This is a genomic window from Cellvibrio fontiphilus (genome assembly GCF_042646205.1).
GTDB classification, from domain to species: Bacteria; Pseudomonadota; Gammaproteobacteria; order Pseudomonadales; family Cellvibrionaceae; genus Cellvibrio; species Cellvibrio fontiphilus_A.
The window spans coordinates 115343-230685 of record NZ_JBHRTF010000002.1; the positions used below are offsets into that span (position 1 = coordinate 115343).

General features: G+C 51.3%; 97 protein-coding genes and 1 other RNA gene (2 of these 98 running past the window's edge). 50 read left to right on the forward strand and 48 right to left on the reverse strand.

Going from position 1 to position 115343, the window contains the following annotated elements:
* From ACFODX_RS02410 to ACFODX_RS02430, 5 genes are all read left to right on the forward strand, one after another.
* Nucleotides 1-1696 carry the 3' portion of a LamG domain-containing protein gene (locus ACFODX_RS02410; RefSeq protein ID WP_378115693.1) on the forward strand. It extends 890 nt beyond the left edge of the window, so only the last 1696 of its 2586 coding nucleotides appear in the window; its start codon lies off the left edge, out of view; it ends in the stop codon at nt 1694-1696.
* A gap of 19 nt (nt 1697-1715) precedes the next feature.
* A complete protein-coding gene (locus ACFODX_RS02415; RefSeq protein ID WP_378115695.1) occupies nt 1716-3317 on the forward strand; it encodes a hypothetical protein in 1602 nt (533 codons plus the stop codon).
* A 71-nt stretch (nt 3318-3388) separates the two neighbouring features.
* Nucleotides 3389-4165, forward strand: coding sequence for a polysaccharide lyase (locus tag ACFODX_RS02420; protein ID WP_378115697.1), 777 nt, complete (start codon nt 3389-3391; stop codon nt 4163-4165).
* Nucleotides 4166-4347: 182 nt separating this feature from the next.
* Nucleotides 4348-5667: an ammonium transporter gene (locus ACFODX_RS02425; protein ID WP_378115699.1), complete on the forward strand. Its 1320-nt coding sequence runs from the start codon at nt 4348-4350 to the stop codon at nt 5665-5667.
* A 46-nt stretch (nt 5668-5713) separates the two neighbouring features.
* The gene (locus ACFODX_RS02430; RefSeq protein ID WP_378115701.1) at nt 5714-6334 is read left to right on the forward strand and encodes a hypothetical protein; all 621 of its coding nucleotides are present in this window, start codon (nt 5714-5716) and stop codon (nt 6332-6334) included.
* Between the two features lie 3 nt (nt 6335-6337).
* Here the strand turns inward: ACFODX_RS02430 and xerC are convergent, their stop codons facing one another.
* The 6 genes from xerC to ACFODX_RS02460 form a co-directional block, all read right to left on the reverse strand.
* On the reverse strand, nt 6338-7312 hold the full coding sequence (gene xerC / locus ACFODX_RS02435) for a tyrosine recombinase XerC (protein WP_378115703.1): 975 nt from the start codon (nt 7310-7312) through the stop codon (nt 6338-6340).
* 58 nt (nt 7313-7370) lie between these two features.
* Nucleotides 7371-8063, reverse strand: coding sequence for a DUF484 family protein (locus ACFODX_RS02440; RefSeq protein WP_378115705.1), 693 nt, complete (start codon nt 8061-8063; stop codon nt 7371-7373).
* 17 nt (nt 8064-8080) lie between these two features.
* Entirely contained in the window at nt 8081-8911 is an 831-nt protein-coding gene (gene dapF / locus ACFODX_RS02445; RefSeq protein ID WP_378115706.1) for a diaminopimelate epimerase, read from the reverse strand.
* 38 nt (nt 8912-8949) lie between these two features.
* On the reverse strand, nt 8950-10197 hold the full coding sequence (gene lysA / locus ACFODX_RS02450; protein WP_378115707.1) for a diaminopimelate decarboxylase: 1248 nt from the start codon (nt 10195-10197) through the stop codon (nt 8950-8952).
* Nucleotides 10198-10230: 33 nt separating this feature from the next.
* Nucleotides 10231-10413, reverse strand: coding sequence for an LPS translocon maturation chaperone LptM (lptM, locus tag ACFODX_RS02455; RefSeq protein WP_378115708.1), 183 nt, complete (start codon nt 10411-10413; stop codon nt 10231-10233).
* Nucleotides 10414-10642: 229 nt separating this feature from the next.
* Nucleotides 10643-11866: a sigma 54-interacting transcriptional regulator gene (locus ACFODX_RS02460; protein ID WP_378115709.1), complete on the reverse strand. Its 1224-nt coding sequence runs from the start codon at nt 11864-11866 to the stop codon at nt 10643-10645.
* Between the two features lie 132 nt (nt 11867-11998).
* On the opposite strand from ACFODX_RS02460, the gene ACFODX_RS02465 reads away from it, so the two are divergent.
* Entirely contained in the window at nt 11999-12967 is a 969-nt protein-coding gene (locus ACFODX_RS02465; RefSeq protein ID WP_378115710.1) for an FHA domain-containing protein, read from the forward strand.
* Nucleotides 12968-13018: 51 nt separating this feature from the next.
* Nucleotides 13019-15694 (forward strand): protein kinase domain-containing protein, encoded by a 2676-nt coding sequence (locus tag ACFODX_RS02470; protein WP_378116944.1) that lies wholly within the window; start codon nt 13019-13021, stop codon nt 15692-15694.
* Here ACFODX_RS02470 and ACFODX_RS02475 read toward each other — a convergent pair.
* From ACFODX_RS02475 to ACFODX_RS02490, 4 genes are all read right to left on the reverse strand, one after another.
* Nucleotides 15691-16275: a DP-EP family protein gene (locus ACFODX_RS02475; protein WP_378115712.1), complete on the reverse strand. Its 585-nt coding sequence runs from the start codon at nt 16273-16275 to the stop codon at nt 15691-15693. The genes ACFODX_RS02470 and ACFODX_RS02475 overlap by 4 nt on opposite strands.
* 146 nt (nt 16276-16421) lie before the next feature.
* Nucleotides 16422-18650, reverse strand: coding sequence for a TonB-dependent receptor (locus tag ACFODX_RS02480; RefSeq protein ID WP_378115714.1), 2229 nt, complete (start codon nt 18648-18650; stop codon nt 16422-16424).
* A gap of 25 nt (nt 18651-18675) precedes the next feature.
* Complete coding sequence (locus ACFODX_RS02485) at nt 18676-19890, reverse strand: helix-turn-helix domain-containing protein (protein WP_378115716.1); 1215 nt, start codon at nt 19888-19890, stop codon at nt 18676-18678.
* Between the two features lie 218 nt (nt 19891-20108).
* Complete coding sequence (locus ACFODX_RS02490) at nt 20109-20303, reverse strand: hypothetical protein (RefSeq protein WP_378115718.1); 195 nt, start codon at nt 20301-20303, stop codon at nt 20109-20111.
* A gap of 13 nt (nt 20304-20316) precedes the next feature.
* Here ACFODX_RS02490 and ACFODX_RS02495 point away from each other — a divergent pair, with 13 nt between their 5' ends.
* From ACFODX_RS02495 to ACFODX_RS02510, 4 genes are all read left to right on the forward strand, one after another.
* Entirely contained in the window at nt 20317-22437 is a 2121-nt protein-coding gene (locus ACFODX_RS02495) for a carbohydrate-binding protein (protein ID WP_378115720.1), read from the forward strand.
* 390 nt (nt 22438-22827) lie between these two features.
* Nucleotides 22828-23304, forward strand: coding sequence for an REP-associated tyrosine transposase (locus tag ACFODX_RS02500; protein ID WP_378115722.1), 477 nt, complete (start codon nt 22828-22830; stop codon nt 23302-23304).
* Nucleotides 23305-23478: 174 nt separating this feature from the next.
* A complete protein-coding gene (locus ACFODX_RS02505; RefSeq protein ID WP_378115724.1) occupies nt 23479-24330 on the forward strand; it encodes an alpha/beta hydrolase in 852 nt (283 codons plus the stop codon).
* Nucleotides 24287-25000: a hypothetical protein gene (locus ACFODX_RS02510; RefSeq protein WP_378115726.1), complete on the forward strand. Its 714-nt coding sequence runs from the start codon at nt 24287-24289 to the stop codon at nt 24998-25000. The genes ACFODX_RS02505 and ACFODX_RS02510 overlap by 44 nt, the downstream gene beginning before the upstream one ends.
* Nucleotides 25001-25101: 101 nt before the next feature.
* Here the strand turns inward: ACFODX_RS02510 and ACFODX_RS02515 are convergent, their stop codons facing one another.
* Nucleotides 25102-26958, reverse strand: a complete 1857-nt coding sequence (locus ACFODX_RS02515) for a carboxypeptidase-like regulatory domain-containing protein (protein ID WP_378115728.1) — start codon at nt 26956-26958, stop codon at nt 25102-25104.
* Between the two features lie 328 nt (nt 26959-27286).
* Here ACFODX_RS02515 and ACFODX_RS02520 point away from each other — a divergent pair, with 328 nt between their 5' ends.
* The 14 genes from ACFODX_RS02520 (at nt 27287) to ACFODX_RS02585 (ending at nt 44751) form a co-directional block, all read left to right on the forward strand.
* Nucleotides 27287-29905, forward strand: coding sequence for a cellulase family glycosylhydrolase (locus ACFODX_RS02520; RefSeq protein ID WP_378115730.1), 2619 nt, complete (start codon nt 27287-27289; stop codon nt 29903-29905).
* Nucleotides 29881-30078, forward strand: a complete 198-nt coding sequence (locus ACFODX_RS02525; protein WP_378115732.1) for a hypothetical protein — start codon at nt 29881-29883, stop codon at nt 30076-30078. The genes ACFODX_RS02520 and ACFODX_RS02525 overlap by 25 nt, the downstream gene beginning before the upstream one ends.
* Nucleotides 30075-31517 (forward strand): glycoside hydrolase family 30 protein, encoded by a 1443-nt coding sequence (locus ACFODX_RS02530; RefSeq protein ID WP_378115734.1) that lies wholly within the window; start codon nt 30075-30077, stop codon nt 31515-31517. Before ACFODX_RS02525 ends, ACFODX_RS02530 begins: the two co-directional genes overlap by 4 nt.
* A 176-nt stretch (nt 31518-31693) precedes the next feature.
* A complete protein-coding gene (locus tag ACFODX_RS02535; RefSeq protein WP_378115736.1) occupies nt 31694-32545 on the forward strand; it encodes a class I SAM-dependent methyltransferase in 852 nt (283 codons plus the stop codon).
* Nucleotides 32546-32664: 119 nt separating this feature from the next.
* Complete coding sequence (locus ACFODX_RS02540; protein ID WP_378115738.1) at nt 32665-33192, forward strand: BLUF domain-containing protein; 528 nt, start codon at nt 32665-32667, stop codon at nt 33190-33192.
* A gap of 12 nt (nt 33193-33204) precedes the next feature.
* Nucleotides 33205-33735, forward strand: coding sequence for a DUF1993 domain-containing protein (locus ACFODX_RS02545; protein ID WP_378115740.1), 531 nt, complete (start codon nt 33205-33207; stop codon nt 33733-33735).
* Between the two features lie 163 nt (nt 33736-33898).
* The gene (locus ACFODX_RS02550; protein ID WP_378115742.1) at nt 33899-34546 is read left to right on the forward strand and encodes an OmpW/AlkL family protein; all 648 of its coding nucleotides are present in this window, start codon (nt 33899-33901) and stop codon (nt 34544-34546) included.
* A 135-nt stretch (nt 34547-34681) separates the two neighbouring features.
* Entirely contained in the window at nt 34682-35818 is a 1137-nt protein-coding gene (locus ACFODX_RS02555; protein WP_378115744.1) for a pectinesterase family protein, read from the forward strand.
* A gap of 26 nt (nt 35819-35844) precedes the next feature.
* Nucleotides 35845-36855, forward strand: a complete 1011-nt coding sequence (locus ACFODX_RS02560) for an alpha/beta hydrolase fold domain-containing protein (protein ID WP_378115746.1) — start codon at nt 35845-35847, stop codon at nt 36853-36855.
* A 228-nt stretch (nt 36856-37083) separates the two neighbouring features.
* On the forward strand, nt 37084-37638 hold the full coding sequence (locus ACFODX_RS02565) for an RNA polymerase sigma factor (RefSeq protein ID WP_378115748.1): 555 nt from the start codon (nt 37084-37086) through the stop codon (nt 37636-37638).
* Nucleotides 37638-38702 carry a FecR family protein gene (locus ACFODX_RS02570; RefSeq protein WP_378115750.1) on the forward strand — a complete coding sequence of 355 codons (1065 nt, stop codon included), beginning with the start codon at nt 37638-37640 and terminating at the stop codon, nt 38700-38702. Before ACFODX_RS02565 ends, ACFODX_RS02570 begins: the two co-directional genes overlap by 1 nt.
* Nucleotides 38703-38817: 115 nt before the next feature.
* On the forward strand, nt 38818-41838 hold the full coding sequence (locus ACFODX_RS02575; protein WP_378115752.1) for a TonB-dependent receptor: 3021 nt from the start codon (nt 38818-38820) through the stop codon (nt 41836-41838).
* A gap of 325 nt (nt 41839-42163) precedes the next feature.
* Complete coding sequence (locus ACFODX_RS02580) at nt 42164-42712, forward strand: hypothetical protein (RefSeq protein WP_378115754.1); 549 nt, start codon at nt 42164-42166, stop codon at nt 42710-42712.
* A 326-nt stretch (nt 42713-43038) separates the two neighbouring features.
* Complete coding sequence (locus ACFODX_RS02585) at nt 43039-44751, forward strand: cellulase family glycosylhydrolase (protein ID WP_378115756.1); 1713 nt, start codon at nt 43039-43041, stop codon at nt 44749-44751.
* Between the two features lie 109 nt (nt 44752-44860).
* Here the strand turns inward: ACFODX_RS02585 and ACFODX_RS02590 are convergent, their stop codons facing one another.
* The gene (locus ACFODX_RS02590) at nt 44861-45610 is read right to left on the reverse strand and encodes a LytR/AlgR family response regulator transcription factor (protein ID WP_378115758.1); all 750 of its coding nucleotides are present in this window, start codon (nt 45608-45610) and stop codon (nt 44861-44863) included.
* Between the two features lie 44 nt (nt 45611-45654).
* Nucleotides 45655-46749: a sensor histidine kinase gene (locus tag ACFODX_RS02595; protein ID WP_378115760.1), complete on the reverse strand. Its 1095-nt coding sequence runs from the start codon at nt 46747-46749 to the stop codon at nt 45655-45657.
* A 209-nt stretch (nt 46750-46958) separates the two neighbouring features.
* On the opposite strand from ACFODX_RS02595, the gene argH reads away from it, so the two are divergent.
* The 3 genes from argH (at nt 46959) to ACFODX_RS02610 (ending at nt 53634) form a co-directional block, all read left to right on the forward strand.
* A complete protein-coding gene (gene argH / locus ACFODX_RS02600; RefSeq protein ID WP_378115762.1) occupies nt 46959-48356 on the forward strand; it encodes an argininosuccinate lyase in 1398 nt (465 codons plus the stop codon).
* A 245-nt stretch (nt 48357-48601) separates the two neighbouring features.
* Nucleotides 48602-50725 carry a PAS domain-containing hybrid sensor histidine kinase/response regulator gene (locus ACFODX_RS02605; protein WP_378115764.1) on the forward strand — a complete coding sequence of 708 codons (2124 nt, stop codon included), beginning with the start codon at nt 48602-48604 and terminating at the stop codon, nt 50723-50725.
* Between the two features lie 5 nt (nt 50726-50730).
* Nucleotides 50731-53634, forward strand: a complete 2904-nt coding sequence (locus ACFODX_RS02610; protein WP_378115766.1) for a class I adenylate cyclase — start codon at nt 50731-50733, stop codon at nt 53632-53634.
* 46 nt (nt 53635-53680) lie between these two features.
* Here the strand turns inward: ACFODX_RS02610 and ACFODX_RS02615 are convergent, their stop codons facing one another.
* The 6 genes from ACFODX_RS02615 to cobA all read right to left on the reverse strand — a co-directional run bounded on the left by ACFODX_RS02615 (nt 53681) and on the right by cobA (nt 61173).
* Nucleotides 53681-54796, reverse strand: coding sequence for a hypothetical protein (locus ACFODX_RS02615; RefSeq protein ID WP_378115768.1), 1116 nt, complete (start codon nt 54794-54796; stop codon nt 53681-53683).
* Between the two features lie 71 nt (nt 54797-54867).
* Nucleotides 54868-55356 carry an ester cyclase gene (locus ACFODX_RS02620; protein WP_378115770.1) on the reverse strand — a complete coding sequence of 163 codons (489 nt, stop codon included), beginning with the start codon at nt 55354-55356 and terminating at the stop codon, nt 54868-54870.
* 213 nt (nt 55357-55569) lie between these two features.
* Entirely contained in the window at nt 55570-56925 is a 1356-nt protein-coding gene (locus ACFODX_RS02625; protein ID WP_378115772.1) for a PAS domain S-box protein, read from the reverse strand.
* Between the two features lie 267 nt (nt 56926-57192).
* Complete coding sequence (gene nirD, locus ACFODX_RS02630) at nt 57193-57525, reverse strand: nitrite reductase small subunit NirD (RefSeq protein ID WP_378115774.1); 333 nt, start codon at nt 57523-57525, stop codon at nt 57193-57195.
* A 156-nt stretch (nt 57526-57681) separates the two neighbouring features.
* A complete protein-coding gene (gene nirB / locus ACFODX_RS02635; RefSeq protein ID WP_378115776.1) occupies nt 57682-60222 on the reverse strand; it encodes a nitrite reductase large subunit NirB in 2541 nt (846 codons plus the stop codon).
* An 81-nt stretch (nt 60223-60303) separates the two neighbouring features.
* Nucleotides 60304-61173, reverse strand: coding sequence for a uroporphyrinogen-III C-methyltransferase (cobA, locus tag ACFODX_RS02640; RefSeq protein ID WP_378115778.1), 870 nt, complete (start codon nt 61171-61173; stop codon nt 60304-60306).
* 505 nt (nt 61174-61678) lie between these two features.
* Here cobA and moaA point away from each other — a divergent pair.
* From moaA to ACFODX_RS02655, 3 genes are all read left to right on the forward strand, one after another.
* Nucleotides 61679-62719 carry a GTP 3',8-cyclase MoaA gene (gene moaA / locus ACFODX_RS02645; protein WP_378115780.1) on the forward strand — a complete coding sequence of 347 codons (1041 nt, stop codon included), beginning with the start codon at nt 61679-61681 and terminating at the stop codon, nt 62717-62719.
* A 156-nt stretch (nt 62720-62875) separates the two neighbouring features.
* A complete protein-coding gene (gene moaB, locus ACFODX_RS02650) occupies nt 62876-63391 on the forward strand; it encodes a molybdenum cofactor biosynthesis protein B (protein WP_378115782.1) in 516 nt (171 codons plus the stop codon).
* A gap of 311 nt (nt 63392-63702) precedes the next feature.
* Complete coding sequence (locus tag ACFODX_RS02655; protein WP_378115784.1) at nt 63703-65709, forward strand: putative bifunctional diguanylate cyclase/phosphodiesterase; 2007 nt, start codon at nt 63703-63705, stop codon at nt 65707-65709.
* 47 nt (nt 65710-65756) lie between these two features.
* On the opposite strand, the gene ACFODX_RS02660 is transcribed toward ACFODX_RS02655, so the two are convergent.
* The 3 genes from ACFODX_RS02660 to nudE all read right to left on the reverse strand — a co-directional run bounded on the left by ACFODX_RS02660 (nt 65757) and on the right by nudE (nt 67673).
* The gene (locus ACFODX_RS02660) at nt 65757-65972 is read right to left on the reverse strand and encodes a hypothetical protein (RefSeq protein ID WP_168172450.1); all 216 of its coding nucleotides are present in this window, start codon (nt 65970-65972) and stop codon (nt 65757-65759) included.
* A gap of 245 nt (nt 65973-66217) precedes the next feature.
* The gene (gene cysQ, locus ACFODX_RS02665) at nt 66218-67087 is read right to left on the reverse strand and encodes a 3'(2'),5'-bisphosphate nucleotidase CysQ (protein ID WP_378115787.1); all 870 of its coding nucleotides are present in this window, start codon (nt 67085-67087) and stop codon (nt 66218-66220) included.
* Nucleotides 67077-67673 (reverse strand): ADP compounds hydrolase NudE, encoded by a 597-nt coding sequence (gene nudE, locus ACFODX_RS02670; protein WP_378115789.1) that lies wholly within the window; start codon nt 67671-67673, stop codon nt 67077-67079. The genes cysQ and nudE overlap by 11 nt, the downstream gene beginning before the upstream one ends.
* A 44-nt stretch (nt 67674-67717) precedes the next feature.
* Between nudE and yrfG the strand changes: the two genes are divergently transcribed.
* From yrfG to hslO, 3 genes are all read left to right on the forward strand, one after another.
* On the forward strand, nt 67718-68380 hold the full coding sequence (yrfG, locus tag ACFODX_RS02675) for a GMP/IMP nucleotidase (RefSeq protein ID WP_378115791.1): 663 nt from the start codon (nt 67718-67720) through the stop codon (nt 68378-68380).
* The gene (locus ACFODX_RS02680; protein ID WP_378115793.1) at nt 68377-68811 is read left to right on the forward strand and encodes an RNA-binding S4 domain-containing protein; all 435 of its coding nucleotides are present in this window, start codon (nt 68377-68379) and stop codon (nt 68809-68811) included. The genes yrfG and ACFODX_RS02680 overlap by 4 nt, the downstream gene beginning before the upstream one ends.
* 162 nt (nt 68812-68973) lie before the next feature.
* Nucleotides 68974-69879, forward strand: a complete 906-nt coding sequence (hslO, locus tag ACFODX_RS02685) for an Hsp33 family molecular chaperone HslO (RefSeq protein WP_378115795.1) — start codon at nt 68974-68976, stop codon at nt 69877-69879.
* 73 nt (nt 69880-69952) lie between these two features.
* On the opposite strand, the gene ACFODX_RS02690 is transcribed toward hslO, so the two are convergent.
* Together ACFODX_RS02690 and dbpA are read right to left on the reverse strand one after the other, a co-directional pair.
* Nucleotides 69953-71266: a gluconate:H+ symporter gene (locus ACFODX_RS02690; RefSeq protein ID WP_378115797.1), complete on the reverse strand. Its 1314-nt coding sequence runs from the start codon at nt 71264-71266 to the stop codon at nt 69953-69955.
* A gap of 206 nt (nt 71267-71472) precedes the next feature.
* Nucleotides 71473-72849 carry an ATP-dependent RNA helicase DbpA gene (dbpA, locus tag ACFODX_RS02695; protein ID WP_378115799.1) on the reverse strand — a complete coding sequence of 459 codons (1377 nt, stop codon included), beginning with the start codon at nt 72847-72849 and terminating at the stop codon, nt 71473-71475.
* Between the two features lie 184 nt (nt 72850-73033).
* On the opposite strand from dbpA, the gene ACFODX_RS02700 reads away from it, so the two are divergent.
* Nucleotides 73034-73888 carry a MipA/OmpV family protein gene (locus ACFODX_RS02700; RefSeq protein WP_378115801.1) on the forward strand — a complete coding sequence of 285 codons (855 nt, stop codon included), beginning with the start codon at nt 73034-73036 and terminating at the stop codon, nt 73886-73888.
* 40 nt (nt 73889-73928) lie between these two features.
* Here ACFODX_RS02700 and ACFODX_RS02705 read toward each other — a convergent pair whose 3' ends face one another.
* Nucleotides 73929-74552 carry a class I SAM-dependent methyltransferase gene (locus ACFODX_RS02705; RefSeq protein WP_378115802.1) on the reverse strand — a complete coding sequence of 208 codons (624 nt, stop codon included), beginning with the start codon at nt 74550-74552 and terminating at the stop codon, nt 73929-73931.
* 103 nt (nt 74553-74655) lie between these two features.
* On the opposite strand from ACFODX_RS02705, the gene ACFODX_RS02710 reads away from it, so the two are divergent.
* The gene (locus ACFODX_RS02710) at nt 74656-75378 is read left to right on the forward strand and encodes an acyltransferase (RefSeq protein WP_378115804.1); all 723 of its coding nucleotides are present in this window, start codon (nt 74656-74658) and stop codon (nt 75376-75378) included.
* A gap of 99 nt (nt 75379-75477) precedes the next feature.
* On the opposite strand, the gene ACFODX_RS02715 is transcribed toward ACFODX_RS02710, so the two are convergent.
* The 9 genes from ACFODX_RS02715 to ACFODX_RS02755 form a co-directional block, all read right to left on the reverse strand.
* A complete protein-coding gene (locus ACFODX_RS02715) occupies nt 75478-76320 on the reverse strand; it encodes a hypothetical protein (protein WP_378115806.1) in 843 nt (280 codons plus the stop codon).
* A 115-nt stretch (nt 76321-76435) separates the two neighbouring features.
* Nucleotides 76436-76990 (reverse strand): NUDIX domain-containing protein, encoded by a 555-nt coding sequence (locus ACFODX_RS02720; RefSeq protein ID WP_378115808.1) that lies wholly within the window; start codon nt 76988-76990, stop codon nt 76436-76438.
* 43 nt (nt 76991-77033) lie between these two features.
* Complete coding sequence (locus ACFODX_RS02725) at nt 77034-77351, reverse strand: DUF3301 domain-containing protein (protein ID WP_378115810.1); 318 nt, start codon at nt 77349-77351, stop codon at nt 77034-77036.
* A gap of 196 nt (nt 77352-77547) precedes the next feature.
* Nucleotides 77548-77757 (reverse strand): cold-shock protein, encoded by a 210-nt coding sequence (locus ACFODX_RS02730; RefSeq protein WP_324256977.1) that lies wholly within the window; start codon nt 77755-77757, stop codon nt 77548-77550.
* A 281-nt stretch (nt 77758-78038) separates the two neighbouring features.
* Nucleotides 78039-78413 (reverse strand): hypothetical protein, encoded by a 375-nt coding sequence (locus ACFODX_RS02735; RefSeq protein ID WP_378115813.1) that lies wholly within the window; start codon nt 78411-78413, stop codon nt 78039-78041.
* Between the two features lie 36 nt (nt 78414-78449).
* Nucleotides 78450-78971, reverse strand: coding sequence for an MgtC/SapB family protein (locus ACFODX_RS02740; RefSeq protein ID WP_378115815.1), 522 nt, complete (start codon nt 78969-78971; stop codon nt 78450-78452).
* A gap of 33 nt (nt 78972-79004) precedes the next feature.
* A complete protein-coding gene (ubiH, locus tag ACFODX_RS02745) occupies nt 79005-81536 on the reverse strand; it encodes a 2-octaprenyl-6-methoxyphenyl hydroxylase (RefSeq protein WP_378115817.1) in 2532 nt (843 codons plus the stop codon).
* A 34-nt stretch (nt 81537-81570) separates the two neighbouring features.
* A complete protein-coding gene (gene pepP / locus ACFODX_RS02750) occupies nt 81571-82884 on the reverse strand; it encodes a Xaa-Pro aminopeptidase (protein ID WP_378115819.1) in 1314 nt (437 codons plus the stop codon).
* 42 nt (nt 82885-82926) lie between these two features.
* Complete coding sequence (locus tag ACFODX_RS02755) at nt 82927-83532, reverse strand: UPF0149 family protein (protein ID WP_378115821.1); 606 nt, start codon at nt 83530-83532, stop codon at nt 82927-82929.
* Between the two features lie 231 nt (nt 83533-83763).
* Here ACFODX_RS02755 and ACFODX_RS02760 point away from each other — a divergent pair, with 231 nt between their 5' ends.
* The 4 genes from ACFODX_RS02760 to ACFODX_RS02775 all read left to right on the forward strand — a co-directional run bounded on the left by ACFODX_RS02760 (nt 83764) and on the right by ACFODX_RS02775 (nt 85287).
* Nucleotides 83764-83970, forward strand: coding sequence for a TIGR02449 family protein (locus ACFODX_RS02760; RefSeq protein WP_378115823.1), 207 nt, complete (start codon nt 83764-83766; stop codon nt 83968-83970).
* 12 nt (nt 83971-83982) lie between these two features.
* Nucleotides 83983-84285 (forward strand): cell division protein ZapA, encoded by a 303-nt coding sequence (locus ACFODX_RS02765; protein ID WP_378115825.1) that lies wholly within the window; start codon nt 83983-83985, stop codon nt 84283-84285.
* A gap of 145 nt (nt 84286-84430) precedes the next feature.
* A non-coding RNA gene (gene ssrS / locus ACFODX_RS02770) (6S RNA) lies at nt 84431-84609 on the forward strand.
* A gap of 51 nt (nt 84610-84660) precedes the next feature.
* Nucleotides 84661-85287 (forward strand): 5-formyltetrahydrofolate cyclo-ligase, encoded by a 627-nt coding sequence (locus ACFODX_RS02775; RefSeq protein WP_378115827.1) that lies wholly within the window; start codon nt 84661-84663, stop codon nt 85285-85287.
* A gap of 97 nt (nt 85288-85384) precedes the next feature.
* Here ACFODX_RS02775 and ACFODX_RS02780 read toward each other — a convergent pair whose 3' ends face one another.
* The 3 genes from ACFODX_RS02780 to ilvA form a co-directional block, all read right to left on the reverse strand.
* Complete coding sequence (locus ACFODX_RS02780; protein WP_378115829.1) at nt 85385-85507, reverse strand: hypothetical protein; 123 nt, start codon at nt 85505-85507, stop codon at nt 85385-85387.
* 271 nt (nt 85508-85778) lie between these two features.
* Entirely contained in the window at nt 85779-88346 is a 2568-nt protein-coding gene (locus ACFODX_RS02785) for a family 20 glycosylhydrolase (RefSeq protein WP_378115831.1), read from the reverse strand.
* A gap of 230 nt (nt 88347-88576) precedes the next feature.
* Nucleotides 88577-90139 (reverse strand): threonine ammonia-lyase, biosynthetic, encoded by a 1563-nt coding sequence (gene ilvA / locus ACFODX_RS02790; protein WP_378116946.1) that lies wholly within the window; start codon nt 90137-90139, stop codon nt 88577-88579.
* Nucleotides 90140-90322: 183 nt separating this feature from the next.
* Here ilvA and rpiA point away from each other — a divergent pair, with 183 nt between their 5' ends.
* The 3 genes from rpiA to ACFODX_RS02805 all read left to right on the forward strand — a co-directional run bounded on the left by rpiA (nt 90323) and on the right by ACFODX_RS02805 (nt 92710).
* Nucleotides 90323-90997: a ribose-5-phosphate isomerase RpiA gene (gene rpiA / locus ACFODX_RS02795; RefSeq protein WP_378115833.1), complete on the forward strand. Its 675-nt coding sequence runs from the start codon at nt 90323-90325 to the stop codon at nt 90995-90997.
* Between the two features lie 92 nt (nt 90998-91089).
* Nucleotides 91090-92220, forward strand: coding sequence for a methyl-accepting chemotaxis protein (locus ACFODX_RS02800; protein ID WP_378115835.1), 1131 nt, complete (start codon nt 91090-91092; stop codon nt 92218-92220).
* Nucleotides 92213-92710: a methyl-accepting chemotaxis protein gene (locus ACFODX_RS02805; RefSeq protein ID WP_378115837.1), complete on the forward strand. Its 498-nt coding sequence runs from the start codon at nt 92213-92215 to the stop codon at nt 92708-92710. The genes ACFODX_RS02800 and ACFODX_RS02805 overlap by 8 nt, the downstream gene beginning before the upstream one ends.
* Before the next feature lie 70 nt (nt 92711-92780).
* Here the strand turns inward: ACFODX_RS02805 and ACFODX_RS02810 are convergent, their stop codons facing one another.
* Both ACFODX_RS02810 and ACFODX_RS02815 read right to left on the reverse strand, forming a co-directional pair.
* On the reverse strand, nt 92781-93749 hold the full coding sequence (locus ACFODX_RS02810) for a choice-of-anchor A family protein (protein ID WP_378115839.1): 969 nt from the start codon (nt 93747-93749) through the stop codon (nt 92781-92783).
* Between the two features lie 255 nt (nt 93750-94004).
* A complete protein-coding gene (locus ACFODX_RS02815) occupies nt 94005-95264 on the reverse strand; it encodes a glycoside hydrolase family 26 protein (RefSeq protein WP_378115841.1) in 1260 nt (419 codons plus the stop codon).
* Nucleotides 95265-95452: 188 nt separating this feature from the next.
* Between ACFODX_RS02815 and tsaA the strand changes: the two genes are divergently transcribed.
* The 4 genes from tsaA to serA all read left to right on the forward strand — a co-directional run bounded on the left by tsaA (nt 95453) and on the right by serA (nt 101046).
* Nucleotides 95453-96157 carry a tRNA (N6-threonylcarbamoyladenosine(37)-N6)-methyltransferase TrmO gene (tsaA, locus tag ACFODX_RS02820; protein WP_378115843.1) on the forward strand — a complete coding sequence of 235 codons (705 nt, stop codon included), beginning with the start codon at nt 95453-95455 and terminating at the stop codon, nt 96155-96157.
* A gap of 130 nt (nt 96158-96287) precedes the next feature.
* Nucleotides 96288-98501 carry a sensor histidine kinase gene (locus ACFODX_RS02825; protein ID WP_378115845.1) on the forward strand — a complete coding sequence of 738 codons (2214 nt, stop codon included), beginning with the start codon at nt 96288-96290 and terminating at the stop codon, nt 98499-98501.
* Nucleotides 98494-99579: an HD domain-containing phosphohydrolase gene (locus tag ACFODX_RS02830; RefSeq protein WP_378115847.1), complete on the forward strand. Its 1086-nt coding sequence runs from the start codon at nt 98494-98496 to the stop codon at nt 99577-99579. Before ACFODX_RS02825 ends, ACFODX_RS02830 begins: the two co-directional genes overlap by 8 nt.
* Nucleotides 99580-99816: 237 nt before the next feature.
* Nucleotides 99817-101046 carry a phosphoglycerate dehydrogenase gene (gene serA / locus ACFODX_RS02835; RefSeq protein ID WP_378115849.1) on the forward strand — a complete coding sequence of 410 codons (1230 nt, stop codon included), beginning with the start codon at nt 99817-99819 and terminating at the stop codon, nt 101044-101046.
* 138 nt (nt 101047-101184) lie between these two features.
* Here serA and ACFODX_RS02840 read toward each other — a convergent pair whose 3' ends face one another.
* Both ACFODX_RS02840 and ACFODX_RS02845 read right to left on the reverse strand, forming a co-directional pair.
* Nucleotides 101185-102168: a DUF368 domain-containing protein gene (locus ACFODX_RS02840; RefSeq protein ID WP_378115851.1), complete on the reverse strand. Its 984-nt coding sequence runs from the start codon at nt 102166-102168 to the stop codon at nt 101185-101187.
* A gap of 93 nt (nt 102169-102261) precedes the next feature.
* Nucleotides 102262-103233 (reverse strand): alpha/beta hydrolase, encoded by a 972-nt coding sequence (locus tag ACFODX_RS02845; RefSeq protein ID WP_378115853.1) that lies wholly within the window; start codon nt 103231-103233, stop codon nt 102262-102264.
* Nucleotides 103234-103407: 174 nt separating this feature from the next.
* Here ACFODX_RS02845 and ACFODX_RS02850 point away from each other — a divergent pair, with 174 nt between their 5' ends.
* Complete coding sequence (locus tag ACFODX_RS02850) at nt 103408-104553, forward strand: helix-turn-helix domain-containing protein (protein ID WP_378115855.1); 1146 nt, start codon at nt 103408-103410, stop codon at nt 104551-104553.
* 67 nt (nt 104554-104620) lie between these two features.
* On the opposite strand, the gene ACFODX_RS02855 is transcribed toward ACFODX_RS02850, so the two are convergent.
* Nucleotides 104621-105313, reverse strand: a complete 693-nt coding sequence (locus tag ACFODX_RS02855) for a hypothetical protein (protein ID WP_378115857.1) — start codon at nt 105311-105313, stop codon at nt 104621-104623.
* A 173-nt stretch (nt 105314-105486) separates the two neighbouring features.
* On the reverse strand, nt 105487-107106 hold the full coding sequence (locus ACFODX_RS02860; RefSeq protein WP_378115859.1) for a family 16 glycosylhydrolase: 1620 nt from the start codon (nt 107104-107106) through the stop codon (nt 105487-105489).
* Between the two features lie 705 nt (nt 107107-107811).
* Between ACFODX_RS02860 and ACFODX_RS02865 the strand changes: the two genes are divergently transcribed.
* Both ACFODX_RS02865 and ACFODX_RS02870 read left to right on the forward strand, forming a co-directional pair.
* Nucleotides 107812-108558 carry a hypothetical protein gene (locus ACFODX_RS02865; RefSeq protein WP_378115861.1) on the forward strand — a complete coding sequence of 249 codons (747 nt, stop codon included), beginning with the start codon at nt 107812-107814 and terminating at the stop codon, nt 108556-108558.
* 840 nt (nt 108559-109398) lie between these two features.
* On the forward strand, nt 109399-110109 hold the full coding sequence (locus tag ACFODX_RS02870) for a DUF6445 family protein (protein WP_378115863.1): 711 nt from the start codon (nt 109399-109401) through the stop codon (nt 110107-110109).
* Nucleotides 110110-110131: 22 nt separating this feature from the next.
* Here the strand turns inward: ACFODX_RS02870 and ACFODX_RS02875 are convergent, their stop codons facing one another.
* From ACFODX_RS02875 to ACFODX_RS02895, 5 genes are all read right to left on the reverse strand, one after another.
* Nucleotides 110132-111622 carry a tryptophan halogenase family protein gene (locus ACFODX_RS02875; RefSeq protein WP_378115865.1) on the reverse strand — a complete coding sequence of 497 codons (1491 nt, stop codon included), beginning with the start codon at nt 111620-111622 and terminating at the stop codon, nt 110132-110134.
* A gap of 29 nt (nt 111623-111651) precedes the next feature.
* The gene (locus ACFODX_RS02880; protein WP_378115867.1) at nt 111652-112683 is read right to left on the reverse strand and encodes a cupin-like domain-containing protein; all 1032 of its coding nucleotides are present in this window, start codon (nt 112681-112683) and stop codon (nt 111652-111654) included.
* 9 nt (nt 112684-112692) lie between these two features.
* Complete coding sequence (locus tag ACFODX_RS02885; protein ID WP_378115869.1) at nt 112693-113412, reverse strand: SapC family protein; 720 nt, start codon at nt 113410-113412, stop codon at nt 112693-112695.
* A 68-nt stretch (nt 113413-113480) separates the two neighbouring features.
* The gene (locus ACFODX_RS02890; protein ID WP_378115871.1) at nt 113481-115106 is read right to left on the reverse strand and encodes a tryptophan halogenase family protein; all 1626 of its coding nucleotides are present in this window, start codon (nt 115104-115106) and stop codon (nt 113481-113483) included.
* A 207-nt stretch (nt 115107-115313) separates the two neighbouring features.
* Nucleotides 115314-115343, reverse strand: the 3' portion of a protein-coding gene (locus ACFODX_RS02895) for a TonB-dependent receptor (RefSeq protein ID WP_378115873.1). The gene runs 2988 nt beyond the window's last position; the window shows 30 of its 3018 coding nt (coding positions 2989-3018); its start codon lies off the right edge, out of view; its stop codon occupies nt 115314-115316.

The window sequence follows — 115343 nt, forward strand, 5'->3', positions numbered from 1 at the left end:
CAGCAGCGGCGGGCGCATTGATAGCGAGATCATCGCCAAATACGAATTCAAAACCGGCAAGGGCACAGTGGCCTTCGACACCTCGGGCATAGACCCGGTGGCCGACCTCAGCTTGATTGGCAATGTCAGCTGGAGCAGCGCCTGGGGCATCAAGTTTGCCGATACCGGCCGCGCCCAAGCGACGGTCAGCGGCAGCCGCAAACTCTATGACCTGCTGCTCGGTTCCGGCGAATACACCATAGAAACCTGGATTATTCCCGACAGCCTCGACCAGGGCGCCAACAACAATAACCCGGCGCGCATCGTCAGCTACTCCGGCAGTACCAGCGAGCGCAACTTCACCCTCGGCCAGTACGATTACAACTACATCGGCATGAATCGCACCGGCGAAAGCGACGCCAATGGCGAACCGGTACTGGCCACCAACGACAACGACGAGCGCGCCCAAGCCTCGCTGCAGCATGTGGTGCTGAGCTATGACCCGATTCGCGGCCGCCGCTTGTATGTAAACGGTGAATTTACCGGCGATACCGACGCCACCGCCGGCGCCTTCCTCAAAGACTGGGACAACGGCCACGCGCTGGTAGTTGGCAACGAAGTATCGGGCAATCGCCCCTGGGCGGGCAGCTTGCGCTTCCTCGCCATTCACAAACGCGCCATGAGCGAGGGCGATATCCAAACCAACTTTGAAGTGGGTGTGGGCGCGCGCTACCTGTTGCTGTTTAACGTATCGGAACTAATCGACCAACCCGCCTGTTTTGCCACCGGCGAAACCGGCACCAGCGGCCAGTGTTTTATTGTGTTTGAAGTGCAGCAAATCGACGATTTTGGCTACCAATTTGCCGCGCCTTTCTTCACCGTACTGGGCGATGGCGCACTCACCAGCGCCGTGCCGCTCAAAGGTATTCGCATTGGGGTTAACGGCACCGAGGCGCCTGTCGGTCAGGTATTTGCCAATGTGAATACCCAATTGGCCGCCGGTGAACTGGTGGATGGCCGCCAAAACCTGTCGCCACTGGGTACAGTAATAGAAGCCAAAAACGGCCCCGAGGAGGATGTGTTTTTCCTCACCTTCGACCAGATTGGCGACAACACTTACAGCCGCCCGGTAGTGGCCGTACCGCCGCCAGCGCCGCCAGCAGATATTCCCGACCAACCAACCCTTGGCCTGCGCGACTTTGCCGAGATCAATGCCAGCTTATCCGCCCTGACCGGTATTCCCACCACCAACAGCGTGGCGGCCGATACCTATGAAAAAGTGAAACAACAGCTGCCCACCCTGACCAATCTGGACGGTTTCCTCGCCGCGCAGCAAATGGGTATCACCCAGTTGACCGTGGCCTACTGCAACGCGCTAGTGGGCAACTCCAGCGCGGCCAATAGCGCGCGCGCCGCACTCTTCCCCGGGTTTGATTTCAGCGCTGCCGCTAACGTCGCCTTTAACAGCGATGCAAAACGCGACTTGATTATTGAGCCGCTGCTCAGCCGCCTGCTGGCCAATGAGCTGGCCGATGGCGCCAACCCGCACAGCGCGCTGGATGGTCAGGCCGACCCCGCCGAACTGCGTTTGGAGCTGAACCAATTGATCGACAACATGACCAGCTGTGGCAGCAACTGCGCCGCCGACCGCACCCTGACCACCGTCAAAGCCACCTGCGCCGCCGCCTTTGGCAGCGCCGTGATGCTGTTGCAATAATTACCGGAGCGAATCGACCATGGCTAAATCCAAACTCCCGCTACACCCGGACGCGCCGCTGCGGCTTAACAACCATCGCCGGCCAGTCACCCGCCGCGAACTCATCGCCCAGGGTTTTAAACTGGGTTCGGGCACACTCATTGGCGGTTCACTGCTGGGCATTCTGACCAACCCGGCCTACGCCGCCGATGTTAGCCTCTCGCCCGATATCGCCGCCGCGCGCGACGCCTGTGGCATAGCCGCCCAAGGCGCGGGCAAGATTCCGTTTATCTGTTTCGATCTGGCCGGCGGTGCCAACTTTGCCGGCTCCAATGTGCTGGTTGGTCAGCGCGGCGGCCAGCAGGATTTCCTCAGTGCAGCGGGTTACAGCAAGCAAGGCTTACCGGCAGATATGGCGCCCACTAGCTCTACCGCCGGCACCCTGATCGACGACCGCCTCGGGCTGTTGTTCCACACCGATTCGCAGTTGCTGGCCGGCATCATGTCCAAGGTGCAGGCCGGCACTGCCACCAATATCAACGGCGCGGTTATCGCCGCCCGCTCGGAAAACGACACCGGCAACAACCCGCACAACCCTATGTATGGCATCTACAAAGCCGGTGCGGCCGGCTCGCTGGTGGATTTGATTGGCTCGCGCAACAGCGACTCGGGCGGCAACTCCATGGCGCCCGCCTCACTCATCAATTTGGAAGTGCGCCCCACCAAGGTGGATAACCCCAATGACGTGACCGGTTTGGTGGATGTGGGCGACCTGGTGGATTTGATGAGCCAGGAGGACATAGTCAAAACCATGGAATCCATCTATCGCATTAGCGATGCCAAGCTCAACGCCATGGCCAGCCTTGGCACCAGCAAAGACGCCCAGCTCAAAGAATTGCTGCGCTGCGGCTACGTAAAGAGTGCAGATTTGGCGGCGCGCTTTGGCAACCCCGCCGATATAGACCCGATTGCCGATGCGGATATCGTCGGCGCCAACGGCATTTTTTCCTTTGATGAATTTGATCGCGATGGCGAACTGCGCAAAACCGCCTCGGTGATGAAACTGGTCGTAAACGGCTACGCGGGCGCCGGCACCATCACCATGGGCGGCTACGACTATCACACCGGCGACCGCTCCACCGGCGAAGTGCGCGACGAACGCGCCGGCCGCTGCATAGGTGCCTGCCTTGAATACGCCGCACGCAAAAATATGCCGCTGATGATTTATGTGTTTAGCGACGGCTCGGTGTTCAGCAACGGTATGATTGACGACTCCATGGCCGGGCGCGGCAAAGGCGTCTGGACCGGCGACGACCAACAGACCGCCTGCTCCTTCTTCCTCGTCTACAACCCCGGCGGCCGCCCGCAACTGCTGGGCGCCAATGCCGACGAACAAGCGCGCCACCAACAACTGGGCTACATGCGCCCCAGCGGAGACGTAGAAACCGCCGGCAGCCCCGCCGCCAACAACGTCAACTTGCTAGTAGAAACCGTGGTACTCAACTACATGGCGTTACACGGCGAGCAAAACCAATTCAGCACCCTATTCCGCGGTCACGGCTTGGGCAACGCCAGCATGATGGACCGCCTCACCGCCTTCCAACCCATAGTCGGCGGCACCATCGGCACTCCACCGGTTTAACTATTTTCCTCTCCCATGCAAGCGCTTGAGCCGGTACCCTGTACCGGCTTTTTTTATTAAGGACTATAACCATGAAAAATCGTTTATCCGCATCCACAGCAGCATTGATCTTGGCATTTGCTACCAACATTCCCGCGCAAGCAAAAATCCTCTGGCAGGGCGATTTTGAAACGGGCGATATGAGCCAATGGAGCACGCCGATTCACCCCGCGGGGCACTCGTTGGTGAAGGATTGTGTATTTGATGGCAGCTACGCCGGCAAAATTACCCTTAGCGGCGATGAATCATTTTTATGGCGTGGCAATAAGGATTTAAACCGCAGTGAATTTCATCACCGTTACACGGCAGGTGAAGATGGCGAGGGCAGCACTCATGAAGCTAGCGATACGTTTTTTGCGTTCAGTTTTTATTTGCCGCAACAACTAAGCGAACACAAACATGAGCTGGGTTATTGGGAATCCGATAAAACCTGGCAACAAATGTTTCGCTTCAACATTCACGGTAGCGAATTAAGTTTTCAGGAAACCGCTGCAAAAAATGTGTTGTGGAAATTACCCAATGGCGCCGCGCCCGGCCAATGGCATCGCATTGCATTGCAGATCCACTGGTCAACCGATGCAACAAAAGGCGCGGTGGAAGTCTGGGTGAACGGCAAACATATGGGCAAACACAATTTCCAAACCCTGCCGGTAAAAGACGCGCTGATGTTTACCCAAATTGGCATTCTGCGCAGCCAGGAAAACACTCGTGAAACCATCTATGTTGATGGCGCCTTGCGCACCGACAACCTCACCGAGCTGCTGGAGCGCAATCGCCATTTAATGGGGAAAACTTGCGACCAACCATAACGCCAAGGCAGCAGATCATTTCAGTGCAGCAGCCTGCACCAACTCAATTAAAAAGCACAATTAAAGTGCAAGGCATTTTCAACCCACAGGGCGGGCTTCAATAAAGTCGCGCCTTAGCAATATATCGGGGCGCTGGCACATGAGTTGCAAAACCACCTTCACTCATAACAAAGGTGGTGCTTATGCGATTCGTTTATCTTGCACTCGCGTTATTTTTTTCTTTTTTTAGCGCTGGCAGTGTTGCCAGCGACATTTCCATCACCGAATTAAGTCACTCACTCAATAGCAGCTGGATAGTATTAGCCGGTGTGCTGGTCTTTTTTATGCAGGCCGGTTTTGCACTGGTGGAAAGTGGCATGTCGCGCGCAAAAAATGCCGTCAATGTGATTATGAAAAACTACATGGACGTGTGCGTGTGCAGTTTAATTTTTTGGGCGCTGGGTTACGGTTTGATGTTTGGAACCAACACCTCCGGCTGGTTTGGCACCAGTCATTTTTTACCGGGTGAATTAAGTGATTGGGATTGGACGTTTTTATTTTTTCAAATGATGTTTGCCGCCACTACCACCACCATCGCCAGCGGTGCCATGGCGGAACGCGTGCATTTTCATGCCTATTTAATTGGCGCCTGTGTGATTGCGGGTTTTATTTATCCGGTATTTGGTAGCTGGGCATGGGGCAGCAATTACGCTGGCGAAGGCTGGCTCAAAGCCATGGGCTTTATCGACTTTGCCGGCTCCACGGTTGTGCACTCCATGGGCGGCTGGATTGCGCTCGCCGCTGTGATTATTTTAGGGCCGCGCCTTGGACGTTTTAGCCCTACAGGTGAAGCGCGCACTATCCCCGGTCACAACCTCACGATGGTCGCACTGGGTGGATTTATTTTATGGTTTGGCTGGTTTGGTTTTAATGCAGGTTCAACACTGGCAGCCAATACCAGCCTCGGCAAAATCGCCTTAAATACTCATCTGGCTGCGTGCAGTGGTGCACTGGGTTATATGCTCATAAGCAAATTGTGCAGGCAATCTATTTTATTAACCGGCACAGTCAACGGCAGCCTTGGCGGTTTGGTGGGCATCACCGCTGGTTGTGCAAGCATGGAACCAATTTTTGCAATGTTCACCGGTTTAATTGCCGGATTAATTAGTTTCCTGGGCCCCAAATTATTAACCAGTTTTAAAATCGACGATGTTGTGGACGCAATCAGTGTGCATGGCTTTTGCGGCGCTTGGGGCACACTCGCCGCCGGATTATTTTTTGCGGGCGATATGTTTGATCTGGGGCGCATCAGCGTACAACTGATTGGCATTGGCGCCGCCTTAGTGTGGGGATTTGGTATCGCATTTTGTACTTATTTTTTAATTAATCTGCTGATCGGTATGCGCGCCAGCAGTTTGCACGAACAGCGCGGCCTGGATTTCACCGAACACGCTGAAATTGGTTACCCGGAATTCCAGGACACGCGCGCAATTAATCAAGAGGCGTTAAACGCCCAGCGCTGAGCATATTCACACTACTCGCTCTATCGTTTTAAAAACCGAGGCTCATGTGACACCAGCACAAAAACGTAAAGCTGTGGAAACGGCGCTCATGCCTTTTATTCATGGGCAAACACTCGCACAGGCACTCATTCTCTGGGATGAAAAATACGCGCACAAACCTAATTTTGCGCTGCAACATTTTCTGCGTGAACTCTGCAGTGATATTGAGCTCGCCCATATGCGCTCGCGCATGCTGCAAGCATTAGTCACCACCTTTTCCTCACTGCAAGACCAACGTCAGGAAAAAAGCCCGGCCAAAACAAACCACACATCTCAGGCTGCCGCACATCACTCACCCGAACAGCAAATGTTTATGGCGTTGGTTGAGCAGCTGATTAACAGCGCCAAAAGTGATAGGGCTATACCTGTGCGTTTGTATGTATTGGAACATATCGAAAAATTACCGACAGCACCCAACAACCGCCGCGCTTTGCAAACTTGGCTTAATCAAATCGCACCACTGACTGACATCACCCTGAACCTTGCGCTAATGCAGCAGGTAATCAACCTCGCCTACGTTGGCTTGTGTGAATATTTGGGCCCGATAACAGCAGACCAACTGCTGCAAGAAAGCGTGAGCGCAGTACAGCAACGTTTCCCGCAATTGCGGGTGCAGAGTTTGCTGTAAAGCTTAAGCCTCTTCGTCAACCGAATCGGTTTTACGCCCCGCACGCGGATGCGCCTGGTCATACACCTTGGCGAGGTGTTGGAAATCCAAGTGGGTATAAATTTGTGTCGTGGAGATATTTTCATGGCCGAGTAATTCTTGCACCAGGCGTAGATCCCCGCTGGATTCAAGAATGTGACTGGCAAACGAGTGGCGCAGCATGTGTGGGTGAACGGGGTTGTCCATACCTTGGCTGGCACTTAATTGCTGCATGCGCATTTGTACGGCGCGATGACTAATGCGACCGCCGCGCTGGGTGGTGAATAACGCGGGTTCGCTGTCCTGGGTGTATTGTTTGCGCGCGACCAACCAATCTTTGAGGGCAGTCATGGCCATTGAACCTACTGGCAGGATGCGCGTTTTTCGCCCCTTGCCGACCACGGTGAGCATGGCATCGCCCCAGTCTATATCCTTCACATTTAAACTGGTGACTTCTGCAAGGCGCAGGCCGGAGGAATAAATTAATTCCAGTAAAGCGCGGTCGCGTTTGTTAATAAAATCATCGCCCTCCACCGCCACAAATTGCGCGGTTTGATCCACGTCCAAGGTTTTGGGTAAGAGCTTGGGAGATTTGGGCGCGGCAATGCCTTCGGCAACATTATTTGTCATCCAGCCACGACGAATACAAAATTGGAAAAAACTGCGCAGTGAAGAGAGCCAGCGCTGCAAGCTTTTCCCACCCAAGCCCTCGCGGTGCAAATAGGCCACGGCATTGCGCACCTGCCCCATGGTTAACAGCGGTAATTCACTGATATTTTTTTCAGCGCAATAGCGCTGGAATTTTTTCAGGTCGCGCAGGTAATTTTGTTGGGTGAGTGGCGAAAATTGTTTTTCGCTGCGCATGTAATTCAGAAAAGCATTTAGCTCAGGCGTAAAAGGTAGCGCGGGCGAATCATTGGTGGGAGCATGCGGAACGTCAGGTGGCAGTGTATCGGTCATGAATCTTGCCTGCTGTTGATTGGTTTTATTCGATTCCGCAGGCCAGCTGAGAATATTCTCAGCGTGGCAAATATTTTGGCAACAATCGATTCAATACTTCGGCGATGTAACCCAAAAATAAAGTGCCCATACTGGAGCGATAATACTGTGGGTCGCGGTTGCCGATGGCGAGCAGGCCAAAAGCACTGCCGTGCATCAGTGGCACCACGGCAACAGAACCTATTTCGCTGGCGTGATGGCCAAATAAAAATTCCTGCTCTTTTGCGCCCAGAGTGCCACACACCGCGCGGCTATTTTTAAGCAGTGCACCTACATGTTCGCGGGCATCGGCAATACTTACTACTCGCGCTTGGCTGCTGGGAATTTTTTCGGTGTTGCCAAATAAAATCACGCTGGTGAAATGGATGGAAAAATCCTTATCGAAGCTGTAGTGCAACGCATCGATAATATCACCCATGTCCTGCCCTTCCAGCAGGTTGAGCACCAGGCGTTTGGTTTTCTCAAATAATTTGTCGTTGTCGCGCGCGTTATCGAGCAATTTGCTCAGGCGATTGCGCATGTCGATGTTGCGCTCGCGCAATATCGCAACCTGCCGCTCCACCAGGGAAATCGCCGAACCGGATTCGTGGGGCAAGCTCAGCTCGGCCAGCAACTCCGGGTGGCTTTCAAAAAAATCCGGATGCTCGCGCAACCAGGCTTCAATTTGTTCCGGCTCCAGTGGATCGGCAAGGGTCGGCGCGTGTTCTGTCATACCTTCTGGTCCAATTATTAGATTTTTATTTGTCCGTGAAAAACCGTAACGGCAGGCCCGGTCATTATTACCGGTTGGCCTTCGCCCGGCCATTCGATGTGCAAACTGCCACCGGGTAAATTTACTTTGACTTTCTGATCCAACAAACCGCGCAAGCGCCCTGCCACCACTGCACCGCAGGCGCCGGTACCGCAGGCGAGGGTTTCGCCCACACCGCGTTCAAATACGCGCAAATTAATTTCGCTGCGCGATACCACCTGCATAAAACCGGCATTTACGCGCGCTGGAAAACGCACGTGATTTTCAATGAGCGGGCCTAGCTCGGTAACCGGCGCAGTTTTGACATCATCCACCAGCAATACGCTGTGGGGGTTGCCCATGGACACGGCAGAAATCTCATAGGTTTTACCGGCAACTTCCAGCGGATAGGTCACCGCTTGCGCATCGGCCACAAAGGGAATTTGCGCGGGCTGCAAACGCGGCGCGCCCATATCCACACTGACTTGCTCGTCTTGTTGCACACGCAATTCAATCAAGCCGCCCGCCGTTTCTACTTTAATCACATTTTTGCCGGTGAGTTTGCGCTCGCGCACAAATACCGCAAAACAGCGCGCGCCATTGCCACAATTTTCCACTTCGCTGCCGTCGCAATTAAAAATGCGATAGCGAAAATCCACATCGGGATTGTCCGGTGTTTCCACCAACAAAATTTGATCACAGCCGACACCAAAATTGCGGTCAGCAATGTAGCGAATTTTTTCCGGTGTTAATCGCACACTTTGGCCAACGCCGTCGATGACCACGAAGTCGTTGCCCAAGCCGTGCATTTTGCTAAAACGTAAACGCATAATTTTTCCCGCTTATTCCGGCAAATTATTCTGCCCGTTTATTCAGGCAATAACTGTTCGCCGCGAATCATATCGTCAAAGGTTTCGCGCGCGCGCGCCAGGTGCATTTGATCGCCATCCACCACCACTTCGGCAGCGCGGCCGCGGGTGTTGTAGTTGGAGCTCATGCTAAAACCATAGGCGCCCGCCGACATAACCGCCAATAAATCACCCGCTTCAATCGCCAGCTCGCGATCTTTACCGAGGAAATCGCCGGTTTCACAAATGGGGCCAACCAGATCCCATTTTTTGACCTCACCGGCGTGAGGTTTTACCGGACGTATGTCTTGCCATGCTTGATACAAGGACGGGCGAATATTGTCGTTCATGGCGGCATCGATCACCGCAAAATTTTTGTGCTCGGTGGGTTTTAAAAACATCACCCTGGTGAGCAGCACACCGGAATTAGCAGAGATGGAACGGCCGGGTTCAAACATCAGCGATAATTTGCGCTCGCCCAATTTGGCTTTGATGGCCGCCATGTAGTCAGCGACTGGCGGCGGTGTTTCGTTGCGATAGGTCACGCCCAAACCACCACCCAAATCCAAATGGGAAATATGAATGCCCTGCGCGGCCAGATCGTCCACCAGAATGAGCAGGCGGTCGAGCGCATCCAAAAACGGCGTGAGCTGGGTGAGTTGCGAACCTATGTGGCAATCCAAACCTTTGATCGCAAGGCTCGGCAATTGCGCCGCGCGCGCATAAACCGCGGGCGCGCGCTCAATGGCGATACCAAATTTATTTTCTTTTAAACCGGTGGAAATGTAGGGGTGAGTGTTGGCATCCACGTCCGGGTTTACACGCAGGGAAATATTGGCGACTTTGCCTTTTTCGGCCGCGACCTGCGCGAGCAATTCCAGCTCCGCTTCGGATTCCACGTTAAAACAGAAAATGCCCACATCCAGCGCGCGCGCCATTTCTTCCACGCTTTTGCCCACACCGGAAAAGACAATGCGCGAAGGCTGGCCGCCGGCGCGCAGCACGCGCTCCAATTCACCACCGGAGACTATGTCAAAACCGGCGCCGAGTTTGGCGAGCATATTTAAAATCGCGAGGTTGGAGTTGGCTTTGATCGCGTAACAAATCATGCCGGGGTGTGAGCCCAAGGCCTGGGCGTAAGACAAATATTGCTGGGTAAAAGCGGCGCGACTATATACATAACAAGGCGTACCAAAACGCTCGGCGACCGCGCTTAAGGGAGTATCTTCAACGTAGAGTTCGCCGTGGCGCTCAGTAAAATGCTGCATAAAAAATCTCGATCTGAAATACGGGAAGTCGGATTAGGATGGATCTGTAGTGGTAGCACTGGCTGCCGGTTCTGGCGTATCCGCCGGCGCCGATTCAACCGGCGGCTGGGGTTTGCTCTGTTGTTGCGGTAAATAGAGCGGGCCTTTTTGCCCACAGGCGACAAGACCGGCCGCAAAAAACAGAATCAACGCAGGGAATACCAGGGCTTTTTTCATAACCACCACAGATCGGATAAAAACACACCAGCAGGCAGGAGCCAAACAGGAATAGTTCACAAAATGACGGGGCAGTATAACCCTGCCCCCTCAGGCTCACAACAAAACGCGACAGGGCGTAGGGCAACCCTTGGGGCAAGTGCGGAATGGGGAAAATAGCAATAAAACCCTGCCTGCCCGAGCCATCGACCAGCACAGGCAATTTACACAAGGGTTATTCAAGAGGGACTTATTCGACAGCGCAGGTTTGGCTGTGCGCGGCCAACACTGGCTGCAGTTGCGCCACCGTAATTTCATTGCCCTGGGCGCGCAAGGCCAATTCCTTAATGAGGCTTTTGAGGCCGTCCACATGGTTGGAGAACGAATGTTTGGCAAGCAGCTGCAAGGCGTCATCCTGCAGGTGCAACTCACCCGCCAAAGCAAATTCGGCGATAAAAAATTGCACCAGATCGCGCAAGTCCTCAGCGCGCTCAGCAAGCGACGGCAGCGCCAGCGGTTCGACAAAATGAATCATCCAGCCCATGCCTACGGCAACTGGATCTATATCAATCCTGCTCAGGCTGAACACCAAACTGAGCGACTCACCGCTGCGCGTGGCCGCCATCCACTCCAGGCAAAAGTGACGCAATGCCAGCAAGTCGCGCGGGGCCAGCGCATCCAGGTTGCGCAAAAATAAGCTGCCGCCGCTGGCACAGCTGCGCAGCGATTGTAAAATCGCCGCTGCCGATCCCGGCTCCCATTCGCGGCAATCCGATTCAATAAAGGGCGCGGTTTCGCTGCAGCGAATATCGTGCAAGCGGCGCGCGGCAATAATTTTGCCGGTGCCCTTGTCGGCGCGAATCAGCACCGGGCAATTCCTTTTGGCCAATTGATCTATCCGCTGATCTAATTGGCGCAAAGCGTGGCTATTGCCGACCCAAAAACATTGGTCGCCATACCAGTGAATAGAGCGATAGCGCGACTGATAGCGGCTGATCACCCGCACTATCTCGTCGATTACCATTTGCAGTTCATGGCGCAAGTCGCTGCCGGCTTGCACACCGGGCGCCATTTGCACTACCAAATACCCCAAGCGGTGGGGCGCATTGCCCACCGCGGCATAATCCACCGGCAAACTCAGCGCCGCCTCGGCCTCAAAGCCATTAAAAGGCGTGCTATTGGCTTCCTGGGTGGAAATAATAAATTCTTCCGCACCGCCGGCGGCGGCAATAAACAAATCGCGCACATCATCGACCAGCAATAAATGCCGATAACCCTGATGATTCAGACAGCGCAGCGTCACTGCCGCCTGGGCCAAACCCAAGCGGGCTGCGGCAGAGCGCAGGATTAATTTGGTCAGTGCAATAAAACTTTTATTCACCGGCACCCAGCGCGGCACCGATGACTGATTAAATTTTCGCGCGGGTCGCGCGCGGCTTTTATAGCTGCTCATAGACTGGAACAGAGCGATCATAGCGATATTCTCAAAACTCACAGGGGCGATAACTGGGAAAACATCGACATCTTGTGGCAATCTATGAGCCTTAAACCGGTTTGACCATTACACGCAATTACACGCACCTGAAATACAACACCCGGAACACCTATGGCTTATTTGTTGGATGTCGCTGCAGAGGCCTATTTTCCTCTCGCCCCCCATCACACCTTTGGCAGGCTGGCCAACAGTGTGGACACCCATATCGATAAACCCTATGTCTCCAAGTTACACGCCGCCATTGAGTGGAATGGCGAACGCTGGCGCATTAAAAATTTGGGTTTAAACGGCACCTGGATCAATGGCATCGCCATGGCACAGGGCGAAACCCGCGAGCTGGCAATGAATGATGAAATTGTGCTGGCCGCACAAAACGACCACGGCTTTAGGGTGATGGATTTACACGCACCCAACGACATGCTCTGGCCGGTGGATCGCAGCCCCCAGATGCAAACGCCCGTCTACCTCAGCCGCTACCACCTCTTGCCCGAGGGCGATGCCCCTGAGCTAGCAGTTTATTTTGATGAGCAGGCCCAGCAGTGGTATCGCGAAGCCATTGCCGAACACGGCGATGCACAGATTTTGAACGATGGCGACCTGGTGCAGTACGCTGCCGGCGCCTGGCAATTTGTGCGCGCGCAAATTTATGGCCCCACCGAAGTGAAAAGCGCACGGCACATTAACGATTTTGAATTTGTGTTTAATTTAAGCCTGGACGAAGAAACTACCCAGTTGGAATTACGCCAGCAGCAGGTGCTGGATTTAGCCGTGCGCACCCATCACTACTTATTGTTGCAGCTCGCCCGTCACCGCGCGGAAGATGCCGCACGCGGGCTGGATGCCAAAAGCCAGGGCTGGGTGTATGCAGAAGATCTGGCGGGCGAATTGGGTTTGGATAGCACTCACATGAATATCCAGATTTTCCGCGCGCGCAAACAACTCGCCGACCTGCTACCCGATGCCTTGGGGCAGCACTGCCTGCTTGAACGGCGCGGTGGGAAAATTCGCTTTGGTTGCGAGAAATTTAAAATCTACAAAGGCGAACAGCTCACCCTCGCCTCACCATCAACCTCTGGCTAACCGTGGCAATAACAAGTGACAGATAGCCAGACACACACAAAAACCCAACAAATGATTGGGCACTACCAATTGCTAGAGTCGATTGGCCGCGGCGGTATGGGGCTGGTGTACCGCGCGCGCGACACTCGCCTGGAGCGGGACGTGGCGGTTAAGTGCCTGCGCACTGAACTCTTTATAAACAGCCACGCAGAGTTTGAGGGCCACTATATAGAGCGCTTTAAACGCGAGGCGCTGCTGCTCGCCAAATTAAATCACCCGAATATTGTGCAGATTTACGATTTCATCGAAGCGCCCGAACAACTCGCGCTGGTCATGGAATTGGTAGACGGCCAAAACCTGCAAACCTATTTGCGCGAACACCTAGCCCCTATGTCGCAGCGTTTGCAGTGGCTTGCACAAATTGCCGAAGGTTTGGCCATAGCCCACGATGCCGGCATTATTCACCGCGATTTAAAAGCCGAAAATATTCTGATCAACAAACGCGGTCAGGCCAAAATTACCGACTTGGGTATCGCCAAATCGCAAGATTTTAATGCGACCCTCACCGACCACGTCGCCGGTAGCTACTGCTCCATGTCGCCCGAGCAGGCGATGGGTGAAAGCATCGGTTTTAAAAGCGATTTATTTTCGCTCGGCATTTTGGCTTATCAATTATTGTGCGGCGCCCACCCCTTTGGCGACACCAGCAACAAGCTGCAAATTATGCAGCGCATTATTTCCCACGCGCCCACACCACCGCAGCAACACAACCCTACGCTACCCGCTGAGTTTGTGGATTTACTGGGGCAGTTATTATCCAAAGATCCGAACAAACGCCCGGACAATACCCACTGGGTAGCCGCCCAGTTTAAAAAACTCAGCGCGATGAACCTGCAGGACAATAGTGCCAGCGATGATACCCAAGCACTGGCAATGCCGCACAGCAACACTAACAACAACCACATTACACGCAGCGCAGGCACGCAAGACCACCCCACCTTTGAAACGCGCTTTGTTGCGATGCCGATTGCCACCAAAATATCTGCATGGCAAAAACTTAAAAGTCATATCGCAGCGAATGCAATTACGTTTGGCTCTCTGGCGATTAGCCTGTTAATTGTTACGGGGGTGGCTGTGTGGCAACTGCAACCCAAGCCGCCGAAATATGTGGCGGTCATACCACCCAAGTTAACGGCTGAAGGAATGCAGGAGTCTCAGCAAGAGTTAGTAAAAGGCGCAGTGTACGATGCAATCCAGCAAAGTTTGATTCAGTTGAACGGATACCATTTAATCCCGGAAGATGAAATCACTGCGACTAATGGAAATAATGAGACGGTATTGAAGGCAACCGGCGCCGACGAGCTGATAACAACCGAGGTTCGCTGCAAAGTTGAATTCTGTAGCGCCACCATATCAAGATTACGGACGGACAAGCATTCAAATAAAGATAGACTGATCGTCGCAGACACAAAAACGATCGATGTATTAACAGAAAACCTGTTGGTATTAGCAGGAACAATACAGTCGACGCTAGGGAACATTTATAAAAGTGAACTTTATAATTCGTTTGTCGATATCAGCGAAAGTGAATACACCCAATTATTAACGATCAATACACGCTATATTCAGTCAGGCGCCAGTATTGATTTACTTGACCAACTGGACCAGCTAAACAGAAACACCAAGCTGATGTCCATGGCCCAAACGTTGTACACCGAAATCGGATTGGATTTACACCATGAAACCCGACTTAACTCAATTTTAGAGCGAATCCAAAATAATCTTGTAGAAGGCAACACTAGGCAAGAAAAAATAGCCTATTTCTATAACACATTTTATTTAAGCATAGAGAAGGAAGATTTTACTGCGGCAGAAAATGCGTTATTGCAACTTAAAAAATTGGCCATTAACCAGTCGTCCATTAACGAGTTATATGGATATTCAATGATTGCAAGAAATGAATACGCGCTGGCCATTGAATATTACACCAAAGCCGTTAGTGCAAAGAAAAGTGCATCGAACATTACCGCACTATCCAATGCTTATCGCTACGCAGGAGATCTGCAACTAGCAAAACAATTTATCAATGAATCGCTTGCCATATCCCCTGAAAATCATAAGACCCACAGCCTTAAAGGTTTAATTGCATTATTGGAAGGCGATATAAACGCAGCGATCAATTCATTTGAAGTTATTGCAAAGAAAAACCCTACCGATATCTACAATATGGGTAATTTAGGCCTCTGCTATACACTGAATGGAAATTATGAAAAAGCTATAGATGTATTTTCGTCTCTTGAGAAAGCCGACCCAGGCAATCTCAGCCACACCTTAAATAAAGCGGATGCTTATGATCTTGCTAAAGAGCATCTCAAGGCACAAGAGACATACAACATCATCACGAACAAAATAAACGCCAGCACAAAAAATAGTCATGATTTTATTATGCTAGCTCAAGCCTATGCCCATTTAGGAGAGTTCGATGCAGCACTCAGGTCGCTCAAGGACTTAGAAACCACTGACCCAGAGAATATTCAAACGCCTTACACGGCTGCGCTGGTTCATACATTAGCAGGCAATAAATCTGCAGCTACCTTCAATATTTCGCTATCGCTAAAAACCGGAATGCACGCGGTCTGGTTTAAATTTCCATGGTTTGACGGCTTATGCACGACCGAAAATTTCAACACGCTGATGAGCGATGCTGGAGCACGCGATAGATGCTCCAACATCAACTTATCCCGTTAAGGTCTTTTTGGATAAATAATCGGATCTTTAGACTCATAAATTGACACTGAGCCAGTTACATCATCCGTAAACGATGCAACGAATTGGAAAGGAACAATTTCTTCTGAATTCTCCAGTACATGCACGTACACCAGCAGAGTAAACCCGTTATCAATAATTTCCACTGATACATCGTTATCCGGATCTGTATCTCCATTGGGTGTTGCAACACCACCCAAGGCAAAACGCCAGGTGCCATTGGTGGCGGGGTTTTGCTGCATGCTGACCACTAAAATAGCGCGTTCAAAATGACGCTCAATCGCGGATGGATTAAGTTCAAAACGCACCGTCAAACTCGATATATCAACCGCACTGCCGCGCTCGGAAAAAATCCAATCTCCGGCTGACGCTCTGGTGGGCAGTGCAGGCGTTAAGTTGAAATACTGGATAACCTGCCCACCGCGAGGAACATTAATCTCCAAACTACAATCACCGGGCTGCTTCTTGATTGGTTTTTTCACCGTTTTTTTTGTAGTTTCGGCCACCGCTTTAACGGATTTTTTTTCGCTCTTTTTCTCTGCTTTTTTCTTGTCTGCTGCCATCTTGTTGCATTCCTATCATTAAGTGTGTGGAATCCCTAGGTGAACAACACATCAAAAAACAACAGCCTTTGAATAACGACCTTTTGATGGTGTAGCCGCCTTCATCCCGGAAAGCGACAGAAAAAACAAATCGAAATTAACGGGGATTAATATTGATAGCTCACCGACATACCCACAGTGCGCGGGCGAATCACGTATTCAAATTGGCCCTGCTCACCAAAAAAATCATCGGCGCGGCCGCCGGTAATACCACGGGTATTGGCGATATTATTCACAAAGGCACCCACACGCCAATTACGCAGCGTTACACCAAGGCGCGCACTGGCGGTGTTGTAACTATCCAGCTGTTGGTAATTGGCAAAGTTTTCATTTACCGCCGTGGTCACGTCACCCATGTGTTGAAAACTCAGGCTGCCATCCCATTCTGCATTGCCCATTGCCTTCACATATTCCAGCACCACACTCATATGCTGACGCGGTGAGCCGGGTAAACGGTCGCCGTCAAACACGGCAATATCGGCCACGGTTTCGGTCAACTCGGCATCGATAAAAGTGTAATTGCTGCGCAGGCTGAAACCGGCCGGTAATTGTGCATAAACTTCCAATTCAACACCCTGGGAGCGCGCATCACCGGCGTTGGCGAGAATTGAGCGGCCATCATCCTCTGCGGTGGTGCTCACCTGAATATCTTCCCAAGCGGTAGAGAAGAGCGCCGCATTAAATTGCAGTTGTTTTTTGAACCACTCGCTGCGCAAACCCAGTTCGGCGCTGGTGGCTTTATCCGGCGCATAAAAACGATTGGTGGTTACATCGGGCGGTGTGAGGTTAGCGCCACCGCGGCGATAACCCTCGGCCAATTGTGCATACACATTTACCAGCTCAGTGAATTTATAGCGCGTGCCGATTTTGCCCAGAGTGTCATTGGTATTATCGTCGCCGCGTTCACAACTGGGTGTGCCATCCGAGGGGAAAAAGGTGGTGCACACTTCCAATTTATCGTCGTAATTAAAATAGCGTGTACCGGCGCTGACTTCCCATTGCGGAGTTAGGTCGTAAGCGATTTCACCGTAGGCGGAATATTCATCCAGCGTTTCGGTTTGGGTAGCCAGGTATTCCAAATCGCCGGGCAATTCAGCGCCCAAAAATTCGCCAAACCCGGGCGTGTAATCACCAATATAAACATCCAGGTCATCGCGGCTATAAAAACCGCCCACCAACCAACGCAGCGGCTGGTTGCTGTCTGATACCAAACGCAATTCGGCGCTGTCTTTCACTACATCCACGGTGCTGGCGTTGTAGGCAGAGAGATCTTCGTACAAGTTGTAATACTCAACATTCGGATCAAGACCAATATACAAATCCGTCTGATCTGCACGCTCGTTATGCGCATAGTCGTAGTGATTCACGCTCGCGGTCAGGGCGGCAAAACCCATCTCATAAGTGGCGTCGATACTCGCCAGCTGCAGCTCGCCTTCCATAGGTTGCAAATAGCGGCTGGATGCGGTGTAGTCATCTTCCGTAAAACTTTCATTCGCAGCTTGGCGATCACCGACATTTATTTTTTGATAGTGATAGCTGCTGTTAAGCGCAAAATTATCCGTGGCTTGCCAGAGCAAACTGATGCGCGCTTGTTTGTTTTGATCGTCGTTGATGTCCTCTTGCTCACCGCTTAATAAATAGGGGTTATCAATAAAACCGGCGTTGTCGGTTTTACCCAGCAGCAAGCGCAAGCCCAGGGTGTTATCAATGAGCGGTGTATTCACGACCAAATCGGTGTCGTAACTCAAATCGTCACTGTGTTTGGTTTGGGAAATTTCCGCCGAGGTGCGCACCGAATATTTTTCCAGATTCGGTTTGTTGGTGACGTAACGAATTAAACCGCCCACCGAGGCATTGCCATAGAGGGTGCCCTGCGGGCCGCGCACCACTTCGATTTGTTGCAAATCTTTCAAGCTAAAAGAGGGTGGGACAAAATAGCCTTGCAGCGGCAGGTTATCTACGTAACTGGCAACCAGTGAACCGTCACCCCCCAAATCACCAGAGCCAATTTCATCCATGCGCAGGCCGCGAATAATTAACCCGGTGGGGTTGCGCGGGCCGGCATCCACAATATTTAAACCCGGCACTTGTGCCGCTATATCACTGATTGATTTTACGCCTTCAAAATTATTCACCACACTCAATGCACCGGCGTAATCCTGCAAACTTTGTTCGCGTTTGGCGGCGGTGACAATCACTTCCTCCAGCGCGGCTGATTCGGTGGCGGCCCATACCGGCGCTGCCATCAGCGGCAAAAGTGCGCAGGCAAGCGCAAGTGGAGTTTTGGTGCAGGGAGTTACGCGATTGTTTTTGTGTGCGTTGCGGCTGTTGATCATGTTCTTACTCGCTCCAGTAGTGAAATTATTTAGTACCCGCCGCCTGCGGGTTTTGGCGATACTCAGACGGTGTTTTCCCTACCAGTTTTTTAAAGAAGGTATTAAATACCGATTTACTGTTAAACCCCACTTCCAGATAAATATCCGTGATGGTTTTGTCCTTATTGGCGGGATCGATTAAACGCTTTTGCACCTCCTCGATCCGGTAGCCGTTGATGAACTCGTAAAAATTCAAATTGAAATGGCGATTGATAATCATGGATAAATCTTTTGCCGGTATCGCCAAACTCTCTGCCAACATATCCAGTGTCAGCTCGGGGTTGAGATAGGTTTTTTGGCTGCGCATGGTGCTGTCGATTTTTTCTGCATATTCCGGGTTGAGCAGTTTTTCCTGCGCATTTTTCTTAGCCGATTCGCGCGCGCCATTGCTGCTGTCTTTTTGGCGCACGGCTTCAAAATTGCTGAAGTAGCGCATGCTGGTAAACACCAGGGTGCACACCAAAACAAACAGTGCGTAGTAACCACTCAAACCAATGTATTCAATGATATTGCCACTGGGGTGCGGGGCCAGAAAATCGAAACCGGTCGCAAAACCAATCGCTTTGGAGAGCGCCAAAAAAGCCTCCATCGCGGTGACCACCAAAAAGCCCATCACCAGAATTTTGAGCCAGAGAATATCCACCTTCTCAATATTGGAATGGGTGTTTTTCAGAATGTCCTTGTATTTGTAGATGAGCAAAAAGCCTGCCACGCAGTAGGCGACACGTAGGAATTTGCAAAAGAAATCCATGCCGATATAACCCAGGCTGTACACAAAAGCTTCGCTGTTGATCCACTCCAGGCGCGTAGCCGCCGGGAATCGGTAGAAGGCCAGCAGCATAAACAGGGCAAACAGCCCCAGTGGTAGCAGGTGCAGGTAGTCCTTGGGGCGCAGGTGGAAATCGCGAAACACCAGCGACTTCACATAAAAATACAGCAGCACCGCATCCAGGTAGTAGGCAAAGCCGCCCACAAAATAAATGCCCGGTGCATGGGCGCGCACCTGCAGTTTGAAATCGGCGCCCCACAAGATTAATTCGTGCAGCGGGATAAAAGCATGGGCAATCAAAAACGCGGCGAGAAAATAATTGCTGATATTGTTGGGTGGGTTGGTGGCGATCAACAGCAGTGCAAAAAAACCGCAGAGCATGGCGGTCATGAGCAAAATAACGTCGTGAAAATTGAAGACTACAAAATCCATAGAGCTCCCCAGGTGTTTTTATTGTGACGCCGCCGGTGGTTGATGGGTTGTGCCGAGAGAGGGTGGTTGGTCTCGCGGTTGAAGGCGCCTTGGTTGTGGAGGGGATAGTATAGAAACCGCCAGCGCTGGGCCAGCCTGAATCTGCCCTTGCGCTGAAGTGGCGCGCCCGCTGCCGGCACCGGCTGTTGGTGATGTGTCACGCGCGAACCAAGGCAAATTCAGGCGCCGCGTTCGAGCAATGATTCTTTGTTCGAACGGGTTCGCTTTACATTTTTTTGCATCATTCCCGCCCCTCGAACGACAGTATTTATCCCCGCCCCCAGGATGTACGGGTCTGGCACGACAGACGCTGTATCCATCGCCGCACAAACGGCAATCCGAATAACAATAATTTTTACAACAATAATCGCCATACAGGTAGACACCATGAAACCATTAACCACCGGCGCCTTTGCGCGCCGCTGCCCAGTGTTGGTGCTGGGCCTCTCCGCCCTGCTCTTCAGCTTCACCAGCCATGCCCAAGTTAACCCGCCGGCGACCATACAGGCCGAAGCCTACAGTCATATGAATGGCATCCAACTGGAAAACACCAGCGATACCGGCGGCGGCCAGAATGTCGGCTGGATCGATGCCAACGACTGGCTTTCCTACAGCAACAGCCCGGTCAATATCGCCACTGCCGGCGCTTATGACATCGAATATCGCATTGCCAGCCCCAGCGGTGGCGGCAACATCACCTTTGAAGAAGCGGGCGGCTCGCCAGCCTATGGCAGCATCAACCTGCCGGCTACCGGCGGCTGGCAAACCTGGCAGACGGTCAGCCAGCGCATCAATTTAACCGCCGGCGTGCACCGCTTTGGCATCAAGGTGAATGCGGGCGGCTTTAACCTCAACTGGTTCCGGGTTGTACCGGTGCAAACCCAAAGCTGGACACCGCTGCCGCGCGTTAAACAAAACGGCCACCTCTGGGTGAACGCCGCCACTAACCAGCGCGTGGATCTGCGCGGCACCAACCTGGGCAACTGGCTGATTCAGGAATTCTGGATGATGGGCGGTATCATCTCCCACAGCGGCGGCGCGGTGAATGACCAATGCACCCTGGAATCGGTCATGGCGCAGCGTTTTGGCAATGCCGAGAAAGAGCGCTTGATGAAAGTCTTCCGCAGCAATTACATCACCGCGCGCGACTTTGACATGATGAAAGCCATGGGCATGAACGTGGTGCGCATCCCCTTCCTCTACAGTTTGATCGAGGACGAATACAACCCCTACAACCTGCGCAGCGACGCTTGGCAATACTTGGATTGGGCGATCAACGAAGCCGAAAAACGCGGCATGTATACCATCCTCGATTTGCACGGCACAGTCGGTGGGCAAGCAGCGAATGGCGAACAGCACGACGGCTGTGTCGGCCCGGCACAACTCTGGACCAACGCGAGCTACTGGGACCGCACCAAATGGCTGTGGGATATGATCGCGCAGAAATACCGTGGCCGTAGCGCCGTGGTCGCCTATGACCTGCTCAACGAACCCTGGGGCACAGACGCCACCACCCTCGCCAATCGCTCCTATGAATTGTTCAACGTGGTGCGCGCCAAAGACCCGGACACCATCATCCTGCTGCCCGGCCACAATTCCGGCATAGACGCCTACGGCAACCCCAATAGCCGCGGCCTGACCAACGTCTCCACCTGGATGCACTTCTACCCCGGCCTCTGGGGCTGGAACGACACCGCCAGCTACGGCGCCGGCCAAGCCAACATGTACGCCAACTGGCTGCACTGCAATGCCAACGGCACCGGTGAAAGCTGCGATTGGCGCAACAAAATCTACGGCCTGCAAACCCCCTTCTTAGTGGGCGAATTCCAACCCTGGACACTGCTCGGCAGCTACGGTGGCCAAATGACCCGCAAAGCCTACGACATCTACAACAGCTACGGCTGGGCGGCGACTAACTGGGCCTGGAAAACCACCTCAGCTACCGGCTCCAACGGCGATACCAGCGGCTGGAACTGGGGCATGGTCACCAACAGCAGCAATGGCGGCGGCATGGGCGGATTAAACGTGAGCAACGCCAGCGCTACACAAATTGAAAACTGGTTTAAACAATTCAGCACACAACCACTGGTGCGCAACGAAAGCATCGCCACCTGGATGAACTGGAAACCGGAAGTGGGCAAACGCATAGAAGCGGAAATGTTCAAAGACCACAACGGCATCCGCATGGAAACCACCAGTGATACCGGCGGCGGTTTTAATGCCGGCAGCACCGACGACAACGACTGGATGAGCTACCCCATCAACGTACCCGCCACCGGCAATTACACATTGCAAGTGCGCGTGGCATCACCCTACAGCGGCGGCATTTTAGTGCTCAGCAGAAACGGCGCGGATCTAGGCACCATCACCGTGCCCAACACCGGCGGCTGGCAAAACTGGCAAACCCTTTCCACCACTGTTTACCTCAACGCGGGGCAACAGGATTTATCGATTTTTGTCAGAAAAGGCGGCTGGAATATCAACTGGTTCCAATTAAACCCGCTGTAATTTTTTAGCAAAAACTTTCTCTCTCTAGCCCTGTTGTTAACGCAATTAATTAACAACAGTCTTTCGCCGATGCAGCAATGCATCGGCTTTTTTGTTTGTAGGTTGGAAGAGCGCAGCGACTTCCGACAAATCGCCACGCCCGAAAAATCACTACCACAACCAACAACAAATTAAAAACTTGGAAAATAAATTTAATTATGTTTGGTGTCGGAAATTGCCTTGATCTTGGGTTTGTGTCGAAAGTCGATTTAATGGTGAGTTTGTGTCGGAATTTGCCTTGATCGTGAGTTTGTGTCGGAAGTCGCTTCGCTCTTCCAACCTACGCATTATGATTTGCGACTTTTTACAGGGAGGTTTTTATGTCGGTTTATCGGCGCAATTATGTGACGGGTGGGACTTATTTTTTTCACCGTGAATTTGCTGGATCGCAGGCAAACATTATTGGTGGATTACGTTGCGCAATTGCGTAACGCAGTCGCCAAGGTAAAAAGACAGCGACCATTTATTATTGATGCCTGGGTGGTTTTGCCAGATCACATGCATGCGGTCTGGACACTGCCCGAGGGCGATAGCGATTATTCTGGTCGCTGGCGGGAAATAAAAAAGGAATTTAACCGCAACATCCCTGCCGGAGAACTCCTATCAATCGCCCGCCAACGACAAGGCGAACGCGGCATTTGGCAGCGACGCTTTTGGGAACACACTATCAAATCTGAAACCGATTATCGGCACCACATTGATTACGTGCACATCAACCCGCTAAAACACGGCCTGGTCACCCAAGTCAAAGACTGGCCATACTCCTCATTTCACCGCTACCACCAAAACGGCCTCTACCCCCAACACTGGCCCAACACAGAACCGTAGGTTGGAAGAGCGAAGCGACTTCCGACACCCCACCCCCACCAATTCCCCGCCAGCCTTGCAACACCAAAAACATCAGGATTGCGGACAAAGTAATAAACTGTATATTGCCCACACCCCAAACCGCCTACCCTAGGCGGTTCGCTCCTCATCAGGAAAAAATTCAAGGATTACATAATGCTTAATTTAAGGATCATATTTTTATTTTTTCTCTGCGCAATCCTAGCGGCAAGTGCTTCGGCCGCCGAGTTAAATTCCACAACAAGTTTTGAGCTGCCCCTTACTCACAAAGTAACAATAAAATCACCACAGGGAATTGCTTATGAGTTAGTGATATCACTGCCCGCTAGCTATAAAAACTCACCCAACAAACGCTACCCCATACTCTATTACACGGATGCTCAGTGGGACGCGCCATTGTTGAATTCCATTTACCAGGATCTGGCCTTCGACAAAGCTATACCAGAGCTGGTGATGGTTGGTATTACCTATGCCGGCGTGAAGCCCAACTATACGGTGCTACGCACCAAGGATTTAACACCAACGAAGGACGAAAATTTTGTTCGTGATTCGGGCGGTGGTGAAGCATTTTTGACGTTTATTAAAGAAACGATTATCCACAAAGTGGAAAGTGAGTATCGCGTTGATTCAACTCAGCGCGCTATTGCAGGTTGGTCGTTTGGTGGGCTATTCGCACTCTACGCCATGTACAGTGAGCCAGATCTATTTAAACGGTGTATTGCCGTTAGCCCGGCAGTGTCTTGGGACGATGAATACATCAGCCAACTGGACGATAAATTCTTTAAGGCAAACAGCAAGTTCAGCGGTCGGCTTTTTATCTCTCATGGTGCAAATGAAGCACCAGCCTTTGTAACATCCGTTTCTGGATTCCAAGACAAAGTTAAAAACAGAAAGGATTCAAACCTGCAGCTAATGAACTACAGAGTGGAGAATATGGCTCATGCGGGCGCAAAGGCCTCAGCCTATGCTCAAGGTCTTGTTTGGGCTTGGAAGGATATTCAGCCCTAGAACTGAAAAGCAGACCGCGGGAAAGCCATCCCCATTCGACAAAGCAGTCCTCATAAATAATCCAACCAACACACAGGATGTACTTATGCAAGAAAATATCTACGCCGCACCAGAAGCAAACCTTGTTGATACTGATGTAGCTTCGGTGAAGCCGGCTTTTTATGTGGTATCGCCGGTGAAATTTTTTACCTTATTCTTTTTTACCCTTGGCATGTATGGCGTTTATTGGCATTACAAGAATTGGGCGCTGTACAAGGTTGCTTACGACGACCGCGATCCTATGCCGGTTATGCGAGCGATTTTTTCAGTATTTTTCACCCACACACTATTTTCTGTAATTGATATACGCCTCAAGGCGGAAGAAAAGGACTTTGCCTGGAACCCGGGCTTATGGGCGACATTAGGGGTGGCGGCGCTGTTGGCCTCCAATATTATTGACCGTATTCCTGCAGCGGGCGCTGTGGGGGACTTATTGGCATTTATGCCTATACCACTAACATTTTTGTATGGCTTTGCGCTTTTCAAAGCCCAGCGGGCAATTAATGTGAGTTGTAATGATCCACAAGGGAAATCCAACCGCTCAATTACCTGGGCAAATTGCATTTGGATTTTTTTGGGTGCGGCGCTTTTAACGCTTGCGCTGTTAGGAGTATTTTTGCCGGGGGAATAAGCCTTACCAGAATCTATAGAGCGTTCACCTTTCATCGCCCTGAATGTGAAAACGCCGGCAAAATTTTCCGGCGTTTTTAAATGCGCAGTGCAAAATCAGCGCTACCGCTGGAACGGATTGGTGTATACCTCTATACCATCAATCATAATCGACGTTATTGCTGGATCGGTTACCTCAACACCATCGCCCACTAAAAAATATTGTGAGTAACTCCGACTGGAATCCCCGGCGGGGTTTGCGGTATCTGTTGACCCTTCCTTCACAGATTTAATTTCTTCCACGGTAAATTCACACACTTCATAGACTTTGCCACCTCGCGTAATGCTTGTTATGCCCTTGAATTGGCGAGTGCGCGTGATTGTGCTTTCCGATTGTTGTACCAGAAGGTCGTTCTCATCAAAAATGGTATAAAAACTGAAGTTACTTTTTTGCTCAAAGGTCTCGCTGAATTTAATGCCAGCAGGAAAGCGATAGCGAATTTCGTTGCTCTGCGGGCTGTAGGTTTCTTCAAAAACAACGTTGCGGAGAGTTTGATCAGGCGTGTTATGTTCGGGATTTTGCTCATAGCCTGCAGCCAGTTCAGCAACCGTTTTGACGCTCGGGTTTACTGATTTAAGTTGATACCCAAATGTACCCCAGCAGGTTTTGTTTGACAGATCGCTGGCAGTACTGAAACAACTTTTGATTTGATGCTCTTGAACCAAAAGATTGCCCGCTCCCTCTGGCATGGAGCGGGTATTCTCCAAGCGATGCTCGAAAAGGTTGTGATTTTCCAAACCCGAGGTAGCAAGGCTAAATACATGGCGTTTGGTATGAACCTGAGTGCGCAACTGATACAGCAGCGGATTAAAACAGGCCTCGGCAGTTTGCTCCTGATCACCTTTCGGCAAGGGGAACTTATGGGTTTGTCCTGCTATCAATTCATGCATCAAGCTCATATAGTCCAGTGCAGCTGTCTGCCGAATACCTGTCGCTAACTGATCCAAAACCATGTCCCACGCATCGCCAATTACCAATTCGCCATCAAATGGCTTGAACTCACCTTGCGGTAACGCGTAACCATTGGATTTAAACAAGGCGAGCAGCCGGGCTTGTGCGTCAGCCAACAAAGGCAAAATATCGGTTACTGAACCTTGTTCGTACCATGCAGGCGACGGCAGGCCGGAAGCTAGCGTCAGGGTCATATCGGTGAAGGGGGTAATATTTACTCGCCCTGCTTGTACCGCAACCCCCTGTAGACTTATCGCAGGGTTTTCCGTGTGTGCGTGCAAAGCACAGGGTAAATCCAGCGCTACAACCTGCCCTGAAAATTCGCCCTGTGCGTTGGTGGTCACAGTGCTGCTAAAACCTGAGCCACCCTGACATTTGGCCTCCACCCTGGCGTTTGCCAGCGCGGCCCCTGTAGCAACCAAGCCAGATATTGTCACTTTCTTTTTAGCGAACTGAACCGATAGCTGGCAGCTGCCCGTTACCGGCGCCGAGGTATAGTCATTGCCGTTCAGATTACCCACACCGCAACCGCTAACCGATTCCACTTGGTATCCGGTGTCAGGTTGCAACAGCAGGCTCCAGGTATCGCCGTGCAGGATAGTTGCCTGATTGACCGCAATACTGCCGCCGTCATTTGCAACTGCCGATACCTGGTAGGCGTTGCGCACAAATACTACGTTTACGGTGCAGCTTGCAGACAGGTTGCCCGTCACATAGCTATTGCCTTGCAGGCTGCCATTACAGCCTTGAATAGTCCCGAGGCTATAACCCTCGCCCGCTACCACAGTAAAACTGGCTGATGTCCCCAGCGGAATACTCGATGCCGATGGAGAAACACTGCCGCCGGTCGTTGCCGATATCGACACCAGTACACTGGCAGCGCTGGATTTATTGGAACCTCCCCCTCCACCGCCCCCGCAGGCTGACAACAGCAAACTCAAAATAAGCAGATAGTTTTTACTGATCATGGTGCTTCCATATAAGTCATATCACAGGGGGCACAGCCTAGCGGAGGTCTTCGCCCCCCAAAAGCTGGTCAAGTAGGTATTTTTCAACGCTCAGGCTAATTTTTGCGAAAGTTCGACTAAAAACCTTCAAAACTTACTCGAAAACCACAGCACTTATTCATCCATAAAAACAGCCCTTCGGTGCCAGTTTTATCTCTTTGCGTTCGAATAAATTTAGTCGGGCGCAAGCACCGGTTGATTGGGTCAGGATTCAGGCGGCAATAGCTGCGCAGAAGTTCACTGTCGCGCAGCTCCAACAATAAGCCTAAAAAACATAAGAGAATCCGATATGACTAAACACAAAACTCCTCACCCCCTATTCACAACCTCCCTGCTGGGGGCCTGCATGTTCGGGCTGATCTCCTGTGGCGGCGGCAGTGATCACGGGGTTCGCGCTTCAACCAATTTATCAAGCTCCACATCATCAGTGGCCTCGTCATCCTCCTCTTCGTCTTCGTCAGCCGCACCGGTTGCAGCCTGTGACGAATCGGCCGGCGAAGGCCTGACCATGCTGAAAACCGATGGCACCAAGTGGGTCAAAGCCAGCGGCAATCAGGTTTGCCTCAAGGGCACCAACCTGGGTAACTGGCTGGTGCAGGAATTTTGGATGATGGGCCAGGGCGGCAATGGTGTGCATGACCAATGTACGCTGGAAGCCGAGCTGACCGAGCGTTTTGGTTACGCGGAAAAAGAGCGCTTGATCAAACTTTTCCGCGACAACTGGATCAAGGAGCGCGATTGGGATCAGTTGCAGGCCTTTGGTTTTAATGTGGTGCGCCTGCCGATTTTGTGGAGCGTGATTGAGGATGAAAAGAACCCCAGAACCCTGCGCGCCGATGCCTGGCACTATTTGGATTGGAGTATCGCCGAGGCCAAAAAACGCGGTATTTATGTGATTCTGGATTTACACGGCGCCCTGGGCGGCCAGACACCAAACGATCACACCGGCTGCTCCGGCCAGAATCAGTACTGGACGAACAGCGAATACCAGGATCGCACCAAGTGGCTGTGGGAGCAGATAGCCACCCGCTACAAAGATGAACCGGCAGTGGCCGCCTATGACCCGCTGAACGAGCCTTGGGGTTCAACCGCCGAGGACATGGCCGAGCGTATTACCGAGCTGTACGACACCATTCGCGCCATCGACGACAAACACATCATTATGCTGCCCAGCCATTACGGCAGTATCGATGCCTACGGTGACCCGGCGGACGCGCGCATGACCAACGTCGCCTTTGAACTGCACCCCTACCCCGGTTTGTTTGGCGATAGACCGGGCGACAGCCACTTTGACATCCATCGCGACTGGTTGAGATGCGGGCAGGAAGGCACCGGCGGTGTGTGCTTCTGGAACACCAAGCTGACCGAACTGCAAACCCCCATGCTGATGGGCGAATTCCAACCCTGGCAGGGCGCCGGTTTGGAATTGGGCGGCAAAATTGGCCGCGCAACTTACGACACCTATGCCAACTACGGCTGGGCTTCCACCAGTTGGGCCTACAAGTTGGTGACGGTTGCCGGCGGTCAGGGCAATGGGCTCTGGGGCATGGTGACCAACGAGGTGAATACCAACCTGGACACAGGCGTGGGCATGATCACCAAAGCCAGTACCTGGGACTGCAATAACTGGGACTCCAGCTTTGCCGAGGCCTGCGCTAAAAAAGCCACCACCATCACCACCGGCGGCACCGAGGATAAAACCTATTATCTGGTGGTTAAAACCGGTGCCAACGGCGGCGCCAGCCCGGACGTGACCTTTGACAGCATCAGCCTGAAAAACACCGCCACCAACGAGGAGCTGTTGGCCAACGGCAACTTTGGCGCCGCAGGCGGCTGGTCTGAACTCGCCATTAGCGGTTCGCTCCACTTCAACTACAACGCCAGCGATGCCAGCAAAGCCCCCACCGGTAGTGATGGCGCCTTCCTGCATATCACCCGCCCTGAGGGAGTAAACGGTGAAATCAATGGCGCGCTCTACCAGCAAATCACCTTAAAAGGCGGCCAAACCTACAGCTTTAGCGGCGTGTTTAAGGGCAATGGCAGCACCAATACCTGGGCCGAGATTTACCTGATCGAAGACCAGCCGGTAGCCGGAAAAGATGTGGTGGATAACGCCGGCAAGGTGGACTTTACCAGCGCGCCTATCGCAGAGATTGAAGCCCTGTTCACCAGTTACGGCACTGTGGGTTACGACGTCCATGAAGGACTGGCCCACTGGTTAGTGACCGATGAACACAACGATGTCTTCGACTACCCGGATCGCCCTACCGGTGTGAGCCTCACACTGGATGGCACTAGCGCCAACATCACCTGGGCGGCAACACCGGGCACGGGCATCAGCTACAACCTGTATCGCTCTACCTCAGCGGGCAACAAAGGTAGCTTGATCGCCGAAAACCTGACGGCCACCAACTACACCGACACCAACCTCAACCCGGATCTGACCTATTACTACTCGGTCACGGCGCGCAATAACATCGCCGAAAGTTATGCCAGCAACCCGGTAAATACACCTGTGCTTTACGTGGCGGTGCCCGCCAAAATCGAGGCAGAAAATTACACTGCCCACAGCGGCACCCAAACCGAAAATGCGGGTGACACTGGCGGTGGCCAAAACGTGGGGCATTTTGAACCGGGCGATTTTGTGGAATACAAAATCAAAGTGGCAACCGCTGGCAATTACCTCATCGAGTATCGCCTCGCATCACAAACCGGCAGCAGCGGTTTTGAAGCGCTGATTGATGGTGCGGTGGTGGATACCCAAATCCTGGAGGCTACCGGCGGCTGGCAGACCTATATCACCCAAAGCAGCGGTGCCATTGCGCTGCAACCGGGCAATTACACCCTCAAACTCAACTCGATTGGGCGCGAGTGGAACCTCAATTGGATCAACATCAAGGCGCAGTAAATGTTGATCACGGATGTTTGGCAAAAAACTTTATTTCTGAGTTAGCCCTGTTGCCTCCTGCCGCTGGTTATCCATCGGCAGGAGGCTTTTTTATTGTTTTCGTTTTCGTTTTTGTTTTTGTTTTTGTTTTTGTTTTTGTTTTTTTGCGATTGTTAACCGAGAGAAATTTATGATGAAAAAAACACTACAGCATTTACTGCTTGCCCTGACGGTAGCGGGAGCCAGCAATACCAGCCTGGCCGCCGACAGCCAAGGCAAAACCCTGAGCATTTACACCACCGCCAAAGACACCACACTGCGTTTGACCGCGGGTGAAAACCTGAGCCTTAAACCCGCACAGCAAGCGCCGGAAACTGACATTGCAATATTTGTGAACCCACAAAAACAATACCAAACCTTGTTGGGTATTGGCGGCGCCATTACCGATGCCAGCGCCGAAACTTACGCCAAACTCAGCAGCAAGAAAAAAGCGGAATTTTTAAAAGCTTATTACGATCAAAAAGACGGTATCGGCTACAGCCTGTTGCGCACCACCATTCACAGCTCCGACTTTGCCAGCGGCAGTCACACTTACATCAAAGAAGGCGATAAGGAATTAAAAACCTTTGATATAGCGCCCGATAAAAAATATCGCATTCCAATGATCAAACAGGCGATCAAAGCTGCAGGCGGTGAAATTACTACCTACGCCAGCCCCTGGAGTGCACCGGCGTTTATGAAAGACACCAACAACATGTTACAGGGCGGCAAATTGTTGCCCGAATATAACGAAGCCTGGGCCAATTATTATGTGAAATTTATTCAGGCCTATGAAAAAGCAGGCATTCCCATTTGGGGGCTGACGGTGCAAAACGAACCCATGGCCAAACAGACTTGGGAATCCATGATTTTCACCGCCGCGGAAGAGCGCGACTTTTTAAAAAATCATTTGGGGCCAACATTAAAAAAAGCCGGCATGGGCGATAAAAAAATTATTGTGTGGGATCACAACCGCGATTTAATTGTGCATCGCGCCAACACCATTATGGGCGACCCGGAAGCAGCGCAATATGTGTGGGGAATTGGTTTCCACTGGTATGAAACCTGGACCGGCGGCAAACCCATGTACAGCAACGTTGCCGAAGTTGCCAAGGCTTACCCCAATGTGAATTTATTGCTCACCGAAGCGACAGTAGAAAAATTCAATGCCGAGCGCTATCACTACTGGCCGAATGCTGAACGCTACGGCGATTCCATCATCAACGATTTTAATGCCGGCGCCGTGGCCTGGACTGACTGGAATATTTTGCTGGATCACACCGGCGGCCCCAACCACGTAGGCAATTTTTGCTTTGCACCTATTCATGCCGACACCAATGGCGAACTAATTTACACACCCACTTATTATTATCTGGGACACTTCTCCAAATTTATTCGCCCCAACGCCAAACGCGTCAGCGCTGTTGCCAGCCGCAGCCTGTTGCAAGTCACTTCATTTATCAACAGCGACAATTCTCTCGCTACCGTGGTAATGAATAACAGCGACAGCGCGATTAACTATCGCTTCTATATTGGCGATATGGAAACCAATGTCGCCATCCCTGCACATGCAATGCAGACCTTGGTGTATTGATTCCCGTCCAGACAACCAAGCTTGCTGCCTGGCAAGCTTGGCTTTCCCTGCAAAAAAATCCCTCCTGCTTTACAAAAAATAATTATCTCTCTGTAAAAATCGGCGAATAATGGACATCCGTTTTGATGCGGATTACGAATCCATTTATTAATGCAAAAATTGCAAGGAGTTCATCCATGAAAAAAATTGCCTTACTGGCGGCGGCCATACTGCTTCACGGCTGCGCTACCGACAGCGCCCTGAGCGGCTTGAACGATCAACATAAACAACAGCTGCAAACCATTACCCAAAGCCTGCCCGCTGAGCACCAGGCCCGTTATGCTGCGCGCAACCCGGTGGAAACCCTGGCGTTTTTTGGCATTAAACCGGGTGATACGGTGGTGGAAGCGCTGCCGGGGGATGGTTGGTATTCCAAAATTTTAATGCCCTATCTGGGCGAAAACGGTCGCTTGATCGGGGTGGATTACAGCCTTGCCATGTGGCCGGAATTTGGCGGTTTTGCGACTCCAGAATTTATTGAAAAACGCAAAGGCTGGCCTGCGCAGTGGAGCGGCGATGCTAAAAGTTGGGGCCCCGCCAAGGCCGAAGCCTACACTTTTGCCAATTTACCCGCCGAATTGACCGGCAAGGCCGATGCAGTGTTGTTTATCCGCGCCCTGCACAACCTCGCGCGTTTTGACGCCAAAGGCAATTACCTGAAACAAGCGCTGGCGGAAACCCATCGCGTATTAAAACCGGGTGGTGTGGTAGGTGTGGTGCAACATGCCATGAGCGAAGACAAACCCGATGCCTGGGCCGATGGCAGCCGCGGTTATTTGAAAGAGTCAGCCATTATCAAGGCCATGACTGACGCCGGTTTTGAATTTGTGGGCAGCAGTGACATCAACAAAAACCCCAAAGACCAACCGCAAGCGGATGACAATGTGTGGCGTTTGTTGCCGAGCTTGAGCGGCACTGAAGCGCAGAAAAACCAAAATCGCATGATTGGCGAATCCAACCGCGTGACCTTGTTATTTAAAAAGAAATAAACCTTTTGCCGCGTTAATGGTTTTTTATGGGCACCATTAACGCGGGCTGTTGTCCGAATCAGTTGTTGAAGAGCCTGCACCCAAAACCGGGTGTTCAATAGGCGCTGGAGGAAATATTTGTGGATGATTTAGTTAGGCTGGTCTATGCCAGTGAAGCAACATTTGATGCGGCAAACCAGGGTGTTGAACTGGAGGTGGGGCGAATTCTCACCGAGTCGCGCCGCAATAATACCCGCGCGCAAGTGGGTGGTGTGCTCTATTACGGCAACGGTTATTTCTTTCAATGTTTGGAAGGCCAGCGCGATGCGGTGGTGGAAACCTATCAGCGGATTTGCCTGGACCCGCGCCATAAAAACCCCAAAATTTTATTAAAAGGTTTTACCAAGCGCCGCTTATTTCAGGACTGGAGCATGAAGTATTTGCCCACTGAAAAAAAATTGCGCGACTTTTTGGCACAACACAGCCTGACAGAGTTTTCGCCGTTTGATTATGATCGCGAAATGGTGGGGCGTTTGTTAATTTATTTCCAGCAGGCCGATGAGTCAGGTGAGCTTGCTGAACACAGTAAAGAATCGCCAACCGCTGCACCCACAACTGCAGCAACCAGCGCGCCCAAAACCGGTTGGCGCCGTCTATTTAACCGTTAACAGACGCCGAGCATGAACAACCACAGTATTAATCCCGCGATTATTTTTTGCCGCTATTTGCAGCAGTTAAAAACCATGCTGGCAAAAATGGATAGCCATACCGGTGGCGATAACAGCCTGCTGCAACAGAGCCTATACCCGGGCATGTTGCCGCTGCTGGCGCAAGTGCGCACTGCCGCTAACTTCTCGCTGCGCTGTTGCTGCCCGCTTAGCTCGCGCCCCAGAATCAGTTTTGATAATAGCGACGAAACTTACGCCGGCTTGCAATTACAAATCAGCCAGACCATCGAGTATTTACAGGCAATTCCGGCGAGCGATTTTATTCACGCCACCACCATCATTAGCGATAAGGCCGGTTTTACCCAATTGCATTTGCCGGCACTGGAATATGCACAGCTCTATTCACTACCCAATTTTTTCTTTCACCTGAGCATGGCTTACGCCATCGCCCGCAATGCTGGTGTACCGCTCAGCAAAGGCGATTTTGATGGCTACCATCACTACCCTGAAGGTTTTTCGTTTGTCGAAAACACTCCGCCTTAACCGCTGAACCGCGACGGAACTTTGCGTCACATCAAATAATTTCCAGTTACTTTTTTATTTTTTCATTCGCCAAATTTGCTTGATATATATCAATTTTCGCTCTGTGAATTTTCGTAACACTGCCGCTGTGATTAACGAAGAGTGAACAACAGAGGAAGCGAAAATGCGTCAATTAATTATGGCATTGGTGATCGGTAGCGGCTGCGTTGCGCCCTTTACACAAGCCCATGAAGCCGGTGATTTTTTAGTACGTGTAGGTGTTGCACAAGTCGAACCCGATGCCAGCAGCGGCACCGTATTAGGCGGCGGGGTGGATGTGGAAAATGCCACCGGCCTTGGCTTTTCCGGCACCTGGTTTGCCACACCCCATATCGGTGTTGAAGTATTGGCCGCACTGCCCTTTGAGCACGACATAGTGGGCAGCGGCGCCCTGAAAGGCGTGGATATAGGCAGCACCAAACACTTACCTCCTACGGTATCCCTGCAGTATTACCCGCTGAGCCAAGGCAAATTCCAACCCTATGCGGGCATTGGCCTCAACTACACCACCTTTTTTGATACCAGCAGCAGCGCCACTCTGGATGGCGCATTGAATGGCGCTACCGATATATCGCTCAAGGATTCCACCGGCCTCGCACTGCAATTAGGCGCTGACCTGCAACTGAATGACCATTGGTATTTAAATGCAGCCGTGTGGAAAATCGACATAGAAACCACCGCGCGTATTTACGTGGATGGCAACCACGCCGCGAGCGTGGACGTGGCGATTGACCCGCTGGTATTTATGCTCGGCGCCGCTTATTCCTTTTAAATAAAAATTCACGTTTTTTATTCTGCTTATCTCGAACTGATGGATTCAGTTCGGGATTTTTTTACCCATGTGCATGGCGGATTTTTTGCCAACAATCGTCTAGGCAGCAAACCTTTTCATAATGGAGCGCCCTGGATGCGATTAATAACAATAGTTAGTGCAACACTCGCCTTACTGCTAAGCGCCTGTGAGCTAAAACAAGATACCCCTGGCAAAGATAAACCCGCCGCGGCCACGCTTCGCCAATACGATGCCATAGTGGATGCAAATACACCGGGCGCTTACAGCAGCATTCAAGCAGCACTTGCTGATGCACCGGAGAATACAGCAGTGCGCTACCGCGTCTTGATCAAGGCGGGTCAATACAAAGAAAAAGTAACCATCACTCGGCCCAACCTTGAAATTCGCGGTGAGGGCGCAGCCAAAACCATTATTTATTTCGATGCCTACGCCGGTAATTCGCGCGGTTATAGAGCCGATGGTTGGGGCACACCCGGCTCGGCAACAATGTCGATTAACTCCACCGATGTACACCTTGCCGAGCTGACAATTGAAAATACCTTTGATTATTTGACCAACGATGCCAAAGGCGATGACGACCCAACCAAAGCGGGCGATAGCCAAGCTGTGGCTCTGTTATTGGATACCGGCAGCGACAGAGTCAGCCTTAGCAAAGTCACTTTGAATGGCTATCAGGACACCTTATTTGTGCATGGCAAACGCGCCTATTTTTATCAAAGCGCTATTAGCGGCAATGTGGATTTTATTTTTGGTCAAGGCAATGCAGTGTTTGATCAATCCACCATTATCAGTCGCCCGCGCAACAGCAGTTTTAATGCGGGAGAAATCCAAAGTTTTATCACCGCACCATCCACCAATATCCAACGCGAATTCGGACTAACATTTTTGGATTGCAAACTGACTTACGAAGCCGGTGTGCCGGAACACAGCATCACCCTGGGGCGCCCCTGGCACCCCACCACAACATTTCCCGATGGTCGCTATGCCGACCCGAATGCAATTGGCAAAGCGGTTTTTATTCGCACCTTTATGGATAAACATATTCACCCGCAAGGTTGGTCGAGCATGGCGGGCACAGCACCCGACGGCACCAAGAGCCGGATATTTACCCCGGAAGAATCGCGCTTTTTTGAATACCAAAGTTCAGGCCCCGGCGCCACAATCAATGAGCAGCGCCCGCAATTGACCGATGCACAGGCCGCCGGCTATTCGCTGGAAAAAATATTTATTGATTGGCAGCCCGCGCGCTAACGCCGAATCCAACACCGGGAGTAATTATGAAAATACTCATGATAAAAACCATCGCCCTGGGCGCTTGTATGGTGCTTGGCGCCTGCTCATCGCTGCCTCCACAACCCTATGAAAACACCTACACGGTGGAAAACCGTTACGCACAGGATGTAAAAAGTTTTCCCTCTATTCAGGGGATTGCCAGCACAGCGGTGCCTGATGCGGTGATTGAACACAAGAACATCACCTACGTGCGCTACGGCCAACGCGAGTTGCAGTTGGATTTGTACCTGCCCAAAGCCCTCGCCCAAAACCCAACGGCGACGCCCGCTCCCGGAGTGATTCTGGTGCACTGTGGTGGCTGGCGCTCCGGCTACCGCACTCACTTGACACCCATGGCAATTGAATTGGCCAAGGCGGGTTATGTTGCCGCCACGATCAGCTACCGCTTAGCGCCGGAGGCCCAATACCCGGCAGCCGTGTATGACGTAAAAGCGGCGATTCGCTGGCTGCGCACCAACGCCGGGCAGTACGGGGCAGACCCGGCACACATCGCCGTGGGTGGCGCTTCCGCGGGCGGGCAAATTGCCAGCTTGACGGGCATGACCAATGGCCTGCGGCGTTTTGACCCGCAGGCCACACACAGCAACATATCCAGCGATGCCCAAGTCATATTGAATATTGATGGGCTGTCGGATTTCACCTCCGCCGAAGCGCGCAAACACGAAGATCGCCCCGGCAAAGGCGCTTCCGCAGCAGGCTCCTGGTTTGGCGGTAGCTATGCCGAACAACGCGACTTGTGGCATGACGCATCCCCCACCTATTACGTTGGCGAGAGCAGCCCACCCATTTTATTCCTGAACAGTACCCAAGAGCGCTTTCACGTGGGGCGCGATGAGATGATCGGTAAAATGCAGGTTTACGGCATCCCCGCCAAAGTCGTCACCCTGCCGGATACCCCCCATACTTTCTGGCTTTACGAGCCCTGGATCAAACCCGCCGCCGCCGTGGTTGTGGAGTTTCTGGACAAGCAGTTCAACCACCCGATCCAGCGCTAGGCACTCGCCTAACTCCCTCCCGGCCTCGCCCGCCCTTTCACACCCGCTCACCAGTTGCCCGCGCAGCTGGTGAGCGCCCTGACAAGCAATAATCCGCCAGGGGATTTGCACTCCCAATGCTATGCTGATGCTTCGACTGGCGGATTTTTAATTGCCAATCGTCACAGTACAAACCCCTCGACCCAGCCGCCGGGGGGATTGGACAAAATAATAGGCGCAAGAATAACTATGACCAACCAAGAAAATCTGGAGAGCATCTACCTGTCAATCCGCAAGGGGTTGATGAGGGCTGTTTCCCGCCTGGTGCCCCCGAAAGAAATCGAGGACATAGTGCAGGAGACTTATGTGCGCATCTGTGCGGTGAAAACCGAGCAGGTCACGCACCCGCGATCATTTTTGTATCGCACCGCGCGCAATTTGGCGCTGGATCACCTCAAGCGCGCCGAAACCCGCTCAACCATGAGCATGGAAGATGAAACACTCAATCTGGATGGGTTGGTGGAGGAAGCGGATCAGGTGTACGACCAAGTGGCTGCAAGCCGGGAGTTTGAGCATTTTTGCGAGGCAGTGCGCCACCTGCCGCTGCAATGCCGCAAGGCATTTGTGCTTAAGAAAGTTTACGGCTATTCACAAAAAGAGATTGCCGATAAGTTGAACATTAGCGAAAACACCGTTGAAAAGCATATCGCCATGGGCCTGAACCGCTGTCGCCAATATATGCAACAAGCGCCAGCCTGCACCAACAAGGGCAATGACTCCGGCAAGAGCCGGGAGATAAAGTGATGAGTAAAATTTATCAATTCCAGACCGAAAACCAGATATACGATGACGCCAGTCTCTGGATAGCGCGCATGGATCGCGGCTTATCTGCAGAGGAAACTGAAGCCCTGCGCCGGTGGATATCGGCTAGCGCCAAACACAAAGAGTGCCTGCTGGAAATGGCCCAACTCTGGGATCGCATGGATAAACTCTCGATACTCTCCGAGCTGTTTGATTCGCCATCAGTAGCGGCATCCACCAAGCGCAGCCTTGCGCGCCCGGTTTGGGCACTCGCCGCCTCGGCATTGCTGGCGGTAGTGGGCCTGCAATTATTTATGCCCCAAACACCGCTTACCCAGCCCGGCACTGAACAGGCGCCCGTGCTTTCGCAACAAACTAGCCAGCCATCAAACACACTCTATGAAACAGGCATTGGCGCTCACTCCACGGTGAACCTGCCCGATGGCACCCGTTTGTTACTCAACACCAACACGCAGGTTTCAGTCACTTACAGCACCGACCAGCGCCTGTTGTTATTAAAAAAAGGCGAGCTACTGGTTGAAGTTGCACATGACAAACAGCGCCCACTGCGCGTACAGGTCGGCGACAAAATAGTCGAGGCAGTGGGCACAGCGTTTAATGTTTATCTCAAAGATGAACAGAACTTCGATGTGATAGTGACTGAGGGGCGCGTCAAGGTAAAACCCATTGCCCAAATAACCCAAGCGATTACCGGCCCCGGCACCGATAGCATTCAGGAGTTGGGCCGCGGTGAAAAATTAAGTGTGCGCAATACACACGCGGCGGCGGTGGAGGCTATTGGCGCTACCGCGATTCATGATCGTTTGTCCTGGCGCGATGGCAACTTGGTATTTCGCGGTGAAACACTCCAAGATGCATTAAATGAATTGAGCCGCTACACCCCCGATAATTTTAAAGTGGTTGATGCACGCATTAATCAAGTGCGCATTGCTGGCCTCTATAAAGCAGGAGATGTAGAAGGTTTACTGCTCTCGCTTAAAGAGAATTTCAATATCACCAGCACACGATCGGCCGACGGAGTCATTGAACTTTCTATGCAACAATAATCTGTGCAGCAATAATTTTTATTAAGTTGTTAAAAAATTAACAACTTAATATGGAGGAAAAAAACACCTAAATCGTCTTATTAACGCGGCACAAAACCGCGCTGGAGAAGTTGAATTGAACAAGCTTTATTTTGCAGTTCTCACCTCGTTAGTTGCGCATGCTTATCACGCGCACGCCCAAGGCAACGAACTTGCACAAGAGATTGCTTTCAACATTTCCAAAAATAGAGCTGACATTGCTCTCACTGAGTTTGCGCAACAATCCAACATGACCATTATTGTTCCCTACGATAAGGTCGTTTCAGTGACAACGCGTGAATTGGTGGGAACTTACTCGGTAGCAGATGCCGCGATAAACCTGCTTGAAGGTTCAGGGCTGCACCTATCAGTAAATAACAATGGCCAACTCTTTATACGAACTGATAACGATTTAGAGGGGAAGCATTCCATGCTGCACAAAAATAAATTATCGACCGCTGTTGTACTCGCCATATCATCGCTTGCTACCGCACAAACCTTAGCGCAAGAATCACAAGCAAAAGATATTGAAGAACTGGTAGTGACTGGCTATCGCGGTTCTCTGTTAAAAAGTTTGGATGAGAAACGCAATTCTATTAACGCCAAAGAATCCATCATGGCCGAGGACATCGGTAAATTCCCCGATTTGAATATTGCAGAATCCATTCAACGTGTGCCTGGTGTCGCCATTTCGCGCGAGGGCGGTGAAGGTCGAAATATTACCCTGCGTGGTTTTAGCCCATCCTTCACTCGCACCACATTGAACGGAATGGAAGTTCCGGCAGGTAGCGATGGATTGGATTCCGGCGGCGTCACTATCAATGCCAGCCGCGCGTTTGACTTCCACGTATTTGCCTCTGAATTGTTTAATCGTGTCGATATACAAAAAACCTCTACCGCCTCAATGGAAGAGGGAGGTATAGCCGGCACCGTCGATTTGTATTCTGCCAAACCTTTTGATTTCGATGGCTTTAAAGCGGCAGCCTCGTTACAAAATGGCTATAACGATTTGAGTAAAGAAAGTGATCCGCGCCTTGCATTGATGGTCAGCGATACATTTTTGGATGACACACTGGGTGCATTGTTTTCGGTTGCCTATTCAGATCGCACCGTTCGTCAGGAAGGTTTTGGTACAGTACGCTGGACTACGCCCGTAGCCACTAACAATATTTACCCCACCACTGCCAACCCAGTAGTTAATGGCGATATTGCTGAAGATAATTGCGCCCTGAATGGCAGCGCTGTTGCCCCCATCAATTGCCTGTGGGCACCACGTTTGCCCCGCGCCGATTATTTTGGTAACGATCAATCGCGTTTGGGTGTAACTACCTCGCTGCAATATCGCCCGAGCGACAAAGCTGAAATCACACTGGATATATTGCACTCGGAATTGTCAAACGACCGGGTTAACTACAACTCCATGGAATGGTTTTTAACTCACAATGCGATTACACCACTTGAAATCACGGTACACCCGGATGGCAAGCGCATTCTGGCTGGCACCTATGATGATGTTGAATCCTGGATTGAAAGCCGCGATCAAACGTCTGATTCAAAATTCGACCAGTATGTTTTATCCGGTGAATTCGAGCTGAGCGAATCATTCACATTAAATGCAATGATCGGTAAAGCAACCAACGAAGCAGACCGCGAAGAAGTTCGCTTTTATTATATTTCTGATTCACACCAGTACTCGTTTGACTTTACCGATAACCCACATATTCCCAAAGTTTCCTGGGGCGAAGGTTACGACTATTACGATCCGGAAAATTATCAGGTAACTACCGCCAGCAATCGCTCCAATTATGTAAAAAAAGATAACTTAACATCTAAAGTTGATTTAACGTTTAATCAGGATGATTACTCTATTAAAACAGGTATTGCCTATAACGATCGCAAAGTAGAGTCGCGTGAAGGTTCAGGCAATTACCCTGCTGCTTTTTCGGCGGTGGGCTACCTTAAAGATTTCCCGGTATCCGATTTTGGTAAAGGCCTTGATGGCGATCTGGTGCCATTCCCGGTTGCTGATTTTGATGCAATTTACCGCGACAATATTATTCGCAAAGAATATACCGATAACCTGGGTGCGGCCTGGATCGTGGGTGAAGAGACTCTTGCCGCGTTTATTGAATTCAATAACAACGTGGAATTGGGTAGCATGCTGCTGAAAACCAACTTTGGTTTGCGTGCAGTAAATACCGATGTTACGTCTCAAGCCTGGATTAAAGGCAGCGCAGTAGAAGTAGATCGCGATTATCAAAATTTCCTGCCATCCATGAATCTGGCTCTTGATGTTACTGAAGACGTAGTCACCCGTTTGTCGTATGGCAAAAGCATGACTCGCCCAAGCCTCGGCTCATTAAATATTGCGGCACCTAATTTTGGCTATACCACGCGCACGGTCAGCAACCTGGGCAACCCCGGTTTAAAACCCTACGAATCCAATGATATAGATCTGAGTGGCGAGTGGTATTTTGCGGAGGAGTCATTACTCGCGGTCAATTATTTCTATAAAAATGTCACTACTTCACTGACAACAGACATCATAGAAAAAATGGTTGACGCTGAATTCCATGACGCGATTTTGTCAGATCCGCAATATGACCCGGCCTACAATGCCGACCCTCGTGTAGTGCCTTACACCCATTACATTCCCGTGAACGACAACGAAGGTTTTGATGTAAAAGGCTATGAACTGATTTATCAGCAAGCCTTGAGTTTCTTGCCAGGCTTTATGTCTAACATGGGAGTAGTCACCAACTTCACGCACGTTTCGGCAGGCGACATGACTGGCCTTTCTGAAAACTCTTACAACATGACGGTGTACTACGAGGAAGATCAATACGGCCTGCGCTTATCCGCTAATAACCGCGATGATTATTTACTGAGTATTCCTGGTGGCAACGGCCATGTTGCGGAAATGAAATATGGCCCTACCCATGTTGATTTCTCATCCTTCTATCATTTCAGTGATAACTTGACGGTTACTTTTGAAGTTATCAACTTAACCGACGAAGAAGAGCGTATCTACGGCACCGGTGATGGCACCATGGATTTAACCCGCGAAATCAACCACACCGGAAGACAATTTTTTGTGGGAGTTCGTTACTCTCTCTAAAAACGTTCTGCAATGGATTGCAAACGAGACTCATCGTTTCAGACTCTGAAACACATAGCTGTTTTACCCAAGAAATACTATTGAGGCTTAACGTTGGAGCCGGGAGGTCATTGGACCTCCTTTTTTTTATTTTCATTTTTTATCTTTTCACACTAACAATTACTACACTTTATTTATTCGATTGGCGCCTGATTGATCTGTTAACATGGCGTTAACACCGCGCTAGCATTTTAAAAGTCACGACAGTGAATAAACCAACCAATCGCTGTCGCTGACATTCAAAACAATAATTTTTACCCTACAGCACCGGGATAATCGCAACCCAATGGCGATCAAAACTATTTTCAAATTGGGCTTTATGCTCGCCGCCCTATGCCAGGCTTTGCCAGCGGTTTATGCAGAAACCGCTGGTACGCCCGGGGTGCTACTCGCGCCCGGTTTAGAGATAGTGTTGCCTGACTCACTCAAGCTGGAACTGGGTGATGAAGCAAACCCATTGAAGCAGCCTATGGTTATTGGCGAAGTGGCCGGCAAACCGGGCTATTTTATTGCGGCGGTCAAAATAAAAAGCTGGGAGAAAAATAGCGTTTTGTGGCGACGCCTTGAAACAGAAATCCGCAAACAAAGTAGCGATCAATCCTTCAACCTAATCCAAACCGGGCATTTTGTTACCCATTCAAATGATCCCGTTCACTTTAGAATTTACGAGTACCAAACGGCCACCCAAACACAGAGACAAGTGTATTTCTTGCTAAATAGCCAGCGCCTCAGTTACTGGATAACCCTCACGATGACCGATGAGGTCGATACCAGTATCGCTATCCCCCTTACCAAAGCACTCATCCGCCGCGCGCGTATTCATGGCGCCGACTAGCCCATCATTTCCCAATTCTGTGCACCACTAGACGCTTGAAGCTCGCACAGGGCTTGTTCAGGGAAATCAGATAGGCTTATTATGTAACCGATTACAATCATGACGTAATCTTATCAGCCCACAGAATAAAATCCGGTTTGCATCGCCTTTAAACCCACAGGGCCAACGTCAGGTTTGTAGCTGTTCACTGCTGTAGTTTTACCTGCTTCGTGTGTCACCCAATAACCAACAACTAACCACGTGAATGCGTTATGGCTTTTGCTCGATGGCTGCTTGCCCGCAAGCGCGCCTGCGACTAATTGCCCCTAGCGCCCAAAGGAATACTTATGAAAAACCTGACATTAGCCCCACGCTCTTTTATCAGAAAAACCTCCCTGGCCCTGGGCGCGTCACTGCTGCTGGCCACATCCCTGATCGCACCGGCCTTTGCTGGCTGGGCGGTGAATGGCAGCCAGGTGCTTGACCCTAACGGCAATGCGTTTGTGTTTCGCGGTGTTAATCACCCCCACGCCTGGTACACCAACCGGCTCAATCAATCCCTGCAGGATATAGCTGCGACGGGCGCCAACTCGGTCAGGGTGGTGCTGAGCAACGGCACCCAGTGGTCGCGCAATAACGGGGCGGATGTCACCAACGTCATCAACCAATGCAAGGCCAACAAACTGGTGTGTGTACTGGAAGTGCACGATTCCACCGGCTTTGGTGAAAGTGGCGGCGCCACCCACATCAGCCGCGCTACCGAATATTGGCTGAGCGCCGACATCAAAGCGGCCATTACCGGGCAGGAGGATTATGTGGTGGTAAATATCGCCAACGAACCCTTTGGCAACAGCACCTCCGCCACTACCTATACCAATGACCATATCACCGCCATTCGTGCGCTGCGCGAAGGCGGTCTGACCCATATGTTGATGGTGGACGCCGCCAACTGGGGGCAGGATTGGTCCAACGCCATGCGCGACAATGCACCGGCGATTCTGGCCGCCGACCCGCGCAGAAATGTGGTCTTCTCCGTACATATGTACGAGGTATATAACAGCGCCGCGATTGTCCAAAGCTACATGAGCAGCTTCCAGAACCGTGGGCTGGCGCTGGTCGTTGGCGAGTTTGGCGCTGACCATAACGGCAGCAATGTGGCGGAAGAAGCGATTCTGCAGTACGCGCAGGATATGGGGATCGGCTACCTGGGCTGGAGCTGGAGCGGCAATGGCAGCTGCTGCACCTCGCTGGATATAGTGCTGAACTGGAACCCTGCGGCGCTTAGCCCCTGGGGCAATTACCTGATCAATAGCACCAATGGCATTAAGGCGACCTCCCGCTTGGCGACACATTTCAGCGGGGCCAGTAGCAGTGCCAACTCCAGTGCGGCCCCCCGCTCATCATCAGCGCCGTCATCATCGGCCACTTCATCTGTAGCTCCGGCATCTTCCAGCCCTTCCTCTGTTGCTGCCAGCAGTGTTTCCTCGGCGACCGGTGGAACCTGTAACTGGTACGGCAATCGCTACCCGATTTGCAGCAATACACCGAGCGGTTGGGGTTGGGAAAATGGGCAGAGCTGTGTGGGTCGCACCAGCTGTGCAGCCTTGCCTGCGCCTTGGGGTATTGAAGGTGGCAACACCTCAAGTTCGATTGCCAGTAGCTCGCCTGCTAGTAGCTCGCCGGCCAGCAGCGCGGCACCCAGCTCAAGGGCCGCAAGCAGCACACCGGCATCCAGCAGCGCTGCCAGCAGCCAGCCAAATCTGGGCGGCCTGAGCTGCAGCTACCTGGTGACCAACTCCTGGGGTTCAGGTTTTACCGGCGCCATCCGCATCACCAATAACAGCTCTGGCACCAAGTCCGGCTGGAGCGCCAGCTGGCAATATACCGGCAGTAATCGCATCACCAGCTCCTGGAATACCAACCTGAGCGGCAGCAACCCCTACACCGCAACCAGCGTGAGCTGGAACGGCACTATCGCGGCGGGGCAAAGCGTGGAAATAGGCTTCCAGGGCAATACCAACGGCGGCAGTGTGGAAACCCCGAGGGTTAACTGCCAATAATTTTTACTGCGCTAACACCCGCAAGCCGCAATAAAAAAATCGCCCGGACTGTTACGGATTAAACCTAACAGTCGCGGGCGATTTTTTTGCGATGCGCAAATGCGCGGCATCAGATTATTTTTAGCAGCTCTTTTAAATCACTCACATGGCGCCGGCTGATAATAGGGCGCGATTCGGTATCGGCGAGGCGCACCTGATACTGGCCCTGGTTATTGCGCTCCAGCGCTTCAATATGCTTGATAGACACCAGCGAATTGCGATGGATGCGCACAAAACGCCCGCCAAATTCCTCTTCCAATTCTTTCAGGGTTTCATCCAATAAATGTTCACCACCGCGATGAAAAACCGTCACGTATTTTTGATCGGCCTGAAAATAACGTATGTCATCCAGCGCGATTAATTCCACGCCGCGCCGGGTTTTCGCCGAAATATGGCTGCGCTGGTGCTCGCGTGCCGCCGCTTGTTGGCTATTGGGTTGCTGCGCGGCAAGGCGCTGGATTTTGTTCAGCTTTTGCGCCTTCTCCAACACCTGCAACAGCTGCTCGGCTTTCACCGGTTTGAGTAAATAGCCCACCGCGTTAGTGCCAAAAGCATCCAGCGCGTATTGATCAAACGCAGTGCAGAAAATCACAGCCGGTGGGTCTTCCAACTGGCTAATGTCTTTGGCCAGGGTCAAACCATCGCACCCGGGCATGCGAATATCCAGCAGCACAATATCCGGGTCTTGCTCGGTGATAGCCGCCAGCGCCGCCTCGGCATTATCAGCCTCAGCCACCACGCGAAAGCCGTCAATTTTTTCCACCATGCGCAGCAAGCGCTGCCGCGCCAGGGTTTCATCGTCAACAATTAAAATATCCATAAGCCGTGTTTCCACATAAAAGCCTGCAACAAACTGCACTCGCCTCAGGCGGTGAGTGGACAAAAAATATAGGTAGTAAAAACGCCATTTTCCGCACTGCTGGAGAGCCGCGCTGCCGCGCCAAAATGCGCGGTGAGGCGGCGGCGAATATTATCCAGCGCCATGCGATTGTGACGCTGCGCCGCTTCGCCGTTGTGATGATTTTTTTTCACCAGTAAATAGGGATTGCTGATGACAATGCTCAACTGCTTGTCATTTTGCGATACGCGAATCGTGATGCGCCCACCGCGCGGCAGTGGTTCTACGCCGTGAAAAATCGCATTCTCCACCAGGGGCTGCAGCATCAAACTGGGAATTTTTAATTGCGAGTTGCAGTCGCCTATTTGCCAATCCACCTGCAAACGTTTGCCCAAACGCAATTGCTCAATATCCAAATAGTGTTTACATAAACTCAATTCGCGCTCCAGTGGAATCAAACTCGGCTCAGCAAGGCTCGCGCGAAACAGCTCCGACAGATCCTCCACCACGCGCTCGGCGGTGTCCGGGTCAGTCGCGATTAAACTGGCGATGGAATTCATGCTGTTAAATAAAAAATGCGGGCGAATGCGCGATTGCAAGGCCTGGATACGCGCCTGCATTTCCGCTTGCTGCTGGTTGCGCAATTGCTGCTGCAAATATAAATAGCGCAACAAAATACCGGCCATGATTGCCGCAATCACCATATTGTTCAGCAGCTGCCAAGCATTAAATTCATACTGAAAATCGCCAAACACCGCAAAGCTACTCATGCCGTACACAACAAACTGGCCGATGACCGATAACGCCAGGGTAATGGCCAGCACCAGTGCGTAGCTCACACAACCGGCGCGCACATGGCTTTGGCGCGCCAGCCAAAACCGCAAACGGCACAGTGCAATAGCGCTGCACAACACCACCCACTGAATCTGCACCGAGATAAGCGCGAGCTTGTCCCAATCAAAATGTTGCAAGCCCGATGAGGCACTGATGGTCAGCAACAGCGCCAGCAGCTCTGCCACCAGTACCAATAAAAAGACTGACTGGCTGCCGCATAAATCGGTAAGGAAAGGCTGCGTCGGTTCACTCGCAACCGCGACCGGTGATTTGTCCTGATTATTCATCAATGATTCCTGAATTGCTGCGGGATAAAAGCCCCGGCGGCGGCGCGATTATTTCGCAGTCATTGGGCTATAATGCCCGGCCTGCGGCGGCCCGCCTTGTCATAGCCAGCCCTGTTATAACCCATAGGTTAAACACGGCTCAGAGCTGAATCTTAGCCTATGCGCGCCGGTCATCTCTTTCATTATTTCTAGTTTGTGGACACTTCCTCATGAGCCAAAACGATCAGCCCATCAAACCCTGGGGCGGCCGCTTCAGCGAAGCGACAGATGCCTTTGTCGAGCGTTTTACCGCGTCCATCGGTTTTGATTACCGCCTCTATCACCACGACATCAACGGCTCTATCGCCCACGCCACCATGCTCGCCAAGGTGGGTGTATTGACCGAGGCCGAGCGCGATCAAATCATCGCGGGGCTGGAAGAGATTCGCGCGGAAATCGTCGCCGGTAAATTCACCTGGTCGGTAAGCCTGGAAGATGTACACATGAACATCGAAGCGCTGCTCACCCAACGCATTGGCATCACCGGTAAAAAGCTTCATACCGGCCGCTCGCGCAACGATCAAGTCGCGACCGACATACGCCTGTATATGCGCGACGAAATCGATGCTATCGCCAAAGAACTCACCCGCCTGCAACAGGGCATGCTGCAATTGGCCGAGGCCAATACCGATACCATCATGCCCGGTTTTACCCATTTGCAAACTGCGCAACCGGTGACCTTTGGCCATCACATACTCGCCTGGTTTGAAATGCTGCAGCGCGACTACGGCCGCTTGCTGGATTGCCGCAAGCGCATGAATTATTTGCCACTCGGCGCTGCTGCTCTCGCCGGTACTACCTACCCGATTGACCGCGCCTACACCGCGCAACTGCTCGGCTTTGAAGCACCCACCGAGAACTCACTGGACTCGGTGAGCGACCGCGACTTTGCCATCGAATTCTGCGCCTTTGCCAGCATCCTGCTCACGCACATGTCGCGCATGAGCGAGGAGCTGGTGCTCTGGACTTCATCGCAATTCAAATTCATCGACCTGCCCGACCGCTTCTGCACCGGCTCCTCCATCATGCCGCAGAAGAAAAACCCCGACGTGCCTGAACTGGTGCGCGGTAAAACCGGGCGCGTGAACGGTCATTTGATTGCGCTGTTGACGCTGATGAAATCCCAGCCCTTGGCCTACAACAAGGACAACCAGGAAGACAAAGAGCCGGTATTCGACGCGATTGATACCGTCAAAGACTGCCTGCGCGCCTTCGCCGACATGGTGCCTGCAATCCAGCCGCGCAAAGCGGAAATGTACGAAGCCGCCAAACGCGGCTTCTCCACCGCGACCGACCTCGCGGATTATCTGGTACGCAAAGGCGTGCCTTTCCGCGATGCCCATGAAATCGTCGGTAAGTCAGTGGCCTACGGTGTGCAGACCAACAAAGACTTGTCCGAAATGACCTTGGACGAACTGCAACAGTTCTCCAGCGTGATCGAAGCCAATGTATTTGATGTGCTAACGCTGGAAGGCTCAGTCGCCGCACGCAACCACATCGGCGGCACTGCGCCGGCGCAGGTAAAAGCGGCGGTTGAGCGCGCTAAAGCGAGCCTTGCCGGTCGTTAACCGTCGGCCCATTGTTGTCCCTCAAAGCCGCTCCTTTCCGGGGCGGCTTTTTTATTACCGCTGGTTTTTATCAGGCATTTATTGCTGACTTCAGATCGCGCTATCCCTGAGCTTATGTCGTCGCCACCTGTCGCCAAAAACGACACACTCAACCGCCAAGGCTGGTATTCATTCAAAGTTGAACTAGGCTGAATATCTGGCAGTTACTGTTGTTGCCGGGCCACCGAGAGGTACAGGTAAGGGACATGAGTGAACATTCCCCTCATTCAGGAAGCGCTGAAGAAGCACTGGCGGCCCGAATCCGGCTGCTGGAGGACGAACTCGCCGCGCTAAAACTGCAACAACAGGCGATGGTCGATAGCGATACCCGCTACCAATATGCGATGGAGGCCACCAACGATGGCCTTTGGGATTGGCATATTCCGAGCGGCAAGATTTATTTCAATCGCAGCTACCTGCGTATGCTGGGTTATGACTACGGCGACCTGCCCGGCAATCTGGATACCCTGCGCGATTATTTTGTTCACCCCGATGACCTGCCCAACCTGCTTACCGAATACCAGACGGCGCTGGATAATCACCGCGAGTCAGTGCACTTGCAGTGCCGCATGTTGCACCGCAGTGGTGAAATTATTTGGGTGCACGCCAAATGCAAATTCTTTGAGCCTGACGCACAGGGCCGCGCTACCCGCTGTGTGGGTATCAATACCGATATTAGCGATTTTATAAAAACCCGCGAAGATTTACTCAGCGCCAAAGCCCAGGCCGATCTTGCCAATAAAACCAAAAGCGAATTTCTCGCGCGCGTCAGCCATGAAATTCGCACGCCGATGAACGCCATTCTGGGCACAGGTTATTTACTGCAAGACACGCCGTTGGATGAACAGCAACAAAGCTACCTCACCAGTATGAATTCAGCTGCTGATTCGCTTTTGCAAATCATTAATCAGCTGCTCGACTTTTCCAAAATCGAAGCGGGCCGGGTCATTCTGGAATACGCACATTTTGATATCGAACAATTATTTGAAAAATTATCGCGCCTGTTTGAAGTCAGCGCGCTGCACCGAAACGTTAATATTGTGTATGACATCAAAGCCGACGTGCCGCGTTTTTTGCGCGGCGATGCTTCGCGCTTGAGTCAAATTCTTGGGCATTTAATTAATAATGCATTTCAGTATTCACACACTGATCAAGTGATTGTCCGGGTTACCAAAACACGCCAAACCCATCGTCAGGTAATGCTTGAATTTACCGTGGAGGATAAGGGCGTAGGCATTAACCACAAACAATTGGCCGAGATTAAATCCCAGCTGGTGTTTAACAAAAACCATGTGCTGAGCGATAAAAATATTTACGGCTTGAGTATCTGCAGCCACCTGGTGCATTTGATGCAGGGCCGGTTTGCCATAGAGTCCAACCCCAACAAAGGCTGCAAGGTCAGTTTTAGTGTGATGCTCGAACACAGCCACTTGGGTGAAAAAGCGCTGTTGCATACACCGCGTCAACTGCACAACCTGCGCGCGCTGATTGTGGATGACAACACCATTGCGCGCACTATTATCGCCAGTACCGCGCGCAGCATTCATTTACAGGTGGATGAAGAAGACAGCGCACTCAATGCCCTGGAGCGCATTCGTCAGGCGGACCAGTACGGCCAGCCCTACCATTTTGTATTGCTCGACTATCGCATGCCGGGTATGAACGGTTTGCAACTCACCGGCAAAATAAAAAATGAGCTAGTACTGCGACACAAACCCTGGGTATTTTTAATTTCTGCTTACCATCGCGATGAAATGTCCAGCAGCGATCCCAATGCTGTATTGGTGGATGAGTTTTTAAGCAAGCCAGTCAGTGAGTCGCGCCTGTTTGATGCTATTGGCCAAACCATTTTGCAGGAGCAATCGCTGCAGGAAATTACTCCGCCAATTAACAGTGACCAGGAATTAAATGCCCTGCTGGAGCATATTCATGTGCTGATTGCAGAAGACAATCTGGTGAATCAACAGGTGCTGCGAGGCATTCTGAAAAAGAAACACATCAGCTGCGATATAGCCGCCAATGGTATTGAGGCACTGGAATTATTGGCCAGCGCCAAACAGCCTTATGCGGCGATATTAATGGATCTGGAAATGCCGGAGATGGATGGCATAGAAGCTACGCGTAACATCCGCGCGGGCGCCATAACCGCTAACGCGCACATCCCCATTATTGCGGTAACGGCGCAAGCCATGCGCGGTGACCGCGAGCGCTGTTTGTCCGCGGGGATGGATGGATATTTGTCCAAACCGGTGAACCCGGAATTACTTTACACTACCCTGGCGGATATCCTGCGCGCCCACACAGTTACCAATGACCCGCTCTCACGCTGACGCTTATGTTTTCACGCCCGATTAATATTCACGATATAGACGAAGGTGTAGACCGCAAACAACTCACGCAACTCAAACAGCGATTTCTGAATTTAAATCAGCAGCGCTATACACGCACCTGCGCCGCGCTCTCGGAGCGGCAGCAACAATTCCTGCAATTATTACCGCTGTTATTTCACGTTAATCACCCCATGCTGCCGGGTTATGTATCGCACAATACTCCAGCGGGGGTTTACCAATTTTCGCCCGCGGCGGAACAACTGCGTTACGCCAAAATTATTGCACGCAGTTTCAACTACCAGCGCGATCTCACCGAAAAAAATTGCCAGATAGATGCGCTATTTATTATGGGCAGTGTCGGCACTATTGCACAAAGCGATTCCAGCGATTTGGATGTCTGGATCTGCCACAGTTTGGCTGGCGATTTTCCCAGCCTGCCGGAGCTGGAGCGCAAATGCACATTGATCAGCAATTGGGCTGCGCAGCAAATTCATTTGGAAGTGCATTTCTTTTTAATGAATGCTGAGGAATTTTCACAGCAGCGCCACCAGGGATTAAGCAGCGAAGCCAGCGGCTCGGCGCAACATTATTTATTACTGGATGAATTTTATCGCACCGGTTTATGGTTGGCAGGGAAGGTTCCACTCTGGTGGTTTATCCCCGCCTCGCGTGAGCGCGACTACAGTGAATTCCGCGAAAAATTATTGGGCCGCCGCTTTCTCAAAGCTCAGGATGTGATCGATTTTGGCGGCCTGCCGGACATACCGCCCAATGAATTTATTGGCGCTGGTGTGTGGCAATTATACAAAGCGATTGAATCACCCTATAAATCTGTACTCAAACTCATGCTGCTTGAGGTTTACGCCAGCCACACTGCCGATCAAGACATTGCCATACCCGCCGCTGAACCTTTGGCACTGGAATTAAAACGCGCGATTTACGCCGCTGAACCCGATGCGGATTACCTTGATCCCTATGTCATGGTCTACCAGCGCATTGCACAGTATTTACAACAACACCAGCAACTGCAGCGACTGGAGCTGATTCGCCGCTGTTTTTATTTCAAAGTAAATAAAGCCCTGTCGCGCACCAGCAATAACCGGAAAAAATCCTGGCAGCGCGTGTTATTGGAAAAACTGGTTGCCGACTGGTCGTGGAGCAAAGCGCAAATACACCTGTTGGATGATCGCGCTTACTGGAAAGCTCCCCAGGTGATGCAGGAGCGCGCACTGCTGGTCAACGAATTAAACCACAGCTATCGCCTGCTGAATGAATTGAGCAACCAGCATCGCGATGAAATTGCGATTCGCAATGATGAATTAATGATTTTGGGGCGCAAACTCCACGCCGCTTTTGAGCGCAAAGCGGGCAAGGTGGAACTGATTAACCCCGGTATTTCACGCGACATTAGCGAAGACGCACTGTGTTTTATGCGCGAGGAAAAATCTGCAGATGAAAAATCCACGGTGGAAAAAAATTGGCAATTAATCCGCGGCAGCCAACAAGAAGTGGTGCAGCGCTACATTGATATCACGCCGATAAAACGCTCGCGCAGCCTGGTGGAATTATTGCTTTGGTGTCACGCCAACCAAATTCTGGAGTCGCACACCAAAATTGATATTCTGGGCAGCGAAATGGGCTTTTCCCACAGCCAGAAGCAGCAACTTATCCAGGCCTTACAACACTGGCTGCCACTGCCCATTCACATTGAACATGAGCAGTTCACCCGCCCTGCCAGCATTGAAAAAATCTTGCTGATTATTAATACCGGTGTTGAACCCCAAGCGGAGCTACATAAAAAAGGCATGCAAATGCTGACCAATCAACGTGATGCGCTGGGCTACAGTGGCTTGCGTGAAAACCTGATGATTAATGCCGATGTCATTCACATGAACTCATGGGGTGAGTTGGTATGCCGTCACTACGCAACGGATGCGCTGGTGAATTGCCTGCTGTACTACTTCCGATTATTTTCACCGGGAAAACCCTTTAGCTTGCCCGAATTAAGCATTCGCTGTTTTAGCAGTAGCCAAGGCAATAACATTAGCCAACGCCTGACCGAGCTGTGGCGGGATTTAATCAGCTGTTTTTATTCCGGCACCCGGCCGCGCGCCAGCCGCTATTTGCTGGAGGTGGGCGATGAATATTTATTATTCCAGTTCGTTCAGCAGCTGCCGCAAATCCAACGTTTTAACAGCTATGAAAAATTGCTGGAGCGTTTGGGCCAGGCACAGAGTGACTACAGCCCGATTGTGATGGATCGCTATGCGCTGCGCGATAAAGCCTTGCGTTTAATTTGCGAAACTGCAACAAAACCCGGTGTTTATTTGTTTTACCAATTGGGTGCAGACACAGCCCGGATCACCGTGATTGACGAGCGCGGCTCGGTATTTGTGAGCAGCGCGCCGTTTCACAACCAACAGACACTGCTGCGCCCACTGGTTGGTTTTATTAGCACCGCCCTGCGGCGTCAACTGCTGGGCAATCAGAACCAGCCACAGGATCACGACACTAAAAATATTCTGATTTATGAAATTATCGGCAATACCAAATTACAACAGGCCATTGCTGAACCGCGTCAACTGCAAAAAGATTGGGCCAAACTGAATTTTATTAATATCAAAGTGATTGCTGAAGTTGATAGTGACCAGCAATTAACTTACACCTTCTTTTGCGATGAGCAAGAATTTTCAAGCTTCAGCTATGGCGATAATTTATTTGGCGCAGTGGCTAATTACATTATGCAGCGACGCCAGCAAGGGGAGCGCTACCCTGCCTACATTACCGACCTGGATTTATCGCTATGCCAGGATACTCTCGCCCAGCAAACCGGCTTACAACTGGGGCACTATTTACGTTTAAAAGCAGAGCTGGAGGCAAAATTAAATAGCGCTCTGGCAGCACTCTAAACCTTGGACTAGCGCCGCAACTACACACCATATTGTCAGCGTTGGATTAGAGCGATAAATAAAACGATTGGCGCGCAACTTCTTTACCATTTACCTGAATCGCTAACTGATGTTCACCGCTGTAATAACGCCGTGTAGTAATGGGTTTAAATCCGTGGCTTTTATTAATAACCAGTGTGGCGCTGTCACCCCAGCAAATATTTTTTAACTTGAATACTTTGGGCGCGAGGCGGCCATTGGCTTTCATAAAATAAATCAGGTAGTCCACCACCAACGCTTGTTCGCTACTGCCACCACTGAGCGTACAGCTAAACGCCAGTGATTCGCCCAGCCTAAGGGATTTTTTATCCAATTCCAAAGTACATTTAATAGCGTGGTTGGTCGCGCTGTAACCCAAGAGCGGAAACGCGCGCGCATCTCCCGCTTTAATTAAACTGCGCAGCGCATGTTTTACAATCCAATCCGTATGCACATGTTTATCTGCCACCCAGCTTTTGCACAGCTGCAGCATCCACTCCGGATTATCTTTACTGATGTCATTTAAATTGTTGGCCACCGAGCGGCGCACATACAAACTGTCGTCCGCTTTTAATTGCTGCAAAATATTTTTTAAGGGTTCAGGGTTTTGAATAAATTGCGGCAGGCGCATGCCCCAGGGCAAACGCGGGCGCGAACCTTCGGAAGCCAAACGCCTTACATGTTCAGAGGGGTGTTCACACCAGTCCAATAATTGGGCGTAGGTTAACTCTGTGTGCGCTTGAATGAAGGGGCGAATAGCAAATTCCGCGCTGAATAAAGGCGTGAGTTTTTCCAGGGTTTGCAGCGCCTCCCTGGGGTGCTGCAGCCCGTGCACGGCAACATAATCAATGAGCGGCCAAGCGGCAAAAGCCGCTTTGTTGTCCGCCGCACTGCCCCTGTCCCACACCTCGGGCAAATCCTGCAAATAGCGGCTGAGTTTTTTAAACGGCAAATCATAGTGGCGATGCAATACCTCAATCAGGTGATGCACCCGCGCTTTTAATTCCAGAGGCTCAAGCCCCTGCTCTGCATCCCGCTGAAACTGCCGCGCATTAAACTGCGGCACCACCTGCGCCAGACTTTTACCTATGCGCGCAATAGCCGCAGGGCCAAGACCATCCTTCATTAAGCGTTGTTCTGTCATGAATCCAGCCATCGTTTTTTAATATGACAGCTATTGTTTCACAAAATATTCTGCACGCTAGCTGGTTTTTGTCACCGGATTGATGGGTGACACAACACTCCATGCACTGTATGCAACGGCGCGGGCACATCGGCTACCGCTTGCAAAACAAATCGCAAACCAGCCGGAGTGATCAGTTGCACACTTTTGTCATACATCCAAGATTGATTGATGCGCCCTTCCTTGATCCGCATTAATAATCGCCCGCGCATGGACAATAGGCAGCCTGTTGCTTTTAACCCGAGAAACTCTTCATGATGAATGCCGCTAATAGAAAAGCTGGCCAAGGCTTCATTTCCGCTAGTTAATAGTTGATCGACGGTAAAACTGGCGCTGGCAAATACATCGGTGAGCAAATTAAAAAATCCTTTAAATTCGTGGCGGCTGGCAGGATTGAACTCCGGGAAACCCCAACAACTTACAGACTCACTAACATAACGTTCAAAATGTGCATCCGAACCCTCCAGTGCTCCTTGCAAAAATCTATCTATTTCGGCGTTTAGGGATTGATGCTGTTGCATACCAAACTCCTCAGCATTTGGAAATGAATATTCAAGCCCGTTAGAAACAGGCCAGAATTAGTCTGAACCTTGCCATCAGGATAAGGTCAAGCAGATAAAGCTCGAATAGAATCAACTTTATTCGGGAAGGGATAATTTATTCAGGACGGGTCAGCAGAAACAAAAAAGGCTCCAATCGGAGCCTTTTTAAACATCAAACAGCGCGCTGATTGTTTACACCAATGCCAACTGGATATTAAAACAAGTGCCGTTTTGTTCGTCGGAGGTGACGACCATTTGGCCGCGGTGGTGATGGGAAATAATAAAATAGGAATAGGACAAACGCTGTTCCACCGGGCAGGTTTCCGGGTGGCTGTTCATTGCAAAGTAGGGCTGGAAAATATCCAGCTGTTCTTCCTCGGTTAAACATTTGCCGTTGTGGGCGAGTTTGATCCAGAGTGAATCGTAAAATTCGCTGATTTCAATATTGATCCAGGGTTTGTTGTTATCGTCCCAGTGTTTTGCATTCAGGGCGTAAAACGCATTGCGCATAAGGCGCACAAATACCTGTGCCAATTCTGCAGGGAAGCAGGGAATCTCGGGCAAATTGGCGGCGTAATTGCGGCGAATATTTATTTGGCGGAAAGCCAGGCCTTGCGGGTCGGTAAACAGGTGGCTCGCCAATTCAATGCTGTGATCCATGATCGGCGCTATGGCGGCAGTTTGTTTGTCGTTGTGATGACTACTGGCCAACTCTAATAAATTTTGCGCAATCGCTGTGGCTTGCTGCGCACTTTGACGCACGGCTTCCACTTCATTTAATAAAAATTCTTTTACCTCGCCCAAGTCTGCCGCTTCCAACTCCTGCCGCGCACTGGATACACGCGCAAAAATACTGTTAATCGGCAGGCTGATGTCGTACACCATCGCCGAGGCCAATTCGCCCATGGCGGAAACCTTGTCGCGCTCGGCCAATTTATTTTCCGCGTTGACTTGTTTGGTCACGTCGGAAATCAAAATCACTATGCCGGTGTCGTCCTGTTTATCCAGCGGGTAGAGGGTGATATCAAAACTGTATTGGCCCGGCTGCGCATGTTTGATATTCATTGTCTCGCCCGACTCCAATACCGCTTTAACCTGCGCTTCGGTCAGGGTAATCGCCGAGTAGACTTTCCAGAGGTTGGTGCCGATCACATCGCGCAGTGGGCGACCGGTAACTTCTTCCGCTTTTTTGTTCCACTGGGTGATTTCCAATTGCTGGTTCAAACCAATCAGCATTACCGGCATGGAATTCACTATGCTGGCGATATAGGCCTCGCGCTCTTGCAGTTCAGCCGTGCGATCTGCCACGCGCTCTTCCAGTGTGGCTTTAATCTCCGTTAAGGCGCGGTTGGAGCGCACCGCACGCAAGTGGGCGCGGATAAGGAAAAACAGCACCACCAGCAGGGTCAGAATCAACACACTGGCACTGGTATTGGCCACGTATTGCCAGCGGGTGCTGCCGTCCTCCTCGCGGAATACCGCAAATATATCGGCGTAGGCACTAAAACTCAGGCTGGCGAGGGCACTAAATACCAGGGCTTGTCTCATGGAATGGGTCTCATCAAAAAAACGGCGGGGTAAATCCCGGCAAATTTTACTCGATTGGCCCCGGCAATAGCTATGTTTGCGCCCGCTAAACACCCGGCAACAAAAAAGGGCAAATCACATGATTTGCCCGTGGAAGCGACTCATGAAGCAGTCGAAGAAGAGGGGAGAGAACTCATAACACTTCACTAACAATAAACAACATCTTGCCGACAGCACCCGGCAGACAAATTATCGCCTGCCTTGTGCAGTCGTGAATCCGGGCAGGAATCAGGCCTGCACCTGTACCAAGCCGTCATCTACCCGCACGGGAAATACCGTTACTTGATATTCCGGTTTTTCCAAACATTCCCCGGTGCGCAAGTTGTAGTGCTCTTTGTAGAGGGGCGATGCAACGACGACTTCATCGCCAATAGAACCAATAATGCCGCGCGACAACACATTGGCTTCACCCACCGGATCATAGTTACTGATCGCAAAAATTTCGTTTAACCGGCGCGAGCGAAAAATCGCCACTTGCTGTTGATTGACCAAGGCACAGACGCCGGTGTCGGGCAATAAATCATCTAACTCGCACACACTAATCCAGGGTTTTTCGCTCATGATATTTCTCGCTAAAAATAAATTTTTTGCTCGCAACCCCTCCTAACATCCCCCTTGGCCGGGGGAGGAATTTGCCCCCTCCCTTTTTGAAGGGGGAAGAGGCGGGGTTATTACTCCCTCCCATTTTCAAGGGGAGGGTTAGGGTGGGGTTATGAATTAATCCACCAATTCCACAAATTGAATACTGCTGCTGCCGCGCTCTTCAGCGGTGGCGGGGCGAATTTGATCGCGCTCCACTACATAAGCGAGGTTGCTGTCAGTCGCATTGGAATTAATAAAATGTTTGAAACGTTTTTGCAGTGTTTCGTTTTCCACCGTGGTTTTCCATTCACACTGGTACTGGCTGATGTTGTAAGCCATTTGCGCTTCCAATTCGCCGCACAAACCGAGCGCATCATCAATCACCACTTTTTTCAGGTAAGCCAAACCGCCTTCCATATTTTCCATCCACACCGAAGTGCGTTGCAGGCGATCTGCCGTGCGGATGTAGAACATCATGATGCGGTCGATGTATTGAATTAGCGTCACATCATCCAACCCGGTGGCAAATAAATCCGCGTGACGCGGACGCATACCGCCGTTACCACAGACGTACAAACTCCAGCCGGTTTCTGTCGCGATAACACCAAAATCTTTGGATTGCGCCTCGGCACATTCGCGCGTACACCCCGACACACCAAATTTTATTTTGTGCGGCGCACGTACACCCTTGTAGCGATTTTCCAATTCAATCGCCATGCCCACCGAATCCAACACGCCGTAGCGACACCAGGTGCTGCCCACACAGGATTTCACTGTGCGCAGGGATTTGCCGTAGGCATGGCCGGTTTCAAACCCAGCGTCCACTAACACTTTCCAAATCGCTGGCAGCTGATGCAATTGCGCACCAAATAAATCGATACGCTGGCCGCCAGTAATTTTGGTGTAGAGCTTGTACTCTTTCGCGACTTGGCCAAGCACAATTAATTTTTCCGGAGTAATTTCACCACCGGCGACACGCGGTACAATCGAATAGGTGCCGTCTTTTTGCATATTGCCGAGGAAAATATCGTTGGTATCTTGCAGGCCGATGTGTTTTTCATCCAACACATATTCATTCCAGAATGCGGCAAGAATTGAAGCCACTGCCGGCTTACAAATTTCACACCCCAAACCATGGCCGTGTTCATCGAGCAAATGATCAAAAGATTTAATTTGTTTGATGCGCACTATGTCTGCCAATTCCTGACGCGAATGCGGGAAGTGTTCGCAAATATGGTTGCTGACTTCCACCCCCAATTTGGTGAGTTCAGCATCCATTACTTGTTTGGTGAGCGCGCTACAACCACCACAACCGGTGGAAGCTTTGGTGATAGCTTTAATGTCACCCATGGTGCGTGCACCGTCTTGCACAGCGCAACAAATTGCACCTTTACTCACATCAAAACAGGAACAGATCATTGCTGTTTCTGGCAGTGCATCCACACCTATTGCCATGCCGGCGCCATCAACATTGGGCAAAATCAAACAGTTGGGGTCTTCCGGCAAATCCATTCCATTCACGCACATTTGTTGCAATGTGCCGTAGGCTTCTACATCGCCCACCAATACTGCACCCAACAATTTTTTATTGTCGGCCGATACAATTAAACGTTTGTAGACTTCATCCACATCGTTGCTGTAGGTGTAGCTGAGTGAACCGGGGGTGTTGCCGTGGGCATCGCCAATGGAGGCGACATCTACGCCGAGCAATTTTAATTTGGTGCTCATATCCGCACCCATAAATTGTTCGCTGCCACCGGTGATGTGCGACAAAGCCACTTTTGCCATTTGGTAACCGGGCGCCACCAAACCAAAAATGCGATTGTTCCACAGCGCACATTCACCAATGGCGTAAATATCTTTCACGGTGGTTTGGCAGTTGTTGTCCACCACAATGCCGCCGCGCTCACCCACTCCCAAACCACATTTGCGCGCGAGTTCATCCTGCGGGCGAATACCGGCAGAGAACAAAATCATATCGGTTTCCAAATGGCTGCCATCGGCAAAATTCATTCGGTAGCGCGCTTCGCTGCCCGCCACAATTTCGGTAGTGGCTTTTTGGGTGTGAACTTTTACGCCTATGGCTTCAATTTTGCGGCGCAATAATTTTCCGCCACCTTCATCCAATTGCACTGCCATTAAACGCGGTGCAAATTCCACCACGTGGGTTTCAAGGCCCGCTGCTTTTAATGCCGCTGCCGCTTCCAAACCGAGCAGGCCGCCCCCCACGACAACACCGACTTTACTCACGCTCGCCGAGCGGGTGATGGCTTCCAGATCTTCAATGGTGCGATACACCAAACAGTGTTCACCGTTATTGCCGGGGATGGGTGGCACAAACGGGAAGGAGCCAGTCGCCAGGATTAATTGATCGTAAGCTTCGCGACGGCCCGAGGCGGTAATCACTTCTTTGTTTTCAATATCCAGATCAACCACTTTATCTTTCAAAATAAATTCGACTGATTTTTCGTGGTAATAATCTTCACTGGTTAACATCAAATCGTCGGCGGTCGAGCCGGAAAAATATTTGGAGAGCTGCACGCGGTCGTAAGCAAGGCGCGGCTCCTCGGAAAAAGTCACTACCTGATATTGCTCTGCAGCGGCGTGGTTTACCAAATTATCGATAAACTTGTGCCCTACCATGCCGTTACCCACTACAACAATACGCTTCTTCATATATGCCTCACGTTATTACGCGCTTATCAATGTCTTTTGACTTAATGTGTTACTAACCGGTTGTAAACTTTTTGCCTGGTGTCAGGCCAACAGCAAACTTTCTGCGCTGCTGTGCTGCCAGATTTGCGCTTGCAATTGCGCTTTCATGCGCACCACTTCACCCACAATAATCAGCGCGGGCGATTGCACCTGCTCACGCACCACTGCCGCAGGAAAATCGTGCAAATCAGAAATAATGTCGCGCTGGTCTTTGCGGCAGCCGTTTTCGATAATTGCCACCGGTGTATCGGCAGCCAAACCACCCGCTAATAACTGCGCGGCAATCTCATCGGCGCGGGTCAGCCCCATGTAAAACACCAGGGTGTGATTGAGTTGTGCGAGCGCAGCCCAATTCACATCCAAACTTTTTTCGGCGTGGCCGGTAACAAAGGTGCAACCCTGTGACAAACCGCGATGGGTGAGCGGAATATCCGCATAAGTGCTGCACCCCGATGCCGAGGTAATTCCGGGAATCACTTCGGCATCAATACCGGCGCTACGCAGCTCCAGCAGCTCTTCACCGCCGCGACCAAACACAAAAGGGTCACCACCTTTAATGCGGCATACGTTTAAACCCGCCTGCGCTTGAGTGACTAATAATTGATTTAAATCTTCCTGCTTTATGCTGTGCTGGTTTTTTGCTTTGCCAACATAGTGCGCAGGAATGTGGGAGGGAAAAAGTGCGCGAATATCTTCGCTGACCAAGTAATCATAAAAAATAATGTCGGCGTTGTTGATCGCGCGCAGGGCTTTCAGCGTTAAGAGTTCGGCATCGCCGGGGCCGGCGCCAACTAACCAAACCTTGCCTGTGGTTTTGTCGCCGGGTGTATGTCTGCCTGTTTTTTTTGCGCCGGGTGTTTTTACCAGCGCGGAAGGAAGAACTTGCACACTCGCTTTAAAGAAATTGTTCATGACATCACCTGCCTGTTGTTTACAAACAGGGAATTGCAAAGCCAATGCCACAACCTGATTTTTAAAAAAATAATTTATTTTTCTTTTTAATTCATATGTTTAGCGATGCACTCGAAAAATCAATCAAGAACCCAGCGGTTTTATCGACTGGCATCAAACAGGTTTTGTGATTTTTAATGGTGCAGATGCGCACCAGATAAATGCAAAATGAAAAATTTTGATTTTGCAAAAACGCACCAATAAAAAACAAAGTGATGGTGCACCCCGCACCAATATCAGACATTTTTATTTTTCTACCGATTTTGGAGGGAATGGCGCACTATGATCGAGATCAATTTTGCGTGGAAAAAATGCCTGCAAGCTGGCTACCGCGGTTTACACTGTGCAAAATCACCATTTTGGAACAGGCTTTGAATGGCAGATGTGTTGAACGACTGACTCCAGCTAGCTAGAGTCGCTATGCCCTCAGGCTTTTGCCTCGCAATTCAGGGAACACCTTCTATATATGGCTCTTGTTGATTCGACTATCTCATCGCACGGCTCCGGGCCGCTCATTGATAGCTTTGGCCGTACTATTAACTACGTCCGTTTGTCAGTGACTGACCGCTGCGACCTGCGCTGCGTTTATTGTATGGCGGAGGAAATGCAGTTCCTGCCGCGCCGCGAAGTGCTGAGCATTGAAGAGTTCACCCAACTGGGCGCCGCGTTTGTCGCCCTGGGCGTAAGCAAACTGCGTATTACCGGCGGCGAACCCCTGGTGCGCCAGGGCAGTATTCGCCTGTTGGAAAACCTGGGGCAACTACCCGGTTTGCGCGAGCTCTGCCTGACCACCAACGGCACCCACCTACCCCAATATGCCCAAGCGATTAAAGATGCGGGCGTGGCGCGTATTAATATCAGCCTGGATAGCCTTAGCCCGGCGCGGTTTCGCCAGCTCACCCGGTTTGGCGATCTCAATCAGGTGCTGGCCGGGATTAAAGCGGCGCAGGCGGCAGGTTTTAAACGCATCAAACTCAACTGCGTAGCGCTCAAACATTACAACGCGGATGAAGTGCCGGCACTGGTACGTTTTGCCTTGGATGAGGGGCTAGATATCAGTTTTATCGAGGAGATGCCGCTCGGGCGCATTAACGATCACGGGCGCGCGGCGGAATTTATTAGCAGTGAAGAGCTGCGCAACCAGCTGTCGCCGTTTCAGCTCAGCCCGCTGGCAAGCGACACGCATAACAGCCATCACGCGGGCCCCGCGCGCTATTGGCAAGCCGCCGGTTACACGAGCCGGATAGGATTTATCTCGCCCCACTCCAGCAATTTTTGCGGCAGTTGCAACCGCGTGCGCGTCACCGCTACGGGCCGTTTATTGTTGTGCCTGGGGCAGGAAAACAGCGTGGATTTGCGCGCGCAACTGCGCAGCGCGCACTACTCGGAAACGGAGCTGCGCCAGACGATTATCAACGCCATGCAACACAAACCCGAAAAACACACCTTTGACCTTAGCAACGACGAACCGCAAATTGTGCGGTTTATGAATATGACGGGGGGCTAGTCCCCATAACCCCTCACAAATCCTATAACCCCACCCCAACCCTCCCCTTGTCAGGGGAGGGAGTAACTGCTCCTCCCCTTTTTGAAGGGGGAGGTTGGGAGGGGGTAGCTCCTTCCCCTTAACAAGGGGGAGGGGGTTAACTAACGAGGAAAAAATATGTCCGCACAAAAAGAATTTGAACCGCTCAATATCTGCATCCTGACTGTATCTGACACCCGCAATTTGGAGACCGATACTTCAGGGCAAAAACTGCAGGATTTGCTACTCGCCGCAGGCCACAGACTGCACGACCGCAAACTGGTGATTGACGATATCTACCAAATCCGCGCCGCGCTCTCCAACTGGATTGTCGAACCGCAAGCGCAGGTAGTGTTGATTACCGGCGGCACCGGTTTTGCGGGGCGCGACTCTACAGTGGAGGCAGTCACTCCGTTATTTGATAAAACCGTAGTCGGCTTTGGTGAATTGTTTCGTCAGGTGTCTTTTGAAGAGATTGGCACCTCTACCATTCAATCCCGCGCTACCGCCGGCCTTGCCAATCGCACCCTGATTTTCTGCCTGCCCGGCTCTACCGGCGCTTGCACCACCGCTTGGGAGAAGATCATTAAAGACCAGCTGGATGCCCGCCATCGCCCCTGTAATTTTGTCGGCCAGCTGCGCTTGGCAACTTAAGCCCTCTTTTTGGCGCATATTTTTGGTTTGTGGCACAAAATATTGCACCAATGCTGCGCCAGACGCCATAAACCCCGCTCCCAAATAGGGAGCCGGGCTCATCTTGCATACCAGTTTTTTTATAAAACCCAGTCATCCCGGGGAAGACGCCGGCCAAAACCGGGGCACCGCCTGTAAAAACCAATCAAATAGCATAAATATGATCGAAACATCGCAGCTGGCAAGCTAATTGCTCAGACAGATCATTCTCATGACTAAATGGGACTGCCAAGCGACTTGGCGCTTTTTGATGTATTTATGAGCGTGCCTCCATGAACCACTCCTTACTGTTAGACACCGCTGTGCCCTCGTTGCTGGCCACCATGGATGCGCTAACCCTTGAACCGGATTTCCAATTATTTTTTAAAAAAGCCGCTGCCGCCGTGCGCACACTGCTGGATGCCGATGGCACCGCCCTGATTTTGCTGGATGAAGAAAGCCAGACCTTTGAATACAAATTATTTGAAGGTGAACACCAGCATTTATTGAGTGCCTTCAAAGGCTTCCGCTTCAGTGCAAGCCAGGGTATTTCAGGCCAGGCGCTGGCCAATAAACGCAGTATATTCACCCGCGATTACGCCACCGCGAGCGATGCTATTCCGCAGTTGGTCAACGCCGGTTTGCAATCCAACCTGGTGATTCCGCTTATCTCCTCCGACAAAGTGCTGGGGGTTATCGCCTCCTCCTGGTTTAAACACACCGATAAATGCGCCGAGGTATCGCCCCAACTGCTGGCATTGGCCGAGCGGATTGCCAGCCAAATTGCCGTAGCCTGCCACCGCGAACAGCTGGAAGCCCAGTTGCGCTCGCTGGTGACTATCGACCCACTCACCAAACTGCTCAATCGCCGCGGCATTCTGGACTGCCTGGATCACAGCCTGGAAAACCTGCGTCGCTACCAGCGCGGTTTTGCGTTGTTTTTTATCGATGTCGATGGCCTCAAGGCCGCCAATGACCACTGGGGTCATGAAACTGGCGACCTGCTCTTGCGCGATGTCGCCCAGCGCCTGGGGGATGTGATGCGCAAAGGCGACCAATTAGGGCGTTTAGGCGGCGATGAATTCCTGATTATTGCCGAGTGCGACCAGGCCCATATCGAGTTGCTGGCCAAGCGCTTTTTGCAGGCCTTGCGGGTGCCCTATGGCAGCGGGCGCAAACGCGGGCGACTGAGTGGCAGTATCGGTGTGGTGCTGGCACCACAGGATGGGGAGGACGAAATCAGCTTGATGCGCAAAGCCGACGCCGCCATGTATCTGGCCAAAAGCCAGGGCGGCGACCGCTATCAGCGCGCCTCGGTTAAAGCGACACTACCGCAGGAGCAACTGATTTCCATCGTCGATGTGGAAGGCGCGCTGGAGCGCAGCGAATTGCAGCTCTGGTATCAGCCTATTTGCCACCTGCAGGATTTATCGCTGGTGGGTTTTGAAGCACTGCTGCGCTGGTGCAAGCCCGATGGTGAAGTCATTAGCGCTGGCCCGCTGATCCAGGCCTTTGAAGCGGCCCGTGGCGACCTGGAATACCGTGTAGGCAACTGGGTACTGCGCGAGGCGGCGCGCCAGATGAAACTCTGGAACCGGGGCGATTTTGCACCCGACATTCACATCAATATTTCACCGCGCCACTTTTTGCACCCCTCATTTTTACTGGAGCTGCAAAACCTCTGCGAACGCCACCCGGGGTTTGGCAAAGCGCTCATTATCGAGATTACCGAAACCGCCATGCTGGAGGATTTGGAGCGCGCCAAACGGATTATGCTGCGCTGCCGCGATTTGGGTGCACGTATGGCGGTGGATGATTTTGGCACCGGCTATGCCTCGCTCACTTACATCAAACGCCTGCCGCTGGATATCATCAAAATCGATCGCTCCTTTGTGGCCGACCTGCCCGGCAATCGGGTGGATTGGGATATCACCCAAGGCATTGTCTCCATCGCCCATGCGCTGGGTTTGACGGTGGTGGCGGAAGGTGCTGAAACCTTTGAGCAAATCGGCTGTTTGCGCGAACTGAATTGCGACCAGGTGCAGGGTTATTTTATCCATCGCCCCATGCCATTTAGCGATGCGCAGGGCTGGCTGGATCGCAAAAGCCAGCGCCCAAACGGTGGCATCCACATTAAACCGCTGCATGCAGTCAATGGCCGCAAAACCTCTGCCCTCAACAACAAACTGGTAAGCGCTGCCTGCTTACAGGGCCAATCGCTAGCGCCGGGCCAAACCCTGTCGCCAGAGTTTATGGACCCGCGCTACACCTTGGGCAATCCGCAGCCGCGCTCCGCCTGACATGAAGCGAAGTAGACGAAAGAAATAGAAAAGTGTGAATGGGGGAATCAATAGTGGACGGGCAAGCGCCGCAGCATATCCTGCCGCGCGCTGATCAAATCCTTGTAGGTCTGGATCATGGTGAAATCCACTTTGTTGCCATTGAGTTTTAACTCGGCAAGCTGGCGCTCATAGTCGGAAATTTCACGGATCAATTTATCGCGCATTAAATCTGTGCGATTGACATTAAAATCCGCTTTCAGGTTTTTACTTTGCCGTCTCATTGTTAACACTCCCTAAGAAACACTCATTCTGAGCAATTAAACGCGCCACAAGCGCAGTACGCGCCCAAGCGCCCGTTAAAGGCCAAGCCCTAAGGGGAAGACTAGCGCAGATGCATGGCGGCAACAGTGCGCGACTTAGAATATTTTCTTATCGGCTGCAGGGCAGATTGGTTATAAAAGATACACCTATCCGCGTGGATAGCTGCCAAAGCCCCGGCGCCACTGGGGGGTAATAGGCTGCTTGCTTACACCTTTTGCAGCAACCCGGCCCAATCAAAACGGCAATCACCCAGCGCATAAAAATGTGGGTTGAGGATATCTTCGCGGCTGTTGTACTGGAGCGGGGGCAACCCCACAGTTGCCTCCACCACGGCACCACCCGCCGCTTCCAGCACCGCTTGTGCCGCTGCGGTATCCCACTCGGAGGTGGGCGCGAGGCGCGGGTAAAAATCAGCCAGGCCTTCTGCGATCACACAAAACTTCAGTGAACTGCCCGCGTTGCTGGTTTCAATTGGCCCCGGCCAACGCTGTTTGATGGCATCCAACAAATCCACCGTGGCCTGGGTGCCGTGGCGATGGCTGAGCAAGAGTGTCAGGGGTTGTTGTTGCGCGGCGCGCTCCTGCAAGCTGCGCACCCGAATCGGGTGGGGCGCCTGATCGCCCTGGTATTTCCAGGCGCCAACCCAAGCGGGCTGCTGGGCGCTAAGTACACCGATATAGCCGGTATCGGTGGTGGGTTGGTGCACTATGCCAAGCATGGCGCGGCCGTTATGGATCAGCGCAATATTCACCGTGAACTGGCCATTGCGGGCAATAAATTCCTTGGTGCCATCCAGCGGATCAACCAGCCAGTAGCTGTGCCAGTGCTGGCGGTCGGTAAAATCCGGCAGCTCGGCCTCCTCGGAGATAATCGGCAAATCCAACAGTTGGGGCAGCCCCGCTGCAATCACTGTGTGCGCGGCGGTATCGGCCGCAGTCAGTGGCGATTCATCGGACTTGTGGGTAACGGCAAAACCTTCCTGCTGGTTGTAAACGACCATAATCGCCTCGCCAGCGCGGCGCGCAAGGTCAACCAGTTGCTCAATCAGCTGTAGGCTAATAGGGTTATTGTCCATGGCCAGGAGCCTCCGGTGTCACCAGCGGTGAGTCTACTTGCAGGCGCCCGGCAAGCCACTCGCGCGCCATAAAAAGTGCGGCAATACTGCGGCCCTCACACACATCGGGGCGCATAATCAACTGCAGCAAATCCGCGAGCGGGAAAGGCACCACTTCAATCGGCTCAGGTTCATCGCCTTCAAGGCGCTGCGCGTATAAGTCCCAGGCGAGCACAATATTAATGCCGTGTTCCATATAGGCTGGCGAGAGGTTAATTTTTTTCAGGAACTGCAATTTGCGCGCGCCGTAACCCACCTCTTCCTTCAATTCGCGGTTGGCAGCCTCCAGCAGGCTTTCGCCCTGATCGATGGCGCCTTTGGGTAAAGCGAGGTGGTAATCCTCAATCCCGACCGCATATTCACGCACCAAAAGCACCGTATTTTCATCCAGCAGGGGTACAATAAGCACCGCGCCCGGGCCGCCGGTGCAGAGTTTTTCATAGGTGCGCTCCTCGCCATTGCTAAAGCGCAAGTGGATTTCATCGGCGCGGAACAACCGGCTGCGCGCTACGGTGGCGCGCTTGAAAATACTGGGTTTATTGGGCATAGGCGATAAGGGCAGTCTGAATAAAAGTGGCTAGAGACAATATTATGATCAACTGGGATTTAATAGATACCGTCATGTTGGATATGGATGGTACCTTGTTAGACCTTCACTTCGACAATTTTTTTTGGCTGGATCACCTGCCCCAGCGCTACGCCGAAATTCACAAGGTGGATCTGGCCGAAGCCAATGCCAAATTAAAAAACCACATCCAACAATATGAAGGCACACTGCAGTGGTACTGCCTGGAATTTTGGTCCAAGGCGTTGGATGTAGATATCCCCAGCTTGAAAGAAGAAGTGAAACACAAAATCCAGATTCGCCCGCACGTAGGTGAATTTCTTACGCGCTTGCGCGCACTGGGCAAAAAAGTCCTGCTGGTCACCAATGCTCACCCGCAAAGCCTGTCACTCAAAATGGAAGTGACGCAAATTGATTCGCTACTGGATGTGATTATTTCCTCGCATCAATTTAACGAACCCAAAGAGTCGCAAAAATTTTGGCAGCAGCTGCAAGCGTTTGAGCATTTTGATCCCGAACGCACCCTGTTTATCGACGACACTGTGCGCATTCTCGATTCCGCCAAAACCTTTGGCATTAAATATTTAATTGGCATTCATCAACCCGATAGCCAAATGGAACGGCGCATGGAGCAGTACCCTGCCATTCACCATTTCGATGAAATCATGCCGGACCCAGTTGCTGTATGAGTAAACAAAAACAACTTCACGACGATGAGGATGATGACAAAATCCGCATCGATAAATGGCTCTGGGCCGCACGCTTTTTTAAAACGCGGATGCTCGCCAAGCAGGCGATTGATGGCGGGAAAATCCATTGCGATGGTCAGCGCGTTAAACCCAGCAAAGAAGCACTGGTCGGATTGGAATTAACTATCCGCCAGGATTGGGATGAAAAAACGGTGATCATTAAAGCGCTCTCAGCCCAACGGCGTGGCGCACCGGAAGCGGCGCTACTTTATGAAGAAACCGAGCAGAGTAAAGCCCTGCGCGAAAAACGCGCCGCTGAACGCAAAGCGGGCTTGGGCAGTTTTATTGTGAGCGACCATCGTCCCAACAAAAAAGAACGCCGCCATATTCATCGCTTCCAGCGAATTAATTTGCTGGGCGATAGTGATTAGATTTCATTTTTTGCACTGTTCCGCAGGATGGCAGACAGCCGGTCAAGACACGCCGTAAATCCATCCATGGAGGCTTGTCGTCGACATCCATGTCTCCGACAGTCTTGCCCAACTGTCTGCCACCCTGCTGAGATCTGCGTAATTTTTTAAAGAGATTCCACCATGCCAAGTAACGACTTACTGCACCGCTTTTTATTTGATGACTGCGATATTCGCGGTGAAATTATTACCCTGGGCGATAGCTATCGCGAAGTGCTCAGCCACAATCCACAGGCGCCCGCCATCCATCGCCTGCTGGGTGAATTTCTCGCGGCAGTGGGTTTGTTATCCAGCACCTTAAAATTTGATGGCAAAATTATTTTACAAGCGCGCGGTGACGGTGCCATTTCCACGATTATGGCGGAGTGTAACCATCACAACAGCTTACGTGGCATTGTGCGTTTGCATCCCGAGGCTGAACTAAGCGATGACTTGGCGCAAACGGGCAACCTGCAACAATTACTCGGCAACGGTGTTTTGGTGATTACCATTGAACCCCAGCGCACCGAAAATTTTGGCGGCAAACTCGAACGTCACCAAGGCATAGTGCCGATGGATGCCGACAACCTGGCCGGTTGCCTGGAACATTATTTCCAGCAATCGGAACAGCTCGCGACCCGCATTTGGTTTGCGGCAAATGAAAATACTGTGAGTGGCTTTTTAGTGCAGGCCCTGCCGCAGCAATTAATTACCAATGCTGATGACAACCGCGACAAATGGGAAACCGTTATCGCTCTGGCCGACACCATTAAACAAGAAGAACTATTGGAGCTTGAACACAGCACCGTGCTCTACCGTTTGTTTAACGAACACCCCCTGCGTTTGTTTGAACCCAAAGCCCTGCACTTTGCGTGCAGCTGCTCACGCGAGCGCAGCGCCAGTGCATTATTATCTATTGGAAAAGAGGAGGTAGAAGAGCTGCTGGTAGAGCGCGGCAGTATTGATATCGACTGCCAATTCTGCAACCAGCATTATCATTTTGCTGCCGATGAAATTCGTCAGTTGTTAGGCGGAAATGTATTGCATTAAAACCGTTTTTTTAGCGCTCGGGCAATTGTCTGCCCGAGCGCCTGATTAAAAAGTCAGGCATTAAATTAAATAATCAAACAAAAATATCTAACACCAACACACCCATCAGCCCCACCACACCCACAATAGTTTCCATCAGCGTCCAGGATTTAAACGTGTCCTTGATGCTTAAATTAAAATATTCCTTGTACATCCAAAAACCCGAATCATTCACGTGGGAGCACATCAAGCTGCCTGCGCCAATTGCCAGCACCATCAAGTTGGGGTCGGCGCCAGTGAGTGGAATAATTGGCGCAACTATACCCGCCGCAGTTAAACCGGCGACTGTGGCGGAACCCAAGGCGATGCGGATAATAGTGGCGATCAACCAAGCCAAAACCAGTGGGTTGAGTGCAACGGTCTTTAGCGAATAAGCCAGCTGCTCACTCACACCACTCTCCACCATCACTTGTTTAAGCGCACCTGCGCCCGCAACAATTAATAAAATCACCGCAATATCTTTTATCGCATCGCCATAAATGGCCATCACTCGCGCCATACTCATGCCGCGTTTTATACCCAGCGTATAAGTGGCAAGTGCAAGCGCAATCAATAGCACAATCATCGAATTGCTAAGCAACTGTACCCAGGGCGTTTGCGCTATGGCACCCGGCAATAAATAAATAGCAAGGCTGGACAAGGCGATCATCACTACCGGTAAGAGTGATGTAAAAAAACTGTTGGCAATACCGGGTAGTTGATCGGAAGGTAAATCGGTAGGCTCGAATGTAGCAAGCGGTGTACTGCGAATATTTTTTAATCGCGCGCTGAAAATCGGGCCAGCGATAATCATGGTGGGGATGGCAACAATAATTCCATAAAATAATGTTGTGCCCATATCAGCACCAAATTGCGGAATGAGTGCAACTGGCGAGGGATGCGGCGGCAAGAAACCGTGGGTTACTGACAGCGCGGCGAGCAGCGGAATACCCAAATAAACCGCGGGCAATTTGGTTTGGTACATCACCGAAAAAACCAAGGGCACCAGCAACACAAAACCCACGTTATAAAACAGTGGCAAGCCCACAATAAAACCGGTCAGCATGAGCGCCCAGGTAATATATTTTTTACCGCACCAGCGCATTAAGCTGCTGCTGATTTGCTGCGCCGCACCGGATTCTGCCACCAGCTTTCCAAACATGGCACCCACACACAAAATGACAGCCAGCGAGCCAAGAATACTGCCAATACCGGTTTCAATAACACCGGGGATTTTTTCCAGCGGAATACCCAGCATAACGGCGGCGGCAATGGATGAAACCAAAAACGCCAGAAAGGGGTTCAGTTTTACGCCGGTGATTAATATCACCAGAATCAGAATGGCAATCACAACAGCGGCTATGGCCATGAAGTCTCCTTTTTATTTATTGATTATTTTTAGATTAACTTGAGCTGCTAGAGCGAGTTGAATTTCAAGTTGCTGTTTGAGACACGCCGTAAATCCATCCCTGGAGGCTTGTCGTCGGCATCCATGCCTCCGACAGTCTCAAACAGCAACTTGAACTTCACCTCTTGTCACTTCGATAAAAAGTTATACCAATAACTAAACGCCAGTTACAGTTTGCGCGCCCTGAACTTGCGCCCTTTTAGTTTCCCTTGGCTCAACTGTTCCAGGGCAACGCGGGCGATAGATTTATCCACCGCCACATAGGTCGCAAAATCAAACACATCAATCTTGCCAATTTTTTCAAAAGGTAAACCGGCATCCTTGGTTAAGGCGCCGATAATATCACCGGGGCGCAATTTATCTTTTTTACCGCCATCAATATTCAGCGTCACCATAGTCACTTCCGGCATGGATTTTTTATCCGCGACTGGCAATGACTCCAGTGTGATTGACTGCTTCATGTAATCTTCAAGGCGATTAATTTTGTGCACTTCTTTTTGCACCACTAAATTTAACGCCAAGCCTGATTCACCCGCGCGCCCGGTGCGACCAATGCGATGCACATGCACTTCACTGTCGCGCGCTAAATCGACATTGATCACTGCATCCAAACCTTTGACATCAATGCCGCGCGCCGCTACGTCGGTAGCAATTAATACTGAACAACTTTTGTTGGCAAAACGCACCAACACTTGATCGCGCTCTTTTTGTTCCAAATCACCGTGTAATGCCAAGGCATTTACACCTTGCTTGCGCAAATATTCCAGTAATTCATCGCAGCTTAATTTGGTGTTGCAAAACGCAATCGAACTTGCGGGTTGAAAATGTGCAAGCAGCGCAAGCACAGCGGGGTAGATTTCTTCATCGCTGCGCAATTCATAAAAATGCTGTTCTATGTGGGTTTCGCTGTGGATGGATTCCACCGCAATCATCTGCGGATCACGCTGGCAGCGCGCGCTGATTTTTTGAATATTGTCGGGGTAAGTTGCGGAAAACAATAAGGTCTGGCGCTCGGTATTGCAGGCATCCAGTACAGTGTCTATATCCTCGGCAAACCCCATTTCCAACATGCGGTCAGCTTCATCCAACACCAGTTGGTTAATGGTATCCAGCTTCAAAGTGCCTTTGCGAATATGATCGACAATACGCCCCGGTGTGCCCACCACAATATGCGCACCGCGCTCCAGTGAACCGATTTGCGGGCCAATGGATACACCGCCGCACAGTGTTAACACTTTTACATTGTGCGTGAGGCGCGCGAGGCGACGAATTTCTTTAGCCACCTGATCCGCTAATTCGCGTGTAGGACAAAGCACCAAGGCCTGCACGCCAAAAAAACGCACGTTTAATTTTTCTAACAGGGCGATACCAAAAGCGGCCGTTTTACCGCTGCCGGTTTTGGCTTTGGCAATGACATCGCGCCCCGCCAATACCAGCGGCAGGCTTTGTGCCTGAATGGGTGTCATTTCGTGGTAACCCAGGGATTCCAGGTTGGCCAGCATGTCCGCACTGAGCGGTAAATTGGAAAATGCAGTTGAATTCACAAGCGACTCTTTGAGGTAGGAACCAACATGGCGCTATCACCGTGTTGGTCGTGTAACTAATAGATATGCGCCGCAGAATACCAGTAAAATCCACCCAAGTCGCCCATCCCCAGGAGCGGCACAAGAATCGATTTCGCTTCTTCCTTTATCAGTTTCTTCGCCCATCAATAGTTTCAGGTTATCTATGCGTGCGCTTTATCGCTCAACTTTTTTGACGTTTTTACCCTATCTGGCGGCGGTTTCAGGGCTGTGGTTCAGCATTGTCATTAGCGCTATGGCAGCGACCGAAAATCCTGCAGCGACCACAGCTAAAAATTGGGAGTTAGGCCTGGGGCTGGGCGCCGTAGGCGGGCCGGATTATCGCGGCTCGGACGAATACCGCAGTTTTATTAGCCCCATCCCCTACTTTATCTATCGCGGAAAATACATTCGCTCGGATCGCGAAGGTGTGCGCGGCAATTTTTTGCGCACCGATCAATATGAATTTACGCTCAGCGCCAGTGCATCTATTACACCGGAAACCGAAAAAAACACCCTGCGCCAAGGCATGCCGGAATTGGGTTCCACCCTGGAGCTGGGACCTTCATTTAATTTCAATTTAACTGGCGAAGATTTTAGTCGAGGCTGGCATTTGCAATTGCCCTGGCGCGCCGTTTTTGCGATTGGTGCCGATGAATCGGGCTACTTGGGAACACTGGTACAACCACAGCTGGTGTATCGCACCAAATTTTCACACTGGACATTTAATTATCGCGCCGGCATTACTTTTGCCAGCAACGATTACCACGATTACTACTACCGCGTAGCCGCTGAATATGTCACGGCAGATCGCGCGGAGTTTAATGCGCGCGCAGGTTACAGCGGCTGGAATAATAATTTTTCTTTTAGCCGTCAATTGTCGCTGCAAGGTATTAATACTCGCCTCGCCTTGTTTGTTCGCTACGACAATATTGAGCATAGCGATATTACTGACAGCCCGCTGGTAGTGGAAAACCACAGCCTGCGCGGCGGCATTGCGTTTATTTGGGTAATTAAATAAAGCGGAAATAATTGCTGCAACTAACAAACGCAACACAGCATTACAAACGCCTCAAAATACCCAGCGTTTTGACTAAAGGCATAGCCTCAAACAAACCTGACGCCTGCGCAAGTTGCCAAATCTCAAATGGCGGGCGGCCACCATCAGCAGGGTTGGGGAAAACATCGTGAATCGCGAGCAGGCCGCCGCGCACCACATGGGGTGCCCAGCAGCGATAATCGGTGAGCGCGGCCTCCATACTGTGGCCGCCATCAATAAACACCATTCCCAGCGGCGTATTCCAATAGCGCGCGGCTAATGCCGAGGGCGCCACAATCGGCACCACCGTATTTTCCAGTTGTGCGCGTGCAAGGGTGGTGCGAAATTCGCGAAAACTATCCATGCGCCCCTGCTGCGCATCAAACAGTTGCGGGTCGTGATATTCCTCGCCCAATTGATGCTCTTCCGAACCGCGATGGTGATCTACCGCAAACAACAGCGTATTTTTTTGCTCGCAGGCACGCCCTAAATACACGGTGGATTTTCCGCAATAACTGCCAATCTCCAAACAGGGGCCAAGTGCTGCGCTGGTGAGCGCAGCGTCAAATAACGCAGCGCCTTCTTGCGCATCCAAAAAACCTTTCACGGTTTCTATATCAACACCCAAACTTTGCATTGGCAGCATAATGTTTCTCACCCATAATCAAGGCCGGCATTCTAACAGAGCTAATTCATAAACTATTGCCGATTTTACAACCTTGGCAACCGACTTTACTGCGATAAAATTTATGCGCCGCAGCACAACACCCTATTGGATCAAAACCATTTATAAACGCATCAATCATTGGTACGTGCGCCGTTTTATTGCACCGCAATTTGATAGTTTAGGCAGCATTCCCGAAGTCGCTCATCCGCGCAGCCTGGTTATTTTTGGTCGCAATATTCACTTGGGAAAATTTGCACAAATTATTTGCGCAAGCGACAACTGCATTCGTTTTACCACCTGGCCAAGCAAACAGGCCAATGCGGAAATTCGCATTGGTGATTATTGTTTGATTTCTCCCGGTGTGCGTATTTCCGCCGCGCAATCCATCCACATTGGCGACAACTGTATGCTCGCTGCAAAAGTCACCATTAGCGATAGCGATTGGCACGGTATTTATAACCGCATTCGCCCGTTTCGCTGCACCAAACCGGTAGTGATTGAAAATAATGTCTGGCTGGGCGAAAGCGTTATTGTCACTAAAGGTGTGCGCATTGGCGAAAACTCAGTGGTTGGCACTGGCGCCGTGGTCACTAAAGATATTCCCGCTAATTGTATCGCCGCCGGCAATCCGGCGCGGGTCATTAAAACCATTAACCCCAATCGTCGCATGTTAAAGCGCGAATTGTTATTTAAAGATCCCGAACATTATTTTTATAATCAGGATCAGCTAGATAAATTAATGTTGGGTAACAACGGTTGGCGGGATTGGTTGCGCAGCGTGATCAAACCCAATCGGTTTGACTAACATCCGGGGCTTAATATTTTTCTCGCACTCATCTTATTATTGATCTACTTCAAAAACGAAAAAGGCCGCATCAGCGGCCTCATTCAAACACTCGATAGATCAGTGAAAACGACAATCTTTTAATACCAGTTTACTCGGGCTGCCCTGCCAATAGTGATCAACTGTACCGGTTAATTTTGCAAACTCACCCTCTTGTAATTTTGCTGCCCGGGCGCGATCTTCAGGCGCCATGCGACACACAATCGGCGGCCAGAACATAGACTCTTTGGTGTCCAGTGTTTCAAAGATACTGTTGCGATCAATAGTCACCTTGTACCACAACTCGATAGTGCCATCATTTTCCAGCGGTGTGCCGACAGTGCCATCCAGCAGATAGCGTTTGCCTTTGTAGTGCGCGGTAATCATTTCGGCCGTTTTGCGTTTAGCCATGCGATAAATATCTTTCGCCAACCAACGGGGCTGAATTTCTACCAGCGGCTCAGGGACAATCGCCGCACGCGCAGCGGCGGCAATTTTTTCGCCTTCCACACCGGTTTTGATACGCGCAATCATGCCGCACATACCCTTGCGAATATCCTCAGGTTTAGCCACTGTGCGCCGGTTCAAGCGAGTGTTAATACTTACGTCTGCCGAGGTGCCTTTGTTTGCCGCAGTCAAATAAATCAGGAAAGGATGACGGCCATTTTTTTGCTCAATCGTCAGCGTTCCCTGCGCCGCGTCAAGTTCCTCACCTAACACGTTAAAACCATCGGCAAGTGCAATAGCGCGCAACTGCCCCAATGCGCTGGATGCATTCAAGTTAGCGATATTAATGTTGGTAGAAAATTCCGCGCCGTTGCGCGGGTCGCCCTCTGCGCGAAAATTATTTTCGCAGGTATTTGCAGTTACCCAAGAGGATGCGACCAAACAGAATACTGTCGTTATTGTGCGTATAGTGTTCATGGGGATTTCCTTAATCTACTCATTTTTTGGCGAACCTAATAACCTAATACCGGAGTTTTACTTTAAATTGAGCAATCCTGGCGAGTTGTTAAAAAATGTATTTATTGCCGCAAAACTATTGAACCGCCAAACGCAGCAATGCGGCCACCGAAATGGCATCGGTAATTTCACCGCGCAATACCATGTTAATCGCCTCCTGTAACGGCAACTTTTTCACCTCAATATCTTCTGTTGCTTCCAGCTGCTGGGTTCCTGCAAATAATTCACGCGCGACAAACACCACACAAAATTCATCTGTCACTGAATTGGATAAATGCATGGTCATTAGCTGCTGCCAAGTGCGCGCTTGCATACCCACTTCTTCTTCCAATTCGCGCTTTGCTGCTTCCAGTGGGCTTTCACCCTGCGGGCACCCGCCCTCGGGAATCTCCCAGGTGTATTGATCAAGGCTGTAGCGACTTTGTTTGACCAGCCAGGTATTGCCCTGATCATCAATAGGCACAACACCAATTGCCGTATTTTTAAAATGCACCACACCGTAAATACCATCGGTGCCTTTGGGAGTTATCACTTCATTATGGGTGACGCTGATCCAAGGGTTTTCATAAACAACCGCAGAAGTTTTGGTTTTCCAGCCACCGGTTTTCTGGTTGATATATTTTTCACTCATGACCTTGATCCGAATTAACAATAAAATATTTTTTACACATCAATTAGTGCAGGCGGTGTGGGTCCAGCTCGACCTGAGTTATATGCTTGCCGAGCATCACCACCCGCCCAAAATAACGATCTCCACCAGTGACGGTGAATTCAAAATAAAATGCGCGCCACAGCGACAATACGCCTTGTGCATTGCGCTTAAACCAAATGCGACGCAAGTAGATTGTTTCATCCAACAATTGCACCTGCATTTCTTCGCAGCGTTTTTGTGCCGCGGCAAAGGCGCGCTCTTTTACCAGCAAAGCACCACGCCAGTAATAAACAGTCAGAATAATTAAGGTCAGCCAGAGAATGGATTGTAAATCGAACATGAAAAAAGCCGGCGCACATAACAGCTAGTCTGTATGTCTGCGAAAAGAGGAAGGAACTTTGGCGCAATAAACTGTAGCCAAGCCACTGGGCTAAAACTAACGACCGTCAAAAAAACAATCTCGCCAAAAACAATCTCGCTAAAAAAACAAAGGGTGATTGATCACTCAATCACCCTTTTTGAAAAACCAACTCATCTTAAAGAGGAGTTACGTTTTCAGCTTGTGGACCTTTTTGACCTTGGGTCACTTCAAAAGTCACTTTTTGACCTTCTTTCAAAGTCTTACGGCCTGAACCGTTGATTGCACGGAAGTGTACAAACACATCTGCACCACCTTCACGCTCAATAAAACCGTAACCTTTGTCATCGTTGAACCACTTAACAACACCAGAGACTAGATCTGACATAGTTTCCTCATCTTGCATCTAAAACGTCAGCGCAGCTGACCGAACAAAAAAACCGACTTTACTAAAAGCCAGAGTGAAATAGCTTGAAATAAAGCTATTGCTCAGGTCGTGGTACGTCCAAGTGTCTTGAGCAAGTGTTGTCTTACAAAAGCCTAGTCTTGGTGCGGATCTCAATCTGTAGCAAACCAAAATTAAAGCACTTGGATATTGGGAGTCAAGCGCTTATCGGCGAAATTAGCGATTATCGCCACTTTTTGTAATGGTGTGTAACGAGCACCCATTTATTCGGGCATATTGCGGTTTATCTCGTCATTTTTGCCATTATTTTGTGCAGATTTACTTGCTGCTTTACCCAGGGTTTCGTGCAAAAACAGTGCAACCGGAATCAAAACGAACCCCAGGATCATGACCTGACGTTTTATCGCTTGAAACTCATAACCCTGCTTGGATAATTGGTAACACGCCAGTGCCCAAGCCGCTGCCGCAAAATAACCCCAGCGTTTGTGCTGATATACCCCCCAGGCAATCAGGGCAGTAACCACCGCTAAAAATAATCCATAAACATTGGCGAATGAAATAAAACCGCAAACTGCAGCGATTAATATCAGCAGCAGAATTACATTTAATAGCTTTGCGACAATTAGTATTTTTGACATAAACAAATTCACTCTAGTGTTACTTTTTTACACCGCTCAATCCGAACTGTGTTTATCTTTGCCGCGCCAGGTTTGATATTTTTTGTGTACGCCACGCGTAAATGACTGGGAGTAATCCTCCAGTAAATCCACGCCCACCAATACCGCAATCACAACCAGCGATAATTTAATCGCCACCAGATTAAAACCTATCGCAATTACAACCCCGATAGATGCCAGCGCCCAGATTGTTGCGGCGGAGGTGACGCCCAATACAAAACCATCCCGCGCCAGCATGACACCGGCACCCAAAAAACCGATCCCGGTAATAACTTGCCCAATGATGCGCGATGGATCGGTAACCACTTTTTCCGGTCCGGAAAAATGCGAGGCGGCAAACAGCGAGGCGGCGATAAACAAATAGGTACCCAAAGTAATTAACGACGAGGTGCGAATACCCACCGGCTTACCGCGCAGCTGCCGCTCTATACCGATGATGGTGCCGCACAAAATAGCGGTGCCAATAGAGGCCCACTCAAATGGTTGCACACTAAATATGGTGTTCCAATCCAAGCTCATAACCAGTATCCACCCAATATCCGCACGGCGCCGCTACACGCCCAACGCCGTGTTGATAATTACTTTTTTAATAGCCTGTACCGAGTTTAGCTGGCGCATGCCGGTGTTGCGCAACCAGTTCACGGCCAGCGAACGACTGCCAAATAAATGCTTAAACGCCTCCATTGCCGACATCATGCCAAGGTTGGCGGCAAGCCGCTGGCGCTGGTAGCGGCGCAGAATGGAGTAATCGCCCAGCGGCAGGTCGCGCGCCAACGCACGCTCCAACTCCTGGCTCAAAGCGATAACGTCCAGTAAGCCCAGGTTAACGCCCTGACCGGCAAGTGGGTGAATGTTGTGAGCCGCATCGCCTACCAAGGCGATACCTGGCTGTATGTAGGAAGTGGCATGGCGCTGGCGCAGCGGAATGGCGTAGCGTTTGTCACAGCTAATCACCTTGCCAAGGCGCGCCTCAAAAGCAGCGGTCAACCGCGTGCAAAACGCCTCATCATCCAATGCCATTAGCGCTTGCGCCAGGTCGTCTTCAGCCGACCAAACAATGGAACATTGGTGGCTATCACCATGCTGTTGGAGCGGCAAAAATGCCAGGGGGCCGGTGTGCATAAACCGCTGCCAGGCGGTAAACTCATGGGATTTTTCTGTGCGCACCGTGGTGATAATAGCCTGTTGGCCGTAGTCCCATTCACGCGTTGCAAAACCCGCCAATTCACGCACTTGCGACTTGGCTCCGTCTGCCGCGATTAATAAGCTCGCGCTAATTTCCGCACCGCTGGTCAATTGCACTCTGGTGCGTGGATACTGGGGCTGTGCAGGAATAATCCGGGCAACAGCAGCCGGTTGGATCAGTTGGATGTTGGGCAGCTGCGCCATACGCGCGCGCAATTGTTTGACGATTACCGAGTTTTCAACAATGTGGCCAAGGTGCGATTGCTGTACATCCGCGCAATCAAATTCAATAGCCGCTGTGCCTTCACCATCCCACACTTTCATTTCGCGATAGGCACACAAACGCTGCGCCACAATGCCCTGCCAACAGCCTATATCCGTTAATAATTGTTGCGATGCATGGGTGAGCGCAACGACACGCGGATCAAAATGCTCGCCGGAAAATTCGTCTAGTTGATTACCACTTTCAATCACCGCAATACGCAGCGCCTGCGCAGCCTCTGTTTGCGCAACGGCACAAGCCAGTGATGCACCCACCAATCCCGCACCGACGATAACCAAATCAAAATCGGTGTTATCGGTGTGCGTTTTAACCGCCGCCGATTCACCGCCATTCATAGTTGCCTGATGACTTGCTGTCGCAGTATTTGCTTCATCCAATTTCCAGCGAAATTGACGGCCAGCGGTGCCCATGGTTTGCGCCACAAATTGCTGTTTAATGAAGGGGATGGACTCCAGGCTCAATAAACCCAAATGACGCAGGGCGATAAAAGGCAAATAGTCGCTGGAAAACAGGCGCACTAATTTATCGCTAAATTCCACGGTGATTTGCTGATCGAGCGTTTGCCTGTGCAAATAGTTTTGCAACACCGCCAAATCGCCGGGATTTTTTTGTTGTGCGATTGCCTCGCGCAGGGTTTCTACCAAACACACACAATCGCGCAATGCGAGGTTAAAACCCTGACCGGCCACCGGATGTAAAAAATGCGCGGCATTGCCCAGCAGCACTAAATGTGAACGAATTTGTTCCTCGGCGAGAACCAACTGCAAAGAATAGGCGTAACGCGCTGCAACTCGCTTGAAATGCCCAACACGGAAACCGAAACGCTGCTGTAGTTGCGCAAGAAAATCGGCATCGCTCAAGGCGAGTATGTCATCGGCCTGTGATGAGGGTAATGTCCATACCAATGCCGACTGCTGCGCATGCACTGATTCACCCAGCGGCAGCAGTGCCAGCGGGCCTTGATCGGTAAACCGCTCGTAGGCGATACCTTGATGGGGTTCGGAAAATTCGACATTGGTGATAATCGCAGTCTGGCCATAGGCGCGCGTTTGTGTGCCTATGCCCAGCGCGCTGCGCAGCGGTGAATCGCCGCCATCAGCCACGACGGCCAGCGCGGTTTTTAGATAAAAATCTTGTTTATTGGCGATTACGCTGAGCAGTGCACCATCTTGCTGGGGCGTTAAACCGGTAACAACTGAAGCAGCAAAACATTGAATATTTTTTTGCGCCTGCACCTGCGCCAGCAACACTTTACCAAGCCAGGCGTTTTCCACCACATAACCAACGGCATCCAAATTATTTTCAGCAGCATCTATAACACCACCGAGAAAATGACCGCGATCAGATACATGCACCTGCGTGATAGGCGTGATGTGTTGCTGCAAGGTTTGCCACAAACCCAACTCGCGCAGCACCTTGGCACTGCCGTAAGAGAGCGCGGTAGAACGCGCATCAAAACTCGGTTGAAAATGCAGCTCGTCGGCCTGCGCAAAGGGCTGGGCTTCAATCAGAGCGATGCGCAACTGCGGCTGGCTCGCCGCCAACAAACTGGCAAGGCTAGTACCCACCATGCCGCCGCCGATAATGGCGATATCACATTCAATGGTTTGCAACATAGGCAGAAAACATCACCTTGAAAAAAGCAAAAAATTAATTCGCCATGAGCGCTTCAATATCCGCCACAGTTTTTGGTACGCCGGCGGTAAGCACTTCGTGACCGTCTTTGGTGATGGCCACATCATCTTCAATGCGAATGCCAATGCCGCGCCATTTTTTGGCAACCCGCTCGTTATCGGGCGCCACATAAATACCCGGCTCTACGGTGAGCACCATGCCCGGTTCCAGCACGCGCCATTCACCACCCACTTTGTAATCGCCCACGTCGTGCACATCCATACCCAGCCAGTGGCCGGCGCGGTGCATATAAAATTCTTTGTAGGCTTCGCTTTTTATCAATTCGTTGACATCGCCTTCCAACAAACCGAGCTGCACCAAACCCTGGGTGATAACACGCACCGTTGCTTCGTGCGGATCATTCCAGTGGTTGCCCGGTTTACATTGGGCGATGGCGTCCAACTGGGCTTGCAAACAAATTTCGTACAGCGCTTTTTGTTCGGGCGAAAATTTTCCATTGACTGGAAAAGTGCGAGTGATATCGGCAGCGTAATAATCCAATTCGCAACCGGCATCAATTAATACCAGGTCGCCATTTTTAAGCGGCGCGGAATTTTCAATGTAATGCAAAATGCAGCCATTTTTCCCACCGCCAACAATGGTGTTGTACGCAGGAAAACGCGCACCGCTCATCTGGAACTCATGCAAAATTTCGGCTTCGAGTTGATATTCCATCACCCCCGCTTTACTCGCTTTCATGGCGCGCACATGGGCGCGTGCAGAAATATCGCCGGCTTCTTTCATCACACGTAATTCGGCAGCGCTTTTAAATAAACGCAGTTCATTGAGGAAGTGGCTTAAATCCAAAAATTCACCGGGCGGTGTAGCGCCCGAGCGCACTTTGGCGCGAATGGTGTTAACCCAGTCCATGACGTGTTTATCAAAATCGGCATCTTTCCCCATGGCGTAATACACGCGCTGCTTGCCTTCCAGCAGGCCAGGCAAAATATCGTCGATATCGTCAATGGGAAAGGCATCGTCGGCATCAAATTCGCTGCAGGCACCTTCGGGGCCGGCGCGATAGCCGTCCCAAATTTCACGCTCGCGATTGCGCTCGCGCACAAACAACACAAATTCGCCGTGATCGCGGCCGGGAATTAATACCAGCACCGCACTCGGCTCTTCAAAACCTGACAGGTATAAAAAGTCACTGTCCTGACGGTAGTGATATTCCGTATCGCGACTGCGGGTGCGCTCGGGTGCAGCGGGCACTATGGCGATGGAATTGGGTTCCATCATGGCCATTAATTGTTTGCGACGGCGGGCGAATTCGGTTTTGCTAATTCTCATAGAAATTCTCGCAAGCGTTTCGTTAAGCAGAGCGGCTGTGAATTAATGCAGAGTGTCTGACGCGGGCGCGCTACCGGGCGCCGCAATTTGTTCAGGCGCAAACTCATCGTAGAGATTGCTTACCGCCACGCGCACATATTCGGTCACTTCCATGTAGTCGGCTTCGGCACTGGGCTCATCCTCTTCATCATCCACCTGGATTTGCACAATGTTGGCAATGTCCTGCAACATTTCTGCGGCCTCTTCGCTGATCTGGCGTTTGCCCTGATGATCCACGCTGCCAAAACCGCTGAGGAAACCGTGGCACCATTCACTCAAGGCACGCGCTCGCTCGCTCAGTAGCGAGTCGTCGTCGGGCAACATTAATTTCAACCCAAAGGCACCCTGCAATTGCTCCAGTGTGACTTGATAGAGTTTGCTCAAGGCAATACGCACCGATTCGTCCGGCGCGGCAATAAAATCCAAAAATTCCACTGCGTCCAACAGCCAATGAACCTCGCTAAGGCTCGCGCCTCCGGCCAGTTTGCCGCACAGCAAACCGTGCAACTCAGAGGGACTATTCAGGGTTCCAAGGGGTGCCAGCAAATTGGCAAGGTCGTCAAAATTCAGGGGGCTAAGCAGTTGCCCGGAGGATGTGTGTTCGCTCATATCGGCCTCGTTTAATCAGTGGTTGAATGCTACCACGATTGACTCTGGCGCCTGAGCAAACTTTTTATAGTGCAAATCCTGCTATTGATTCAGCTCAAGTAAAACTTATCGGTTAATCATTTAATAACATCCAACTTCTCGAATTTACCTTAACTTGGGCTGTGCGATTGACCCCATGCAGGGCGCACAATATAGTGGGCGACCCGCGCTATTTATTGGTTAATTATTATCATGTCTGACGATCTTTTACTCGCCCTCGAAACCAAGCTGGATAAGCTGATTTTGCAGTGCAGTCGCCTGCAACAGGAAAACGCCGAGCTGAAAGCGCGCGAAAGCGAATGGCAGCGCGAACGTGTGCGCCTGATCGAAAAGAATGAACTGGCCCGCAGCCGTGTGGAAGCCATGATCACCCATCTCCGTAATCTGGACGCCGAATAAGCAGGGCCACCAATGAGCAACGAAACCGTTTTTGTCAAAATTCTCGATAAAGAGTACCAAGTCGCCTGCCCGCGCGAAGAGCGCCAGGCGTTGGTGGAATCCGCCCAATTGTTGGACGAGCGCATGAAAGCGATTCGCGGCACCGGTGCCGTGATTGGTTTGGAGCGCATCGCGGTGATGGCAGCACTCAACCTGAGCCACGAATTGCTGCAGGCCAAAACAGCGAACTATTCCGCTGGCGGTGCGGCGAGCCACAGCGATTTACTGCGTTTAAACGACAAATTGGATCGCGCTTTACACAACACTGCCGATTAAAAAAACGCTTTGCTGCAATTCTGAGCGCAAGCTTATTTTCTGTCATTTTACCAGCAGCGTTTAAGACGAATATTTCCTAAACGCTGCCACTACCCAAGCATAAATTCATTTGCGGAAGGCACATAAGTCTGGGTTATACTGGCGCCACGCCCTGGAATGTTTGCAATCCAACAATGTCCTTGAGCCGATAAATGTTAGCCCGGCAGTATCTCGTTAGTGTTCGGTGTGCATGTCCGCCTGACGGAAAGCCTAAAGAACCACAGGTATCGCCACCTTGAACCTTTGGGTTCAAGGCCAGCTTGGTAGCGGCATTTCGGGGTCTCTTATTTCTCTCCGCGTTAAATCCCTTAGATTTTTGCCAAGGCTGTTTGATTTATGGCCGATTCCACTAGCTTGCCCCCCTCTGACGCATCCAGCTTGAAACAGCAACTGCGCAGCCAATTGCGCGCCGCGCGCCGCAGCTTGACGCCAGCCCAGCAGCAGCAGGCTTCACTACAACTGCTGCGCCAGCTAATGAAAGTGCCACAATTCATGCGTGCCCAGCATATAGCGCTGTATATCGCGAGCGACGGGGAGATAGATCCGCGCCCGGTAGCTCAGCAACTCTGGAAAATGGAGAAGCATACTTACCTGCCAGTTCTGCGCCCCGGTAAAAGCAGGGATTTGTGGTTTGTGGAATTTACCGCCAACAGCCAACTCACCCCCAACCGTTACGGCATACCCGAGCCAGACCATCGCCATGAGCATCGCCTGCCGGCCAATTTGCTGGATGTTGTGTTGATGCCGCTGGTGGGATTTGACGCACAGGGTGCGCGCCTGGGCATGGGCGGCGGCTTTTACGATTCAACCTTTGCCTTCAAGAAAAAGAAGCCCGCAGGGAAACCCTATTTGATTGGTTTGGCACACAGCTGCCAGCAAACCGAATACCTGCCGACCGACAGCTGGGACATACCGCTGTTTGCGATTGCGACCGATACCGGCATGTTGACCACCAAACCCTAAGCAGGCAGTAGCAGGCTTTACCCAGCCTTAAAACACAACTCCCGCCGAAGCGGGAGTTGGGGGGACAATTCCTTCTCGCCCTCGCGGGCTTGAGCAATTACTCAGACACAGATTCGACAGCCGCTTCAGCAAAAGAGACCAAAGCGCCAAAATCCAACAGGGTAATGCACACTCCTACGCAAAAAATCACGGTTACGACGGAGAGAACATCAACTTTCATGGTGGCAGCCTTGCATATTATTGCTTTGAATTTAACAGGTATTAAAAAGAGCAGTTTTTATGCCAACCACACAGCAGTCAAAAGACTGTGGCGCGATCAAATAATAGGCAATTATTTGGAATAATCAAATCGCTATAACCTTTAAATTCGCAATAAATGACATATTTTTGTCAAAGCTGTCACAAAAAACCACATAACGTCGGCGAACTGGCCGCAACAGCCCAGACGAAAGCAGGAGATGGCACCGGTAACCGGTGCACTTTCTCGTCAGTTATTGACCAACTTCGACATGGCGACTGGTGACATTGCCAAGCCGTGAACGCACCTTGGCAGTGCCTGACTCCAGGATTTCAGCACCATCGACGAGTTTCCAGGACTTGCCTCCATCCACACTGAACTCGGTTGCCAGACCGGGGAGCGAGGTGTTGACCAAGAGCTTGCCATTTTCGATTTTGGCGCCAGGGGGCGGCAGGTAAAAATCCCCCCCTAAAGCAGCCAACTTGGGCAACTCCTTCTGGCTTAACTGCACTGCAAAATTCGCCCAATCCTGTTGGCGGGCGCGGTTATCGGGTTTATCGCCCTCCCACTCGGCCTTGTGCCAGGCGCGCTCGGCCAGGCTTATTAAGCGCGGGTAAATCATTTGCTCAAACTGCGCGCCGGTGCGCACTGTTTCGCTCCAGAGCTGCCCCTGAATGCCGCGCAGGTTTTCCGGTTTTTCCAGCCCCGGCAGAGCGCGCCCTACCAGCGCCTCCAGATTTCCTATCGGCTCACCCATACGGGTTTTGTCGGCATTGGCGTAGAGGTTGTCGGGCATAAAACCAAAGACTTTTTCGGTGCTGCTGTAGCGCGTCGCCCAGTAGTAGCCGCGTTCCTCCGGGTGGGCTTCATGCGGGTGATCGAAATACAGATGGGTGCCGGGCGACAAAATCACCTCGTAACCGGCATTGGCCAAGCGATAGGCGCGGTCGGCCACGCCCCATTCCCAGATGTTATCCCAGGCATTGGCCAGCACGGTTTTGTTGGCAAATTGCTCGCGATTGAAGGTGTTGTTGGGGTCGTACATCAAACCATCTTCCCAGCCGGCCAGCGCCAAGCCGCGAGTATGGGTAATCGCGGCAAGTTTGCTGACAAAGTAGGGCTTGAGGTCAGCCACACCGGCGACACCCTGTTCGCCTTTGGCAAACAGCGCTTCACAGGCGGGCGATGCCGTCCAGGAACCTGCGCCCACTTCATCGCCCCCCATATGGAAGGTCTGCAGTTTGGTGCCGGCTTTGCGGTACATCTGCTGCAGCTCATAAATCACCTTGTCCACAAACACATAGGTGGAGGGCATGCACACGTTGATGGAGTTATCGGTGTAATTCTGCACGGTAATGTATTGGGATTTATCCTGCGGGTCGGACAATAAATAGCGCTCGGCGGCGGCTTTATCGCCCGCTTTGAGCAGACGGTTGTAGCGCGCTTCCATCGCCTTGACGGCAGCGCGGGCGTGGCCGGGCATGTCGATTTCCGGGATAACCTCTATGTGGCGCGCATGGGCGAATTTAATGATCTCGATGAAATCCTCAGTGGTGTAATAACCATTACCCGAGCCAGAGGCGTGGGGACCGGTGCCCAACTGGGTAAGCAGGCAGGACTGCTCGCTCAGGTCAAAGCAGCGTTTGCCACCTATGTCGGTCAGCTCCGGCAGGCCGGGTATTTGCAAGCGCCAGCCTTCATCTTCTGTCAGGTGCAAATGCAACTTGTTGAGTTTGTAGCGCGCCATCTGCTCAATAAGCCGCAGGGTGACCTCTTTGCTGTGGAAGTTACGCGCCATGTCGTAATGCATACCGCGCCAGTCAAAACGCGGGGCGTCGGTTACGCTCAGCAGAGGAACTTCAAGCTTGCTTGCACCCGGTGCCGGTAAAAGGCTCAATAAACTTTGGATACCGTAAAAGGCGCCGGCGTTGTCACCACCGGTAACCGTAATCTTGTCAGCTGCGATATTCAGCAAGTAGCCCTCTGGCTCAGCTTTGCTGGCATCGACACGCAATTCAATCAACTTGCCAGTAAGGGCGATGTGATCGGCACTGGCTTTAAGCGTCAGGCCGTATGCCTTGAGCTGCTCCAGTAAGTAGTTCGACTCGCCCGCCAAACGCCCGGCAAAACTAACCTGCCAGCTACCATCCACAGCAACAGTGCCGCTGCGATATTTCACCTGTTTGGGCGTGGGGATAATTTTGTTGCCGGACTCCACCTTAATCGAATTGACGGCAAGGTTCTGCTCGTAGCGGCTGGCAGCCGTGGCAATTTCATAGCGATCAGTATTGTTGCGCAGCTGTTGCTCAGGGGTTGTTATGGGGGCGATAAAGTTCTGCAGGTTTTCGCTGTCGGTATTGGCAAACACCACCGCATTCAACCCAGGCTGGGCTATAAACGCGCGCGGCATAAAGTCGCTGTAACTCACCAAGTGCGCGCTTGCCGAATAGGGGATCTCAATAGTGGCGCCCACCGCCAGCCCTTTAAAGGCTGCCGTAGGGGCGATTTCATGCAAATCGCCCTGCAGGTGACGCAGTTTCAAGCCGCTGACTTCCACTTCATCCAACTTGCGCACGGAATGCAGGTAGATGCTCCAGTCGCCCGCACCGGCAGGCAGCGCAACCGACGATGAATTGCTCAGACTAAGCCTGGCTTGAGGTTTGGCTGCAAAATTGGAAACCACTGCAAACTCCAATTTTGCCTCAGCACCAAAGGCGGTTAACTGCTGCTGGCTCAAATTGCCCGCATAGGCTCCCGGCACCAACGCCATAACCAGGGCCGCCAGCGCGCCCCGATACAACCCACGACCAGATACTCTCATTACAACCCCCGAGGTTTTATTGATTGAATAGGGAGCCAGACAACCACTTCTGACAACGTTGTCCAAGATTACACCAAAATCGCCCCGCCGCCAGCTGCTGAACATAAATTAACCTTTAAAACCACGCCCCCCCAAATAACCATGCTAAAAACAACCATGCTAAAAACAACCCTGCTAAAAACAACAAAGGGCGCCGAAGCGCCCCCTGTGAATTCATAGCTATCAAAGAATTAACCCAAAAAGAACTTATAGGCTTCGTTTTTGGTTTCATCCCAGAAGGGATAATTCAGCTCGCTTAAAAAGGTTTTCAGCTCGGCATAATCCTTTTTAGGCACCTGCATGCCCACCAATACCCGTGCTGAAGCTGAGCCGTGGTTGCGATAGTGGAACAGGGAAATGTTCCAGCGACCGGCGACCTTGGTGAGGAAGGTCATGAGCGCGCCGGGGCGCTCGGGGAATTCAAAGCGATAGAGCACTTCGTCGGTGATATGCGGGGCGTGGCCGCCTACCAGGTGGCGAATGTGTAATTTCGCCAGCTCGTTTTCGGTCATATCCACCAGGTCGTAGCCCTGGGCTTTTAATTCCGCCACCAGATCAGCGCGATCCGTGCCGCCCGCCGCCACCTGCACACCCACAAAAATGCGTGCATCTTTGGCATCGGCGTAGCGATAGTTAAATTCAGTGATATTGCGTTTGCCCAGCGCCTTACAAAATTCTTTGTAGGCACCGGGGCGCTCGGGAATAGTCACCGCCAGAATCGCCTCGCGCTGTTCGCCAATTTCAGTGCGCTCGCTGATGTAACGCAGGCGATCAAAATTGATGTTGGCGCCGCAGTCGATAGCCACAAAGGTTTGCCCGGTGATGCCGCGCTCGGCCACGTATTTTTTCAAACCGGCCACACTCACCGCACCGGCAGGTTCGGCGATGGAGCGGGTGTCTTCAAAAATATCTTTGATGCCCGCGCAGATTTCGTCATTACTCACGGTCATGCACTCATCGACTACCTTGCGCAACACGCGGAAGGTTTCCTCGCCGATTTGCGCTACGGCGATACCGTCAGCAAAGATGCCCACCTGCGGCAAAACCACCCGTTTTTTCTTTTCCATCGCCGCAAGCAAACAGGCTGATTCTTCCGATTCCACGGCGATGATTTTGGTCTCGGGGCGCAGGTATTTCACATAGGCGCCGATACCGGCTGCCAAACCACCGCCACCTACGGCGATAAAAATCGCGTCGATCTTGCCGGGGTACTGGCGCAGGATTTCCATGCCGATGGTGCCCTGGCCGGCAATTACATCCGGGTCATCAAAGGGGTGGATATAGGTCATGCCTTTTTCTTCCACCAGTTTTTTGGCGTGCGCCGAGGCTTCGTCATAACTATCGCCGTGCAACACCACCTTGGCACCGCGTGCTTTTACCGCATCTACTTTGATCGCCGGGGTCGTGCGCGGCATCACGATAGTCGCCTTAATACCCAAATGCTGGGAACCCAGCGCCAAACCCTGGGCATGGTTGCCGGCCGACGCCGCAATCACACCACGCGCGCGTTCGGCTTCAGAGAGCATTTGCAGCTTGTTGTAGGCACCGCGCAATTTGAACGAAAACACTGGCTGCAAATCTTCGCGCTTGAGCAGCACTTTGTTGCCAGTGCGCGCGGAAAGCAGGCGCGCTTCATCGAGTGGTGTTTCCACCGCGAGGTCGTAAATACGGGCGTTGAGTATGCGTTTTATGTAGGTTTCAGGCATGTCAGTTCTTGCTTGGAGGGAGAAAAATGTCGCCGCAGTGTAAACAATTTAGCCGCCGCTGGCACGGCGAAAATCCGTATAATGCGTGCGCATTTCAAACCCCCTCCCAGCCTCCCCCTTGAAAAGGGGGAGGAGCAAAAAAACCGCCCTATCGAAGGGAAGGAGCAAAAGCCCCCTCCCCTTTTCAAGGGGAGGACTGGGGAGGGGTTATACCATTCAGCCGAGAAAACCATGACCCAAGACCAACTCAAACAAGCCGTGGCGCGCGCCGCGATTGAATACATCAAACCCAAATTATTCAGCGATTCCATTATCGGTGTGGGCACCGGCTCCACCGCCAATTTTTTTATCGATTACCTGGGTGAGATCCGCGATCACTTTGCTGGCGCAGTAGCCAGCTCCGATGCCTCAGCCGCGCGCCTGAAAAAACTCGGTATTGAGGTGCTGGACTGCAATGCGGTGAGCGAGCTGGTGGTGTATGTGGATGGCGCCGATGAAAGCAACGCCTACTTGCACCTGATCAAAGGCGGTGGCGCCGCATTAACCCGCGAGAAAATTGTGCGCGCCGTTTCAAGGGAATTTGTCTGTATCGCCGATGAGAGCAAATGGGTAGATGTGCTGGGCAAGTTCCCGCTGCCGGTAGAAGTTATTCCCATGGCGCGCTCCTACGTGGCACGCGAACTGGTGAAGCTGGGCGGCGCACCGGTGTACCGCGAAGGCGTAGTGACCGACAACGGCAATGTCATTTTAGATGTGCACAACCTGCAAATCATCGACCCGGTTGCACTGGAAACCGCCATCAACCAAATTACCGGTGTAGTGACTAACGGTTTGTTTGCAGCCAAGGGCGCCGAGGTGTTACTGCTGGGCACCAAAGACGGCGTTAAAACCATTTACCCCAAATAAATCCCCTCGCATTACCCGATTAAGGCGCCAGCCATCACTGGCGCTTTTTCTCTCCTATACTCAAAGCTCTACTTTCTCCGAAGGATACAACCATGTTCTCCCTCTCCAGTATTCAGGGGCGATTGCTCGTGGCCGTCAGTGCCGGTGTCGTTTTGTTTATGATCATCAGCGGTATCGCCATCACCCTGCTCAGCAGCACCATCACCAATTACAACCAGCTGATTGCCAATTCGGTCGCCCATGAACGCGCCATTAGCAGCATGAATTACCATTTCAAAACCCAGGTGCAGGAGTGGAAAAACGTGCTTTTGCGCGGCAAAAACCCGGACAAGCTGCAGCAGTACTGGGGGCAATTTGAGCAATTGCAGCGCGACATACAAACCGAAGGCAAAACACTGGGCGGCGAGCTGGATGGCGAGAGCAAACGTCAGGTAGACGCCTTTTTGCGCGCCCATGAAACCGCCTTTGGCCGTTACCAAACGGGGCTGGCCGCGTTTAAAGCCGCCGGTTTCGACTCTGCAGCCGGCGATGCGGCGGTTGCCGGTATCGACCGCGAGCCCAGCAAATTGCTGGAGGAATCCGCAGCGCTGATTAGCGCCAAGGTAGTGGCCGAAACCAAAGCCAACCTGGAGGCGAGCGCCAAGGTATCCTTCTGGGCCGGTGCCTTGATCCTGTGTGGCGGCATTCTGGTGGTGTTTTTGGTACTGATTATTTTGCGCAAAAACCTGCTGGCACCGTTCAACCTGCTTAATCAACACCTGAGCAAATTGGCCGAGGGCAATTTCCGCGAGCCGCTGCATTTCAGTGATAGCAGCGAACTGGGCAAACTGGGCGCGAGCATCCAGCAGGTGCAGGAGAGCATTGTTAAGGTAGTCGCGGCGGTGCAGGGTTCAATGCAGAGCCTGAGCGAAGCCTCAAGCCAGATCACCACCACGGCATCAACCCTGGCGCGCTACACCGATCAAACCCATCACGCTACCGATCAGGTTTCCGCCGCCATCACCGAAATGACCGCCACAGTGCAAGAGGTCGCCAGCAACGCGGGCGGAGCCGCCGATGCCGCCCAGAATGCGGACAACAATGCCAACAAGGGGCTGAAAATTATGGAAAGCACCCTGGGCGCAATTGATCAGCTCAGCCGCGAAGTGAACCACGTTGGTCAGGTGATGAGCCAACTGGAAGGCGATACCAACCGCATTGGCGGGGGTGTTGGATGTGATTAAAAACGTTGCCGAGCAGACCAACCTGCTCGCGCTGAATGCGGCGATTGAGGCGGCGCGCGCCGGCGAACAGGGGCGCGGTTTTGCGGTAGTGGCCGATGAAGTGCGCTCACTGGCCAAACGCACCCAGGACTCCACCGCCGAGATCCAACAGATCATCCACGCCGTGCAACAGGGCGCCAGCAACGCGATGAGTGCCATGCAGTCCAGCCTGACCAAAACCGGCGCGACCATGGATATGGCCGGGCAAGCCGGCAACTCCATCAACGAGATCAGCCAGTCGGTCAATCGCATCCTGGGCATGAACATGCAAATCGCTACCGCGGCCGAGGAGCAGAGCTACACCGCTGAGGAGATCAATAAAAACATCATCCAAGTGGTGAGCCTGATCGACAGCGTCAATCAGGATGCCCAACAATCCGTGCTTATCGCCCAGCGCCTGGAAAGTACCGCCAGGAACCTGCAAACCCAAATTGCTCACTTTGCGATTTAAAACCGGCTGGATCTGCAGGCGAAAAAAAACCGGGCACGCCCGGTTTTTTTCATTGCTGCTCTGAATCAGCTCAGGCGCGGCGCAAACGGCCCAGCCCGATTAACCCCAAACCGGTCAATAACAGCAAGAAAATCGACGGCTCATTGACCTTGGTTACAGGCGGCGTGTAACTCCAGCTACCGGTGTGGATTTCACCATTGCCCTCATAGGATTTAGCGGCAATCGCACCATCCAGATTGGAATTGGTTTTGATGGTGGCATTTAAGGCCAGCACTGAGCCGTACCAGGAATCGCCAAAGTTCAGGTTGGTGGCCTCGTAGAAATTCCAAAGCACATGGTTCATGTTGTTGCGGAAACTGTTGGTGCCATTTTTGGTGGTGCCGGCGTTAAACGTGGTGCCGGATACGTTGATCACCACATTGAGTGCGGTGGCAAAATCCAGGTTCAAACTCCACTGTGGGCCAGTCAACTGCTCTACGGTGATATTGAATACCACCAGATCCGTTGCGGCGCCGGTGTAGGTGAACGCCTTGTTGTTCATATCGCCCACCAGCGAGGTGTTGTCCGAGCTGGCCAAATCCCGGTAAAAATCTGACTCGGCTTGCAACTGCGCAAACAGGCTTGCCTTCTCGGCCGTCAGTGATCCATCGGTGACTTTTTTCAGGCAGCCGTTGGGCACCAAACCTGCGCCATTACATATGTTGGTAGGGCCGGTAAAGTTGCCCTCGTAGGCCAGGTAGCCGCGGTCAATGTGGGTGGCGCTGTTGCTGGCAAAGTTGCCGACTACTTTGACGGTATCCGCAGTGGAGTTGAGCGGTTCTTTTTGGGCAAATACCGAGGCATTTACCACATTGCCACCAATAAACGCCTTGCCTTCTATGTGGCCACTGCCGCCAGAAACCTTTAAATCACCCAACAATATCAGGTTGTAATCATTGAGCGGGCCAGCGCCAGCCAATGAGGAAAAGCCCAATAATACGGCAGCGGCAACCATCTGGCGGCAGGCAGTAGTCAAGGAGAGAGTGCGAGCAAAAGTCATAAAAAAACCTGTAGTAGTAAGATCGGCTTCTAATGTTTGCGGACAAGATGCAGGCTTTGTGCCTGTTTGACTTTATTCTTTCAAATCAATAATAAACGCCACTTAGCGTGACGCACATCACATAAAAGTGTCAATTTTACCGACATTGATAAATTGACAGCGAAAGACATCTTAAAGCTAATAACTGATAACAATCGATAAAAACACCAATACTCCCCTGCCCTGATCCTACCGGGCAGAGGAGTTTAACCAGGCTTACTGATAGAGCGCGGGCAGCTCGCTTTCAAACACCACAAAGGGATGTGCGAAAAAGGCGTTGAAATCTTCCGCGGTTGCCTGCCCGGGGTAGGGAGCAAAAAACTGCTCCGCTTTTTCCCGCGCCAGGTTAGCGTTGCGCCAGACCATAACGTAGGTGATCTCGCTCGCCAGAGGGTCGGCAAGGGTTGGCGCTAGAATCCGCTCGGTCCAGAAATTGGGTAGCGTGAGTTTGTTATTGCCGGTTTCGGTCAGCGCAGCGATTTTGTTGCGCGCACGGGCAATGCTGGCGATCTGTTTCAGCGCGGCGGTGAAATTGGCTTTTTGCTCATCTGCGCTTGCGGTATTGGCCGCGTGGCCAACATCCCAATAGTTATCCAGACCTATCACATCCACATAGTCATCGCCGGGGTAGCCGTAGAAATAGCCCTCCTCAAACTTGCCCATATCGAGGCGGCTGCGGTCGGGAGAGTAAGCGTAAATCAGGTTGCGCAGGCCTTTTTTGTCGCGCAGGTATTCCACAGTGAAGCGCCACAAGGCGATGTAATCCGCCTCGCTGGCGTTGCCTTTGCCCCACCAGAACCAGTCGCCATTGTGCTCATGCCAGGGGCGGAAAATAACCGGGATGGGATGGCTATTGCCCTGCGCATCGGTCGCGACCAAGGCCGCATTAAATTCCACAAAGGTATCCAGGTAGGTTTTGAGCTGCTCATGTTTGGCACCGCCGGGAATCAGCTCATGCACTGTGGGGGTTTTGTCCCAGGAGTTGCCGCCGGATACCGGGCTATACATATGCCAGCTGATGGTGATCACCGCGCCGCGACTGTAGCCCGCCTTGATCCACTCCTGCATTTGTTTGAAGTTAACGCCATCCAGGTTCTTTTCCTGCCCCAGCTCCAAACCGCCCAACTCCCAGCCGTAGAGCGCCGGGTTGGAACCGGTCACATCGCGCACATCGGAGCGATCCAGGTCGCCTTCCCAATGCACGCCGTAGGCGAGGCTGTCCTCGTGGCCAAACAGCATGTGTTTACCGCGCAACGCCGCCAGGTTGTTGTAGAGCGCCAGGGTTTGGCGAGTGGCGTGTTTGTCGATTAGCGACAGTGGTTGCACTTGCGCGTTGGCGCTGGAGGCCTGCACCTGCGCGACAGCAGGCACTGATGCCGCTGCACTGGAGGTATCGGCCGGCTGGCGGTCGCAGCCGACTAAAAAACTGGCACATAGCAGTAAAGACGCCAAGGGCAGGCGGGGTTGCATAAACATGGGAATCTCCTCAAATGGGGCCATAAACTGGCAAAACTCTTATCTTTTTTCAAATGTAACCGTTTACAAATGAGGATACTAGCAGCCTTATGCAAAAAAAGAAGCCTCCCGCGCTGTAAATAAAAGTTGAGCCCCCGCCCGCTTTTGCCTAGCCTTGGCGCTTTAATCAATTTGGGTATGGGTGCGCTATGGACTTTTCTTTTCCCGCCATTGGCTTGGTGCACTCCTGTTTCAAGGAGAAATTTGGCATACCGCGCCAACCGGGTTTGGCGCCGCTAGCTACCGCTGAAATAGAAATGCTGCCGCCCTATGACGACCCCGCCGCGTTTGACGGGCTGGAAGGCACCAGCCACCTGTGGGTACAGTTTGTGTTTCACGCCAACAAGCGCGAGCAGTGGAAACCCAAAGTCAAACCGCCGCGCTTGGGCGGCAACCAAACCCTGGGCGTATTTGCCACCCGCTCCCCCACCCGCCCGGCGCCAATTGGCCTCTCGGTGGTACGCTTTGATGGCCTGCGCCAGCGCGACGGTAAGCTGTTAGTTGCCATCAGCGGCATAGATTTACTCGATGGCACACCGGTGCTGGATATCAAACCTTATGTACCCTATGTGGATGCCGTCGCGGATGCGCGCAACAGCTTTGCCACCCAGCCGCCCGCCCATATCCCGGTGGAAATTCCCGCCGAACTCGCGGCCTTTTGCGCCGATTACCAACAAAAAACCGCTATCGACCTGGCGCAGCTACTCACCCAAATCCTGCAACAGGACCCGCGCCCCCAGTACCAGCAGCCAGACCCGGAGCGGATTTACGGCATGAAATTGCTGGATCTCGATATCCGCTGGCGCTATTCCCACTCTGGCATCTGTTTAACTGAACTCATTTGCCTTGCCTGACCTCATCTGCCTTGTATGAGCAGACCACCCTTATAGCCACAACTTATTAACTCACTGTTATTAAATTAATAACCAAACCCAAAAAGCCGTGCTATTCTTGGCGCATAAATCATCATTTTGGCACATTACCATGCCCCAATCGAACCCCATTGGGCTGCGCAAATGGATCTGGCGAGCCTTCTCCCAAAGCGCCCTGATCCCCCTGCTGCTGGTGGAAACCCTGCTGATTATTGTTTATTTCTTTACTAACCATTCCATCCGCAGCGCGCAGATAGAGCATTTGCGCGGCAATGCACTCTCGGCACTGCAATCCTCGGCGCAAGTAGAAGCACGGGTAATTGATGAGCAGTTAAGCCATATCGATAGCTTGGCCGAGCTATACCGCAATCTCACCCTGCAAGCACTGCTCAAACCAGTCGAATCGGTACCTACAAACCTCGCCCTGACTGCCGAGGGCGTGCGCTACAGCCCGCGCGATGAAGGTGGTGCAGCGGTTTTCTATTCCAATGTGACTCCAGCGGCACAGCAGGATTTGCAGAAGGTCGCCCGCCTCGCCACCATCGACCCGATTATCAAAGAGTTCAAAGAACACAATAGTTTGGTGGCGGCGCTCTACTTCAACAGCTGGGATAGCCTGAACCACATTTACCCCTGGTTTCTAACGCCTGAACAATACCCGCACAGTATGGCGATCCCCGAGTACAACTTTTATTACCTCGCCGATGCCAAACACAACCCGCAGCGGCAAGTGGTCTGGACCGATGTATATCTGGACCCTGCCGGGCAAGGCTGGATGATGTCGGCCATAGCGCCGGTGTATCGCGGCGAGTTTTTGGAAGGTGTGGTGGGTATCGACATCACCGTGGAAGGCATATTGGAGCAGATTCGCACCGCCAAGGTTCCCTGGAACGGCTTTGCCATGCTGGTGAGCAAGGAGCTGAATATTATGGCGATGCCCGAGGCAGGCGAGCAGCGCTTTGGGGTGGATGAACTGACCCAACACAGCTACGCCGAAGCAGTGCGGAGCGAGCAATTCAAACCCAAGGACTTTGACCTGCGCGAGCGCGCCGACACCCGCGCCCTGAGCCCCCGCATTGTAGCGAGCAGCAGCGGCGTAGAGCGCATCACCCTCAACGGCAATCCGCACCTGGTGGCTTGGGCCAGTATTCCGGCGACCGACTGGCACTTACTCACCATCGCCGCCGAAGCGGATGTGTTTAGCCAGACCAATAGTCTGGCACAGCGTTATGCACAGATAGGTATGCTGTTGATCGCCGGGCTGATTCTCTTTTATGCCGTGTTTTTTAGCTTTATGTGGCAGCGCGCACGCCAGCTCAGCATGGCGCTGATCCAGCCGATAGAGGGCATATCCCGGATGATGGCGCAGATAGGCAAGGGCGCACTGGACAGCAACCGGGTGGAAAGCGATATCCATGAACTGCGCGAGATGGCCAAACATACTCATGCTATTGGCGCGCAGTTAACACAGGCCGAACAGGATCTGCGCTGCGCGCTAGTGGATGCGCGCGCCGCAAGCCACGCCAAGTCGCGCTTTATTTCCAGCATGAGCCATGAATTGCGCACGCCGCTCAATGCCATCAAGGGGTTCGCACAGCTCTTGCGCCTGCAAAAGCCAGCCAGTCATCCGGGAGAAGTGGACGAGATAGGGGAAATACTCGCCGCCAGCAACCATTTATCCCAACTGGTGGACGACATACTCGACCTGTCCAGTCTGCAAGCAGACGCTGCCCCACTCGAATTGGAACCCATAGATATCCATCAACTATTGCAAGATTGCGCGTCCATGCTGAACCCCGAAGTGCGCAATGCAGGCCTGAGCCTCAAACTTGATATGCCCGGTCAGCCACTGTTCGCCTATACCGATAAACGTCGTTTACGCCAGATACTGCTCAACCTGCTGTCCAACGCCATCAAATACAACCGCGCAGGCGGCAGCATCAGTCTTTACACCGATGCGCTGCCTGATGGCGCGCGTATCACGGTGAGCGACACTGGCATTGGGATTCCAGTGGATAAACAGCCCCTGCTATTTACCCCCTTTGAGCGCCTGGGCCAGGAGAACTCTTCCGTAACCGGCACCGGTATAGGCCTTAGCCTGTGCCGCGAACTGGCTGAATTATTGGGTGCGCAGCTTGGTTTTAGCAGTACCCCCGGACAAGGCAGCCGTTTTTGGCTGGAACTCCCTTTTGCGCCACCTGCACTCGCTGTGAACACAGCAACAAACTCAATCACCCGCCCGCGCAACAATCAATCAGGCTTAAAGGATCTAACACCAAGTACCACCCAATCATCACCTCTGGGGGAGTTAGACCATCATGCTTAGCCAAGAACTGCGTGCCGCCACGATTGTCATCATCGACGACATAGGCACTAACATCCGCTTGCTGGAGTCCAGCCTGAAGGCCTTTGGCTTACGTTATATCCATAGTTTTAGCGACCCGGTAGCGGGATTGGATTGGTTGCAGAACAACCATTGGGATTTGCTGTTACTCGATTTGGATATGCCGCGTATGGACGGCTTTGAGCTATTGGCGCGCCTGGCCCCCAATAGCGGGCAACCGGTGATTATTCTCACCGCGCTGGGCAGTCAGGTTGACCGCCAGCGCGGCCTGCATCTGGGCGCTAACGACTATCTTTGTAAACCGCTCGATTTGTCAGAGCTGGTGCTGCGCATTCGCAACAATTTACAGCTGGGGCTGACCTTCCAAAAACTACAGGAAGAGCGCGACACACTCGATCAAAAAGTGCTTGAGCGCACGCGAGAGCTGCAGGCCAGCTTCACCAGCCTGATCCATACCATGGCGCGTGCGGCAGCGTTCAAAGATACTGAAACCGGCAACCATATTATCCGGATTGGCGAGATGGCCGCCCTGATCGCACGCGAACTGGGCCAGCCTGAAACCTGGGTGGAAGACATAAGGCTCGCTGCCCCCATGCACGACGTGGGTAAAATCGGCATTCCCGATGTAGTGCTCAACAAAAACGGCAAACTCACGCCAGAAGAGCGCGAGCTAATGAAAACCCATGCGCGCATTGGTTTTGACATTCTGCGCAATGAAAACAACAGTGCGATGATTAACATGGCGGCAGAGATAGCCCTCAATCATCACGAATATTGGGATGGTTCAGGCTACCCCCAGGGTCTCAGCGGCGAGGCGATTCCACTGTCGGCACGCATAGTGGCACTCTGCGATGTCTACGATGCACTGCGCGCCAAACGCCCCTATAAAACGGCATGGACACACAAAGAAGCCCTGAATCATATAGTTCAGGGAGCCGGGAGCCATTTCGACCCCATACTGGTCGAGCTGTTCAGTCGCCTGCATGACTCGCTGGAGCAGATTATTGCGCAGTATCAGGAACAATCCGAACCACCGCTAAAACGCTGCGGTTTGAATTAATTTGAACCAATAAGCCCCGCGTACAATCTCCCCCAAGGCGCTGTAAAATCTCCCCAAGGGGTTACAGGCGCCTTCGGTTTTGGCCTGCGCAGTGGTATGATGCGCGCCTTTTTCAGCCTGCCGATGCGCCTTTTTTAGCCAATAAGCTTATTAAATGCCGGCCCTTTCCGTCCCTGTTTGCTAACCACGACTCGCAGCGACGCGCTGAGCGACTTTCCCACTTTTGGAGTTGTTCCCATGAGCAAGACCTCGTTAGACAAGAGCAAAATCAAATTTCTGCTGCTGGAAGGCGTTCACCAATCAGCGGTGGACACCCTGAACGAGCAGGGTTACACCAACATCGAATACCTGAAAACTGCACTCGGCGAAGATGAGCTGATTGCAAAAATCCAGGACGCGCATTTTGTTGGCCTGCGCTCGCGCACCCAGCTGACCCGTCGCGTGTTTGAAAACGCGCCCAAACTGATCGCCGCCGGTTGTTTCTGTATCGGCACCAATCAGGTGGATTTAAAAGCGGCGCAAGAACACGGCGTGGCGGTATTTAACGCGCCCTACTCCAACACCCGCTCGGTCGCTGAATTGGTGATTGCCGAGGCGATTTTGCTGCTGCGCAATATCCCGCAGAAAAACGCGGTATGCCATCGCGGCGGCTGGGACAAATCGGCCGTTGGCTCTTACGAGATTCGCGGCAAAACCCTGGGTTTGATCGGCTACGGTTCGATTGGTAGCCAAACCAGCGTGCTGGCTGAATCGCTTGGTATGAATGTGCAGTTTTATGATGTGATCACTAAATTGCCGCTGGGCAACGCTACCCAGATCCGCAGCCTGGACGACCTGCTTGCCACTTCCGATATTATCAGCCTGCACGTCCCCGAAACCCAATCCACCCAAATGATGATTGGCGCGCGCGAACTCGGCCTGATGAAACAAGGCGCGATTCTGATCAATGCCTCACGCGGCACGGTGGTCGATATTGATGCGCTGGCAGAGGCGATTAAATCCGGCCACCTGTCAGGCGCTGCTATCGATGTATTCCCGGAAGAACCTAAAGCCAATGGCGATGAATTTATTAGCCCGCTGCGCGGCCTGGACAATGTGATCCTCACCCCGCACATCGGCGGTTCCACCATGGAAGCGCAAGCCAACATTGGTATTGAAGTGGCGGAAAAACTCATCAAGTACTCGGACAACGGCACCACCACCAGCTCGGTCAACTTCCCCGAAGTTGCCCTGCCCGGTCACCCAGACGCACACCGCTTGCTGCACGTTCACGCCAACGTGCCGGGCGTACTGTCCAAGATCAACAAGATCTTCTCCGACAACCAGATCAACATCGCCTCGCAATACCTGCAAACCAACGACAAAGTGGGTTATGTGGTGGTGGATATCCACTCACCTTACGATGAAGTCGCGCTGGAGCAGTTGAAGAATATTGAAGGGACGATTCGTTGCAGAGTGTTGTTTTAATCGATCAATAATCTGCACCAATAACTCTCAACAATAACTCTCAACAATAAAAAACGCCGCGCTCAGCAATGAACGCGGCGTTTTTTATTGTTGAGAGTTATTGGTGAGCGTTGTTAGCGCGGCTTTAATCGCGGGCAACTAGCCGTGGCGCCGCTTGATCCACATGGCGATCAGTTCAACCCCGAGCACCAGAGCAACGCCCAAACCGGCCCAGACTACCGCCAGGAGAATCGTGGGTTCATGACCGGTAGCCGCCAGATAATTCAGCGGATTCAAGTTTTCCTGCTGCAGCACCACAACACGCCCATGGCTATCGGTAGTGGTCAACAGTGCGTTTTTCCAAGGCCAGGTGACATAGAGTGAGCCGATCAAAAAACCGATCAATACAGATAGGGTTTGATTGTGATAGGACCGCAGTAACCACAGCAGGAAGCGCGAGAAAGCCACCAGTCCACAAATGCAGCCGGCACCAAACCACAGTAATTTATCTATTTCCAGGTTGTGGATTGCGCGTAAAAAAACCGGGTAGAGCCCCACCAGCAGCAAAATGAAACTGCCGGAAATACCGGGAAGAATCATGGCGCAAATCGCCACAAAACCGCCCAGAAAGAGAATCCAACCATGGTCGGGGAGTTGGGCTGGTGCCATGTGCGCTACCGCCAGAATAAAACCTATACCCGCCAACAGGCCAACCGCTTCGCTCACCCCCCAACCGCGCTGTTCGCGTACCAAGTGGTAAATGGACGCGGCGACAAGCCCGGAGAAAAATGCCCAAACCAGAATCGGGTAAGTGTCCATGGCCACTAACACCACCGCCGCAAATGTTTTGAGGCTAATCAGAATGCCGCCAAACAGGGCGACCAGAAAATTACCGTTGATGTACTGCCAGGTTTTTACTATCCCTTCGCGCTTCAAGCGCAGCAACACCGCCGGGGTACAGCGCTTGAGCGAACTGAGCCATTCATCGTAAATACCGGTAATAAAAGCAATAGTGCCCCCGGATACGCCGGGCACTACATCAGCCGCGCCCATACACAAGCCCTTGAGCAGCACAAACAAATAATCTTTGAGGCTGCGCCCTGGCTGGTGGAGTGTCATGTCCTGTTGATCGGGAGTTGTCATAATCAAGTCTCGCCTGTGGCCTGTTCTGGCCGGGTTAATGTGCAGGGGTAAAAGTGCGGGGGAGTTTGCCTGAAAGCGCTTGGCGGCAACAGGCTAGACGTTAAAAAAGTGGCGTTGTATCGCATCAAACACTTGTGCGCGAGCGGCGGGAATTTCATTGACCAATTGATGCCCGGCGGCGGGAACATACACCAGCTGCGCGCGCGGTAATTTACGTAGGATCAGCCGCGTATTGTAGCGCCAGGCCACCGTCATATCGGCCGTGCCCTGTACCAGCAGCAGCTCATCCTCGCGCGCCGAAAACTGCAGGAATTGGCGATGCCAGTTTTTCATCGCCCCCACCCAGCGCACCGACAGTTTTTTGGATTGCAAACAGTCATGCTCATCGATAAAGCGGATAAATTGCTCATCCCGCGAGCTGCGTGAATGACCGCGTGGCAGCTGTTTTACCCAGGGGTGCAAGAGCCAATACAACACCCGGCCAGACCACCAGCCACGCGGCAAAATCAGCGGCGCACAAAGCGCAGTGCGCGCAAAGCGGGGCGGATAGCGCCACAGGTGGTTGAGCAATACTGCGCCGCCGGTACTTTGCCCCACCGCATAATAGGGCGATGGCAATAACCGCTGCGCCTGCTGTAACAACTGCTCCAGCACATCGGCATACTGATCAAAGGAATCTATAGCGGCGCGTTCGCCACTGCTTAAACCGTGGCCGGGTAAATCAAACGCCAGCACCGCCAAGCCCTGCTGTAAACCAAAGGCAATCACATGGTCAAAAATCCCCAGGTGATCGTAATACCCATGCACCACAACCAGTGTGCCGCGCGGTTTGGGGGGCAGCCAATAGTGGGTGGCGATGGTAAAACCAGCCGCGCTGATGGCACCAAAGCCATGAACCAATGCGCTATCGACGGCGGCAAAATTGATCCGGTAATAGTCCAGATACTGCTGTGCCGGCACCGTCTTGGCCCAGACCATATCCTGCGATGGTTCAAACCCCAGCGCAGGCAGTTGTGCCATCAGTGCCTGGGCATCTGTCAGTGAAAACGATGTGGCGCTATTCATAGAGAGCAATTCATAAACTGGGACATCCCGGCATAAAGTGGGCCTTACAAAATGGCCACAACATTGGCGCTAAACATCAACTATAATTCAGCTCCCGATGGGATATAAACCCAATCAACCATTAAAACACTTATAACAACGACAATTACAAAGACAACCCCGGGCTAGGACTCTATGCAGAATTACATATTTAATATCCACGACGTGGTGCTGTTTATGACCGTCGCGGAATGTTTCCTGCTTGTTATTTTTCAGGCAATTCTTCCGGTCAAAAATCAACTCGCCAACCGCTTGCTCAGTATTTTCCTCGTCTCTATTGCCATCAGCTCCGCCTGTATTTTGGTGCTGTGGAATGACAATGTGAGTTTGTTCCGGTTGTTCGACGAAACCCTGTTGCCATATTTTTTAGTGAGTGCGCAACTGCTTAAAGGCCCTATGCTGCTGCTCTACGTAGTGGCGCTCACCCAGGACTCTTTTAAACTCGAACGACGCCATTTGTTACACGCAATTCCTATTGTGATTGCCCTGGGCTGGCTGCTGGTTTTTGGCATCAATGGCTCGGATTTGAGTTTTAAAACGCTGGATCAACAACAGCTCGCCAATGCGGTCTGGCACTTTATAAAAGTCATGCCGTTCTTTTACGGTGTTATGGCATTTAATAAAGTGCGTTTGTATCTGATCAACCTGCAAGATCAGTACTCCACTTTTTCCTCTACCGAACCCAGTTGGTTAAAAACCCTGAGTTTGGGTTTTTTGATTACCTGGAGCTTTTCCATTCTGGTACACGTGGTAGCCAATACGATTGAATCGCCGCGCATTTCCGATGTGATTGGCATCACCGAAAACTATATTGTTTTTATCCTGATCAATGCGCTGTTTATCAATAGTGTGGTGCACACCCACAAGCTGCTCACCACCAAACCGGATTTGGGCAAAGACGTCAAAGTGGATGAAAAACTCACTGACACTGCAATCCAAAAAGTTCAGCAGGGCATGGAAACCCAGAAATTATTCCTGAAACAAAACCTGAATATCGAAGAGTTTTCCAAGCGCATTCATTTACCCGTTAAAGAAGTTTCTGCAGTGATTAACAAACACTACGGGACTAACTTTTTTGAATTTATGAATAGCTACAGAGTGGAAGAAGCAAAACGTTTGTTGGGCGATAGCCAACACGCCGAGATGACGGTCATGGATGTGTTACTGCATGCGGGCTTTAATAGTAAGTCTGCATTTCACCGGTTTTTTAACCGTTTAGTGGGCATGTCGCCCACGGAGTACCGCAAACAACACCTTCATAAAGAATCCAAAAACGTTTAAAAAAACACTAAAAAAAATGCCAGTTTTGCACTGGCATTTTTTTTGGGCTAACTGCAACAACCAAACGCTAGGCGCGCATCTTGCGCAGGCGAATCAAACCCAATAACCCGAGTGCGCCAAAGAGTAAACCCATGGTCGCCGGTTCAGAGACTTCTTGAGGCGGGTTTACATCCGGCAATTTATTGATGACAAACGCATTGTTGTAAGAATAAAAATGCGCGTTGCGCCCGCCGGTAATGGTGAAGTGCGCATAGCTATTCAGGCCCATCCCATCGTGCTCAATGGTTTGATTGAAATCCAGACTGGGCACAAATGCAGACGTGTTGCTAAACGCATATTGCTGCCCCCAAATCAAATCACCATTTGCTACTGAGCCGCGCTGCTCAGTCCATAACAAATCCTGACCGCCACCCAGCGTGGAGAGCTGGTCAAACAATGTTTGGCGGCCATAGGAGGTTGCATCGACATCAAAGGTGACGCTGTAACCATTCACTGTGACAGTGTTAGTAAATGCTGGGCCGAATCCCGACATCTCTGTAAAAAAAGAATTGCCGGAGTTTATGGTCCACAGGGCCGGGTCAGTGTTGGCAGTAATCGATTGGGTAAAACCAAGACCCGCGAGATTTTGGTTAGCCACACCAAATACGCCGGTATTATCGAAACCGTAATCGATAATGCCAGAGAAGGTGACTACCCAAGCAGAAGCATTAAGTGCAAAAGTACTTAACGCGAGAGTGGCAAAAAGTTTTTTAAGATTCATGAGATTTACCTGGTGTGTTTTAACGATTTCACTTGTGCCACTTCCATTTGGACGTTTGTATTGTTGCGTTGCGGATTAAACAGTGCCGGAAGCTCCCAAACCCTGTTTAACCCGCAACACTTCTCGTTGCTGCGAAACGTTTAATTACTCAGGTGCATGTAATTACCTTGTATTTACTGCGGCACCTCCAGGCGCACATTGTCGAAGGACACATTCATAGCGGCGGTAGGTTCGATAACAAAGATATTGGAAATACTCGCCAGGTTAGCGGCTCCAGGCTGAATGGAGTTGCCGCGTGCAATCAGGTTGGCTACCGAAATCCGGTATTGCCCCCAGGTGCCTGTCGCCGGCAGGGTTGCTTCCACGTCACTCACACTGGGCCAGCCGCTATCCATTTTGATTAACAACTTGGCGCCAGCAGCCAGGGAGTTCACTTTCAGGTCGAACACCAAATCACCCGCCGTCGCCCAACTGCTCAGGTTGGCTGAACCCGCCGGGATGTTGAAATACACATTTCCGGTTGAGCCGGTCTTGATAACGTTGATCACTTTGCCGCGGCCGTCTTCATCAACCTGTGAATAGCTGATTTGGCTTTGCGGATTGTAGGAATCAAATTTCAACCCGGTCGCCAGGGCATCGGTGTACATATTGAACAAAGGTGGCTCGGCAAAATCTCCGGAAACTTGTGGATGACCGGTGAGCGGCACTATCGCCGGGTCGACGTTAGTCGCGCAGCCTTTGCCCGTTGTCGGGTTGCTGGCGCAGCGATATACCTTGACCGACTCAACCTGCATTTCTTGCGGGAAAGTTGTGGCATTGTTAGGGCCGCCCGGCCAGTTGCCACCTACCGCAACGTTCATAATCAAGTGGAAGGCTTCATCAAAGGGAGCCTTGTCATCGGTGGATGCCGAGGTGTACCAGCCAGCCTGATTTTGGGTCGCAAAATGCTTGTCATTCACATACCAGCGAATTTCACCCTCTTCCCATTCAACGGCATAGGTGTGGAACTCTTCCCATACATTCGCGGTAGGGGTAGTGCTGGTGCCGGTGTATTTATTGTTAGGCCAGACATCGCCGTAATGCAGGGTTCCATGCACCGCATTGCCACCATTGGTAGTATTCAGGTTGACCGCTTCCATAATGTCGATCTCACCACTCAGCGGCCAGCCACCGTATTTCCACTCGGTGGGAAGCATCCAGATGGCGGGCCACAAGCCTTGGCCGGTAGGCAATTTGGCACGGATTTCCATACGCCCGTATTTCCAATCGCCTTTATTTTTAGAGCGCAGGCGCGCCGAGGTGTAATCACGGGTTACTGAGGTGTCATTGACGTTGTAGCTCGGGTCATCATCGCCCTTGGCCTGTCCGGAGAAAGTCTCTTTGCGCGCCACTATGTGCAATTTGCCGTCGGCGACAAAGGCGTTCTCACTGCGGTTGGTATAACACTGCAATTCATTATTGCCGCCGCCCATACAGTTGCGCTCGAACGACCACTTGGTGGTATCTATCGCCGTGCCATCAAACTCGTCGCTCCACACCAACTCCCAGCCGTTGGCTGCCACTGAGCTGGCCGTGCTGCTTGAACTTGCGACAACACTGGCTGCACTACTTGACGTTTCAACTGCCTGGCTTGAAGCAGCCTGACTCGATGGGGCCTGACTGGAGGGCGCGCTGGATGAACTGGCAGGCTTACTACCGCCACCCGAACCACCACAGCCGATCAAGGCAGCCAAGGTTAAACTTAGGGACAACTGCGCCAGGGGCTGGCCAAATCCTCGTTGTTGGAATTTCATAATTACCTCGTGCTTTTTATTAAGTTTTATTATTCAACTGCTTGTATGCATCACCCGGCCAATAAAACACCGGAAAACACCTTGCCCAGACAAAAAAGCCCCCGCTTTCTGCAAGACTGGAGAACGCGGGGGCTAAAGCAAGGAGAGCTAACAATAGTAGGAGGACAAGCCTCTCACTTTTGTTAACACCCAAGGGGACCTGACATCACCCCGGGGTTCAACAGCTAATGAAAATCACATCAGCAGAAACACAAACGAGGCTCAACCACGGGCACATCGTTTATGTCGCAGGGTTAGATTGGCAGATAAAAAAACACTGGTCGTCCCACTTTCGCGGTCAGCTCAACATGGGGCGGGTAGCATCTGTGGACGACTAAAAGAGGGAAACTCGTTCGTAAAAAAAGGGGTTTACGTACTAAATCCAGCGCAAAAAACCGTCTCACTTTCTGCAACAAGGTGCAACTTGCACTCCTGCGACACCAACCAAAGCGTGAAGTGACTCGCAAAATATTCCCGGTTCAGATCCCATATTCAGATCGCCGCCAAAGTGGGACAAAGCCCCGCATTTTCTTTTGTTAAAGTCCCGCCGCTTGCCAGCAACCATTTTCGCCAGTGAAGAAGCCAGATTGTTGGTGAACGCATTAGTGGGTAAACGAAATAGTTGATTAACACATCAATAGGGAAACTTTTAAGGAAATCCGTCTGATGGCCCAGTTAAAAAGCCTGCTGCTAACCGCCGTTGTTGCCGCACTTGGCGGCGCTTATGCACAACATTTATTCACGCCCTTAGAGCGCACTGTCGCTACAGACACCAAAGCGGCTGCCCTCGACAATTCCGCAGCCAATTCCGCAGACAATTGCAGCCAAGTGGCTTACGCGGCCGAGCGCATTAATGCCCAACTGCAAAAAGAACTCGCCGACTTACAAGCAAAGCACCAACAACTGCTAACGCAGACATCCACCCAGACCTCAGCAAAACCTCAGGCAATCGCCGCAAACCAGAGCGAGGCACAGCAACAACTCCAACAGCAATTGCGTGAACTGGAAATGGAAAAACAATTGCGCAAAGCCAATGACTTTACGACCTGGCTGCAAAAGTCGCAGGAGGCCGACCCAGAGTTCAACCTCAACGACACTTTGGCCCAGCGTTTTGCCAAGGAACAACGCGACCCGCAGTGGGCCGATGCGCAAGAAAACCAATACCGCAACCTGTTTAGCGACACCCCTGAACTCGCCGGCTTTGCCTTAACCAACAGCCAATGCAAAACCCGCCAATGCGAACTCAGCGTCAGCATCAACAACCTTGAACAATCAGACCAATTAATCGAAAAAATAAATCGGGTAATGGTAAGCAACAACCAAAGCGCAACAATTATGGTCGCTGTAGATCCCCACACCGGCACAACACGACTGTATATCAGCGAAGAACCCAGCGGTTTTGAATTTAATTGACCCTTGCACCTCGCTCAACAAGCAGCAAAGGGGCGATTAAATCAAAAATAAGGCGGGACGCTTTATTCACTGCGGCTAGCAGTAGCGATGTCAACAGCCATCGAGTGAAACCATTACAGGAGTTATGGATTTCACAGGACTATAAATTCGATCAATTAGGAGTTTTTATGAAGTTTTTAAAATTATGCGCGGGCTTGGGCCTTGCAGTATTGGCGAGTGTTTCGGTGAATGTGAGTGCGCAGACGGCGGCGTGTACCTGGACATCTGTATATGGATCCACTGTCAATGGAATTAGCACCGTGTCGTTTGTATGCAAAAATTCCGCTGCCACAGTGATCGCATCGCGTACAGACAGCAAATACACCTGGCAATCAAATTACACCTGTGGCACTCCATCTATAATGTCAGGCTATCAAAAAACCGGCGCTAAAGAAGGATCCTACTACCCGCTTTTTTGTAACGATGTAATAGTTTCAAACCAAACCAGCTCGAGCTCTTCCGCGATACCAGTAAGTTCATCAAGCATTAGCTCCTCCAGTTCGTCTGCAAATGTTTGTAATAGCGGTGCTTCCCAAATTATCTACACAAGCCCAGGCTCAACACCATTCAATCCAAGCTTCTGCGGCCCTCAGCCCCAATGTGGTTACACAGTTACCCCCCTGGATAACTACACATATCCACGTCTGAAATACACCTGTAAATAAAAACCAGTTTTTCACCAATCTCCTCCCCCTTGGATTTGCCTCCGGGGAGGAGATTTTTCTTTGCAAATCGAGGTGTAGATTTACGGAAAGCGTTAATGCAACAATGAGCAATTATTTTTAAATCAGCGTCTGCATTATGACCACAAATAATCCCTATTCAATAAACGAAGAGCTTTCCGTCCATACATCTATTGTCGGGATAGAAGAAGAAAAAGTTTTAATCATTGATAATTTTCTTACAAACCCGGATGCGCTGGTCGATTTGGCAGCGAGTCAAACTTTTACACCCTACAGTACACAATATCCCGGTATAAAATCACCCGCGCCGGCAGAATACACCAAGGCACTTTTACACCGGTTAGTGCCAATAATTGCAAACCACTATGAACTTCCACCCCGCCAACATCTCGAGTGTTCGAATTGTTCCTTTTCGCTGGTCACACTGCCAGAAAATGATTTAAATCTTATTCAGCGCGCGCCCCACAGAGACTCTTCCTACCCCTTTCAATTTGCCGTTTTACTTTACTTATGCGATGCAGAACATGGAGGAACGTCGTTTTATCGGCATAACTTGACGCAGTTTGAAACCATTAGCCCAGCCAAAAGCGCTATATATGACCAGGTATGTGCGGAAGACATAGCCAGTAACGGCGAACCAGAGGCGCGATACCAGCAAGAAAGTGACAGGAGATACGATAAGATTGGCGAAGTAGATATTCGTTTTAATAGATTGGTAGTTTACAGAAGTTGGTTGCTACACTCCGCCAGAATAAACCCCGGCAAAAGTGTAGACGCCAATCCTCGTACAGGCCGTTTAACATTAAATTCGTTTTTGATTTTTTCTTAAACTACTCACCCGATGTTTAACTTTATTTCTGTACAGCTTTGCAATAAAAATTAAGATATTGCTGATGTGATGGCAATTCCTTCACTGTGTTGTGAATAGACTTTTTTATCCCGGTTAAAAAAAGCTCCAATTCATCGCGAGGCATCATGTTTACAATTGGATGATACTGCTGCGGAACCACTCCTTGCCCCATCATCACTTGCACCCATGAATTCTCATGAAATAAATCTACATCCTCGCGGAAAATCCGGCCGCATTGGCGAAACAATTCAATTTTTCGCGCAAGGGATTCAGGCACTTCCATATTTTTACAGTAGCGCCAAAAGGGACTATCGGTGCGCTCTGTGACTTTATAGTGAAGGATAATAAAGTCGCGAATATATTCTATTTCAGAATTCGCCTGACGATTGTATTCAGCTACATCCGGTTCTTTAATACCCCGAAGCGGAAACAACTGTAATAAGCGAATCACCGACCGCTGTATTAAATGAATACTGGTAGATTCCAAAGGCTCCAGAAAACCGCTTGATAAGCCAACAGCCACGCAGTTTTTTAGCCATTGTTTTCTTCTGCGACCAGTTCTGAAGCGAATTACTCTTGCCTCAGTAATAGGTTCACCAGTGACTTTACTGCGCAGAAGCGCTTCTGCATTTTCGTCGGACAAATATTTACTGCAATACACCAAGCCATTGCCAACACGATGCTGCAGCGGGATGCGCCACTGCCAGCCAGCCTCATGCGCGGTTGAACGGGTGTAAGGCGTCACATCAGAAACAGAAGTGGTTTGCAACGGAATTGCTCGATCACAAGGTAACCAGTGCGACCAGTCCTCATAACCTGCGTTGAGTGCTTGCTCGATCAACAGTGCTTGCATACCAGTACAATCGATAAATAAGTCGCCGTTAACATGATTGCCATTTGCAAGCAGAAGTGATTCTATAAAGCCCGTTTCGGAATTGAGACGCACCTGTTGAATTTTTCCTTCAAGGCGAACCACACCATGCTCTTCGGCTATTTTCCGCAAAAAGCCTGCATATAAACCGGCATCAAAATGATAAGCATAATTAGGCTGATGGCCTGGATTATGGGCAAATTTATTTTTGCGTGCCGCTTGGATTTCCAGACAATAGGTTTCAAATTCGTCATTAAAGCCCGCTTCCAGACCTTTCAGCCAAAAGTTATGGAATGTAGCTGCCCAACAATCCTGACCAGTTATACCAAAGGAATGGAAATATTCCATGCCGGGCTGACGCCAGTTTTCGAAACTAATACCCAGTTTAAACGTTGCGTTTGTCGCCTTCATAAATTCCTGCTCATTAATCTTCAGCAGGCGATGAAAATTAATGATAGGAGGAATAGTTGCTTCACCCACGCCAACCGTAGGTATCTCATCTGATTCAATTAGTATTATTTCAAGGTTTTTACCAATCAGACGAGATAGCGCTGCAGCAGTCATCCACCCTGCTGTACCACCACCAGCAATCACTACTTTTTTTACGGAATCAGAAATCATCTGGCTACAACCACTCTAAACTTGGGAAATTAACGATTGAAACGCGCCAAAACCTTGGCTTTTATTTTTCGTGCAAGGGTTTCATTCAGTTCACCGACACTACCACGAACATGCTCCGGAATATGCTCCACCTTATCGGGGCTATTATTAAATACATAATAATCAAGCAGCCCTTTCCAGGCGTGTTTTTGCGATTCCGGCAGATCCCTCATCGAAAGCAATGCCATCTCTAAAACATCGGCAGGGCTGCCCATAAAAGCTGGCGACTGACGCCACCAGTAATTCACCAGAATGTTTAAATCCTCCAGCCCCTCAACGTTATGCCACCACATACTCGGCAGAAAGAGCGCATCACCAGGCTCCAACTCCACCACCTTCGCCGCTTGTAGTGCCAAGCTATACTTAGGAAATTTTTCCAAATCGGGACAGCGTACATCAACCAAACTAATTGCTTGTCCGGCTGGAGTAAAATCAAGTGGCCCTATGTATAAGTTGGGCAACTGATCCGGTGGAAACAAGGTAAAACGGCGACGACCAACAATATTGCAGGCGATATTATCCGGGAGGTCGAAATGTGCTGGCACACAACTGCGATTGCCAATCCACATAAATGCAGAGGCATTTCTTGAATCAAGATTCAACTTATTAGTATCAGAGAAACCTGGCAACAACGTATTTATCGCGGTGGTTCCCATATAGCAAAGGGGCGGTTCAATTTGTTGCGCCGCGGTATCGATATCCGCAAAAACCTCATGCAGAGCTTTTTTGCTGGCCACACAATTTAATTGTTTAAAATCTTCGGTGTATGCAATACGGCCTTTTATCGATGCGTCACCCTGCACCTCAACGACATCAATACCTGAATAAAATTGTAATAAATATGCTACTGCCGCAGCGCTAGAAATTCGCGCTTTCTCAACAACCGGCCAGGTAGAAACCAAATTGCGTAATAAAATTGGTTCATTGGATAACAATACCTTTTCATCTAATACAAATCGACTACCGCAATCAATTACTTGAATGCTGGCGCAGGTTTGGCGAGGCACTGTTTCACTATTCATTTAATAATTCTAAATAAGGTTATTTTTTCGCTCGATAAGCGCAGCAATTTGTGAGAGGGATGCAAGCTGCATATAAATATCAAATAAAAAACCACTGTCATGCAGCTTCTTCAGTGCATTAACCGATAGCGACGCAAGCTTTTCCTCATTGATGGTGTAAAAGCCAACTAGCGAGTGTTGCTGGTTATTTTTTAATGTCATTTCAGCGGAAAAAGGTTCAAGCAGGTCAAATTCAACTAGCAAATCAATAAAGGGTTTTACTTCAGCAACTCCCTCTTGAACCAAACCTAATACTTTACTGATGCGCATTAAAAATTCGCTATTACCGCCGTGTTCTTTAAAGAGGCTTATACCTTCGCTGGTACTTACTTTTGGGCTATCAAGGTCCACATGTATCACCCAGTTTTGCGAAGCCGTCAAATCACGTTGACTTTGTTTGCCTATGTAGAAAGGCTTACATTCAGCACACAAAGGAATATAACGCGCTTTCCACTCACCATTTTCGATGAATAGATTTTCCCCCTCTTGTAAACCAAGCAACGCAAGAGGCGTGTAGTCTCCCGTTTTTTCATTTTTACCGAATACTATCGGGTACTGCGCTTGCAGAGAACGAAACTCTTTAGGGCAGGTTGGAACGCACATATCATCATCGCCGTATTCCTTACCACGCACAGGAACAACTTTTAGATTTTTATGCTCAATGTTGTTAAGCAGCACTATATTGCTCATAAATCCTCGTCATTTTTATAGCTTGGCTTAATCCCCAAGCAGTAGAGTTAGTGTGTATTTAGGAGTGCCTAAGAGCTGACGCCCTGATAGCGTTTTTGCATCTCATTTATCAGCGAACGATTCGCTGTTAACCCACGCAAGCCATTTCGATAAACCTCGTTGACACGCTGAAATATTTTTAGCGATGTAGCTTCATTGTCCCAGCGGCATACAGTCGCACGCTGTTCAGGCAAAAAACCCATGCCATACAATATGTATTGATAACTAGGCGGCCCAAACAACTCCAGGACCTGATGAAAATCAGCGGTACTGGGAACTTTTTGCTTCCACAAAATCATAAGCTCTTTGAGTTGTACCGGTATGGTTTCGTTATTTTTATGATCAGTCCAATAATTGGAGTCTGTACGTTTGCTGAGTATGTAATGCAGTTTTAAAAAGTTAATTACACTATCCCACCGCTCAACAAACCGCTTATTAAAACGCTGGGATACTATTTGCATCGCAGCTCTATCTACCGGCAACTCATTACTAATAACCTTAGAGCATATCTCAATCATTACAATCGCAGAGGCCTCAAGCGGTTCAACAAAACCCGCCGACATACCAACAGCGACACAATTCTTAACCCAAGGGGTACTGCGATAGCCTGGTGTAAACTTTATTTTTCTGGGTGACAACTGGCTCAATGTTTTTTCAGAACAAGTTTTTCCGGCATATTGTTTTAGTGTCGCCCATATTTCATCATCGTTCGTATATCCACTTGCATATACATGCCCAACCCCGCGCCGTGTGGGCAAGCCTATATCCCAAATCCAGCCATAACGCTGGGCAGTACTGAGCGTAACTGATGCTATATTTTGTTGTGGATCTTCATAAGGCAACTGTACCGCAAGCGCAGTATCATTAAATAAAATAGACGACTTATCGACAAAAGGCGCTTTAAAATGTTTATTTATTAATACACCTGTAGCGCCACTGCAGTCGACAAATAAATCACCTTTTATGATCCCACTATTTTTACAAACAATTGATTCAATATATTCATCTTCATCGGCGTTTACATGTTCAACGTGATCTTGAATAAACTTCACACCCAGTGTTTGCGTGCAGTATTTCTGTAGGAATAACGCAAATTTATCTGCATTGAGATGGTAGCCATAATTCGCAAAGGCGGCAAAATCCGGAGTTTGTATTTGTTTGGGAGCCAGCCCCTGTTCACAAAAATCGGGTTGGGCGCTGACTGCAAAAGCAAAAGGCTTATCGCCCGCATAATTAAGCCATGCCCGCGCTATATCTATTTCATCATTTGCAAAACCATGGCTTAGTGATTCCGGTGGCGTAAAAGGATGGTAGTAAAAATCATCTTCCTCGCCGTTACACCAACCAACAAACTTTGACCCTTGTTTAAATGACACATCGCATTGGTTTATGAATTCAGTTTCAGATATACCCAACTCACGCAGCGTAATGCGCAACGTAGGCCAGCTGCCCTCGCCCACGCCAATTGTTTTAACCTCCGGGGATTCAATAAGAATCACCTCTAATCCACCGGCTTGGTTTGCACAATGATCATAGGCCAAACGCGCGGCGGTTAGCCAACCAGCAGTACCGCCACCGAGAATAATGACTTTTTTTATCAAAGCCGATTCATTATTTTCCTGGTGTTGTCCAGATACCGTTATTGTAGGTTGCACATAAACCTCACTAGTAAAGAATCTTATCTTCTATATCTGCTTGCGTTGGTCACATCCTGTAGATCTGACTTGAAATCCTTAGAATAAGAAAAGCCGCTGATATCAGCGGCTTTTCCTTAAACAACATATTGAGATTCACTAAATCCATCAAGCCAAAGCAAGAGTGGCGAGGCCACTCTTGTTGTGCAGGGATTCCACGTACTTTTATTAGAAAGTGTAACGTGCACCAATGTTGTA

What these genes read in the sequence shown, in the direction of transcription:
- ACFODX_RS02880 (WP_378115867.1), bottom strand. Translation starts at nt 112,683, where the DNA reads ATGAATAGTGAAACAGTGCCTCGCCAAACCTGCGCCAGCATTCAAGTA.
- ACFODX_RS02710 (WP_378115804.1), top strand. Translation starts at nt 74,656, where the DNA reads ATGCGCCGCAGCACAACACCCTATTGGATCAAAACCATTTATAAACGC.
- ACFODX_RS02550 (WP_378115742.1), top strand. Translation starts at nt 33,899, where the DNA reads ATGCGTCAATTAATTATGGCATTGGTGATCGGTAGCGGCTGCGTTGCG.
- ACFODX_RS02730 (WP_324256977.1), bottom strand. Translation starts at nt 77,757, where the DNA reads ATGTCAGATCTAGTCTCTGGTGTTGTTAAGTGGTTCAACGATGACAAA.
- ACFODX_RS02700 (WP_378115801.1), top strand. Translation starts at nt 73,034, where the DNA reads ATGCGTGCGCTTTATCGCTCAACTTTTTTGACGTTTTTACCCTATCTG.
- ACFODX_RS02475 (WP_378115712.1), bottom strand. Translation starts at nt 16,275, where the DNA reads ATGGCAGCAGACAAGAAAAAAGCAGAGAAAAAGAGCGAAAAAAAATCC.
- nirD (WP_378115774.1), bottom strand. Translation starts at nt 57,525, where the DNA reads ATGAGCGAAAAACCCTGGATTAGTGTGTGCGAGTTAGATGATTTATTG.
- cysQ (WP_378115787.1), bottom strand. Translation starts at nt 67,087, where the DNA reads ATGGACAATAACCCTATTAGCCTACAGCTGATTGAGCAACTGGTTGAC.
- ACFODX_RS02760 (WP_378115823.1), top strand. Translation starts at nt 83,764, where the DNA reads ATGTCTGACGATCTTTTACTCGCCCTCGAAACCAAGCTGGATAAGCTG.
- ACFODX_RS02725 (WP_378115810.1), bottom strand. Translation starts at nt 77,351, where the DNA reads ATGTTCGATTTACAATCCATTCTCTGGCTGACCTTAATTATTCTGACT.
- cobA (WP_378115778.1), bottom strand. Translation starts at nt 61,173, where the DNA reads ATGAACAATTTCTTTAAAGCGAGTGTGCAAGTTCTTCCTTCCGCGCTG.
- ACFODX_RS02585 (WP_378115756.1), top strand. Translation starts at nt 43,039, where the DNA reads ATGAAAAACCTGACATTAGCCCCACGCTCTTTTATCAGAAAAACCTCC.
- ACFODX_RS02875 (WP_378115865.1), bottom strand. Translation starts at nt 111,622, where the DNA reads ATGATTTCTGATTCCGTAAAAAAAGTAGTGATTGCTGGTGGTGGTACA.
- tsaA (WP_378115843.1), top strand. Translation starts at nt 95,453, where the DNA reads ATGGACTTTTCTTTTCCCGCCATTGGCTTGGTGCACTCCTGTTTCAAG.
- ACFODX_RS02520 (WP_378115730.1), top strand. Translation starts at nt 27,287, where the DNA reads ATGACTAAACACAAAACTCCTCACCCCCTATTCACAACCTCCCTGCTG.
- ACFODX_RS02535 (WP_378115736.1), top strand. Translation starts at nt 31,694, where the DNA reads ATGAAAAAAATTGCCTTACTGGCGGCGGCCATACTGCTTCACGGCTGC.
- moaA (WP_378115780.1), top strand. Translation starts at nt 61,679, where the DNA reads ATGGCTCTTGTTGATTCGACTATCTCATCGCACGGCTCCGGGCCGCTC.
- ACFODX_RS02870 (WP_378115863.1), top strand. Translation starts at nt 109,399, where the DNA reads ATGACCACAAATAATCCCTATTCAATAAACGAAGAGCTTTCCGTCCAT.
- dapF (WP_378115706.1), bottom strand. Translation starts at nt 8,911, where the DNA reads ATGCGTTTACGTTTTAGCAAAATGCACGGCTTGGGCAACGACTTCGTG.
- ACFODX_RS02615 (WP_378115768.1), bottom strand. Translation starts at nt 54,796, where the DNA reads ATGACAGAACAACGCTTAATGAAGGATGGTCTTGGCCCTGCGGCTATT.
- ACFODX_RS02830 (WP_378115847.1), top strand. Translation starts at nt 98,494, where the DNA reads ATGCTTAGCCAAGAACTGCGTGCCGCCACGATTGTCATCATCGACGAC.
- nudE (WP_378115789.1), bottom strand. Translation starts at nt 67,673, where the DNA reads ATGCCCAATAAACCCAGTATTTTCAAGCGCGCCACCGTAGCGCGCAGC.
- ACFODX_RS02705 (WP_378115802.1), bottom strand. Translation starts at nt 74,552, where the DNA reads ATGCTGCCAATGCAAAGTTTGGGTGTTGATATAGAAACCGTGAAAGGT.
- ACFODX_RS02580 (WP_378115754.1), top strand. Translation starts at nt 42,164, where the DNA reads ATGGCGATCAAAACTATTTTCAAATTGGGCTTTATGCTCGCCGCCCTA.
- ACFODX_RS02660 (WP_168172450.1), bottom strand. Translation starts at nt 65,972, where the DNA reads ATGAGACGGCAAAGTAAAAACCTGAAAGCGGATTTTAATGTCAATCGC.
- ACFODX_RS02840 (WP_378115851.1), bottom strand. Translation starts at nt 102,168, where the DNA reads ATGACAACTCCCGATCAACAGGACATGACACTCCACCAGCCAGGGCGC.
- ubiH (WP_378115817.1), bottom strand. Translation starts at nt 81,536, where the DNA reads ATGTTGCAAACCATTGAATGTGATATCGCCATTATCGGCGGCGGCATG.
- ACFODX_RS02775 (WP_378115827.1), top strand. Translation starts at nt 84,661, where the DNA reads ATGGCCGATTCCACTAGCTTGCCCCCCTCTGACGCATCCAGCTTGAAA.
- ACFODX_RS02720 (WP_378115808.1), bottom strand. Translation starts at nt 76,990, where the DNA reads ATGAGTGAAAAATATATCAACCAGAAAACCGGTGGCTGGAAAACCAAA.
- ACFODX_RS02515 (WP_378115728.1), bottom strand. Translation starts at nt 26,958, where the DNA reads ATGATCAGTAAAAACTATCTGCTTATTTTGAGTTTGCTGTTGTCAGCC.
- moaB (WP_378115782.1), top strand. Translation starts at nt 62,876, where the DNA reads ATGTCCGCACAAAAAGAATTTGAACCGCTCAATATCTGCATCCTGACT.
- ACFODX_RS02560 (WP_378115746.1), top strand. Translation starts at nt 35,845, where the DNA reads ATGAAAATACTCATGATAAAAACCATCGCCCTGGGCGCTTGTATGGTG.
- ACFODX_RS02620 (WP_378115770.1), bottom strand. Translation starts at nt 55,356, where the DNA reads ATGCAACAGCATCAATCCCTAAACGCCGAAATAGATAGATTTTTGCAA.
- ACFODX_RS02810 (WP_378115839.1), bottom strand. Translation starts at nt 93,749, where the DNA reads ATGACTTTTGCTCGCACTCTCTCCTTGACTACTGCCTGCCGCCAGATG.
- ACFODX_RS02865 (WP_378115861.1), top strand. Translation starts at nt 107,812, where the DNA reads ATGGCCCAGTTAAAAAGCCTGCTGCTAACCGCCGTTGTTGCCGCACTT.
- ACFODX_RS02420 (WP_378115697.1), top strand. Translation starts at nt 3,389, where the DNA reads ATGAAAAATCGTTTATCCGCATCCACAGCAGCATTGATCTTGGCATTT.
- ACFODX_RS02680 (WP_378115793.1), top strand. Translation starts at nt 68,377, where the DNA reads ATGAGTAAACAAAAACAACTTCACGACGATGAGGATGATGACAAAATC.
- ACFODX_RS02425 (WP_378115699.1), top strand. Translation starts at nt 4,348, where the DNA reads ATGCGATTCGTTTATCTTGCACTCGCGTTATTTTTTTCTTTTTTTAGC.
- yrfG (WP_378115791.1), top strand. Translation starts at nt 67,718, where the DNA reads ATGATCAACTGGGATTTAATAGATACCGTCATGTTGGATATGGATGGT.
- lysA (WP_378115707.1), bottom strand. Translation starts at nt 10,197, where the DNA reads ATGCAGCATTTTACTGAGCGCCACGGCGAACTCTACGTTGAAGATACT.
- ACFODX_RS02595 (WP_378115760.1), bottom strand. Translation starts at nt 46,749, where the DNA reads ATGAATAATCAGGACAAATCACCGGTCGCGGTTGCGAGTGAACCGACG.
- ACFODX_RS02465 (WP_378115710.1), top strand. Translation starts at nt 11,999, where the DNA reads ATGGCTTATTTGTTGGATGTCGCTGCAGAGGCCTATTTTCCTCTCGCC.
- ACFODX_RS02780 (WP_378115829.1), bottom strand. Translation starts at nt 85,507, where the DNA reads ATGAAAGTTGATGTTCTCTCCGTCGTAACCGTGATTTTTTGCGTAGGA.
- ACFODX_RS02785 (WP_378115831.1), bottom strand. Translation starts at nt 88,346, where the DNA reads ATGAGAGTATCTGGTCGTGGGTTGTATCGGGGCGCGCTGGCGGCCCTG.
- ACFODX_RS02605 (WP_378115764.1), top strand. Translation starts at nt 48,602, where the DNA reads ATGAGTGAACATTCCCCTCATTCAGGAAGCGCTGAAGAAGCACTGGCG.
- xerC (WP_378115703.1), bottom strand. Translation starts at nt 7,312, where the DNA reads ATGACCGATACACTGCCACCTGACGTTCCGCATGCTCCCACCAATGAT.
- ACFODX_RS02845 (WP_378115853.1), bottom strand. Translation starts at nt 103,233, where the DNA reads ATGAATAGCGCCACATCGTTTTCACTGACAGATGCCCAGGCACTGATG.
- ACFODX_RS02765 (WP_378115825.1), top strand. Translation starts at nt 83,983, where the DNA reads ATGAGCAACGAAACCGTTTTTGTCAAAATTCTCGATAAAGAGTACCAA.
- ACFODX_RS02485 (WP_378115716.1), bottom strand. Translation starts at nt 19,890, where the DNA reads ATGGATTTTGTAGTCTTCAATTTTCACGACGTTATTTTGCTCATGACC.
- ACFODX_RS02530 (WP_378115734.1), top strand. Translation starts at nt 30,075, where the DNA reads ATGATGAAAAAAACACTACAGCATTTACTGCTTGCCCTGACGGTAGCG.
- ACFODX_RS02490 (WP_378115718.1), bottom strand. Translation starts at nt 20,303, where the DNA reads ATGGCGATTATTGTTGTAAAAATTATTGTTATTCGGATTGCCGTTTGT.
- pepP (WP_378115819.1), bottom strand. Translation starts at nt 82,884, where the DNA reads ATGAGAATTAGCAAAACCGAATTCGCCCGCCGTCGCAAACAATTAATG.
- ACFODX_RS02800 (WP_378115835.1), top strand. Translation starts at nt 91,090, where the DNA reads ATGTTCTCCCTCTCCAGTATTCAGGGGCGATTGCTCGTGGCCGTCAGT.
- ACFODX_RS02505 (WP_378115724.1), top strand. Translation starts at nt 23,479, where the DNA reads ATGCTTAATTTAAGGATCATATTTTTATTTTTTCTCTGCGCAATCCTA.
- rpiA (WP_378115833.1), top strand. Translation starts at nt 90,323, where the DNA reads ATGACCCAAGACCAACTCAAACAAGCCGTGGCGCGCGCCGCGATTGAA.
- ACFODX_RS02555 (WP_378115744.1), top strand. Translation starts at nt 34,682, where the DNA reads ATGCGATTAATAACAATAGTTAGTGCAACACTCGCCTTACTGCTAAGC.
- ACFODX_RS02470 (WP_378116944.1), top strand. Translation starts at nt 13,019, where the DNA reads ATGATTGGGCACTACCAATTGCTAGAGTCGATTGGCCGCGGCGGTATG.
- serA (WP_378115849.1), top strand. Translation starts at nt 99,817, where the DNA reads ATGAGCAAGACCTCGTTAGACAAGAGCAAAATCAAATTTCTGCTGCTG.
- ACFODX_RS02545 (WP_378115740.1), top strand. Translation starts at nt 33,205, where the DNA reads ATGAACAACCACAGTATTAATCCCGCGATTATTTTTTGCCGCTATTTG.
- ACFODX_RS02565 (WP_378115748.1), top strand. Translation starts at nt 37,084, where the DNA reads ATGACCAACCAAGAAAATCTGGAGAGCATCTACCTGTCAATCCGCAAG.
- ACFODX_RS02625 (WP_378115772.1), bottom strand. Translation starts at nt 56,925, where the DNA reads ATGAGACAAGCCCTGGTATTTAGTGCCCTCGCCAGCCTGAGTTTTAGT.
- ACFODX_RS02440 (WP_378115705.1), bottom strand. Translation starts at nt 8,063, where the DNA reads ATGACAGAACACGCGCCGACCCTTGCCGATCCACTGGAGCCGGAACAA.
- ACFODX_RS02815 (WP_378115841.1), bottom strand. Translation starts at nt 95,264, where the DNA reads ATGTTTATGCAACCCCGCCTGCCCTTGGCGTCTTTACTGCTATGTGCC.
- nirB (WP_378115776.1), bottom strand. Translation starts at nt 60,222, where the DNA reads ATGAAGAAGCGTATTGTTGTAGTGGGTAACGGCATGGTAGGGCACAAG.
- ACFODX_RS02415 (WP_378115695.1), top strand. Translation starts at nt 1,716, where the DNA reads ATGGCTAAATCCAAACTCCCGCTACACCCGGACGCGCCGCTGCGGCTT.
- ACFODX_RS02510 (WP_378115726.1), top strand. Translation starts at nt 24,287, where the DNA reads ATGCTCAAGGTCTTGTTTGGGCTTGGAAGGATATTCAGCCCTAGAACT.
- lptM (WP_378115708.1), bottom strand. Translation starts at nt 10,413, where the DNA reads ATGAAAAAAGCCCTGGTATTCCCTGCGTTGATTCTGTTTTTTGCGGCC.
- ACFODX_RS02690 (WP_378115797.1), bottom strand. Translation starts at nt 71,266, where the DNA reads ATGGCCATAGCCGCTGTTGTGATTGCCATTCTGATTCTGGTGATATTA.
- ACFODX_RS02655 (WP_378115784.1), top strand. Translation starts at nt 63,703, where the DNA reads ATGAACCACTCCTTACTGTTAGACACCGCTGTGCCCTCGTTGCTGGCC.
- ACFODX_RS02860 (WP_378115859.1), bottom strand. Translation starts at nt 107,106, where the DNA reads ATGAAATTCCAACAACGAGGATTTGGCCAGCCCCTGGCGCAGTTGTCC.
- ACFODX_RS02755 (WP_378115821.1), bottom strand. Translation starts at nt 83,532, where the DNA reads ATGAGCGAACACACATCCTCCGGGCAACTGCTTAGCCCCCTGAATTTT.
- ACFODX_RS02480 (WP_378115714.1), bottom strand. Translation starts at nt 18,650, where the DNA reads ATGATCAACAGCCGCAACGCACACAAAAACAATCGCGTAACTCCCTGC.
- hslO (WP_378115795.1), top strand. Translation starts at nt 68,974, where the DNA reads ATGCCAAGTAACGACTTACTGCACCGCTTTTTATTTGATGACTGCGAT.
- ACFODX_RS02570 (WP_378115750.1), top strand. Translation starts at nt 37,638, where the DNA reads ATGAGTAAAATTTATCAATTCCAGACCGAAAACCAGATATACGATGAC.
- ACFODX_RS02850 (WP_378115855.1), top strand. Translation starts at nt 103,408, where the DNA reads ATGCAGAATTACATATTTAATATCCACGACGTGGTGCTGTTTATGACC.
- ACFODX_RS02735 (WP_378115813.1), bottom strand. Translation starts at nt 78,413, where the DNA reads ATGTCAAAAATACTAATTGTCGCAAAGCTATTAAATGTAATTCTGCTG.
- ACFODX_RS02740 (WP_378115815.1), bottom strand. Translation starts at nt 78,971, where the DNA reads ATGAGCTTGGATTGGAACACCATATTTAGTGTGCAACCATTTGAGTGG.
- ACFODX_RS02495 (WP_378115720.1), top strand. Translation starts at nt 20,317, where the DNA reads ATGAAACCATTAACCACCGGCGCCTTTGCGCGCCGCTGCCCAGTGTTG.
- ACFODX_RS02825 (WP_378115845.1), top strand. Translation starts at nt 96,288, where the DNA reads ATGCCCCAATCGAACCCCATTGGGCTGCGCAAATGGATCTGGCGAGCC.
- ACFODX_RS02460 (WP_378115709.1), bottom strand. Translation starts at nt 11,866, where the DNA reads ATGATCGCTCTGTTCCAGTCTATGAGCAGCTATAAAAGCCGCGCGCGA.
- ACFODX_RS02610 (WP_378115766.1), top strand. Translation starts at nt 50,731, where the DNA reads ATGTTTTCACGCCCGATTAATATTCACGATATAGACGAAGGTGTAGAC.
- ACFODX_RS02590 (WP_378115758.1), bottom strand. Translation starts at nt 45,610, where the DNA reads ATGGATATTTTAATTGTTGACGATGAAACCCTGGCGCGGCAGCGCTTG.
- ACFODX_RS02885 (WP_378115869.1), bottom strand. Translation starts at nt 113,412, where the DNA reads ATGAGCAATATAGTGCTGCTTAACAACATTGAGCATAAAAATCTAAAA.
- ACFODX_RS02715 (WP_378115806.1), bottom strand. Translation starts at nt 76,320, where the DNA reads ATGAACACTATACGCACAATAACGACAGTATTCTGTTTGGTCGCATCC.
- argH (WP_378115762.1), top strand. Translation starts at nt 46,959, where the DNA reads ATGAGCCAAAACGATCAGCCCATCAAACCCTGGGGCGGCCGCTTCAGC.
- ACFODX_RS02855 (WP_378115857.1), bottom strand. Translation starts at nt 105,313, where the DNA reads ATGAATCTTAAAAAACTTTTTGCCACTCTCGCGTTAAGTACTTTTGCA.